The organism is Streptomyces sp. NBC_01750, from assembly GCF_035918095.1.
GTDB lineage: Bacteria > Actinomycetota > Actinomycetes > Streptomycetales > Streptomycetaceae > Streptomyces.
This window is the reverse complement of record NZ_CP109137.1, coordinates 6,514,992-6,629,898: the sequence shown is the minus strand read 5'-3', so window position 1 is coordinate 6,629,898 and position 114,907 is coordinate 6,514,992. Positions and strand designations below refer to the sequence as shown.

Sequence of the window (114,907 nt, the reverse complement as noted above, 5' to 3'; positions counted from 1 at the left end):
CGTGCCAAGCTTGGTTTCATGCAGCCTTCCGCCCCGCACTACGAAGAACGTCTCACCGCGCCCCGTTCGTGGTGGCTCATCGCTGCCCTCGTGGGTGTCGCGGGCGGCCTCATCCTGCTGCCGTTCGGTCCGCCGGCGCTGCTCGGGGGCCTGATCGCCGCCACCGCGGTCGCGGCGGTCGTGGTGAGTTCGTACGGCTCGGCCCGTATCCGGGTGGTGGCCGGCTCACTGGTCGCGGGCGACGCGCGGATCCCGCTGTCCGCGCTCGGCGAGGCCGAGGTGCTGGACGCGGAGGAAGCGCGCGCCTGGCGCTCGTACAAAGCCGATACACGGGCATTCATGCTGCTGCGGAGCTATGTGCCGACGGCCCTGCGGGTCGAGGTCACGGACCCGGCCGACCCGACGCCGTATCTCTACCTCTCGACCCGGAACCCGAAGGCGCTGGCTGCCGCTCTCGCGGCCGTTCGCGCGGCCTGACGGGGACTTGCCTCAGCGCCCGAGCTCTCTGGGGATGAACGTCGTCTCCAGGGGCTCCTTGGGCTGTTCCAGCGGCGGTAGCGCGGGCAGGGCGTCCCAGGGGACCTGCCGGCTTCTCAAGTCCTTGCGGATCCGGTGCGCGAGCTTTCTGGTGTCCCGGCGGTTCATCACCGCGCCGACGGCCGCGCCGACCAGGAACGGCATGAGATTCGGCAGATTGCGGACCGTGCGCTTCATGATCTGCTGCCGCAGCTCGCGTTTGAGCTGGCCGCCGAGTGCGGCGTCGATCGTCGCCGGTTTGGTCGCCTGGATCCCGCGCTCCTCCGACCAGGAGGTCAGATAGGCGGTACTGCGGTCCTTGAGGGAGCCGGGCGGCCGTATCCCGTAGACCTCGTGGAGCTCGGCGATGAGCTTGAGCTCGATCGCGGCGACGCTGACGATCTCTGTGGCCAGCTCGGCCGGCATCGCGGGCGGTACGGGCAGCATCGCGGCCGCGCCGATGCCCGCCCCCACTGTGGAAGTGGCGTTCGCCGCACCCGCGACCAGCTTGTCCGCCAGCTGCTCGGGAGCGAGGCCGGGGAACTGCTTGCGCAGCGTGGCGAGATCGCGCACCGGAACGCGTGGTGCGTTCTCGATGAGCCGGTCGGCGACGTACGCGAGCGCCGCTTTGGCGTTCGCGCCGCTCCTGCGGACGCCGTTCCTGACCGCGGCCAGGCGCGAGGCCCTGGTCGGGGGCCCCGCCTGATCCGCGGTTCCGAGTCCTTCGAGCGAGGCCCTCGGGCCCCGCTCGTCGTCGTCTCCTGCGCCGTGGGGCAGGAGCGCGGCCGAGTGCTCGGCAGACGCCGTGGCGCCTTCTGCCGGACCCGTACCGCCCTGGAGCGCCTCCGGCGGCTTCTGACGCCGAAAGCGCCGCTTCCTGGACGGTGTTTCGCCTGCCACGGCCGGCCGGACCTCAGTCGCAGTCGCGGCAGATCGGCTGACCGTTCTTCTCGCGCGCCAGCTGGCTCCGGTGGTGCACGAGGAAGCAGCTCATGCAGGTGAACTCGTCGGCCTGCCGGGGCAGCACGCGGACGGACAGTTCCTCGTTGGAAAGGTCCGCTCCGGGCAGCTCCAGGCCTTCAGCCTGCTCGAACTCGTCAACGTCGACGGCCGAGGTCGTCTTGTCGTTCCGGCGGGCCTTCAGTTCCTCAAGGCTGTCCGAGTCGACGTCGTCATCGGTCTTGCGTGGGGTGTCGTAGTCCGTTGCCATGTGTGCCTCTCCCCCTCTGGGTGTCTTCGGTGTCTCAGCGCACGTAACGCGCGAGAGGCCGGACTTGTGCCCGACCTGAGGCGGAGATTTTGCCTCACATCAAGGTCTGTTACTCAATCGACACCCAACCGGATCCCTCAAGAGTGCTGGGGTTGGGTGGCGATCGGGACCGTACACGGTCCGAATGTCGCACTGCACGGGCGCCACCCCGTGTACTTCCCGTGATCTCACCCCCCGGAAACCCGGACTTTTCCCGGCTTTCCGGCAAGAGTCTTGATCACGGAGAGTAGATGGCCTGAAATTCGCCTCTGTGATCGATCGCACACCGACCCCTCGGGCACGGGTCCCGAAAATTCAGCGTAAAGCGAACGCAGCGAGAGAAACGATTCGCGTCGATCAGCATCTCAGACCGGGAGGGTGACACGCATCACGAGACCACCGCCCTCACGAGGCTCCGCGATGATACGGCCTCCGTGGGCCCGGGCGACCGAGCGGGCGATCGAAAGCCCCAGTCCGACACCCTTGTCGCTGCCGGTCCGCTCCTGCCGCAGCCGCCGGAATGGCTCGAAGAGATTGTCGATCTCGTAGGCGGGAACCACCGGTCCCGTGTTCGATACCACCAGGACCGCCTCGCCCTGCCGGACCTCGGTGGCGACATCCACCCACCCGCCTTCCGGGATGTTGTACCGCACGCCGTTCTGCACCAGGTTCAGGGCGATCCGTTCCAGCAGGACGCCATTGCCCTGCACGACGGCGAGCGCGCGCTCACCGCGGATCTCCACGCCGCTCGCCTCTGCCTCGGCCCGGGTCTGGTCGACGGCACGCGTGGCGACCTCGGCGAGGTCCACCGGTTTCCGCTCGACGATCTGGTTGTCGCTGCGCGCCAGCAGCAGCAGGCCTTCGACCAGCTGCTCGCTGCGTTCATTGGTGGTCAGGAGCGTCTTGCCGAGCTGCTGGAGCTCCGCGGGCACCCCGGGGTCGGAGAGATGGACCTCCAGCAGCGTGCGGTTGATCGCCAGCGGCGTACGCAGCTCGTGCGAGGCGTTCGCCACGAACCGCTGCTGAGCGGTGAAGGCCCGCTCCAGACGGTCCAGCATCTCGTCGAAGGTGTCCGCGAGCTCCTTGAGCTCGTCGTCGGGACCGTCCAGCTCGATCCGCCGGGAGAGATCGGAGCCGGCCACCTGACGGGCGGTGCGGGTGATCTTTCCGAGCGGCGAGAGGACGCGTCCCGCCATCGCGTAACCGAAGGCGAACGCGATGATGCTGAGGCCGAGCAGTGCGAAGAGCGAGCGGCGCAGGAGATCGTCCAGGGCGTGCTGGCGCTGCACGGACATGCACGTCTTGAGCGCCGCGTTGAGCTGTTCGTTGTTGATCGCGCCGTTGAGCTCCGGGCAGGTGGGGCTGTCGAGGTTCACGTTCACACCCGTGACCTTCAGGACCAGCTCACTGCCCTGGTGGATGGCCTGCGCTGCGAGCAGATAGATGATCGAGAGCAGCAGGATGCCCGCGATCAGGAACATGCCTCCGTACAGCAGGGTCAGCCGTATCCGGATCGTCGGACGCAGCCAGGGGCGTACGGGATCGCGCGGATCCCACGTCGGCTTCGGAGGCGCTTGCGGTGGCGCCGGGGCAGTGGCCATGAGTCAGATCCGGTAGCCGGAGCCGGGCACGGTGACGATCACTGGCGGCTCGCCGAGCTTGCGGCGCAGAGTCATCACCGTCACGCGGACAACATTGGTGAACGGGTCGGTGTTCTCGTCCCACGCCTTCTCGAGGAGCTGCTCGGCCGACACGACCGCGCCCTCGCTGCGCATCAGCACCTCCAGCACCGCGAACTCCTTGGGCGCGAGCTGGATCTCCTTGCCGTCGCGGAAGACCTCGCGGCGGTTGGGGTCGAGCTTGATGCCGGCGCGCTCGAGGACGGGCGGCAGCGGCACGGTCGTACGGCGGCCGAGCGCCCGCACCCGGGCGGTGAGCTCGCTGAAGGCGAAGGGCTTGGGAAGGTAGTCGTCCGCGCCCAGCTCGAGCCCTTCGACGCGGTCGCTGACGTCTCCGGAGGCGGTCAGCATCAGCACCCGGGTGGGCATGCCCAGCTCGACGATCTTGCGGCAGACATCGTCGCCGTGGACCAGAGGAAGGTCACGGTCCAGCACGACCACGTCGTAGTCATTGACCCCGATACGTTCCAGAGCGGAAGCGCCGTCGTACACGACGTCGACCGCCATGGCCTCCCGGCGCAGTCCGGTGGCCACCGCATCGGCGAGCAGCTGCTCGTCCTCGACGACGAGTACGCGCACGTCGCTGTCCTTCCTCTGTGCCCGTCAAGCGTTGATCAGGGCAGGTGTGTGAGCACTGACTGTGCGCCTCCATCCTGCCCGTTACGCGCGTAAACCGGCTGTAAGGCGGATCGCGGGGATCACCGGCCCCAGGAATTCACCGGATTCCCCGGCCAGTTGAGGTTTCTCTGAGGGAAGGCCGGGGGAGGACGACTGCACACCCAGAGATCACGCCCTGTTTGTGGCATATCACGACCTGTTTCCGGGTTGATCCACCCACCGTCGGCACACCCCCGTGCCACCGACCCACGACGAGGGGGCGCACCATGGACGCATTCACCACAGGATTGCTGCAGCGCATAAAGGCCGCCGAGACCGACCTCACGCTGGCTCGTGAGACGGGCGACGACTTCCTCGCGGATGTCGAGCAGGCAGAGCTGGACGACCTGCGCCGCCTGGCGGCAGAGCACGGCGTGGAGGTCAGCGCCGCCTGACGCGAGCCGTACAACCTCCGATACAAGTGGGCCCCGACGCCGCAGGACGGTGTCGGGGCCCACTTGTGCGCGGTGCCGGGCCGATCTAGTCGTGCCAGGCGCCGAACTCCTCCAGCAGGGACTGCAGCGGCTCGAATACGCCAGGGCTCGCCGCGACCGCCAGATCGCCGTTCGCCGTATCGCCCGGCCTGCCACCGGTCAGCGCCCCCGCCTCGCGCGCGATCAGGTCGCCCGCCGACAGGTCCCAGGGGCTGAGGCCGCGCTCGTAGTAGCCGTCCAGGCGGCCGGCGGCGACGTCACAGAGGTCGACTGCCGCGGAGCCGCTGCGGCGGATGTCGCGCAGTCGCGGGATGAGCTGCCGGGCGACGTCCGCCTGGTGGGTGCGTACGGTCGCGACGTAGTTGAAGCCGGTGGAGACCAGGGCCTGGTCCAGCGGAGGCGCGGGACGGCAGCGCAGGGGCCTGTCGTTGGCGTACGCGCCGCCGCCGAGCACCGCACGGTAGGTCTCGCGGCGCATCGGGGCCTCGACGACCGCGACGACCGTCTCGCCCTCGCGCTCGACACCGATGGAGACCGCCCAGGTCGGCAGCCCGTAGAGGTAGTTGACAGTGCCGTCGAGCGGGTCGATGACCCAGCGCACACCGCTGGTGCCGGTGGTGGAGGCGCCTTCCTCGCCGAGGATCCCGTCTTCCGGGCGGCGATCGGCCAGGAACCCCGTGATGAGCTTCTCCGCCGCGATGTCCATCTCGGTGACGATGTCGATGGGGCTGGACTTGACCGCGGCGACGCCCAGGTCGGCGGGGCGGCCGTCGCGCAGCAGCTCCCCGGCCCGGCGGGCGGCCTCGAGAGCCAGGTCGAGAAGTTCGGACAGGAGGGGGTCGGTCACAGGTATTCCTTACGCGTAGGGGCTGTCGGCACCGGCGGCCGCGGGCTTCGGCGTCCGGGCCGGACAGCAGCCGACCGGACAGAGGTCGTGGGAGGGGCCGAGGCTTCCCAGCGCGCACCGTTCGGCGCGCACGCCCCGTTCGGTCGCCGCACGCTCCAGGACCAGGTCCCGTACGGCCGCGGCGAAGCGCGGGTCGGCGCCCACCGTCGACGCCCGCCGCACGGGCAGACCCAGCTCGGCGGCCTTGGCGGTGGCCTCCGTGTCGAGGTCGTAGAGGACCTCCATATGGTCCGAGACGAAGCCGATGGGCACCATCACCACGGCAGGCGCGCCCGCGGCATGCAACTCCTCCAGGTGCTCGCCGATGTCCGGCTCCAGCCACGGGATGTGCGGGGCGCCACTGCGGGACTGATAGACGAGCTCCCAGGGGTGCTCGACACCCGTCTCCTCGCGCACGGCGTCCGCGATCAGCCGGGCCACGTCCAGGTGCTGTCGTACGTACGCACCGCCCTCGCCGTGCTCCTCCGCCGTGCCCGACGCGTCGGCGGCGGACATCGGGATGGAGTGGGTGGTGAAGGCCAGCCGGGCGCCTGCCCGCACCTCGTCGGGGAGATCCGCGAGGGACTCCAGGACGCCTTCCATCATGGGCCGTACAAAACCGGGGTGGTTGAAGTAGTGCCGCAGCTTGTCCACGCGCGGCAGCTCGAGGCCTTCCGCCTCCAGCGTGGCCAGCGCGTCCGCGAGGTTCTCGCGGTACTGCCGGCAGCCCGAGTACGAGGCGTACGCACTGGTGGCGAGTACGGCGATGCGCCGGTGGCCCTGCACGACCATCTCGCGCAGGGTGTCGGTCAGATACGGCGCCCAGTTCCGGTTGCCCCAGTGCACAGGCAGGTCCAGGCCGTGCTCGGCGAAGTCCTTGCGCAGGGCGTCCAGCAGAGCGCGGTTCTGTTCGTTGATGGGGCTGACCCCGCCGAACAGGAAGTAGTGCTGACCCACCTCCTTGAGCCGTTCCTTGGGGATGCCGCGGCCGCGCGTCACGTTCTCCAGGAACGGGACGACGTCGTCCGGGCCTTCTGGGCCGCCGAAGGAGAGGAGCAGCAGGGCGTCGTAAGGGGCTGGATCGCGCTGATCGGACATGGGACCGATCCTGCCACCCGCCTCTGACCGCGGAAAAACCGCCGTGCGCCGGACCGCCCTACGGACGTAATCTGTGAACGCCACTCGTACGCCTTACCGGAGCGCCCCTTGCCCAGTCCGTACCGCGCCATCTTCGCCGCCCCCGGCAGCAAGGGGTTCTCCGCCGCCGGCTTCTTCGGTCGTATGCCGCTGTCGATGATGGCCATCGGGATTGTGACGATGGTTTCGCAGCTCACTGGGCGTTACGGGCTTGCGGGCGCGCTCTCCGCGACCCTGGCGATGTCGGCCGCGGCGGTCGGTCCGCAGATCTCCCGGCTCGTCGACCGGCACGGTCAGGCGCGCGTGCTGCGCCCCGCCACGCTCGTCTCGGTGGCGGCGGTCACCGGTCTGCTGATCTGCGCCCACCAAGAGGCCCCGGACTGGACGCTGTTCGTCTTCGCCGCGGCCGCCGGCTGTGTGCCGAGCGTGGGCTCGATGATCCGGGCCCGCTGGGCCGAGATCTACCGGGGGCTGCCGCGTGCGCTGCACACCGCGTACTCGTGGGAGTCGATCGTCGACGAGATCTGCTTCATCATCGGACCGATCATCTCCATCGGGCTCTCCACCGCCTGGTTCCCTGAGGCGGGCCCGCTGCTCGCCGCCGCGTTCCTGCTCGTCGGCGTCTTCTGGCTGACCGCTCAGCGCGCCACCGAGCCTGTGCCGCATCCGCGCGACCACCACACCGGCGGCTCCGCCCTCCGCTCCCCCGGACTGCAGGTCCTGGTGGCCACCTTCGTCGCCACCGGCGCGATCTTCGGCGCGGTCGACGTCGTCACGGTCGCCTTCGCCGAGGAGCAGGGTCACAAGGCCGCGGCGAGCCTGGTCCTCGCGGTGTACGCGCTCGGGTCCTGCCTCGCCGGCGCTGTGTTCGGACTGCTGCACCTCCAGGGCCCGGCCTCCCGAAGGTGGCTGGTGGGAGTGTGTGCGATGGCCGTGAGTATGATCCCCCTCCAACTGGCCGGGAACCTTCCCTTCCTGGCCGTGGCGCTCTTTGTCGCGGGCCTGTCCATCGCACCCACGATGGTGACCACGATGGCCCTCGTCGAAGCGCACGTACCGCGCACCAAGCTGACCGAGGGCATGACCTGGACCAGTACCGGGCTCGCGGTCGGTGTGGCGCTCGGCTCGTCGGCCGCAGGCTGGACGGTCGACGCGTCCGGGGCGGGCGCGGGTTACGTGGTGCCCGCCGTGGCGGGAGCAATCGCGGCCGTGGTGGCGTTCCTGGGGTACCGCCGGCTGGCCAAGCCGGTGCCGACGCGGGAGGGGCAGCGTGAGCGGGATTACGAGGACGGGGCGCAGCACGTGGCGTAACTGGGCGGGGAATGTCACCGCCCGTCCGGTACGGGAGGTCTCGCCCGCCTCCGCCCGGGAGCTCGCCGACGCCGTCCGTCAGGCGGCCGGGGACGGGCTGAGGGTGAAGGCCGTCGGCACGGGACACTCCTTCACCGCCACTGCCGCCACCGACGGGGTGCTGATACGGCCGGATCTGCTGACCGGGATCCGGGAGATCGACCGCACGGCGATGACCGTGACCGTCGAGGCCGGCACTCCGCTCAAGCGGCTGAACGCGGCCCTCGCCCGCGAGGGCCTGTCGCTCACGAATATGGGCGACATCATGGATCAGACGGTCGCGGGCGCGACATCGACCGGCACGCACGGCACAGGCCGCGAATCGGCCTCGATCGCGGCGCAGATCAAGGCACTTGAGCTGGTCACGGCGGACGGCTCGCTGCTGACCTGCTCCGAGAAGGAGAATCCGGAGATCTTCGCGGCGGCCCGGATCGGGCTCGGCGCACTGGGCGTCATCGCCGCGATCACCTTCGCCGTGGAGCCGGTCTTCTTGCTGACGGCTCGTGAGGAACCGATGACCTTCGACAAGGTCACGGCCGAATTCGACGCGCTCTTCGCGGAGAACGAGCACTTCGAGTTCTACTGGTTCCCGCACACTGGCAACTGCAATACCAAGCGCAACAACCGCAGCGCGGGTCCCGCCGCTCCGCCCGGACAGATCAGCGGCTGGATCGAGGACGAGCTGCTCTCCAACGGCGTGTTCCAGCTTGCCTGTTCGCTCGGCCGGGCCGCGCCCTTGACGATTCCGACAATCGCCAAGATCTCCAGCCGCGCCCTCTCCGCCCGTACGTACACGGACATCCCGTACAAGGTTTTCACCTCTCCGCGCCGGGTGCGGTTCGTGGAGATGGAGTACGCGCTTCCGCGTGAGGCGGCGGTCGGGGCGCTGCGCGAGGTCAAGGCGATGATCGAGAGCTCACCGCTGCGTGTGAGCTTCCCGGTTGAGGTGCGTACAGCCCCGGCGGACGACATCGCGCTCTCCACGGCGTCGGGCCGGGAGACCGCGTACATCGCCGTGCACCTCTACAGGGGCACGCCGTACCGGTCGTACTTCACGGCGGTGGAGAGGATCATGACCTCGCACGGCGGCCGGCCGCACTGGGGCAAGGTGCACACGCGGGACGCGGAGTACTTCGCCGGGGTGTATCCGCGGTTCGGTGAGTTCACGGCACTGCGGGACCGGCTGGATCCGGAACGGCTGTTCGGCAACGACTACCTCCGCCGGGTGCTGGGCGACTGACGACCGTTCACTGTCCGGCCGTCGTACCGGCTCCGGCGCCGGGCCGAGGGACCGGGGTCGTGCCGACGGAGCCGGACGGCGTCGGGGTGGGTGCCGGCGTCGGGTCGCCGCCGCTGGACTTCGAAGGGTCGGGCGTGGGGGCTGCGGATGTGCCGCCGTCGCCCTGCCCGGAGCCGGGGTCCGCGGACCGGCCTTTGCCGGTACGGGTGTTGGGGGTCTGGTCGTTGTCCTGGCTCCGGCCCTGGCCGGATTCCTGCCGGCACCGCCGCCGCGATCGCCGCCAGCGCACTGCCCGCGACCTGAGGGAGGTTCAGATCCAGCCGCTTTCCGCTCTTTTCCTTTGCTTCGCTCAGTTCCTTCTGCTTTGTCGCGCTGCCACGCTTCTGATCCATCTTTCCACCCATGCTCGCCCATCTGACCCGCCGTGCACCCAGTAGGGACATTTGAGCGAAGCGAATAGTTCCCTTTGGGCAGATTCCGTGAATCAGAACACCTGGTCACGCATGCCCCGGAGGCCCAACCCCCCGCACCCCTGGAGAAGTTCGGCGGCGCGGCGGTCCACCCCCGTGGCCCGAATGGAGTACTGTGGCGAGCCCTGGGCCCGGCCTCCCTCTCGGGTGGTGGGACCCCAGGTAGGGGGCCGAAAGCGGCGCTCGATCCGGCGGCGCCGCGGCACCGCACGGGTACCCGATGCGGAGAGTGACAGGCCAGTCACTCAGAGTCGCAAACAGGTAACCGTGCCATAACGGCGTTCCAGGGCCTGTGCCCGACACGCCGGGCAACTCGGCAAGGTTGTGGCAGGCTGCACCCGGGCAGGCCACACTCGACTAGCGGAAGCAGCGACGCACGTGACGTCGGCAGGCACCACCCGGGAGGTCCCCATGCCCGAACTGCGTGTCGTGGCCGTCTCCAACGACGGCACACGACTGGTGCTCAAGGCTGCGGACAGCACGGAATACACGCTTCCGATCGATGAGCGGCTGCGCGCTGCCGTACGCAATGACCGCGCCCGCCTCGGCCAGATCGAGATCGAGGTGGAGAGCCATCTCCGTCCCCGCGACATCCAGGCCCGTATACGTGCCGGCGCCTCCGCGGAAGAGGTCGCCCAGTTTGCCGGAATTCCGGTCGACCGGGTGCGCCGCTTCGAGGGGCCTGTGCTCGCGGAGCGCGCTTTCATGGCGGAGCGGGCCCGCAAGACGCCCGTACGCCGTCCCGGCGAGAACACCGGGCCTCAGCTCGGCGAGGCGGTGCAGGAGCGGCTGACGCTGCGCGGCGCCGAGAAGGACACCGTGCTGTGGGACTCCTGGCGCCGCGACGACGGCACCTGGGAGGTGCTGCTGGTCTACCGGGTGGCGGGTGAGCCGCACTCGGCGAGCTGGACGTACGACCCGCCGCGGCGGCTCGTCCAGGCCGTCGACGACGAGGCGCGTGCGCTGATCGGCGAGACCGACGACACGATCGCGGCGACGCAGGAGCCGAGCTTTCCGTTCGTACCGCGCATCGCACGGCTGCCGCGTGACAGGCCGCTGGACCGCGCCCTCGACCGGCAGTTGGAGCGGCCGACCGCGCCGTCGGCCGAACCGGAGGAGAGCGGCGGGGAGCGGGACTCCCTGACGAGTCTGCTGGAAGCGGTGCCGAGTTTCCGCGGCGACATGGTCGTCCCCGAGCGCCCGGCACCACCGGAGCCGTCGGCCACCGAGCCCGTCCAGGAGCCCGAGGCGGAGGAGCCGGTGGCCCCTGCGGCCTCGGCGGGTGCGGGGTCGGCGTACGCGGATGTGCTGATGCCGCGTTCGGTGGCCGGTCACCGCGACCGCCTGACGGGCACCACGGACCGCCAGGCGGAGGCGGACGGTGTCCGCCCCGGCCGCCGGGCGGCGGTACCGAGCTGGGACGAGATCGTCTTCGGCACCCGGCGCAAGAAGCAGGACTAGCGGGCACACGTCCCATTGCCCGGAGGCTCCGGTTACCCAGAGGGTCCGGCACGGTATCCCGTGCCGGACCCCTTCTTGCGCGCGCTCAGGGGTCCCTTCCACCCGCCCGCCCCCGAAGCAGGTGTGCGGCGTGCCCCCGGCCGGGCCTCACCCCTCCCGTCGGGCCCGTCAGGCCGGTTGTGGGCCCTTCGCCACGGGGCGGTGGGGGTCGTTGGACCACTCGGACCAGGAGCCTGCGTACAGGGCCGGCTCGAAGCCCGCGATCTCCAGGGCCAGGGCCTCATGTGCGGCGGAAACGCCCGAGCCGCAGTAGACGCCGACCGGATCCCCCTGCGCGGAGGCTCCCAGTGCGGAGAAGCGGGCAGCAAGAGTCTCGGGCGGAAGGAAGCGACCGTCCGCGGCCACGTTCTCGGCTGTCGGGGCCGAGACCGCGCCCGGGATGTGACCGCCGATGCGGTCGATCGGCTCCACGTCGCCGCGATAGCGCTCCGCCGCGCGCGCGTCGAGCAGCAGGCCGGAGCGGGCGTGTGCCGCGGCGGCGTCCGCGTCCAGCAGCGGGAGCGCCCCCGGCTTCGGGGCGAACGTGCCCTCCTCGGGAGAGGGAATCCCGGTCTCCAACGGCCCGGTCCAGGCGGCGAGGCCGCCGTCCAGGACCCGCACATCCTCGTGGCCCGTCCAGCGCAGCAGCCACCAGGCGCGGGCCGCCGCCCAGCCCTGGCCGCCGTCGTACGCCACCACCGGCGAACCGGGCGATACTCCGGCGCGGCGCATCACCGCGCCGAAGGCATCCGGCTCGGGCAGCGGGTGGCGGCCTCCCGCACCGGGCGGACCGGCCAGTTCCGCATCCAGGTCGACGAAGACCGCTCCGGGGATGTGCCCGGCCTCGTACGCGGGCCGCCCGTGCGGTCCGCCGAGCTGCCAGCGGACGTCCAGAAGAACCGGACGGCGGGATCCGGTCAGCTCGCTCGCGAGTTCCGTGGCGGAGATGGTGGGGTTCATGAGAGCCATCCTCGCGCAGTGACCGGCCGGCCCGTAACGCCGCCGGAGCGGATGAGACGTGCCAAAAAGGGCATCCTCCGGCGGGAACCCGCCAAATCCGGCGCGGCCGGGGCACGCAGGCCGCCCTGTGGTGCAAGCATCTGCACGGGGCACAGCCATTCCGCACAACGGATCCCGGTCCCCCCGCACGGCCACCACGATGGTCCGAGGAGAGAGTGACGATGACCGAGGCGACTCGGCACACACCCGGCACACCCTGCTGGGTGAGCTTGATGGTGCACGGCCTTGACGCGACGCAGGATTTCTACGGAGCTCTGTTCGGCTGGGAGTTCTCCCCCGGCCCCCAGCAGTTGGGTCCGTACGTCCGCGCGCTGATCGACGGCAAGGAGGTCGCAGGCATCGGCCGGATCCCGAGCAGCCGGCAACTGCCGATCGCCTGGACGCCCTATCTGGCGACCGACGACGCGGATGTGACCGCCGAGACGATCAGAAGCCGCGGCGGGACGGTCGGTGTAGGCCCGCTGGACGCGGGCGCCGCGGGCCGGCTGGCCATCGCGACCGACCCCGGGGGCGCGGTCTTCGGCATCTGGCAGACGGCAGCCCACCGCGGCACCGCCGTGTACGGCACGCATGGCACGCCCGTCTGGAACGAGCTGGTGACCCCGGAGACGTCGTTCGTCGGCAAGTTCTACGAGGCGGTCTTCGGCTATGAGGTGGAGGCGGTCGTCTCGGCCGACTTCGACTATCTGACGCTGCACCTGGCAGGGCGCCCGGTGGCCGCCCTCCACGGCGTGGGTCAGGCCCTTCCGCGCAGGGGCACGCACTGGATGACCCACTTCGAGGTCGAGGACACCGAAGAGGCCGCACGCCAGGTGGTGGAGCTCGGCGGGCATGTGCTGCAGCCGCCGAGGGACGGCAGCAGCGGCCGGCTCGCGACCGTCGCGGACCCGGAGGGCGCGGTCTTCACGATCGTACGGACGGCCTCTCGCTGACCTCGACGGGCAGGACGTCCGGGGAGAGAGCGGCCGCGCGAGCGGTGGCCGCCGTCATCCGCCGCCGGTGGTGGCGCCGGCAGAGCACCTCGTAGCCGATCTCGTCCGGCGACTGGTCGACGTCGCCCACGACGACCTGCGCGCCCTCGAGGACCATGATCCCGCCGACGGTACGGGCGTTGTGCGTGGCCCGCGCACCGCACCAGCACAGCGCCTCGACCTGCAGTACCTCGACCCGGTCGGCGAGCTCGACGAGCCGCTGCGAGCCGGGGAAGAGCTTGGAGCGGAAGTCGGTGGTGATACCGAAGGCGAAGACGTCCAGGTCGAGGTCGTCGACAACACGGGCGAGCTGGTCGATCTGCTCGGGCGCAAGGAACTGCGCCTCGTCGGCGATCACATAGTCGCAGCGGCCGCCCTGGGAGAGATGGGCGACGAGATACGCGTAGAAGTCGAAGCCCTCCGCCGCCTCGACCGCGTCGGTGACCAGGCCGAGCCGGGAGGACAGCTTGCCCTCACCGGCGCGGTCGTCGCGGGTGAAGATCATGCCCTGGAGGCCGCGCGCGGACCGGTTGTGCTCGATCTGAAGAGCGAGGGTGCTCTTTCCGCAGTCCATGGTTCCGGAGAAGAACACCAGCTCGGGCATGGGGAGTTGAGGACCTTTCGGGTCTGGACGAGGGAGGCTGTTATGAGCGTACTTCGAAGAGCGGGACGAGCTGCTCGACGGGGGTCATGGAGCCGTGCATCCCGACCATCGCCGACTCGTTCGGCTCATTGACGGAGGCGGTGATCACCACGTCGTCGCAGGCCGCGGCGACGACATCGCCGATCCGCGCGTACACCCGCTCGTCCACCCGGTCGCCGAACCATCCCGCGGCGATCGCCTCATCCCGGCTCGCCACCCAGAACTGCTCGCCGAGGACCTCGCGCCAGACCGCGAGCACATCGGACGCGGCACCCGGCACGGCGTAGACGTGGCGGGCGCGGCCCTCGCCGCCCAGCAGGGCGACGCCGGCGCGCAGCTCCCAGTCCTCGTCGAAGTCGATGCGCGACTGCTCGTCGAAGGGGATGTCGATCATGCCGTGGTCGGCGGTGACGTACAGGGCGGCGCGGGGCGGGAGTTGCTCGGCGAGGCGCTGCACCAGCCGGTCGACGTACATCAGCTGGCCGCGCCAGGCGTCGGAATCCACACCGAAGCGGTGGCCCTTGCCGTCCACATCGCTGTAGTACGTGTAGACCAGCGACCGGTCCCCCAGCGCCAGTTGCTCGGCCGCCAGGTCCATACGTTCCTCGCCCGAGAGCCGGCCGAGGAAGCTGCCACCGCTGAGTGCGATCTTGGTCAGCGGGGTGTGCTGGAAGGTCGGCGACGACACCTGCGCGGTGTGCACACCCGCCGCGTCGGCGAGCTGGAAGACCGTGGGGTAGGGCTGCCAGATGTGCGGAGGCGTCCAGGGCTTCCAGCGCAGCTGGTTCATCAGCTCGCCGGTCTCCGGATTGCGCGCGGTGTAGCCGGGCAGACCGTGGGCACCGGGCGGCAGGCCGGTGCCCACGGAGGCCAGCGAGGTGGCTGTGGTGGCCGGGAAACCGGCGGTTATGGGCCGCCCCGTGCCGCCGCGCGAGGTGGCGAGCAGCGAGGTGAGGTACGGGGCCTCCTCGGGGTGGTTCTTGATCTGCTCCCAGCCGAGGCCGTCGATCAGGAAGACGCAGTTCCGGTCGGCGGGGGTCAGCTCGGGGATGCTCTGCGTCAGGCCCGGTACGCCCTGGCCGGCGGCGAGCGTCGGGAGCAGATCGGCGAGCGATCCGGTGCCGTACTCGGGGACGGGCGCGGTGGAGAGGGCGAGCGGGACGGGCTCGTCCGGCCAGACTGCGGGCTGAGCCATCAGCGCGTGGCTGCCGTGGCTTCGGAGAGCGCCTGCGCGAAGGCGAGCGTCTGCCGGACCGCGTCCGGGCCGTCGCCGGCCTCGCTGACGCGCAGGCTCAGGTCGTCCGCTGTGGAGCTGCCGGTGTAGCCGTGGTCCGCCTCGCAGTTGGGGTCGCCGCAGGCCGCGGGCTCCAGGTCGATGCGGGAGACGGCGCCCCAGCCGATGGTGAGGACGACCTCGCGGGGCAGGGTGCCGGGGGTGTACGACTCCGGGTTGGCGACGACGCGGCTGAGCACGACCGACGAGATCCGGCCGAGCTTGACCGATTCGGTCGAGGTGGTGGCGTACGGCGTCGGGGAGCTGGAGTCGGCGGCCTGCTCGTCGGTGTGGCTGACGATGAAGCGGTTGGCCGTCAGAACGAGGACGGTGACATGGCGGCGCACCTCGTTGGCGTCGAACGTGGTCTCTTGGTGCACCAGATACGACGCAATCTGCTCGCCACCGACAGCGGCCTCCACCGCCTCGGCCACAAGGGCCGGGTAGTAGCCGCTGCGCTCGATCGCCGAACGCAGCCCCTGGGTCGTCGTACCGGTCTTCGCCATGCGGTCCATCCTACGGGGCTCACGGGGGGCGGCGAGCGCTCAGTAGCTGGGGAGTCGGCGGGGGCCCAGGTCGGTGCGGGTGGGCGGCGGGGCGAGCCGTACGGACGCGCCGAGCACGGAGAGGCCACGCTGAGCGACGACGACCGGTTCGAGGCTGATTCCGACTACTTCCGGGTGATCGTCGACCAAACGTGACACCCGGAGCAGCAGCTCTTCGAGGGCCGGGGTGTCGACGGGTGCCGAGCCGCGCCAGCCGAAGAGGAGTGGGGCCGTCCGGATGGTCCTGATCAACTCGGCGGCGTCCCGGTCGGTGACGGGCACGAGTCGGTGGGCCGTGTCACCGAGCAGCTCGGAGGCGGCTCCGGCCAGCCCGAAGGAGAGCACAGCGCCGGCGGCGGGGTCGATGGCGGCGCGTACGACGGTGTCGACGCCGCGCGGGGCCATCGCCTGGACGACGGGCTGCAGCTCCTCGGGCTTGCCGAGAACGTCGGTCAATTCGCGGTAGGCCTGCCGCAGTTGCGCCTCGTTGGCCAGATCCAGCCGTACGCCGCCGAGGTCGGCGCGGTGGCGCAGGTGCGGGGCGGTGGTCTTGAGGGCGACGGGGTAGCCGAGGCGGGTGGCGGCGGCCACGGCATCGTCCGGGCCGGGCGCGGGGAGGGCAGAACGTACGGAGATGCCGTACTGGCCGAGGAGCTCCTGGGTGGCACCGGGTCCGAGGGTGCTGCCGCGAGGGTCTGTGACCCCGCCGAGCAGCCCCTCGATCTGCCTGGCGGCACCCGCCTCGTCGATGTCCTCGTACTGCGGCACCTTGCCGGGCTCGGCGGCCTGCCGGCGCCACTGGGCGTACTTGACCGCCTCGGAAAGGGCTCGGACGGCCCTCTCGGCGGCGGGGTAGGCGGGGATACGGGAGGCGTGCGGGGCGGTCGCGGGGGCCGGGGCCGCGTAACGGACAGCCGCGGAGACGGCGGACGAGCTCGGGGCGGGCGGACGGGTGCGGACGGTCCGCGGCGCTTCGCGGCCGGGGCCCGGTCCCCCGCCGTCGGTCTCGGGGGCCGGGACCGTACGCGTGCTCGCCGCCGCCGCCAGCGCCTCCGCCAGACCGCCCATTTCCACATGCACCACCGCGACCGGTTTGGCCGGGGCCGTCGTGACCGCGTCGCGCAGCGCTGCTGCCAGGACCTCGCCGTCACCCGACTCCGTGACGCCGTTCTCGCCGACCCACGGGATCGCCGTCACCACCACCGCATCGCAGGCGTCGTCCACCAGGGCCTCGGCGAGGGCGGCACGGAAGTCCGCGGGTGTGGCGGCCGTCGTGAGGTCGCGCGGCCGCAGGGGACGGAGGCCGTCGGCGAGACAGGCGTCGTACGTGAGCAGGCCGAGCGACTCGGAGTTGCCGAGGATCGCCACGCGCGGTCCGGCGGGCAGCGGCTGGCCGGCCAGCAGCAGGCCCGCGTCCACGAGTTCGGTGACGGTGTCGACGCGGATCACACCGGCCTGGCGGAGCAGCGCCCCGACCGTGGTGTCGGGGATCCCGGTGACCGGCACCGCGTGTCCGGGCGGCGCGCTGCCGCTGTGCCGGGCGCCCTTCACCACGACCACCGGTTTCACCGCCGCCGTACGCCGGGCCAGGCGGGTGAACTTGCGCGGGTTGCCGATCGATTCGAGGTACAGCAGGACCACATCGGTGTCCGGGTCCTCGTACCAGTACTGCAGAAAGTCGTTGCCGGAAACATCCGCGCGGTTGCCCGACGAGATGAAGGAGGAGAGCCCGGCCCCGCGCCGGTGCAGGCCGGCGAGCAGTGCGATACCGATGGCGCCGGACTGGGTGAACAGGCCGATGCGGCCGGCCGCCGGGGACTGGGGGGCCAGCGAGGCATTGAGGCGGACGCTGTCGCTGGTGCTGATGATGCCGAAGGAGTTCGGGCCGATGATGCGCATCCCGTACGAGCGGGCCTGCCGCACCAGTTCGCGCTGTCGCTCCCGTCCGGCGGCCCCGCTCTCGGCGTATCCGGCGGTGAGTACGACCAGGCCCTGGACGCCGTGCTCGCCGCAGTCGGCGACCACTTCGGGCACCCGCTCCGCCGGGACGGCCACGACCGCCAGGTCGACGGTCTCCCCTGTCTCGCCGACGGAGCGGTGGGCCGGGACCCCGTCCACCTCGGTCTGGTCCTCGGGAAAGGCGCGGTTCACGGCGTAGGTACGTCCCGTGTATCCGGCGTCGAGGAGGTTGCGCAGGACGGTGCGGCCCACGCCGCCGGGCGTGCGGCCGGTGCCGATGACTGCGACCGAACCGGGCGCGAGGAGGCGCTGCACAGAGCGGGCCTCCGCGCGCTGCTCGCGGCCGCGCTGGACGGCCAGGGACTCCTCGGTCGGTTCGAGGTCGAGGGTGAGATGGACGGAGCCGTCCTCGAAGCTGCGCTTCTGGGTATAGCCGGCGTCCCGGAACACCTTGATCATCTTGTTGTTGGCGGGCAGCACCTCGGCGGCGAAGCGCCTGATACCGCGTTCGCGGGCGACCTCGGCGATGTGCTCGAGCAGGGCGGATGCCACGCCGCGCCCCTGGTGGGCGTCCTGGACGAGAAAGGCGACCTCGGCCTCGTCGGCGGGGGCGCTCGCGGGCCGGCCCTCTCCATTGATCCGGTCGTAGCGGACGGTGGCGATGAACTCGCCGCCCACCGTGACCGCGAGGCCCACCCGGTCCACGTAGTCGTGATGGGTGAAGTGATGTACGTCCTTGGCGGAGAGCCGGGGGTAGGGCGCGAAGAAGCGGTAGTACTTCGACTCGTCGGAGACCTGCTCGTAGAAGCTGACCAGACGGTCGGCGTCCTCGGTGGTGATGGGCCTGATGCGCGCGATGCCGCCGTCGCGCAGCACCACGTCCGCTTCCCAGTGGTCGGGGTAGGCGTGATCCGACGAGGTCTGCATGGGGAAAGCGTACGGCTCACTCACGGGTCGCGGAGGAGGTTGCCGCGGGGCAGTCTGGGGAAGCCGACCAGCGGCCGATCCCGGGTCCGGGGCCGGTGCGGGCAACGCAGCAACACATGAGAGACTGGTCTAGACAACCGCTAAGACTTGAAGGGCAACACCATGGCTGAGCGCCGCGTCAATGTCGGCTGGGCCGAGGGCCTTCACGCCCGCCCCGCTTCCATCTTCGTCCGTGCCGCCACGGCCGCCGGCGTCCCCGTGACGATCGCCAAGGCGGACGGCACCCCGGTCAACGCCGGCTCGATGCTCGCGGTGCTCGGCCTGGGCGCCCAGGGTGGCGAGGAGATCGTGCTCGCTTCCGAGGCCGAGGACTCCGACGCCGCTCTGGACCGTCTCGCCCGGCTCGTCGCCGAGGGTCTCGAAGAGCTTCCCGAAACCGTCTGAGCCGAACAGGCCCATTACCCACGGCAAAGCCGCGGTGTCCCAGATTCCCGGACATCGCGGCTTCGTCTTTTCCGGACGCAGTTTTTCCGGCCGTTGATTTCCCCGGCCCGACGCTTGAATATGGGCAGCAGAAAAGAGGCCCTGCGAATATCTATCCTTTGTATACGGTGCGCCTGTTAATGGCGGGCGCTCGCGATGTTTACGGCATGTTGCGAAGTCCTCACCCGCTCGGGACGGCGCAGCCGGTGCGCGGCGGCGGCCCGTTCGGTGTGCACGGCCGTCAGCCCTCGCGCCCGTTCCGCGTCGCCGCGCGCCACCGCGTCCACGATCGCGCCGTGCTCGATCCAGGACTCGACGGGCGTGGCCGGCTGCTCGACGGTGTACATCCAGGCGATCTTGTGCCGCAGCTGGGTGAGCAGAGCGATCAGGCCCGGACTGCCGGAGGCCTGGGCGAGCGTCTCGTGGAACCAGCCGCCCAGTGAACGCAGGTCCTCGCCCTGACCACGGCGGGCCCGCTCCTGACCCAGCCTGACCAGGCCACGCAGCACCTTCAGATGCGCCTCGGTGCGCCGCTGGGCGGCGCGCGCCGCACCCATGGGCTCCAGCAGCATCCGGATCTCCAGGAGGTCGGCGGCCTCCTGCTCGGTGGGCTCGGCGACACAGGCGCCGGCGTGGCGGCGGGTGGTGACGAAACCCTCGGACTCCAGGGTGCGCAGAGCTTCGCGCACCGGGACCCGGGAGACGCCGTAGCGGCGCGCCAGCTGCTCCTCGGTGAGCCGGCTGCCGCGCTCGAATACACCGGAGACGATGTCGTCGCGGATCGCCGTGCATACCGAGTGCGCGGGAATGCGCATGACCGAACCTCCGCTTTAATCCGCGCGAAACGCAGCCGACTGACGTCTGTTCAGTGACTCTATTGCAATGCTCGGGATTTTCCGATGGGAGACCGGAATCCATGGATATCTTTTGGCCAGAACGCCGGCGGAGCGGGCAAACGCCGAAGGCCCCGGCGGTGAGCCGGGGCCTTCGGGAAGCACGCGGGGCCGGACAGCGGCCCGCCGTCTGATCAGACGCTGACGCCGTGCGCGCGCAGGTACGCGACCGGGTTGATGTCGGAGCCGTACTCGGGGCTGGTGCGGGCCTCGAAGTGGAGGTGCGGTCCAGTGGTGTTGCCGGTCGCGCCGGAGAGGCCGATCTGCTGGCCCGGGGTCACCGACTGGCCGACCGAGACGCCGATGGACGAGAGGTGGCCGTACTGCGTGTACGAGCCGTCCTTCATCTTGATCACGATGTTGTTCCCGTACGCGCCGCCCCAGCCGGCCTCGACGACAGTGCCGGAGCCGACCGCGTGCACGGTCGTGCCGGACGCGGCGTGGAAGTCGATGCCGGTGTGGCTGCCGGAGGACCAGATGGCGCCGCCGGACTTGTAGCCCGTGGAGACGTACGAGTGCGAGATCGGGGCCACGAAGGAGTTGAGGCGCTTGCGCTCGGCGGCGCGCGCGGCGCGCTCCTTGGCCTCACGGGCCTCCTTGGCGCGGGCCTCGGCCTTCCGCTTCGCCTCGGCCTCGGCCTTCGCCTTGGCGACGGCCTCGGCGGCCTCCTCCTTCTGAGCGGCGGCCTGGTCGGCGATCTGCTCGGCGAGGGAGTCGGCGGCCACGATCTGGGTCAGGCCGGTGTCCTCGACGGTGGCCGCGCCGGTGTCGGCGGCGAGTGCCGGGGAAGCGAGGGTTCCGATGACGCCGGTGGTGGCGAGAGCGGCGACGGCGGCGATGTTCGCCTTCTTGCGCGTCATTCGGCTCGGGGCACGGTGCTTCCCGGTGGCACGGGTGAACGCCATGAAGTGGCTGATCCTTTCCTTCCTTCTCGCCTACCGGGTTAGCTGACGGGTTCGGAGCAGGAAGGTCTCCTACAGGCCCCTCCGCAGGTGCGAAGGCGCCCGATTCACCCCAGGGACTGAGTGGGTCCCCGGCTCCCCAGGCTCGCGCCTGACGGGGACTCGGCGATGACTGTCCGATGCCGCGGATGCGGCGGGCTACTGGCGGACAGCCGGACCGACGCTAGGCGGGCCGTCTTTCAATCACCAAACAGACAGCTCTTTTTGTAGCGCATGCCACAGGCCAGACAGGCAGGCTCTGCAATAAAACGGGCATAAGACAGAACCCCGGCATCACCAGGGAGGCCGGGGTTCCGTTTGCCTGTTTTGAATTGTTTGCCGGATTGACCCAATCAGCCTGTGACAACCGTCACTTCGCCGATGCCGAGCGCCCTGACCGGCTCCTCGATCTGCGAGGCATCGCCGACGAGCACCGTGACAAGTCGGTCCACCGGGAAGGCGCTGACGGCCGCGGCCGTCGCCTCAACGGTGCCGGTATCGGCCAGGCGCACGTACAACTGCGCCTGGTAGTCGTCCGGGAGGAACTGCTCGACTTGGTCGGCGAGCGTGCCCGCGACGGAGGCGGCCGTCTCGAACTTCAGCGGGGCGACACCCACCAGGTTCTGCACGGCAACATCGCGCTCGGCGTCGGTCAGGCCCTCGGCCGCGAGCGTACGCAGCACCTTCCAGAGGTCGTCCAGCGCCGGTCCGGTGTTCGGGGTGTCCACGGAACCGCTGATGGCGAGCATCGCCGCGCCCGACCCGTCGGGAGCGGAGCGCAGCACCTGGCCGAAGGCCCGTACGCCGTAGGTGTAGCCCTTCTCCTCGCGCAGCACGCGGTCGAGACGCGAGGTGAGGGTGCCGCCCAGGCAATACGCCCCGAGCACCTGGGCCGGCCAGACGCGGTCGTGGCGGTCCGGGCCGATACGGCCGATCAGCAGCTGCGTCTGGACGGCGCCGGGGCGGTCCACGATGACCACACGGCCGGTGTCGTCGGCGGTGATCGGCGGTACGGGACGGGCCTCGGCGCTGTTGCCGGTCCAGGTACCGAGAGTCTCGGCGAGCACGGCGTCAAGGTCGACTCCGGTGAGGTCGCCGACGATTACCGTGGTGGCCGTGGCCGGCCGGACATACGCCTCGTAGAAGGCGCGCACGGCCGCGGAGTCGATCCGGGCCACGGACTCCTCCGTGCCCTGGCGGGGGCGCGACATACGCAGGGAGGCCGGGAAGAGCTGCTTGGAGAGCTCCTTGGCCGCACGGCGGGCCGGGTTGGCCGTCTCGTGCGGGATCTCGTCCAGCCGGTTGCGTACCAGCCGCTCCACCTCGTTGTCGGCGAAGGCGGGCGCGCGCAGCGCCTCGGCGAGCAGGCCGAGCGCCTTCGGCAGCCGGGAGACCGGCACCTCCAGGGAGACGCGGACACCCGGGTGGTCGGCGTGCGCGTCGAGAGTGGCGCCGCAGCGCTCCAGCTCGGCGGCGAACTCCTCGGCGGTGTGCTTGTCGGTGCCTTCCGACAGGGCGCGCGCCATGATCGTGGCGACGCCGTCGATGCCCTCGGGCTCGGCCTCCAGCGGGGCGTCGAGGCAGATCTCGACGGCCACCACCTGCTGGCCGGGGCGATGGCAGCGCAGCACGGTGAGGCCGTTGTCCAGCGTGCCGCGCTCGGGGGCCGGGAACGCCCAGGGGCGGGCGGGGCCGGCCGTCGGCTGCGGGTGGAACTCCATGGTCACGGCAGCGTCGCTCACTGGTCCGCCCCTTCGTGCTCGTCGTTCTCGTCGCTGTCGCTGTCGCCGTTGTCCGCGGAGAGGGGCTCGTAGACCAGCACCGCCCTGTTGTCCGGGCGCAACCGGGCCTTGGCGACCGCCTGCACCTCTTCGGCGGTGACGTCCAGCACCCGCTGTACGGCGCTCAGCGCCAGCTGCGGGTCGCCGAAGAGCACGGCGTACCGGCACAGTTCATCGGCGCGGCCTGCGACCGTGCCGAGCCGGTCCAGCCACTCGCGCTCCAACTGGGCCTGCGCCCGCTCCATCTCCTCGGGCGTGGGGCCTTCCGCGGCGAACCGTGCCAGCTCCTCGTCGACCGCGGCCTCGATCTGCGGCACCTCGACACCGCCGGACGTCTTGACGTCCAGCCAGCCCAGCGAGGGGGCACCGGCCAGCCGCAGCAGACCGAAGCCGGCCGCGACGGCCGTCTGGTCACGGCGCACCAGGCGGTTGTGCAGCCTCGAGGACTCACCGCCGCCGAGGACGGTGAGCGCCAGGTCAGCGGCATCGCACTCGCGCGTGCCGTCGTGCGGCAGGCGGTAGGCGGCCATCAGCGCCCGGGCCGGGACCTCCTCGACGATCTCCTCGCGCAGCTGCTCGCCGATGGTCTCCGGAAGGGAGCCGTCGCGCGGGGGCTGCTTGCCGTCGTGGGCCGGGATGGAGCCGAAGTAATTCTCGATCCAGGCGAGCGTCTGCTTCGGGTCGATGTCACCGACGACCGAAAGCACGGCGTTGTTCGGCGCGTAGTACGTACGGAAGAAGGTGCGCGCGTCCTCGAGGGTCGCCGCGTCCAGATCGGTCATCGAGCCGATCGGTGTGTGGTGGTACGGATGGCCCTCCGGGTAGGCGAGCGCGGTCAGCCGCTCGAAGGCCGTACCGTACGGGACGTTGTCGTACCGCTGGCGGCGCTCGTTCTTGACGACATCGCGCTGGTTCTCCATCGACTCGTCGTCGAGAGCCGCGAGCAGCGAGCCCATCCGGTCGGCTTCCAGCCAGAGGGCGAGCTCCAGCTGGTGGGTGGGCATGGTCTCGAAGTAATTGGTGCGCTCGAAGCTGGTGGTGCCGTTCAGCGAGCCGCCGGCTCCCTGAACCAGCTCGAAGTGGCCGTTGCCCTTCACCTGGCCCGAGCCCTGGAACATCAGATGCTCGAAAAGGTGAGCAAGGCCGGTACGGCCCTTGACCTCGTGGCGCGAGCCGACGTCGTACCAGAGGCAGACCGCGGCGACCGGGGTCAGGTGGTCCTCGGAGAGCACCACGCGCAGGCCGTTCGCCAGGCGGTGCTCGGTCGCTGTCAGGCCGCCGGAACCGGCCTGCGCTGTGGCCGTGTGACCCATGGGCATGTACGTCCCTTCGATCGCGATATGGAGAAGTCCTGCCACTGTATGCAAGCCATCTGACACCTGGCGAAGTTCCCGGCCGAGAACGGCCCAACGACGGGTCGAGGTCAGCCTTGTCAGTGGCTCGGTCCACAATGGTCCGCGTCAGAACCTGAGTCCTGCCCCGCACAAGAGCGAGAAGGAGCCGCAGCAGCGATGGCCCGCCGCAGCACGAAGACCCCGCCGCCGGACGACTTCGAGGAGAAGATCCTCGACATCGACGTCGTCGACGAAATGCAGGGCTCCTTCCTCGAGTACGCGTACTCGGTGATCTACTCCCGGGCCCTGCCGGACGCCCGCGACGGTATGAAGCCGGTGCACCGACGCATCGTCTACCAGATGAACGAGATGGGCCTGCGCCCCGACCGCGGCTATGTGAAGTGCGCCCGCGTCGTCGGCGAGGTCATGGGTAAGTTGCACCCGCACGGCGACGCGTCGATCTACGACGCCCTGGTGCGGATGGCGCAGCCGTTCTCGATGCGCCTGCCGCTGGTCGACGGCCACGGAAACTTCGGCTCCCTCGGCAACGACGACCCGCCGGCCGCCATGCGGTACACCGAGTGCCGGATGGCGGACGCCACCAGCCTGATGACGGAGTCGATCGACGAGGACACCGTCGACTTCCAGTCGAACTACGACGGTCAGGAGCGGGAGCCGGTCGCGCTCCCCGCCGCCTATCCGAATCTGCTGGTCAACGGCGCGTCCGGGATCGCCGTGGGCATGGCGACGAACATGCCGCCGCACAATCTCGGCGAGGTCATCGCCGCCGCCCGACATCTGATCAAGCACCCCGGCGCGGACCTCGACACGCTGATGCGTTTCATCCCCGGGCCCGACCTGCCGACCGGCGGCCGGATCGTGGGTCTCGGAGGCATCAAGGACGCGTACGAGGCCGGCCGCGGCACCTTCAAGATCCGCGCGACGGCCTCCGTGGAGGACGTCACGGCGCGCCGCAAGGGGCTGGTGATCACCGAGTTGCCCTTCACCGTCGGCCCGGAAAAGGTGATCGCGAAGATCAAGGACCTGGTCTCGGCGAAGAAGCTCCAGGGCATCGCGGACGTCAAGGACCTCACCGACCGGCAGCACGGTCTGCGACTGGTCATCGAGGTCAAGAACGGCTTCATCCCCGAGGCCGTGCTGGAGCAGCTCTACAAGCTGACGCCGATGGAGGAGTCCTTCGGTATCAACAATGTGGCGCTGGTGGACGGGCAGCCGCTCACCCTGGGGCTCAAGGAGCTGCTCGAGGTCTATCTCGATCACCGCTTCGAGGTCGTACGGCGGCGCAGCGAGTTCCGGCGGACCAAACGGCGCGACCGGCTGCACCTGGTCGAGGGCCTGCTTGTCGCACTTCTCGACATCGACGAGGTCATCCGGCTCATCCGGTCGAGTGACAATTCCGCGCAGGCGAAAGAGCGGCTGATCGAGCGCTTCTCGCTGAGCGAAATCCAGACTCAGTACATTCTGGACACTCCGCTCCGCCGACTGACCAAGTTCGACAAGATCGAGCTGGAGAGCGAGCGCGACCGGCTCAACGGCGAGATCGACGAGCTGACCGGGATCCTGGATTCGGACACCGAGCTGCGCAAGCTGGTCTCGACCGAACTGGCCGCGGTGGCGAAGAAGTTCGGCACCGAGCGGCGCACGGTGCTGCTGGAGTCGGCGGGTACGCCGGTCGCCGCGGCCTCGCTGGAGGTCGCGGACGACCCGTGCCGGGTGCTGCTGTCCTCGACCGGCCTGCTGGCCCGTACCGCCAATGGCGAGCCCCTGGCGCACGAGGGCGGAAAGCGCGCCAAGCACGATGTGATCGTTTCGGCGGTGCCTGCGACACAGCGCGGCGACGTGGGCGCTGTGACCTCGTCCGGGCGCTTGCTGCGGCTCGCGGTGATCGACCTTCCGCAGCTTCCGGACACGGTGTCCGCGCCCAATCTGTCGGGCGGTGCGCCGGTCGCGGAGTTCCTGTCGCTGGAGCCGGACGAGACGGTCATCTGCCTCACCACGCTCGACGAGTCCTCGCCGGGCCTCGCACTCGGCACGCTGCAGGGTGTCGTCAAGCGCGTCGTACCCGACTACCCGGCGAACAAGGACGAGTTGGAGGTCATCACCCTCAAGGAAGGTGACCGGATCGTCGGCGGTGCCGAGCTGCGTACGGGCGAGGAGGACCTGGTCTTCATCACCTCCGACGCCCAGTTGCTGCGCTATCAGGCTTCGCAGGTGCGGCCGCAGGGCCGGGCGGCCGGCGGCATGGCCGGGATCAAGCTGACGGAGGGCGCCGAGGTCATCTCGTTCACGGCGGTCGATCCGGCCGGGGACGCGGTGGTCTTCACCATCGCGGGCTCGCACGGCACGCTGGACGACTCGGTGACGACGGCGAAGCTCACGCCCTTCGACCAGTACCCGCGCAAGGGACGGGCCACGGGCGGCGTGCGTTGCCAGCGCTTCCTCAAGGGCGAGGACGTGCTGGTACTCGCATGGGCGGGCGCGGCACCGGCCCATGCGGCGCAGAAGAACGGCACACCGGCCGAGCTTCCGGAGCCGGATCCGCGGCGTGACGGCTCGGGTACGCCGGTGACGTCGAAGGTGGCGGTGCTGGCGGGCCCGTCGAGCTAGTCGAGCGCGGGCTCGGCCTTCTCCGCTGTCTCCCCTGCCCCATCCGATTCGGCCGGTACGTACCGCAGGACGCCCCACATGCTCCGCTCGTCGGGGGCGTCCTGCGGACCGGTCCGCGCGCAGGACTCCAACTGCTTGCGCAGCGCCCCGGCGTCGATGCCCGAGCCGATCAGCACGAGCTGCGTCAGCCGCTCCTCCCCGGGCGCCCAGCGTGACGGGTAGAACCGCAGGAACCGGCCGACGGCGTGGACGGCGTACCGATTGCCCGGATCGGCGGCCCCGAAGTCGACGAATCCCTTGATCCGGTAGAGCCCTTCGGGCCTGGAGTCGAGGAAGTCCATGAGCCGGTGCGGGTGCATGGGCGCATCCGCCATGAAGGCGAGGCTCTCGTACGCGGTGTGCAGATGGTCCGCATGGCCGTGATCGTGGTCGTACTCGTCCGCGTACAGATCCTCGAAGGACAGCTGGCGTACCTTCTCCTCCCGCTCCGGCCGCACGGCGGGGTCGAAGAGCATCTGCGGGTCGACCCGCCCATGTTCCACGGTGATCGTGGGCGTGCCCGCGCCGAACTCGCCGAGCGTCCCGAGCACCCGTTCCAGAGCGTCCGGCTCCACCCGGTCCGCCTTGTTCAGAACGATCAGATCGGCGATCGCGAGATGCCGGTCGATCTCGGGGTGCCGCGCCCTGGTCGCGTCGAACTCGGCAGCGTCGACGATCTCGACCAGTCCCCCGTACACGATGCGCGGATTGTCGCCGGCCAGCAGCATCCGTACGAGCTCCTGCGGCTCGGCAAGCCCACTGGCCTCGATGACGATGACGTCGATGCGCGTGGCGGGCCGGATGAGCTTCTCCAGATAGTCGTCCAACTCGCTCGCGTCGACGGCGCAGCACAGACAGCCGTTCCCGAGGGACACGGTGGAGCCGACCTGTCCTGCGACGGTCATGGCGTCGATTTCGATGGAGCCGAAGTCATTGACGACAACGCCGATGCGGGTGCCGCCGTTGCGCCGGAGCAGGTGGTTGAGGAGGGTGGTCTTGCCGGATCCCAGAAAGCCCGCGAGGACGACGACGGGTACGGGTTTGCCGGCCATGAGCGCCGAGCCTAGCCCCCTGCCGGCGCGCGTCATTCATGAGCGGGTGGCGACACCGCGTCATGGTCCCTCTACATGGGAAGGGTACGTGTCCATACCTCAGGGAGGACACGATGACGGCACACTCAGGCAGGACCGGACGACTTGCCTTATGGGCCACCGCCGCGCTCGGCGGGACAGCGCTCATCACCCTGGCCGCCATAGCGGTCAGCACGTGGCTCATCCAGGCTGTGGAGAGCCGAGAGGGCGGACTGGCCGACGCCGCGGCGCGCAGCCAGGTGGGCAATTACTTCGGCGGCGCGAACGCGATCTTCTCCGGGCTGGCGTTCCTGAGCCTGGTGGTTGCTCTGCTCCTGCAGTACCAGGAACTGCGGATGCAGCGCAGGGAGCTGGCGGACCAGCGCGACGAGCTGACGAGGTCCAGGGAGGCGTTGCACCGCAACGCGGAGGCAGGCCTGCGCTCGCTGCACATGCAACTGATGCGGATGGCCATGGACGACCCGGACCTTGCGGCTGTCTGGAACGACTACCCGGGTGTTTCCGTCGAAGAGACCCGGCAGAACCTCTACGCCAATCTCATCTACGCGCACTTCGTGCTCGCACACGACTGGAACCGGTACACCGACGAGGAACTCATGCACCACGCGCGGTCCTTGCAGTCCAGCGAGCCGTTCCGGCGCTACTGGGACCTCTCCCGCGCACGGAAGCTGACCTTGCCGGAGGACAGCCACGAACGCAGGCTGGCCGAGATCATGGACGCCGCGATCACGGCCACGCGTCCGGCGCCGTGACGCACGACAATGGTGCGGCGAGTCGGTGCAGCCCCACGCGAGCGCGGCGGCGTGAACAAGCCGGTGTCCCCGACGCCCAGCCGCAGGCGGCCACAGCCCGGCACCGGTGAGGTGCCGGGCATACCTGTGTCAGGACACCACCGGCAGCGGCTGAGGCGGCGGCGGTCCCACATACCGCGCCGCCGGGCGGATGATCTTGGAGTCCTCCGCCTGCTCCAGAATGTTGGCGCTCCAGCCGACCACCCTCGCAGCGCAGAACGTCGGGGTGAACATCTCGCGCGGCAGACCGCACTGCTCCATGACGACGCCCGCATAGAACTCCACATTGGTGTGCAGCTCACGCCCCGGCTTCAGCTCCGCGAGGATCGCCTCGACGTGTGCCTCCACCTGGACCGCGAACTCCACCAGCGGTCCGCCGAAGCTCTCGGCGATCTGGCGCAGCATGCGCGAGCGTGGGTCCTCGGTGCGGTACACGGGATGCCCGAAGCCCATGATCCGCTCCCCCGCCAGGACCCGTTCCCTGATCCAGGAGTCGATGCGGTCCTCAGTGCCGATCGCATCCAGCGTGTCGAGGGCGCGGCTGGGAGCGCCGCCGTGCAGCGGGCCCGAGAGTGCGCCGATCGCGCCGACCAGGCAGGCCGCGACGTCGGCTCCGGTGGAGGTGATCACCCGGGCAGTGAACGTGGACGCATTGAAGCCATGGTCGATCGTGGAGACGAGGTACTGCTCGATCGCCCGGGCGCGGGCGGGTTCCGGCTCCGAACCGGTCAGCATGTAGAGGTAGTTGGCGGCGTACGGCAGGTCGTCGCGCGGCTCGACCGGATCGAGCCCCTGACCCAGCCGGTGCAGCGCCGTCAGAAGTGTTGGAACCGCCGCGCAGACAGCGAGCGCGTCCGCCTTGCGGCGCCCGGCGTCGAGGTCGTACACCGGACGCATACCCATGGACGCCCCCAGCAGGGAGAGCGCGGTACGCAGTCCGGCCAGCGGGCCTGACAGGGCGCATGAGCGGGCGATGGCGGGCAGCGCAGCGCGTACGTCGCCGGGCAGATGACGCAGCAACGCGGTGCGCGCCAGGAATTCGGTCCGCTGCGCGGCGTCCGGCAGTTCGCCGTGGAACATCAGGTGCCAGACGTCCTCGAAGCCGCGGCTCTCCGCGAGCTCGACGGCCGAGTACTGACGGTAGTGATAGAAGCCCTCGCGCCCCCTGACGTCCCCGAGCGCGGTGTCGGTGACGACGACGCCCGCGAGTCCGCGCGGTATGTCGAGGGGTGTGGTGGTCCCGGTGCTCTGCATGGTGTCCTCCCTGAACTTGATTCGACTGTCCATGCTTGACTCAATCACTGTCAATATTGATTAGATCAATATGTGTACGGTGACCTCATGACGGACCAGGAAGCGGACGGAGAGCGGCTGACCACCCGGGAAGCAGCCGAGCGGCTGGGCGTGAAGCCGGAGACGGTGTACGCGTATGTCAGCCGCGGACAGCTCTCCAGCCGACGCGATCCCGCCGGGCGCGGCAGCACCTTCGACGCGAAAGAGGTCGACGCGCTCGTCCGCAAGGGCCGCCGAGAGCCCTCCGCGGGGAGAGATGTCACCCAGCGGATCCGCACCGGCATCACGCTCATCGACAAGGACCGCTACTACTTCCGCGGTGTGGACGCGACCGAACTCGCCCGCCATTACGGCTACGAGGAGATCGCCGACTGGCTGTGGACCGGCACCATGCACGCGGGCGTCCGGTTCACCGCCCCCGCCGAGCCGCTGGCCGCCGCTCGCCGCGCGGTCGATGCGCTGCCCGCGCACAGCGGCTCGACGGACCGGCTGCGGGTGGCCGCGATCGCCGCGGCCGTCGCCGATCCGCTCCGTTTCGACCTCGACCGGGAGGCGGTGCTGGGCAGCGCCCGCACCCTGATTCCCATCCTGGTCGACGCCCTACCCGCGGCAGGCCGGCCGCACCGCGGCGAGGCCCGGCTCGCCCAGCGGCTCTGGACGCGGCTGACTCCCGCACAGCCGGACGAACCATCCCTTCGGGTACTGGACATGGCGCTCTCCCTGCTGATCGACCACGATCTGGCCGCATCGACGCTGGCCGTACGGGTCGCGGCCTCGGCGCGCGCCCATCCGTATGCCGTGGTGTCCGCGGGACTCGGCGCTCTGGAGGGTCCGCTGCACGGAGCCGCGAGCGGGCTCGCGCACCGGATGCTCGCCGAGGTGCTGGAGCGGGGCAGCGCGGCGGCCGTCGTGGCGGACCATCTGCGGGCGGGGCGGCGGGTGCCGGGGCTCGGCCACCGGCTCTACCCGGGGCGGGACCCGCGTGCGGTGGCGCTGTTCGGCGCGCTCGAGGAGCTTCCCGGCGCCCGTCCGGCTCTCGAGGCGGCGCGTGAGGTGGAGGCCACGACTGCCCGCCATGTGGAGCTGCACGCCAATGTCGACCTGGCGCTCGCGGTGCTGTCGGTGGCTTCCGGAATGCCGGCCGAGGCGGGCGAGACGGTCTTCGCGGTGGCGCGGACGGCCGGCTGGATCGCGCATGCACTGGAGGAGTACGAGGAGCGCCCGCTGCGGATGCGGCCGAGCGGGCACTACAACGGTCCCCGCCCGCCCAGGCCGTTGCCATGATCGCGGGGAGGCGCCCGGACATCAGGAGTGGTGGGCCTCCACTTCGCTGAACCGCGCCGCCGGCCGGCCAGTGCCGGCCGTGCCCGTGAGCCGGGCATGCCGCGTCGTGGTGCCGGCCGGCATCGATGTACGTAGACCGGAAATTTCAGAAAGGGCCGCCCGCCCTCTACCGTTCCTAGGCATGAGCCCCGTACCGACCACCCCCGCCCGGCGCCGGCGGTTCGGCTGGCCGCAGCGGGTCTTCTCGCAGGTCCTGCTGATGCAGCTGGCAATCGCCGCCGGTGTCACCGTGCTCGCCACCGGCCTCTTTCTCGCGCCCCTCAGCGCTCAGCTCGACGATCAGGCGATGCGCCGCGCGCTCGCCATCGCCGAGACCACCGCATCTCCGGAGGTCGCCGACGAACTGCTCGGCTCGCGGCCGACGGCCGATGGTCCGGTTCAGGCCAAGGCCGAGCGGATACGACAGGCGACCGGCGCCGAGTACGTCGTGATCATGGACAGGCGCGGTGTGCGCTGGTCCCACACCGCCCCCGGGGAGATCGGCCGGGTCGTCTCCACCGACCCCAGTGACGCCCTCGCGGGCAACAAGGTGATGGAGATCGACAGCGGAACCCTGGGCCGATCCGCCCGCGGGAAGGTGCCACTGCGCGAGGAGAACGGCACGATCGTCGGCGCGGTCTCCGTAGGCATCGAGTACGACAGCGTGCGCGCCCGGCTGCTGGCGGCGATCCCGGGCTTGCTCGCATACGCCGGTGGGGCCCTGGCAGTCGGAGCCCTGGCCGCCTATCTGATCTCCCGCAGGCTCCAGCGGCAGACCCACGACCTGGCCTTCTCCGATATCTCCGCGCTGCTGGCGGAGCGCGAGGCGATGTTGCACGGCATCCGGGAAGGGGTCGTGGCGCTCGACGCCGCGGGCAGGATCCGGCTGATGAACGACGAGGCACAGCGGCTGCTCGGCCTCGGCGACGAAGCGATGGGGCTGCCGCTCGACGAGGTACTCGGCGACGGCCGCACCACCGATGTGCTGGCGGGCCGGGTCACCGGCGAGGATCTGCTGACCGTTCGGGGCAGCCGGGTGCTGATCGCCAACCGGATGCCGACCGACGACGGCGGCGCAGTCGCCACGCTGCGCGACCGCACCGAGCTGGAGCAGCTGGGCCGCGAGCTGGACTCCACCCGCGGCCTGATCGACGCCCTGCGGGCGCAGGACCATGAGCACGCCAACCGGATGCACACCCTGCTCGGGCTCCTCGAGCTGGAGATGCACGAGGACGCGGTGGAGTTCGTCACCGAGGTGGTCGGGGTGCACCGGGCCACCGCGGAACAGATCACCGAGAAGATCCACGACCCGCTGCTCGCCGCGCTGCTGGTGGGCAAGGCGACCGTGGCGGCGGAGCGGGGCGTATCGCTGCGGATCGCGCCCGGCACACTGTTGCCGGACCGGCTGGTGGACCCGCGCGGTCTGGTGACGGTCGTCGGCAATCTCGTGGACAACGCTCTGGACGCGGCCGGCGGCTCGGACGATCCGAGGATCGAGATCGAACTTCGTACAGAGGGCCGTACGGCCGTGCTCCGGGTCACGGACAGCGGTCTCGGAGTCCCGTCCGAGCGGAGAGAGTTGATCTTCACTGAGGGCTGGTCCACCAAGGAACCCCCGGTCCACGGCAAGCGCGGTCTCGGGCTGGCGATGGTGCGCAGGCTCGCGGAACGGCAGGGCGGCAGCGCGCAAATACGCGACGCGGCGGGCGGGGGCGCCGAATTCACCGTCGTGCTCCCGGAGGCGCTGACCGAGCCGGGGCTGGCCACCGCCGGGGAGGCACGATGACTGAGGAACGTGCCGAACAGGCGGCCATGGAGCAGGTCGACGTACTGGTGGTGGACGACGACGTCCGGGTCGCGGAGATCAACGCGGCCTATGTGGCCAAAGTGCCGGGCTTCCGGGTCTCCGCGACGGCGCATTCGGCCGCCGAGGCGCTCGCCCGGATCGCCGACAGGCCGGTGGATCTGATCCTCCTCGACCACTATCTGCCGGACGGGAACGGTCTTGCCGTCGTACGGGAGCTGCGCCGGCTCGGCCACCATACCGACGTGATCATGGTGACGGCGGCGCGTGATGTCGCCACCGTCCAGGCGGCTATGCGCCATGGCGCGCTCCAGTATCTGGTGAAGCCGTTCAACTTCACCGGTCTGCGCACCAAGTTGGAGGCGTACTCCGCGCTGCGCCGCACTCTGGAGGGCGGAGGCGAGGCGGAACAGGCGGAGGTGGACCGTATGTTCGGGGCACTGTCGGCCGGTTCCGTCCCGCCCGACCTGCCCAAAGGCCACTCGCCGACCACCGCCGAGCTGATACGCCAGGTGCTGCTGGCCGCCGAGGGGCCGCTCTCCACTCAGGAGATCGCGGAACGGGCGGGCGTGAGCCGGCAGACCGCGCAGCGCTATCTGAAGCTGCTGGAGCGGACGGGCAGGGTGCGGCTCAGTCTCAAGTACGGCGAGACCGGCCGTCCGGAGCACCGCTACCTCTGGGGATTTTCAAGGCCGTCCGGCGATTGAGGACAGACCCGCCGCCGGAGGCCCGGGCCTCCTGCCGCGCCTCGGGGGCCCTCAGGCCGCCCCCGCACCCGTCAGCGCCCGCACCTCCGTCTCGGCGTGCCTGGCCGCGTCCGGCGGCTCCGCCGAGGTGACGGTGCCGATCCAGCCCGCCAGGAAACCAAGCGGGATGGAGACCAGGCCGGGGTTCTGCAGCGGGAAGACGTGGAAGTCCACGCCGGGGAAGAGCGCCTCCGGGCTGCCCGAGACGACCGGCGAAAGCACCACGAGGAGCATGGCTGGGATCAGCCCCCCGTACACCGACCAGACCGCCCCGCGCGTGGTGAAGTTCCGCCAGAACAGCGAGTAGAGCAGTACGGGCAGGTTGGCGGAGGCGGCGACCGCGAAGGCCAGGCCGACCAGGAACGCGACGTTCAGGTCCCGGGCGAGCAGGCCGAGCGCGATGGCGGCCACGCCGATGCCGGCCGCGGCGAGACGGGCGACCGCTACCTCGCTGCGCTGTCTGGCATGGCGTCGGCGGAGCGAGGCGTACAGATCGTGGGCGACGGAGGCGGAAGAAGCGAGGGTAATTCCGGCGACGACGGCGAGGATGGTCGCGAAGGCCACGGCCGCGACCACTGCGAAGAGAACCGTGCCACCGGTGGATCCCGCTCCTCCGCCGAGGTTCAGCGCGAGCAGCGGAACCGCGGTGTTCCCCGCGGCGTTCGACTTCCGCACCTCGTCGGTGCCGACCACCGCGGCCGCACCGAAACCGAGCACGATCGTCATCAGATAGAAGCTGCCGATGAGACCGATCGACCAGACGACCGAGCGGCGGGCGGCCCGCGCGGTCGGCACGGTGTAGAAGCGGGCAAGGATGTGCGGCAGGCCGGCCGTGCCCAGAACCAGCGCCAGGCCGAGGCTGATGAAGTCGAGGCGCGCGGTCCAGTTCCCGCCGTACTTGAGGCCGGGCGAGAGGAAGTCCTTGCCGTGCCCGCTGCGTTCGGCTGCGGTGTTGAGCAGTTGGTTGAAGTCACCGTGGAAGCGCGTCAGCACGAGCACCGTCATCACGATCGCGCCCGCCATCAGCAGCACGGCCTTCACGATCTGGATCCAGGTGGTGGCTCGCATCCCTCCCAACGACACATAGATCACCATCAGGGCGCCCACGCCGATCACGGTCCACGAGCGCGCGGCCTCGCTCGTACCACCGAGCAGCAGCGCGACCAGGCTCCCGGCTCCCACCATTTGCGCCACCAGATAGAGAACGGACACGGTGACCGAAGAAGTTCCCGAGGCGATACGAACGGGTCGCTCCCTCATCCTCGAGGCGATGACATCGGCGAGGGTGAACCGGCCGCAGTTGCGTACGAGTTCGGCGACGAGGAACAGGACAACCAGCCAGGCGACCAGGAAGCCCACGGAGTAGAGCATTCCGTCGTAGCCGAAGAGAGCGATGAGGCCGGAGATTCCGAGGAAGGAGGCGGCGGACATGTAGTCGCCTGCGATGGCGAACCCGTTCTCCATGGGGGAGAAGAGCCGCCCGCCGGCGTAGAACTCCTCCGCCGAGCCATGCCTGTTGTGGCTCACCCAGCTGGTGATGCCGAGAGTGACCGCGATGAACGCGCTGAAAAGCAGCAGCGCCAGGGTCTGGTGGTCGCCGCTCAACGCCCGGCACCCCGCGCCGTCTCCTGTGCCCTCGTCTGATCGAACACGGTCCAGCGCAGATCCAGGGCGGCGCGGTCCCGTCGCAGCCGGGCGTGGCGTGCGTACGCCCAGGTCAGCAGGAAGGTGGTGAGGAACTGTCCGAGGCCCGCGACCATCGCCACATTCACCGCTCCCGCCACCGGCCTGGCCATCAGTCCGGGAGCCGTGGTCGCCGCGACGACGTACGCCAAGTACCAGACGAGGAAGACGAGAACGGCGGGGCCGACGAACCTCCGGTAGCGGCTGCGCACCTCCTGGAAGGCGGCGCTGCGCTGCACTTCCACGTAGATGTCGGCCGCGCCGGGTCCGGCGTTCTCCCGGTCCGTGGGCGGGTCCGGCACGACGGGTGCGAGGGCGCCCGTGCCGTCCAGTTCACCCCAGCCGGAGGCCAGCGCGTCGTACCACGGGTCGTCGAGCCGCACCGCAGCCGCGTCGCGCCCTTCCTGCTTCTCCACCGATCAACTCTCCTTGTCAGCGAACCGTTTCGGCTCGCATGCCCAAGGATGGACAGAGCGGGAAGATCCCGGACTCTTCTCCCGCCCGACTTCACCCCATCAGGTGATACTTGTCCCGGGTGGCTGCGCGAGTCCCTCGCGGTAGGCGTACCGCACCGCCTGGGCGCGGTCATGGATGCCGGTTTTCGCGAAGAGGTTGTTGATGTGGGTCTTCACGGTGGCCGTGGAGATGTGGAGCCGGCGTGCGATCTCCACGTTGGTGAGCCCCTCCGCGATCAGGGTCAGCACCTCGCCCTCGCGCGCGGTCAGGCCGTCCGGAAGCTTCGGCCCGGACTGTTCGGGCGTGGAGGTGACCTGCTCAAGGAGCCGCCGCTGTACGACCGGTGACAGCCCGGCCCGGCCTGCGACGACCTCCTGGATGGCCCGTACGATCTCGTCGCCGTCGGCGTCCTTGGTGAGATACCCGCGCGCTCCGGCCCGCAGCGCGGGAAAGAGCGAGTCGTCGTCGGCGTAGGTGGTGAGCACGACCACCTGGGTGCCGGGGTGTTCGCTGCGGATGCGGCGGGTCGCTTCCACCCCGTCGCATCGGGGCATACGCAGATCCATCAGGACGACATCGGGGGCGAGTTCGGCGACAAGGGCGACCGCCTCCTCGCCGTCCTTCGCCGAACCGATGACCTCGATACCGGGCAGCAGCCCCAGGAGCATCACAATGCCCTCGCGCACCACCGCCTGATCGTCGGCGACGACCACTCTGGCAATGTGCGCGGTCATGCCGGCACCCGCAGCCGTACCACGAAGCCCTCCCCCTCCGGTCCCGCCTCCAGGGTGCCGCCGAGCAGCTCCGCCCGCTCACGCATCCCCAGCAGACCGTACCCGGCGCCGGTGGCACCGACCTCGCCGGTCTTCGTCGTCGTGCCGGAGTCCCGTACCTCCAGGGCCACTTCGGCCTCCGCGTACGTGAGCAGCATGCGCACCCTGGCGCCCGGCGCGTGCTTGCGCACATTCGTCAGGGCCTCCTGGGCCACCCGCCGTACGGCCTGCGAAGCCTCGGCGGTCAGCTGCCGCCGCTCACCCCTCACCCCGGTCTCCGCGCCGTCCGCGACGGCCAGCTCCCGCAGGTAGTCCTCGACAGGGACCATCTCGCCGCGCAGCGCGGAGAGCGCCTGCCGGGTCTCCTCGAGGCCCTCGCGCGCCATTGAGCGTGCCGCCACCACCCGCTCCAGGATCTGTGCGCGGAAGGGCCCTTCGGGTTCTCGCTCGATCTGCAGCCGAGCCGCTTCCAGATGCACGAGTTGCGCGGAGAGGCTGTGCGCGAGGACGTCGTGGATCTCGCGTGCGATACGGGCCCGTTCGGCGAGGGCGGCGGAGGTGGCCTCGGCCTCGCGGGCTGCTCGTTCCTGAGCGAGCAGGCGGAAACCGGCGCCTCGGGCCTGGGCGTCCAGGCGCAGCGAGCAGCCGCCCAGCAGCACGGCGGCGATGGCGCAAACAGCCCCCAGGTCACTATCAGCGGTCAGCGCGAAACCTGGAGACATCACCGCGACCGAACCGAGGCCGGCCATGAGCGGCAGGCGCTCCGTAGCCATGAGGGAAGCCGAGATCAACGGCACCATCGCGGGAACCGCGGTCCCTGCGGCGTACGCCCCCATGCCGACAGCCACGATGCCGCCGATCAGTCCGAGCGACGGCAGCAGCCTGTTGGCGAGGGTCGTCCGTTGGAAGCTCAGGGCAGCCAGGACGCAGCAGAGCAGGCCCAGCGGTGGGAGCACCGCGCCCCGGCCGTGGAAGACATCCGCGTCGTACGCGCTGTACACCGCCCAGGCCGACAGCCCGGCGAGCAGTGTGACGTCGAGGGCCGTTCGAACGCGCGGTATGCCGAGGCGGGACAGCGCTTCCCGGGTGGGCCACGCGGTCCACTTGCTGCTGGGCACGTCACGTCCTCCTCCGTCGCCGCCGATGCTACGGAGCAGGAGCCGGACCGGGATCGGACCAGGGGTGGAGCATGTGGCTCCACCCCTGGGTGGGCGGGGCCGCCGTCAGGCGTCGATCCGCGAGCGGTCCAGCGTCGCCGCCGAGCTGGTGATGAACTCCTTGCGGGGCGCGACCTCATTGCCCATCAGCAGGTCGAAGACCTGCTCGGAGGAGTCCAGGTCGCCGATGTTGATCCGGCGCAGAGTGCGATGGCGCGGGTCCATCGTGGTCTCCGCCAGCTGGTCGGCGTCCATCTCGCCAAGGCCCTTGTAGCGCTGGATTGAGTCCTTGAAACGGACCCCCTTGCGCTGGTACTCCAGCAGTGTCTGCCGCAGCTCGCTGTCGGAGTACGTGTACACGTACTTGTCCTGGCCCTTCTTGGGCTGGACCAGCTCGATCCGGTGCAGCGGCGGCACGGCGGCGAACACCCGGCCCGCCTCCACCATCGGCCGCATATAGCGCTGGAAGAGCGTGAGCAGCAGGATGCGGATGTGGGCCCCGTCGACGTCGGCGTCGACCAGCAGGACGATCTTGCCGTAGCGGGCGGCGTCGATGTCGAAGGTCCGCCCGGACCCCGCTCCTATGACCTGGATGATCGCGCCGCACTCGGCGTTCTTGAGCATGTCCGTCACGGACGCCTTCTGGACGTTCAAGATCTTGCCCCGGATCGGCAGCAGCGCCTGGAACTCGCTGTTCCGCGCGAGCTTGGCGGTGCCGAGTGCCGAGTCCCCCTCGACGATGAAGAGCTCACTGCGCTCCACGTCGTCGCTGCGGCAGTCGGCGAGCTTGGCCGGCAGCGAGGAGGTCTCCAGCGCCGTCTTGCGGCGCTGCGCGTCCTTGTGCTGACGGGCCGCGATGCGCGTACGGGCGGCGGCGACGGCCTTTTCCATCACCGCGCGGGCCTGCGCCTTGTCGTCACGCTTGGTGGAGGTCAGGAATGCCTTGAGCTCCTTGGCGACGACATTGGCGACGATCCTGTTGGCCGCAGAGGTGCCCAGCACCTCCTTGGTCTGGCCCTCGAACTGCGGCTCCGCCAGCCGGACCGTGACGACCGCGGTGAGGCCCTCCAGAGCGTCGTCCTTGACGATGTCGTCCTCGGCGACGCGCAGCAGCTTGCTGGAGCGCAGCACCTCGTTCATCGTCTTGGTGATGGAGCGCTCGAAGCCGGTGACATGGGTGCCGCCCTTGGGGGTGGCGATGATGTTGACGAAGGACTTGACCGCGGTGTCGTATCCCGTGCCCCAGCGCAGGGCGATGTCGACGCCGAGCTCGCGGGTGACCTCGGTGGGCGTCATATGGCCGCGGTCGTCGAGGACCGGGACGGTCTCCTTGAAGGTGCCCTGCCCGGTCAGGCGCTGCACGTCGCAGACGGCCTTGTCCTGGGCCAGGTAGTCGCAGAACTCGCTGATGCCGCCGTCGAAGCGGAAGATCTCCTCGCTCTTGCCCTCACCCGCCAGGTCCCGCTCGTCGCGGACCACGATCGTGAGACCGGGCACCAGAAAGGCGGTCTGGCGGGCGCGCTGGTGGAGGTGGTCCAGTGAGAGCTTGGCGTCCTTGAGGAAGATCTGCCGGTCGGCCCAGTACCGCACGCGCGTGCCGGTGCGGGCCTTGGGCACCCGCTTGCCCTTGAGCAGCCCGCTCGCCGGGTCGAAGGGAGCGTCGGGTCCCGACTCGGTGAAGATGCCGGGGACACCGCGGCGGAAGCTGATCAGGTGGGTCGCGCTGCTGCGGTCGACCTCGACATCGAGGCGGGCGGAGAGGGCATTGACGACCGAGGCGCCCACGCCGTGCAGTCCGCCCGACGCGGCGTACGAGCCGCCGCCGAACTTACCGCCGGCGTGCAGCTTGGTCATCACGACCTCGACACCGGACAGGCCGGTCTTGGGCTCGACGTCGACAGGGATGCCTCGGCCGTTGTCCTTGACTTCGACGGATCCGTCCTCGTGAAGGATCACGTCGATGTGGTCGCAGTGGCCGCCGAGGGCTTCGTCGACGGAGTTGTCGATGATCTCCCAGAGGCAGTGCATCAGGCCGCGGCTGTCGGTGGACCCGATGTACATGCCCGGGCGCTTGCGGACCGCCTCGAGCCCTTCGAGTACGAGCAGGTGCCGCGCTGTGTAGTTGGAACCGTCACGGTCTGCTGTCAGCAGCGCTGTGGACGGCGCGGACGTTTCGGCGGTCACGCGGTTCGCTCCTCGCTGAATTTGAGATGTGGCCCAGTGGGGTAAGGGCCCGGCGTCGGTCGACGGTCAGAGGGTACCGAGGCCTGGTAGAGCCGATGTAACGCCACCCTCATGATTTCTTATGCTAGTCCAGCGTCGTATACATGTTCGATCCCTCGATGGAGTGACGTGCACATCACGTTCCCTTCCAGGCATGAACCATTTAGGCTCCGGGCACGTCCTCATGAACAACCGGCACCCAGCCGGGAGGGCCAATAGAGACAAGCAACGCGAAATCCGTAGAGCGAAGCAATACGGCTCATTCGCCGCCAACCGGCAGCAGACAGCCACCTAGGAAAGAAGTTTCCAGGAGAAGCCACGAGCGGGAACGTTTTCGGCCTGGTTGGATGTTGACCCTGGTACGACAGCTCGTCGAGCTAGAGAAGAGGCGACGTGACTACTGTTCTGACCCCCGCGAGCCCACTGACGGCCGCTGACCGCTGCGACCGCTGCGGCGCCCAGGCTTATCTGCGCGTCGTCCTGAGCAGCGGCGGTGAACTGCTCTTCTGTGCCCACCACGGGCGCAAGTTCGAGCCGGAACTCAAGAAGATCGCCGCGGAAATACAGGATGAGACCGACCGACTGACGGCCGTGCCGGCCAGCGTTGGTGAAGAGGAACACTGACACCTCGCATCCACGACGAGCCATGGCCGGTCCAGGATCGGCTGACGGGCGGCTGCCCCTGAATACCAGGGGCGGCCGCCCGCTCTCGTAGCGTGACCGCCACGGGGCCGATGAACCCAATCGCAAGACGGCCTACAAAGGCGCCGCCACCGCCGAGATTCGCGTGTACACCCCGGGGCTGTCGGCCCGGCCGCAGCCACCACCCCAGGAGACCAGTCCGATGAGCCGCCCGCCGGCCACCAGCGGGCCTCCACTGTCCCCCTGACAGGCGTCGTGCCCGCCCTGCGGGTCTCCGGCGCAGAGCATCGTGGACTTCAGATACTGCCCGCCCAGTCCTCCCGGATAGGCCTGCCCACAGGCCGCGTCCGACAGCACCGTCACGGGTGCGGCGCGAAGGGAGAACGCATAGGTGGCGTTCCCTGTCGTATCGCCCCAGCCATAGACGGTGGCGCTCGTACCCGGCTGGTACGCCGGGTCGCCGGCGCCGGCCAGGGGGATCACGTAGGAGGCGGGCAGCGCCTCGGCCAGCGTCAGCACCGCCACGTCCGGGCTGTTGGTCTGCGCGTTGTACCCCGGCGCAACCCAGGTGGCGCTCACCGGGATCTCCCGGCCCCCGGCGCCGAGCAGCTGCGCGCGCCCCGAGACGACCGTCAGGTCACGCACGTCGCGCACATCTCCTCCGAGTACGGTCCGGCTCACGCAGTGGGCGGCCGTCATGACCTTCGTCGGCGCCACCACCACTCCGCCGCAGAACTGACCTGCGCGCGTTCCGCCGAACCGGTCACGGCTGGACAACGCCACGACCCACGGACTGTCGGCGACCTGTGCCGTGTAGCCGCCGATGACCACGCTGTCGGCAGCCGCGGGAGGGGACGAAGCGAACGGCGCCACGGCCGCCGCTGCGATCAGGGCCGACGCCCTGATCAGGGCTCGAATGATGGGTCGACGCATACGGCCTCCTGACTCTGTGTGAATTCCGTCCACTCAGAGTCAGCCAGTGAGCGGCCGCCCGCACCCGCGCCACACGGCGAAGGGCCCGGTTCCCTGACAGGAACCGGGCCCTTCGCCGACTGCGTACTGCCGTGACGACCTAGTCGAGGTAGTCGCGCAGAACCTGCGAACGCGACGGGTGACGCAGCTTCGACATGGTCTTGGACTCGATCTGACGAATGCGCTCACGCGTCACGCCGTAGACCTTGCCGATCTCGTCCAGGGTCTTCGGCTGGCCGTCCGTGAGACCGAAGCGCATGGAGACGACGCCCGCCTCACGCTCGGACAGGGTGTCGAGCACCGAGTGCAGCTGCTCCTGCAGAAGCGTGAAGCTGACCGCGTCGGCCGGCACGACCGCCTCGGAGTCCTCGATCAGGTCACCGAACTCGCTGTCGCCGTCCTCACCGAGCGGGGTGTGCAGCGAAATCGGCTCGCGGCCGTACTTCTGGACCTCGATGACCTTCTCGGGGGTCATGTCGAGTTCCTTGGCCAGCTCCTCCGGGGTGGGCTCGCGGCCCAGGTCCTGGAGCATCTGGCGCTGCACGCGCGCGAGCTTGTTGATGACCTCGACCATGTGCACCGGGATACGGATGGTGCGGGCCTGGTCGGCCATGGCGCGGGTGATCGCCTGACGGATCCACCAGGTGGCGTACGTGGAGAATTTGTAGCCCTTGGTGTAGTCGAACTTCTCGACCGCGCGGATCAGACCGAGGTTGCCCTCCTGGATCAGGTCCAGGAAGAGCATGCCGCGACCGGTGTAGCGCTTGGCCAGCGAGACGACCAGTCGGAGGTTGGCCTCCAGCAGGTGGTTCTTGGCACGGCGCCCGTCCTCGGCGATGATCTCCAGCTCACGCTTGAGCTTCGGCGCGAGCTTGTCGGAATTCGCCAGCTTGTCCTCGGCGAACAGACCCGCCTCGATGCGCTTGGCGAGCTCGACCTCCTGCTCGGCGTTGAGGAGCGGGACCTTGCCGATCTGCTTGAGGTAGTCCTTGACCGGGTCTGCCGTGGCGCCGGCGACGGCGACCTGCTGGGCAGGCGCGTCGTCCTCGTCGTCGTCGGAGAGGACAAAGCCCTTGTTCTCGCCCTCGGCCTCTTCCTCCTCGCCCTTTGCACCGGGCTGGGCCTCATCGAGCAGCTCTTCGCCCTCGGCCTCGTCGGCGTCCTTCTTGCCCGCGGTCTTCTTGGCCACTGTCTTCTTGGCGGCGGTCTTCTTCGCCACCGCCTTCTTGGCCACCGTCTTCTTGGCGGCCACCTTCTTGGCAGGCGCTGTCGCCGAGGCCTCGTCGGCCGGGACGTCGACGGTCTCGGCCGTCGGCGCCGCGGTGGCCGCGACGGTCTTCGCCGTGGCGGTCTTGGCCGCGACGGTCTTGGTGGCGGTGCGCTTTGCCGGGCTCTTCGCTGCGACGCTCTTGCGGGCGCGCTTCGGCGACTCCGCGGCACTGACCATCAGCGTCACACCCTCTTCCTCGAGGATCTGGTTGAGGCTGCGCAGAACATTCTTCCACTGGGTTGGCGGAATCTGGTCAGCCTCGAAGGCCCGACGCACGTCATCGCCGGCGATCTGCCCATCAGCCTTTCCCCGCTCGATGAGCGCCATCACAGACTCGGACTCGGCGATCTCCGGCGGGAGCGTACGGGATGTGCTGGCCGACACGAACAACCTCTCGGAACGATGGAAAACGGCTTCCGGCCCCACCCATGATCGGGCCGGAGCCGACGACCACCGGACTGCGGATGTGCCGGTGGCGCGGGATGAACCTGGGAGCTGGACAGCGCCGTGAACGGCTGCTGTATTCCCTCTTCGGCTGTCACCTCTTAGGTCATCGCGCTGTTTCGAGGAGTGTTACGCCCAATCCGCGTGGCCCGAGTCACACCTCATTTGCGACGAAACAAACATATGGTGCGTTCACCACGCAATCGTGTCGCCGGATCCCCATGGAATCCGGCGACACGCGATGCGTACGCCTCCGTACTCCCTGCCCGCGCCCTGCGGTCAGTGCTCGCGCGGCGCGGGCACGACTCGCTCCACCTCGGGGTGGACGGTGAGCAGTTGACGCATGGCCGACTCGGCGGCGTGCGCGTCGCCGGTGCCGAGTGCGTCGGCGATCCGCGCGTGATGGGCCATGGAGACCTCGGTAGGGCGGTCACAGCCGGTGACCGGGCCGCCCGAGACCTGGAGGGCGGCGGAGACGATGCCGGAGAGGTGCTCGAGCATGCGATTGCCGGCGAGCTGGATGAGGAGGGAGTGGAACTCGGCGTCAGCCCGCGAGAAGGTGATTCCGTCACCCTGAGCGAGGGCATGGCCCATGATCTCGACCATGTCGCTGAGCCGCTGCTGGACGTCCTCGCGCCCGTGACCCGCGGCGAGGCGAGCGGCGAGCGGCTCGATGGTCCACCGCAGCTCGCTCAGCTCCCGGCGCTGATCGTCCCGCTGCGGGCCGAAGGCACGCCATTCGATGATGTCGGGATCCAGCAGATTCCAGTCGCTGACCGGACGAACCCGGGTGCCGACATTGGGGCGGGCGCTGACCAGGCCCTTGGCCTCGAGAACGCGCAGGGATTCACGGACGACGGTGCGGGAGACCTCGAAACGCTGGCCGATCTCCTCGGGGACCAGCGGGCGGTCGGCGCCGAGGTCCCCCGAGACGATCATCTGACCAAGCTGTTGAACGAGTTGGCCGTGCAGTCCGCGGCCCCGGCTGCCTGCCGCGCGGCGGCCGACCCGGCCCAACTCGGCGTCGGCGCCGTCCCAGGAGGGAGGGCTGACGCGGTCGGCGCCGGGCGACTCCGCGTAGGGGTATCGGTCGAGTTCGCCCGGACCGGCGAGGCCGGACTCGGCGGGGCGGGCGGCGGTCATCATGGTGTGCGCAAGGGTACTCACGCATCCTTTGTCGGCGTGGCTCCCACGGCCCTTGAGGTCTTTGGTGAAAAGCACACGAAAGGGTGATCGGCGCTCGCCTCGCAATTGACGCCTTATCGGAAAGAAACGGGCGTCTTCAAGGGAGTTGTGGACACTTCACCGAGACCCGGTCGATCATGATCACCAACGTGCCCTGCGGCGAAGTCCCGTGAACAGATATGCGCAGATCAGGGCCGAGAGTGACAACGCCAGTGCCGCGCCGAAGGGTTGGGCGACGAGGCGTACGGCGACCATCAGCCAAAGGTCGGCCTGCTGCGGCAGCTGCACCCAGGCCAGCTCACGCAGCCTGCCGGGCAGTCCGGCGATCGAACGCGCTGACGGGACGACGAGCGCCGCCTGCACAAGGGGGGCGATGAGGACCGGTACGGCGAGCACCGCGGCCACTCCGGCGGCCGCGACCCGGAAGACTCCGGCGGCGAGCAGCCCGGCCCAGGCGCAGCCGACCGCGAGCCCGCCCCAACTGGCCACGAGGACTGGCCAGTTCCGCGGCGCCGGAGTCATATCCGTTCCGTACACAAGATGGAGGGCCTGGGCGTCGGCCACAGCGACAAGCACGGCGAGCAGCAGCGCGAACACGGCGGTCACCGTCAGTTTGGCGAGGAGGAGGCCGAGGCGGCGGGGAACGGTGCCGCGGGCGGCGGCGAGCGCCGGGTAGCGGAACTCCTCACCGTAGGAGAGCGCCCCGACCAGGCCGGCGCCGAAGGCGGCGGGCGGGAGCGGGAGGTAATCGGGCCAGGCGGCGAGCAGGGCCGGTAGCGGGGTGTCGCTGATGCGGGCGAGCAGAACACAGAGAGCGAGGGACGCGACGAGCGCGGCCGCAGCGATCAGCGCGGCGGTGCGGACTCCGAGGAGCCGGCGGATTTCATAGCGCAGCGGCCTCAGGGGGCTGCGTACCGGGCGCGGCGGGGGTGGGGGGCACAGTGGGCCGGGGCGCTCCGCCGCGGCCGGTACGGGCCGTTTCTGCGCCTCGGGGACAGGTGCGGGGTCAGGTGTCGGCGCCACCGCCGGGCCCGTGTCGCCGACCTCGTCGCTGAGCCGGTGGACGAGCACACCGTGCCGGAAGGCGGTTTCGCCGATCTCGGCGCAGTTGCTGCCGTAGACGGAGAGGAGGCCGCCCTCCTCGGTGACCACTTCGACGGATCGCTGGGCGACGCGTGCCTCGCGGGCGACGGCGGCGGCGAGACGGACGGCGTGCGGGGTGCGGACGGCGACGCGGGGGCGGAGCCTGGTGCGGGCGAAGGCGGCGGCGTCCTGGTCGGCGACGAGGCGCCCCTCGTCGAGGGTGATGACACGGTCGGCGAGGCGGGCGGCCTCCTTGGGATCACTGGTGGTGAGAAGAACGGTTCCGCCGCACGAGGCGCGGGAGCGCAACAGCCCGTACAGCCAGCTGTTCTCACCGGGCGAGAGGCCTCGGCAGGGCTCGTCGAGGATCAGCGTCTGCGGGTCGCCCAACAGGGCGGAGGCAAGCCCGAGTCTGCGGTCCATGCCCAGGGAGAGCATGTCGAGGCGCTGGCCGCCGAGGGCGGCGAGACCGACGGCATCGAGCATCTCTTCGGCGCGGGACGCGGACACTCCGGCGGCCGCGCAAAGCATGCGGAGCTGCCCCCTGGCGGTCCGAGCGGGATGGCCCGGTACGTCGCCGAGCAGCACCCCGACCTCACGGGCGGGATGGGCGATGCGGTGGAGGGGGCTACCGCGGAAGTACGTGACGCCCCGGCCGGAGTCGAGTTCGAGCATCAGGCGCAGCGCCGCCGTCTTGCCGGAGCCGGGGGCGCCGAGGAGGGCCGTGACGGAGCCGGACCTGGCTTCGAAGGTGAGGTCGTCGACGGCTGGCGGTAGGTCTCGGCGGTGGATGCTGGTGAGTCCGATGGCCTGGAGCATCGTTTCTCTCGCGGTAGGTGAGACCGCTCGGCGGCAGGGCGGGTACCGCAGAAAGATAGCGCGACAATTCCGACTTTTTACGCAGCCGCAAGGACCCCGGGTGTCAGACCTCGCTCAGAGCTCGCTCAGACCTCGGGGCGCAGCATCGGCGGGTTGAGCACGGTGGCGCCGCCTGCCCTGAAGAGCTGGGCCGGGCGACCGCCCTGTCGGGTGGTGGTCCCGCCGGCCGGAACCAGGAAGCCCGGGGTGCCGGTCACCTTGCGGTGGAAGTTCCGTGGATCGAGAGCGACACCCCAGACCGCTTCGTACACCCGCCGCAGCTCGCCGACCGTGAACTCCGACGGGCAGAAGGCAGTCGCCAGTGAGGAGTACTCGATCTTGGAGCGTGCCCTCTCCACCCCGTCCGCCAGGATCCGCGCATGGTCGAAGGCGAGCGCTGCGGGCTGATCCTCCTCGCGGCCGAAGCCGTTCTCCTGGCCCAGCAGCTCCTCGACGGGGGCCCACCGGGCGCTGTTCGCGTCTCCGCCCGCGCGGGGTGCGGGCAGGTCGGGGGCCAGCACCAGATGGGCGACGCTGACGACCCGCATGCGAGGGTCCCGCTTGGGGTCACCGTAGGTGGCCAGCTGCTCGAGATGTGCGCCGTTGCCGGGAGCCGGGGAAGTGGGGTCGTGCGCGCACAGACCGGTCTCCTCGGCGAGCTCGCGCGCCGCGGCCGCCGCCAGATCCTCGTCGCCCCTGACGAAGCCGCCCGGCAGCGCCCACCGACCCTGAAACGGCGGCTCTCCGCGGCGTACGACCAGCGCGCAGAGCGCATGGCGGCGCACAGTGAGCACGACCAGGTCGACGGTGACAGCAAAGGGCGGATAGGCCGACGGGTCGTAGGGCGACATGCCGTGATCATAGTCGTCTGCCTGACGATAAACACTCCCTTCTTCACCTGCGCCGACTCTTTCTTCACCCGCCTCTCCCGCCCTGCGCACCCGCCCGGCTCACACCCCCAATCACACCCCCAACTGAGGGCCGTCGGCGGCCAGCCCGACCATCTCGAGACCGAGGTTGCAGGGCGTCACCGCCCGCTCCGGGTGCCGCGCTGCCCGCTGCGCCTGCGCGCGCGGCTGCGGTTCCCGGGCTCCCGTCCGCCGGGGCGCGTCCCGGCGGACGGGAGATCCTTCCTGTCGGCGCCCGGCTTGCGAGTGGCCGGCCGGACCTGCTGCGGGCGCGAACGGTGTGGAGCGCCCGGGCGGCCCGCCGGGGAGTCCGGTGTGGCGCGCTCCGTGCGCCGCAGACAGCTGCGCAGCGCCTCCGGATCCAGGCCCTCGTTGCAGGCCTGGTGCAGAAGCCGGGCGAAGACGTACTCGGGGTCGACACGCAGGGCGAGTCCGAGGGCGACCCGCGCGCCGGGTTCGTCGCCGGTGGACCAGGCGACCCAGCCGGCGAGGGTGAGCGGCGCCGCCGCGTGCTCGGAGTACGGGCCGACACATCGGCGGGCCAGCGTCCGCCAGAGCCGTAGCGCCGGTTCCGCGTCGGCTCCCTCCATCCACTCCGCGGCCCGGTCACGGGTGTCCCGGTCCTGCAGGCCCAGAATCACAGCGGCTGCCTCGTCGTGCGTGACGAGCCGGTCGTCCGCGGCATCCGACTCGGCCCGGCCGCCATCCTGTGATGTCTCCCCGATGCGTTTCATCAGCCGACGGGCCAGTGCGAGCGTCTCCGCGGCGACCTGCTCACGCCCCGTTCCGTCCAGGATCCTGGGCAGCAGCGCGGAACCCGCGGTATCCAGGGCCTTCTCCTGGCCGGACGCGGCCGGGGTCGTCCAAGGCGCGAGCCGCCCCTCCATCTCCCGCAGGGAGCCCCGCACTTGGACTCCCGCGTAAGCGGCGGCCGCGGCCATCACCGAAGTGCCGGGAAGGGCAAGCGTGCTGCCTTCGGGAGGGCAGCAGCGCGCGTCGGGGCAGCAGTAGGACCAGTAACGGCCGTCGGAGATGCAGAGGGCCTCGTAGACCGGCACCTCGAAGGTGCCGCAGGCGGTGCGCAGTCGTTGAGCGAGCGGGCGCAGCCGCTCCATCACCGAGCCGCTCGTCTCGCCGTCCGCCGGATCCTGACAGAGGAAGACGACGATGCCGTCGGGGCGCGAACCGCGACGTTCGCTGCCTTCGATCAGACACTGGGCGAGCTGCTCGGCCACGGGTGACCATTCGCGCGGCGAGCGTGGAATACCGAGCCTCAGTCGCCCGCCGAAGCGGCCGCGGCTGCCGTGCAGCGCGACGAGCACGATCGAATCGTTCGGATGGAAACCCATCATGTACGGGAGGGCATCGGCCAGTTCGCCGGGGCCACGCAGGGTGATCTGCTGCTCGTCGGTAGGACTGGTGTGTTCGTGGTGCTTGTTCATGGCACGACGGTCTCGTGACGGCTCCGGCACCGCGACCCCTGTGGATAACTTTGTCCACAGGCCCGCGGCCTCGTTCGCGCTTTGTCAGTGGGATCGGGTTGCATGGGGGCATGACCAACGCAGACCGCGCAGATCTCAGGGCCTCGGCCGACTCCGTACTCGCCCGCCTCGTATCGGACCCGACGGGCGCGGCCCGGCTGCGCGAGGACCAGTGGCGGGCGATCGAGGCGCTCGTGGCGGAGAAGCGCCGGGCGCTGGTCGTGCAACGGACCGGGTGGGGCAAGTCCGCGGTGTATTTCGTCGCGACCTCGCTGCTGCGCGAGCGCGGCAGCGGACCGACCGTGATCGTCTCTCCCCTGCTCGCGCTCATGCGCAACCAGGTGGAGGCCGCGGCGCGGGCCGGCATCAGCGCCCGGACCATCAATTCCTCCAACACGGACGAGTGGGACACGGTCCAGGCCGAAGTGGCCGCCGGCGAGGTGGATGTGCTGCTGGTGAGCCCCGAGCGGTTGAACAATCCCGATTTCCGTGACCAGGTGCTGCCCAAGCTGGCCGCCGCCACCGGTCTGCTGGTGGTCGACGAGGCGCACTGCATCTCCGACTGGGGCCATGACTTCCGGCCCGACTACCGACGGCTGCGCACCATGCTCGCGGAGCTGCCGGCCGGGGTCCCGGTGCTCGCCACCACCGCCACGGCCAATGCCCGCGTGACCGCGGACGTCGCCGAACAGCTGGGTACGGGGGCGGGCACGGACGCCCTCGTACTGCGGGGCGCACTGGACCGGGAGAGCCTCAGCCTGAGCGTGCTCCAGCTGCCCGATGCCGCGAACCGGCTGGCCTGGCTCGCCGATCATCTCGGCGAGCTGCCCGGCTCCGGGATCATCTACACCCTCACCGTCGCGGCCGCCGAAGAGGTCACGGCGTATCTGCGCCAGTGCGGGCACACAGTGGCCTCGTACACCGGCCGTACGGAGAACGCCGACCGGCAGCAGGCCGAGGAGGACCTGCTCGCCAACCGCGTCAAGGCCCTGGTCGCCACCTCCGCGCTCGGGATGGGCTTCGACAAGCCCGATCTCGGTTTCGTCGTGCACATGGGTTCGCCCTCCTCCCCCATCGCCTACTACCAGCAGGTGGGCCGTGCGGGCCGTGGTGTGGAGCACGCGGAAGTACTGCTGCTGCCGGGTAGGGAGGACGAGGCGATCTGGCAGTACTTCGCCTCGGTCGCCTTCCCTCCGGAGGAGCTGGTGCGACGCACTCTCGATGTCCTGGCGCAAGCGGGCCGTCCGCTCTCGCTGCCCGCGCTGGAGCCGCTGGTCGAACTGCGGCGCACCCGGCTGGAGACCATGCTCAAGGTCCTCGACGTCGACGGTGCGGTGCGCCGGGTGAAAGGCGGCTGGACGACCACCGGGCAACCCTGGTCGTACGACGCCGAGCGGTATGCGTGGGTCGCCCGGCAGCGGGAGTCCGAGCAGCAGGCGATGCGTGACTACGCGACCTCGACGGGCTGCCGGATGGAGTTCCTGCGACGGCAGTTGGACGACGAGGAAGCGGCGCCGTGCGGCCGCTGCGACAACTGCTCGGGAGCTCGGTTCAGCGACAAGGTGTCCGTGGCGGCTCTGGATGCCGCGCGCGGGGAGCTGGGCAGGCCGGGTGTGGACGTGGAACCGCGCAAGATGTGGCCGACCGGGCTGGCGGCGGTGGGGGTCGGCCTCAAGGGGCGTATCCCCGAAGGGGAGCAGTCCTTCCCGGGACGTGCGCTGGGGCGCCTCTCCGACATCGGCTGGGGCAATCGGCTGCGGCCGATGCTCGCGGCGCAGGCTCCCGACGGTCCCGTGCCGGACGAGGTGGTGAAGGCTGTGGTGACCGTGCTCGCCGACTGGGCCAAGGGCCCCGGCGGCTGGGCCTCCGGTGCGGCGGACGCGCCGCCCCGGCCGGTCGGTGTGGTCACCATCGCCTCCCGCAGCAGGCCCCAGCTGGTCGGATCCCTGGGCAGCCGCATCGCCGAGGTCGGCAGGATGCCGCTGCTGGGCTCTGTCGAGTATGTGCCCGAGGCGTTGGAGGCACGGATCGCGCGCACCAACAGCGCCCAGCGGGTGCGGGCGCTGCACGAGGCGTTCACGGTGCCTCCCCAGCTGGCCGAGGCATTGGCCGAAACCGACGGGCCCTTGCTTCTGGTGGACGATCTCTCGGACAGTGGCTGGACCCTCGCGGTGGCGGCGCGACTGCTGCGCAGGGCGGGTGCGAGGGGGGTGTTTCCCCTGGTCCTTGCAATTCAGACGTGACAGGAGGGTCACCGGGGCCGCAAATGGGCAGGGATAATGAGCGTCATAACCGCCGATTCCTGTCGGTGGCGCCAAATTGCTCGTTGCCGCATGCCCACGAGGGCAGCAAGAATTGGAATGCTCCCCGCACGGTCCGTTCGCGGTCCGGAAAGGCCGTGCCGCGGTGCGCCCTCACCCCACCCTGCCCGCACCCTGGGCGCGAATGTGAAGGGAGGACCGTGACCTTCGGATTCGCTCCGTCCGCAGCCACTTCGATCACGACGTCAGCCGGCTCTGCCAACCGCCTCGCCAGGATGCTCGAGCCCGCCGAGTGGGCGTCAGCCGGGATCCCGCTGCTCCGCAACCCCCGCGAGGTGGTCAGCGGACTGCACACGCGGCATGCGCCGGCACCTGCGACAGCCGTCGTCGCCGTGCTCGACCACGAGGACCGGCTCGCTGCCAGTGCGTCATTCTCACGGCGTTCCACGCCCGTGGACGGCTGGGAATTCCGCAACGTGCTGCTGGCGCATCTGCGCCGGGTCATCCCGCACGATCTGCGTCTGCGCGCGCCCGTGCGTACCGCCGTGCTGCTCTACTGCCGTGAGGGCGACGAGCGTTGGACGGAGGAGGACGGGGCGTGGATGTGGGGGCTGCGGGACGCCTGCACTCTGCACGGGCTGCGCTGTGGTGCGTACATCACGCTGACACGCGCCGGCTGGCAGGTTCTGGGCGAGGGACGGGGCGGGCGCCGACCCAACTCCACGTCGTCGCCCGGCCCGTTCCTCGACGGTGCGGCCGAGGCCGAGCTCCAGCCGCTGCGCACGGCGAGCGGCGCGGCTGAGGCGCTTCGGCGCACGGCGGCACGCTGAAGGTGCCACTCTCCGGCTGCCCAGGTGCTGGGCAGCCGGGTCACGACCGGACCAGGCGGTCCGTACAGGCCGTACAGGTCAGACGTCCGTGCCGAGCACGGCGTTGATCTGCTTGGGATCTCCGCACACAATCAGCAGTGCGGTCGCCTTCGCCAGGGCCGCCGGCAGCGAACGGGCGGCGTCGGCGGCGCCTCCGCTGATCGCGACGACCACCACGGGACGGGCCGAGGCACGTCCCACCGCGGCGGCGTCGGCGTAGAAGACGTCGTCTCGGGCGTCGTGCTGAGCCCAGTAGGCGGCCTCGCCGAAGGACAGCTCATGCGCGGCCCACGGGTGCTGCTCGCCAGTGGTGAGCACCAGGACGTCGCCCGGGGTGCGGCCGGAGTCGAGCAGCAGGTCGACCGCCTCGTCGGCGGCGTCGAGCGCGCCATCGGCGGGGGCGGGGATCAGCTGGATCTGCGGCACAGCGCGATTCTCCGGCCGGGGCGCCTGCGGCTGTCCGGCAGAAGTGTGGGTGCGCTGCGCCGGCGGTGCGGGCCGGGCGGTACCGGAGCCCGGGTGCCCGGGACGCGGCGAGGCCGCGGAACGCGGACCGGGTACGGGACGGGGGGTCGGCGCGGTGCGGCCTGCGGCCGGAGTTGCGCGGGGACCCTGGGCACTCTCGTGAATCTGAGGCTCCTCGGGGATGAGAGGCATGAATGGATGTCTATCAAACGCCGGTGCGGATGGCATCGGCGGGTGCGGGTGGGCACATATGTGCGCCCCTGCTGCGGAGGGGGCGAGTTCAGAATTCGAAGCCGAGCTGGCCCCCGCTTTCCAGTGCGGCCGCCTCGGCGGAGACGCGGACCTTCTTGAGGTGCCGCCACTGGGGCAGCGCGTCCAGGTAGGACCACGAGAGCCGGTGGTAAGGCGTGGGACCCCACTCCTCGAGCGCCGCCTTGTGCACGGGCGAGGGATAGCCGGCGTTGGCGGCGAAGCCGAAGTCGGCGAACTCCCCCTGCAGTTCGGCCATCATCGCGTCCCTGCGCACCTTGGCGATCACCGAAGCGGCCGCGACGGCGACACAGGACTGGTCGCCCTTGATGACCGTACGGACCTGCCAGGGCAATCCCAGGTAGTTGTGCTTGCCGTCGAGGATGATGGCGTCCGGCCGGACCGGAAGCGCATCCAGCGCACGGACGGCAGCCAGCCGCAGTGCCGCGGTCATACCCTGTTCGTCGATCTCCTCCGGCGACGCGTGCCCCAAGGCGTGCGACGTGACCCACTGTTCCAGCCGCCCGGCCAGTTCTGTACGGCGCTTCGGGCTGATCAGTTTGGAGTCGGTCAGCCCGGGGGGCGGTCTGCGCAGTCCGGTGACCGCCGCGCACACCGTGACCGGACCGGCCCACGCCCCGCGTCCAACCTCGTCGACACCTGCGACGATCTTGGCGCCGGTGGTGGCTCGGATCGAGCGCTCGACTGTGTGGGTGGGGGGTTCGTACGGCATGGCGCCAGCAAGGTTACGCCGCCGGACCCCGTGGGCGACAACCGGATTCCGCTCAGGGGCCGCGGGGCCCGCGGTCAGTCGGTTCCCGGGCGCAGCAGCGGCACCATGACCTGATCGATCATCTCGGCGACATCCTCGTCCGGCCATTCGCTGCCGCACACCTTGGAGCGGTACATCATCAGCCCCGGAATCACATCGAAAACCAGCTCACTGGTGACGTCGGAACGGACGTCGCCGCGCGTGACACCACGCCGTACCACCTCCCGGTAGAGCTGGTTCGACGGCTCGATCACACGACGCACGATCACCCCGTGAAAGCGCTCGGCGGTGGAGGTGTCGCACTCGTAAAGCACGGAGCGGAGCGCAAAGCCGGACCTGGAGTACATCGCATCGCGCACCTGCCGGCAGAGCTGAAAGAGGTCCTCGCGGATGCTGCCGTGATCGGCGGCCTCGTCGAGTACCGGCAGCCCGGCCTGCAGGGCGTCCGCGACGAGGTCCTCCTTCGACGGCCAGCGCCGGTAGACGGCAGCCTTCCCGGTCTGGGCCCCGGCGGCGACACCCTCCATGGTGAGCCCACTCCAGCCGACCGTACTCAACTGCTCCAGAGCGGCGTCGAGGATCGCGCGCTCCAGCACGGGTCCCCGACGGCGCAGCGAGACCCGGGGCGTCTCGGCGGCGGCAGTCCAGCGCGAATTGGCCATCTTCTTCTCTCCGTTGGGGACAGGAGCTGCAGTGAACGCTTGCGTTCACTGAGGGGGACTCTCTACGGTTGACGGGACAGTGAACGGATGCGTTCACTAACTCACTTGTGGGGGACGATGGTGACAACCTCTCAATTAACTGCTCCAAGCAAACCAGGAGCGGCACGCAGACAGGGACGCTCCGGGATTGCCCTGGCCGTCATTGCCGCGCTCCAGCTCATGGTGGTCCTCGACACCACGATTGTGAATATCGCGCTCCCGCACATCCAAGGGGCTCTCGAGTTCACCACGACCCAGCTGTCCTGGGTGGTCAACGCGTACACCCTCACCTTCGGGGGGCTGCTGCTGCTCGGCGGCCGCGCGGGCGACATTCTCGGCCGCCGGCGAGTGTTCGTCTTCGGTGTGCTGCTCTTCACCTTCGCCTCACTGCTGTGCGGCGTTGCGCAGGAGCCCTGGCAGATGCTCGCGGCCCGCGCGCTCCAGGGCGTCGGCGGCGCCATCGCCTCACCCACGGCGCTCGCTCTCATCACCACGACCTTCCGCGAAGGTCCCGAGCGCAACCGCGCGTTCGGCATCTTCGCCGCGGTCTCGGCCAGCGGCGCGGCCATCGGCCTGCTCGCCGGCGGCATGCTCACCGAGTGGCTGAACTGGCGTTGGGTCTTCTATGTCAACCTGCCGATCGGAATCCTGATCGCGGTGCTCGCTCCGGTCTTCATCAACGAGTCCGAACAGCACTCCGGCCGGTTCGACATCGCGGGCGCGCTCACCTCGACCGCGGGTATGGCCTCTCTGGTCTACGGCTTCATCCGGGCTTCCGAGGACGGCTGGAGCGACGGGCTCACTCTCGCCGCGTTCGCGGCGGCGATCGTGCTCCTCACCGCCTTCGTACTGACCGAGCGTCGGGCTCGGGAACCGATCACTCCGCTGCGGATGTTCGCCGACCGTAACCGCTCCGGCACGTATCTGATCATGATGAGCCTCGCCGCGGCAATGTTCGGCATGTTCTTCTTCATCGTCCTGTTCGTGCAGAACGTGCTGGACTACAGCCCTATCAACTCCGGCCTCGCCTTCCTCCCGGTCACGGTGATGATCGTCACGGCGGCGGGAATCTCCTCGAAGCTGCTGCCGGTGCTCGGACCCAAGCCGTTCCTGGCGGCCGGCGCGGTGTTCACCGGCAGCGGCATGGCATGGCTGACCGCGCTCGATCCCGGCAGCTCGTATGCGGGCGGGGTGCTGGGGCCGATGCTGCTCTTCGGCTTCGGCATGGGGCTGGTGTTCGTGACGGCGACACTCACGGCGGTCTCGGGCGTGGCGCAGCACGAATCGGGCGCGGCCTCCAGTTTGCTCAACGCCACACAGATGGTGGGTGGTTCCCTGGGCCTGTCGATTCTCATGACCGTCTTCAGCACCGCCAGCCGCAACGAGGCCGAACGGCAACTGCCGTCGTTTCTCGCGGATTCGACACCCGCGCAGAAGGAACACTTCGCCAGGACGCACGAACTGCCGCCGCCCTGGGGGCACCAGGTGCTCGCCGAAGGCATCGCGACGGCGTTCTGGGCCGGAGTCGGTCTCGTCGGACTCGCCGTGCTGACCGCGGTGTTCGTCGTCCGCGTACGCAAGAGTGACCTGGAGGCGCTCAGCGGGGCGGCGGGCGCAGGTGGCCCGGCCGCGTAAATCCGCCGCATCGATCCGGAGTACGGGCCGTGCGCGGGGGGCACGGCCCGTATCTCAGCCTCCTTGAACGGCGAATCTCACGGGGCGTCGGACGGGCTGATCTCGCCCTCCTGGCCGAACTGGGCGTCCTCGTCGTACTGATCGCGCTCCATACCGGGAAGCCCCTGATCCGCGCAGGCATACCTGGTGTCGACCTTCCGCTCCCCCAGGATCCTCCGCGCCCGCCACTCGCCCCAACTGGTCGCGTACCAGGGCTTGTGCGTGCCCTCGAGGTTCGCCGCGATGCCCTTCAGGGCGCAGGAGCGAAGCGGCTCCGGCAGCCTGTCCAGGACCGGTACGGCATCGGCCGACAGCTCCTGAAAGTACTGGACGTCGATCTTTCCGGTGCTCTCGTAACGCTGTACGTTCCGCTCGGCGACCATTCCGTCCGGGGAGAGCAGGCCGAAGGCGAGCACGGCGACCGCGGCGCTCGCCGCGACGGCGCGTGGCAGCCACTTCACGCCGAACACCCCTGCCGCCATGATCAGGACGATCACCAGACCGAGCCAGAGTTCCATCGCCGCCACCGACACCCGGAGCCGCGTCAGCCCATACGCGTCGACGTACAGATCCAGCCGGCGCAGCGCCGAGGCGACCACGACCAGGGTGAGCAGGCAGAGGGTGCCGAGGACGGCATGGACCAGAGTGCGGTCGCGGGCACCGTCGCGCGGGGCCCAGCGCAGCGCGAGCGCGATCACGAGCAGCGTGAGCAGTGTGGCCCAGAGCAACTGCCAGAAGCCCTGCCGCGCGTACTCCGCGTACGTCAGTCCGGTCTCGCGCAACACCGTGTCGTATCCGCCGAAGAGAACGGCGAGCTGGACAGCGATGAAGGCGGCGAAGAGCAGATTCAGCACGATGAGCGGCAGCGCCCACTCCCAGCGTGCGCGGGCCCGGCCGGGGCGCACGGTGAGGCGGTCCCAGCGCAGCGGAGCCGCTGCGGTGTGTGCGGCGGCGAGCGCTCCGACCAGACCGAGCAGGAAGAGAAGGAAGCGCCAGGGGGCGTCGGCAACCGAGATATCCGGGATCAGGCCGCCGAGCAGATCGGCGAAGGCCGCGTCGGCGCCGGCGAAGAGCGCGCCGAAGACGATCAGCAGCACTGCCGCGACCGCTGCGCTACGGACCACCGGGCCCCAGCGGCCGCGCGAGCTGCCCGTGCGCTCGCGCAGTCCGCGCGCTCCCCAGGCCATGCCGGAACCGATCGCGCCCAGCAGTCCCAGCGAGCCGAGGAGTACGCCCGGCCAGCTGCGGCCGCCGTGCAGAGCCAGGGATCCGGCCGCCAGCGCCGCGACGACGGCGAGGAACGTCGGCCAGCCTGCGTCCCTCAGCACCGGAACCGCCAGCAGCACCACCCCGCCGGCCGCCCACACACAGGTCCAGGGACGCAGTCGGCGACCGGCCGTGCGGGCTGCGAAGTACGCGCCGAGGGCGGCGGGCACCGCCACGATCAGCAGGTTCACACCCGCTCCGTCACCCAGCAGAAACGCGCTGAGCAGGGCCGTGGCCAGAGCCGACCAGAGCGTGGCGACCCCGACCCCGGCCGGCTGCCTGGGGCGTATCCGTACGACCCAGGCAGCCGGCTCGTTGGACTGCCATTGCTGCCACTGGGGTGGCGGCTTGTACGGATCGGACGTCACCCGCTTCGGCGCCTGCTTCGGCTCCGCGACCGAAACGCTCGGTTCTGTGCCCGGATCGGGCTCGGAAGCCGAGGGCGGTGTGGCGCGTATGTCTGACACGGGACCCCCTCCTGACCGGGCGCGGTGCACGTCGGCAGGACGGTGCGTACGACCCGGTGTTCGTCTGCGCACGCCCGTGATGATCAACGCGGCGTGTCGGACAGGCTAGCCCGGGCACGCCGGATCCACGCCCCCGTATACGGGCGCGAGGCCGGACCGTGACCGCCGGGCCGCTCAACGGCCCGGCGGCAGCAGCTCAGCGGGGCCGGCCGGGCACCCACTCCGGAAGCGGTTCGGTCTGCTCCAGCCAGGCGGCCGACGGCTGCCCGGTCTTGCCCGCCGCCACCACGCCACAGGCGATGGCGCACGTGGTATCGACGTCCCCGCCCACTTGTGCGGTCGTCCAGAAGACCCGCTCGAAGTCGCTGAGCGAGCGGGCCGCGGACCACAGTGCGAACGGCACGGTGTCGTGCGCACTGGTGCGCCGACCACTGCCGAGGACGGCGGCGACAGTCCCGGCATCCTTGTAGTCGAGCATGTCCCGTGCCCGGCGCAGACCGGCTCCCACGGCGCTGCGCGGCACGAGCGCGACGACGCCGTCGAGCAGCTCCTCGGGCCCGGGCGGGCCCGCGGGATCCGCGACGATCGCGGCGGCCGCCGCGACGGCCATGGCGCCGACGACGGCCTCACGGTGCTGGTGCGTGGTGTACGAGGAGATTTCGGCCTGGTGGGTGGCCTGTTCCGGGTCGCCGGCGTACCAGGCACCGAGCGGTGCGATACGCATCGCCGAGCCGTTGCCCCATGAGCCCTGGCCGTTGAAGAGCTCGGCGGCCAGCTCCCGCCAGTCGCCCCCCTCCCTGATCAGTCGGAGCATCCGGTTGACGGCAGGGCCGTAGCCGCGGTCGAAGTCGTGGTGCTCGGCGAAGGACCGCGCGAGCACGTCCTGGTCCACCCGCTGGTGGTCCGCCAGCACGGCAAGTACCGAGCAGGCCATCTCTGTGTCGTCGGTCCACTGCCAGAGGCCTGGAGGCAGCTCGCGCTGTTTCAGCAGGGGATAGTTCGAGGGTACGAAGAACTGGGAGCCCAGGGCGTCTCCCACGGACAGTCCGCGCAGACTGTCCAGGGCGCGTTCGAAGCGCCGGTCGCGAGAGGAATCAGCGGTCATCTTCCTGCCACTCTATCCGGCGCCGTACGGCTCGGGGGTGCGCCAGCGTTCGAACGGCCGGTCCAGTGTGTAGCGCCCGTCGTCGCCGAGCTGCAGTATCCGGGTCTCGGCGTTACCGGGGTTGGACAGCGACTCGAACTCCGCCACCGACCAGTGGAACCACCGCATACAGAACAGCCTCATGGTCAGTCCGTGCGTGACCAGGAGCACGTTCGGCGGGTGGTCCGGCGCCTCGAAGCTCCGGTACAGGCTCTCCAGGAACGCCCCGACCCGGTCGTACACGTCCGCCCCCGACTCGCCCTGGGCGAAGCGGTAGAAGAAGTGGCCGTAGCTGTCCCGGTAGGCCTTCTGCAGCCGGGAGTCCTCCCTGTCCTGCCAGTTCCCCCAGTCCTGCTCGCGCAGCCTTGGCTCCTCCCTGACCCGCACAAGCTCCGGGTCGAGGTGGAACGCCCGGAAGGTCTCATGAGTGCGGCGGTAGGGCGAGACATAGGCGCTGACGGGCTCGCGTCCGAACAGCTCACGCAGGCGCGCACCCGTCTCCTCGGCCTGCACCAGGCCGGTCGCGGTCAGCCGCAGCGCATGGTCGGGCACACGTTCGTAAACGGTGTCGTCGGCGTTGCCTTCCGACTCGCCGTGCCGGACGAGAACAATGCGTTGCGGTCGTGCCATGCCATGACAGTAGATCGGTCCGGACGCGGCCGAGCAGTCGGGCCGGGTCCGGACGGCGAATCCGCAGCTCCACGGACCTGCCGACAGCCGGACTCAGACCGTCCAGGACGGTTCGAGCTGCACCACATCACCGGCAAGCGCCGCGACATCCGCCTCGGTCTGCGCGCGCAGCAGCAGCCGCTCCACCCGCTCCCTCCGGTACTTCCCGTGCTCCGCCTCCGACCGCCACATCGACATCACCAGGAACTCGCTCCCCGGCGCCTCGCCGAACACCCCGCGCACCATCCCGGGCGACCCGGCCATCGCCGGGTTCCACACTTTCTCCTGCATCAGGGCGTAGTGGTCGACCCGGTCCTCGTGCACCCGGCAGTGCGCGACCCGCACCACGTCGGCGTCCGTGAACCGCGGCTCGAAGCCCGTCTTCACATCGAAACGGTAATCGAAGAGTTTGACCTGTATATCCCTGTACGTCCCAGACTGACCGGCTGCCAGCCGGTCGTGGGAGCGCGCCATGAACGAGTCGTAGAACGCCCTGCTCTCCCAGAACGCGAATACATGGGCGACATGCGGCCGCCCCCTGCTCCACCCACCGCCCTGCCCCCGGAATCCCGGCTCACCCAGCAGCCCCGCCCACTTCCGCTGCCCCCGCTCGAACCCTCGACGGTCCATCACGGTGCAGCGAATCCACTTGACCAGCACCGCGCCATCGTACGGCGCGGAAGGTGGCCCCGGTCACTCTCGGGCGGAGTGCACCCGTACCAGCTCGGCCGACTCCTCCGCATCCAGTTCGATCCCGAACACATCGGCCAGGGTCCGGGGCAAACTCCCCCGCCGGAATCTGCCGTTCCGATCCAGGACCGTCGGGGCTCGCGACCGACAGCCGCGCGCCCACCAGACTGTGGCGTACGCCCTCTCCCGTCCGCTGCACCACCGCCCGCGAGATGAAGGGCGAGCGTGGATGAGTCGACGTGTAATGGCTCATCACGGCATAGTCGACGGGGAAACGCTTCTCCATTGTGAAGCCGTACAGATCGAACCAGCCGTCCGGATGCAGCGCGCGCAGTGCCCGGACCTCGTTGTCCTCGCGCGCGATGGCGAACGTCCACCCTCCCTGCCGCACTTCGACGCCGTCCCGCATCGGAATCGGCTCCAACAGCCCTTCACCGCCGAACCCGACGTACGCAGCGTCGCGCGGTCGGGCTCGGCGCCCTCCAGGTACTCCGTACAGCCGGTGCGCCGCAGATACGCGGCGAGGTCCAGCTCGCCACCGCTCCACAGGGTCCCTGTCGTCACCGGCAGCCCCGACTCCGCTCGTTCAGTGCGCGCAGGGCCCGCAGCCGCGCGGCATCCTCGGCATCCACTTGGATACCGAAGACCCCTTCCAGTACGGACGTCAGCTCAACCGCCGGCACGATGCGCCGCTCGTGCGTACCGTCCGTGCGCGACACGTTCAGTTCGTCACGCACAAGGGCGCGACGCACGTGTGGGCCAGGCAGCTGCGCCACCACCTGACCGACGAATCGCGACTGCGGATGGGTTGAGCTGTAGTGGTTCATGACCGTGAAATCTGCGGGATAGAGCGATGCCGGAGCGAACGCGTACAGATCGGCCCACCCTTCGGGACCGAGAGTCCGCAGTACGTGAGTCCCCTCGTCCTCCAGGGTGATCCCGAAGGTCCATCCGCCCTGCACCACCTCGGCCCCGTGCAGCAGAGGCACCGGCTCCAGAATTCCGGACGCGCCGAACCCCGTGTCGGCGAGCCAGAGTTCGCCGTCCACCATCACCACCAGGACCGCGTGGGTCACCGGCCGCAGTCCGGGCCCACTCGCCCGAATGCGGGCGCCGCGCCCCGCCACCTGGAAGCCGATCCGCTCCAGCACGGCGGCGAACAGGGAGTTCTGTTCGTAGCAGTAGCCGCCGCGCCGTCGGCCAACCAGCTTCGCCTGCAGGCTCTTCAAATCCAGCGGCACACTCCGGCCGAGCGCCACTTCCAGATTCTCGAAGGGAATCGATGCGACATGCGCCCGCATGAGCGCCCGCAGCGTCTCCAGATCCGGCGCGAGCGCCGCCCCGTCGTACCCGGTCCGCGCCAAGTACGCGTCCAAGTCGAGTTCTTCACTACTCCATGTCATGCTTCCCACCCCCGTTTGAACGCCGACGACCCAAGCGGCCCGGCCTGCACAATGATCGTCATGACAGCGCTGCACACCAACCCTTTGTTCGCTGCTCGGGTCCGCGGAACGCATTCTGGTCGCGGGTGCGGGCGGCGGATTCGACGTGTACGCCGGGCTTCCGGTGGCGCTCTTCCTCCTGCACCAGGGCAAGGACGTGCATCTGGCCAACGTGTCGTTCAGCGCGATCGAGGGCCTGCCGCTGTCTGGACCGGATCGAGAACACTCATCTGATCCGTCAGGTCAGCAGCGCCATCGAGTCCTTCCGCGAGGAAGTCGTGCGACAACGACCGCCGCGGCGCATCCCGGACTGAGCGTGCGCAACTACCCGTGGTACGGGAGCGTAAGCGTGACAGCATGGTCAACCGAGGTAAAAATCCTGGCGGTTGCGGGCACGGGGAAGGGGAATCTGGTGAACAGTCTCAACAAGGGGGTCCGGAAGGCCGAGGTAACACTCAGGTGGGATCCGAGCCCCCTGGGCGAGCCGGCACATGATCTCGACATCGTCGCCGCGACGTACCGGGCGGACGCCACGCATGGTGAACCGGCGTACGTCGTGCACTTCGACAGCCGGTCGCCGGACGGCACCATCATCCTGACCAGGGACAGCACGACCGGACAGGGCTTCGGCTCCGACGAGGTCATGACGCTGGAGTTCGACCGGCTGGCGGCCACGTACGGGCGCGTCGTCGTGGGTGTGGCCATCCAGCAGCGGGAGGGACGGAGGGTGTTCGCCGACATAGCGAACACCCTCGTCCGTGTATTCGAAGGGCACACCGAGCTGGGGAAGAGCGACTTCGCCAGCGTCTTGGGATCCACCGCCGCAGTCGTCGGGGAGTTCATCCGGAGCGAGGCGGGCGAGTGGGAATTCCACCTGGCCGTCCGCGGATTCGACGCCGACCCACAGTCCTTCGTCGAGGTCATGGGCGGCAGTACTTACTGAGCACGCGCTGCATCCCGTACGCATGAGTGAGGGGCGTCGGCACAGTGCCGACGCCCCTCCTCTCGTTCCGTCGGGTGCTACCGCTCGCAAGATCGAGACCCGCGCAGTAGAAACAGCCGGGGAGCCGAAGTGCGCGTCGGCTCCCCGGCTCGATCAAGTGCTGTCACGCCCGAAGGGCGCTGGCTCTTTGGCGCAGAGCACTTATTCCTGGCATGCGCTATTCCTCCGCACCCGGCCTGTCGGTCCCGAAGGCCCAAGTGCCTGCGCCGGCACTCCCGCCGCGGCCGGCCTCTCACAAGGAAGGTTGCCCGCAACGGCACTCGAGCCTGTTGACTGGCAGGCCGGACCTGAAAGGCACGAGGTGACGGAGGAGTCATGGGCGAGACCGAGAACACGCGACTGCTGCAGCACATCTTCGGCGGGTTGGCGGAAGGGAACGGCCAGCCCCTCGCCGAGAGCCTCGCCGACGACTTCAGCTGGACGATCATCGGTACGACGAAATGGTCCGGGACCTATGAGGGTAAGCAGGCCGTCCTCAACGAGCTCTTTCGGCCGCTGCTCGCCCAGTTCGCGGATACATACACGAACGCCCCACAACGTTTCATCGCCGCCGGCGATTGCGTGGTCGTGGAGTGCAGAGGTCGCGCCACCACCACGGAAGGGAAGCCCTATCACAATACGTACTGCTGGGTTTGCCACATCAAAGAGGGAAAGCTGCAATCACTGACCGAGTACTGCGATACCGACCTGATAGCAAGAACGCTTGGGGATCCGGGCGACGTGAAGCCCCGCTAGCCACTGCGGCCGAGTGGGGAGCCGGTAGTTCACCGACTCCCCACCACGAGCAGTTACTTCACGCCTGCAAGGCGCTCACATTCAGCTGCAGCCGCTGGTCGAGCCGCAGCCCTCGCAGATGTAGCAGGAGCCGGCCCGCTGCATCTTCGTCCCGCAGGAGAAGCACAGCGGCGCGTCCGCGCTGATGCCCAGCTGCATCTCGACGAGCTCCGCCGAGGTGTGCGGAGCCGGAACCTCCACCTTCGGGACGGCGACAGCCTTCAGCGTCTCCTGCTGACGCGGTGCGGACTGGGCCAGGCCCTCGACGTCCATCTCGTCGTCGGAGGGTTCGTACGAACCGGTCTCCAGGTGACGCTGGCGCTCCTCGGCCGAGTGGATGCCGAGCGCCGAGCGCGTCTCGAAGGGCAGGAAGTCCAGCGCCAGGCGGCGGAAGATGTAGTCAACGATCGACTGCGCCATCCGCACGTCCGGGTCGTCCGTCATACCGGCCGGCTCGAAGCGCATGTTGGTGAACTTCGAGACGTACGTCTCGAGCGGGACGCCGTACTGCAGACCGACCGAGACGGCGATGGAGAAGGCGTCCATCATGCCGGCGAGGGTGGAACCCTGCTTCGACATCTTCAGGAAGACCTCGCCGAGACCGTCGTCCGGGTAGGAGTTGGCGGTCATGTAGCCCTCGGCGCCGCCCACCGTGAAGGAGGTGGTGATGCCGGGACGGCCCTTCGGAAGACGCTTGCGGACCGGGCGGTACTCGACGACCTTCTCGACCGCGGCCCGGATCGTCTCCTCGGTCTTCTCGGTGACCGCGGCCTTCTCCTTCTCCTTGGTCTTGGCGGAGAGGGGCTGGCCGACCTTGCAGTTGTCGCGGTAGATCGCGAGCGCCTTGACGCCCATCTTCCACGCTTCGAAGTAGACCTCTTCGACGTCCTCGACAGTGGCGGTCTCCGGCAGGTTGACCGTCTTGGAGAGCGCGCCGGAGATCCACGGCTGGATGGCCGCCATCATGCGGACATGGCCCATCGCGGAGATGGAGCGCTCACCCATCGCGCAGTCGAAGACCTCGTAGTGCTCGGTCTTCAGGCCGGGAGCGTCGATCACATTGCCGTGGTCGGCGATGTGGGCGACGATCGCCTCGATCTGCTCCTCCTGGTAGCCCAGGCGGCGCAGGGCCTGCGGGACCGTGCCGTTGACGATCTGCATCGAGCCGCCGCCGACCAGCTTCTTGAACTTGACCAGGGCGAGGTCGGGCTCGAGGCCGGTGGTGTCGCAGGACATCGCGAGACCGATGGTGCCGGTGGGCGCGATGACCGAGGCCTGCGCGTTGCGGAAGCCGTTCTTGGCGCCGAGGCGGATCACGTCCTGCCAGGCCTCCGTGGCGGCGGCCCAGATCGGCGAGTCCAGATCGTCCACGTGGACGGCAGACGTGTTGGCGTCGGCGTGCTGCTTCATGACCCGCTGATGCGGCTCTGCGTTGCGGGCGTAGCCGTCGTACGCGCCGACGACAGCGGCGAGCTCGGCGGAGCGCTTGTACGAAGTGCTCGTCATCAGCGAGGTGATGGCGCCGGCGAGCGCACGGCCGCCGTCGGAGTCGTACGCGTGACCCGTGGCCATCAGCAGGGCGCCGAGGTTGGCGTAGCCGATGCCCAGCTGGCGGTAGGCGCGGGTGTTCTCGCCGATCTTCTGCGTCGGGAAGTCCGCGAAGCAGATGGAGATGTCCATCGCGGTGATGACCAGCTCGACGACCTTGGCGAAGCGCTCGACCTCGAAGGACTGATTGCCCTTGCCGTCGTCCTTGAGGAACTTCATCAGGTTCAGCGAGGCGAGGTTGCACGAGGTGTTGTCCAGGTGCATGTACTCGCTGCAGGGGTTCGAGCCGTTGATCCGGCCGGACTCCGGGCAGGTGTGCCAGTTGTTGATCGTGTCGTCGTACTGGATTCCGGGGTCGGCACAGGCCCAGGCCGCCTCGGCCATCTTGCGGAAGAGCGACTTGGCGTCGACCTCCTCGATCACATCGCCGGTCATCCGGGCGCGCAGCCCGAACTTGCCGTCGGCCTCGACGGCCTTCATGAACTCGTCATTCACACGGACCGAGTTGTTGGCGTTCTGGTACTGGACGGACGTGATGTCGTCGCCGCCCAGGTCCATGTCGAAGCCCGCGTCGCGCAGGGCGCGGATCTTCTCCTCTTCCTTCACCTTGGTCTCGATGAAGTTCTCGATGTCGGGGTGGTCGACGTCGAGGATGACCATCTTCGCCGCGCGGCGGGTGGCGCCGCCCGACTTGATCGTTCCCGCGGAGGCGTCCGCGCCACGCATGAAGGAGACCGGGCCGGAGGCGTTGCCGCCGGAGGAGAGCAGCTCCTTGGAGGAGCGGATACGGGAGAGGTTCAGGCCGGCGCCGGAGCCGCCCTTGAAGATCATGCCCTCTTCCTTGTACCAGTCGAGGATCGACTCCATGGAGTCGTCGACGGCCAGGATGAAGCAGGCGGAGACCTGCTGCGGCTGTGGCGTCCCGACGTTGAACCACACCGGCGAGTTGAAGCTGAAGATCTGGTGCAGGAGGGCATACGCCAGCTCGTGCTCGAAGATCTCGGCGTCGGCGGGCGAGGCGAAGTAGCTGTAGTCCTCGCCGGCCTTCCGGTACGTCTTCACGATCCGGTCGATGAGCTGCTTGAGACCGGTCTCGCGCTGCGGGGTGCCGACAGCCCCGCGGAAGTACTTGCTGGTGACGATGTTGACCGCGTTCACCGACCAGAAGTCGGGGAACTCGACGCCACGCTGCTCAAAGTTGACCGAGCCGTCGCGCCAATTGGTCATGACGACGTCACGGCGCTCCCAGACAACCTCGTCGTACGGATGCACGCCGGGGGTGGTGTGGATTCGCTCGATACGCAGACCCTTGCTCGCCTTGGATCCCTTGGCGCGGGACCCTCGTGCCGGGCCGCTCGTCGTCTCTGTCATGCCGCCTCCCATACATGGGCAAAAACGCCCTGAAGTGCCCAGATCTTCCCGTGGCACATTGTGTGTCTGATGCCCCGGGCGCCGCACACGGCGCCCGCGACAGGTCTTCTGCCGCTCAGCTGCCGGCCGACGGGCCATTTCCGCGGGCCCGGGCCGGTCAGCCGGTACTGCTCAGTCGGCGGCGGTGGCGGGCACGGGGACCTCGAGGGTCTCGCCGGTCCCGCATTTCTCTGCGGGAGGCCGCTGCTCGCGGAGTTCCGCGATGGCGGCCTCGAAGTCTTCGAGTGAGTCGAAAGCCCGGTACACCGACGCGAAACGCAGGTACGCGACGAGGTCGAGTTCCTGCAGGGGGCCGAGTATGGCCAGACCCACGTCATGGGTGGTCAGCTCGGCGCTGCCGGTGGCACGCAGCGCTTCCTCGACCCGCTGGCCGAGCTTGGCGAGGGCGTCCTCGGTGACCGGCCGCCCCTGGCACGCCTTGCGCACGCCGGAGATGACCTTGGTACGGCTGAAGGGTTCAGTCACCCCACTGCGCTTGATGACCATCAGCGAGGCGGTTTCCACCGTCGTGAACCGGCGCGAGCAGTCGGGGCACTGCCGGCGACGCCGGATCGACGTTCCGTCGTCGGTGGTGCGACTGTCGACGACACGGCTGTCGGGGTGCCTGCAGAAGGGGCAGTGCATGGCTCCCAACCCTCCTTCACAGCACGACTGAATAGCCTCGGCGGGTAGATCGAAGCCCTCCGAAGCAGCCCCAAGCATAGGCGATGCCCACGGTCTTGGAGGACCAGGGACCACAACTTCTGGGCGACAGAGACAATCCAACCACTAGATCTGGGGTTTGGTTGCGCTTTTGAGTCTCAGCGCGTGTCGCACGGCGGGGGCGCGGAGGGGCCGCGCCGCAATGCGGTGCGGCGCCGCGGGAAGGCCGCACCAGCGGCAAGCCCCACGTCGCGACATCCGGGAGGCGCGGGACCGGCCACGGGACGACGGGAAACGCGCGGCTCCGTGGATTCCGGACCGCCGGGTGCCAGACTGGAATCACCCCGCCTCACCGTGCCGCGGCGCCGAAGGTTAGCGTAGTGGCCCGAAATGCCTCGTCGGCAGATCGTTCGCACATACACCCAGCCACACGCCCACGTCAGGCGATCTGCGAATTTTCACTCGAACGTGTGTTTGGCGCAACCTTTCGAAACCAACTACCGTTGTCCAGCTAGGGAGACCATTCGAGAGGGGCCGACGTGACCACCACCGCAGACAGTGCCACCATCACTGCCCAGGACCGCTCCCAGAACCGATTCGAGCCGGTGCATGCCATGAATGACGCAGCCACGACCCCGGAGGGTCCCAAGCCCACTCGTTCGCTGCCCGGCCGACCTCCAGGGATCCGGGCAGACAGCTCCGGCCTCACGGATCGGCAGCGGCGCGTCATCGAGGTGATCAGGGACTCCGTGCAGCGGCGCGGATACCCACCGTCGATGCGCGAGATCGGTCAGGCGGTAGGCCTGTCCAGCACCTCATCCGTCGCACATCAACTGATGGCGTTGGAGCGCAAGGGTTTCCTGCGCAGGGACCCGCACCGGCCCAGGGCGTACGAGGTACGTGGATCGGACCAGCCGAGCACCCAGCCGACGGACACGACCGGCAAGCCGGCCGCGTCGTACGTGCCACTCGTCGGCCGGATCGCGGCAGGCGGCCCGATCCTCGCGGAGGAATCCGTCGAGGACGTCTTTCCGCTCCCCCGCCAGCTGGTCGGTGACGGCGAGCTGTTCGTACTGAAGGTCGTCGGTGACTCGATGATCGAGGCCGCGATCTGCGACGGGGACTGGGTGACGGTGCGACGCCAGCCCGTCGCGGAGAACGGGGACATCGTCGCCGCGATGCTGGACGGCGAGGCCACGGTCAAGCGGTTCAAGCGGGAGAGCGGCCATGTGTGGCTGCTCCCCCACAATGCCGCCTACCAGCCCATCCCCGGTGACGAGGCGACGATCCTCGGCAAGGTGGTGGCGGTGCTCCGGCGGGTGTGACAGACCCGCCGGCTCTGACCGGGCCCCGGGACCCACTGCGCCGGTCCCGGGGCCCTGCTGTGTCCATGGGCGGTTGAGTGTGACTGAGTGCCGTTCGGTAGCTGCGGTTCAGCAGGGGAACTACTTGCCGTCCACCTTGGCGGCCGCATCGATAGTGGCCAGCGAGCGACGCACCTGGTTTCGGTCCGTGGTGTACCAGAAGTCGGGCAGTGAGGCCCGCAGATAGCTGCCGTATCGGGCGTTGGCGAGCCGCGGATCGAGTACGGCGACGACACCCCGGTCACCCGTGGCACGGACAAGCCGGCCCGCACCCTGGGCCATCAACAGGGCAGCGTGCGTCGCGGCGACGGCCATGAATCCATTGCCACCGCCCTCCTCCACCGCCTTCTGGCGGGCGCTCATCAGCGGATCGTCGGGGCGTGGGAACGGGATCCGGTCCATCACCACCAGCTGGCAGCTGGCCCCCGGCACATCGACGCCCTGCCACAGGGAGAGCGTGCCGAACAGACAGGTCTCCGGATCGGCGGCGAACGTCTTGATCAGTTCGCCGAGGGTCTCTTCGCCCTGCAGCAGGATCGGCTTGTCGAGTCTGCCGCGCAGCTCTTCGGCCGCCGCCTGGGCACCCCGCATGGAAGAGAAAAGGCCGAGCGTACGGCCGCCGGCCGCCTCCACCAGATCGGCGAGCTCGTCCATCATGTCGCCGCGGGAGCCTTCGCGGCCGGGCGTCGCCAGATGGCGGGCCACGTAGAGGATGCCCTGCTTGGGATAGTCGAAGGGCGAGCCGACGTCGAGACCCTTCCACTGCGGGATGTCCTCGCCTTCGGTGCCTTCCGGGGCGAGGCCGAGCGAGGCACCGACGCCGTTGAAGTCACCGCCGAGCTTGAGCGTGGCAGAGGTCAAAACCACCGACCGTTCGGCGAAGAGCTTCTCTCGCAGCAGCCCGGCCACGGAGAGCGGAGCCACCCGCAAGGACGCGCCGAATCGATCGTGGCGCTCGTACCAGACGACGTCGTACTCGGAGCCCTGGGTGATGCGCTCGGCGACGTCATGAATGTTCTCGACCGAGGCGAGGGCCTGCTTGCGTACGGCGTCCTCGTCCTGGATGGACTTGTCGCGGGTGGAGCCGAGGGCCGAGATGACCGTGCGGGCCGCATCGCGGAGCGCCATCAATGCGTACCCGAGATCCTCGGGGAGCTCCTCGAGACGGCCGGGGAGTGCGAGCTCCATCAGCCGCTCGAAGGTCTCGGCAGCAGTCTGGAGAGAGTCAGCGGCCTTCTCGTTGACCAGCTTCGCCGCTCGGCGCACGGCCCGGTTCACCTGACCGGGGGTGAGCTCGCCGGTGGCGACGCCGGTGACCCGGGAAACCAGCTCATGGGCCTCGTCGACGATCAGCACCTCGTGCTGAGGCAGCACCGGGGCGCCTTCGATCGCGTCGATCGCCAGGAGTGCGTGGTTGGTGACGACGACGTCGGCGAGCTTGGCGCGCTCGCGGGCCGCCTCGGCGAAGCACTCGGCGCCGTACGCGCATTTCGTCGCGCCCAGGCACTCCCGGGAGGAGACGGAGATCTGCGCCCAGGCCCGGTCGGAGACGCCGGGCGTGAGGTCGTCGCGATCTCCTGTCTCGGTCTCGTCGGCCCAGTCGCGCATCCGCAGCAGGTCCTTGCCGAGCTTGCTGGTGGGCGCGGCGGCTTCGAACTGGTCGAAGAGCCCGTCTTCCTCTTCCTGCGGTACGCCTTCGTGCAGGCGGTGCAGACAGAGGTAGTTGGAACGCCCCTTGAGCATCGCGAACTCGGGCCGTCGACGCAGCAGCGGGTGCAACGCGTCAACGGTCCGCGGAAGATCACGCTCCACGAGCTGGCGCTGAAGGGCAAGGGTGGCCGTGGCCACCACGACCCGCTCGCCGTGCGCCAGCGCGGGCACAAGATAGCCGAGGGACTTTCCGGTGCCTGTGCCGGCCTGGACGAGGAGGTGCGCATTGTCGTCGACCGCTTCGGCCACGGCCTCGGCCATGGTGACCTGGCCTGGCCGCTCCACGCCGCCGACGGCGGTGACAGCGGCATGCAGGAGCTCGGGGAGGGATGGCTTCGTCATAGCCCGACCACCCTACGGGGCACCACTGACAACGCGACCAGGTGTCCGTTCATCAGGAGGGGCCCAGAGGGTTGGGGACGGTGCCGTGGACGGCGGCGTGCGGCCGGTCGGGACGGTCCCGGTAGCCATCGAGATGGAGCCTGTTCCGGTTGAGGCACAGGCGCTCGATACGCAGCGTGAGCAGGTCGAACATCTCGAAGCGGTCCTTGAGCTCCGGAAAACGGGCCTGGTGCCGCAGGATTTCCGCCCGTACGAGCGCGAAGAACTCCTCCTCCGGTACGTCCAGCTGCTCTTCGCAGAGCGGGGCGAGGAAGCGGAAGACACCCACAAAGAGCCCGGAGTGGATGAACTGAGTGAGAAAGGAGGGGTCCTCGGTAAGGAGGATCTGGCGTACGTCGTCGGGCATCGAGTCGTGTTCGGGCAGCGGCCGGGCGCTGACATTCACATCGTCGACGAAGTCCTTGATCGCGAGACGCACCGGGACATCCTGTTCGTCATAGACGACGATGGCGTTCTCCCCGTGCGGTGAGAAGACGGTGCCGTAGCGGTAGAGGAAGTGGAGCAGCGGCGGCAGCAGTGCGGAGAAAAGGCGCTGGAGCCAGACGGTGGGGGCAAGCCCGGAACGCCCGACCAGCTCGGCGGTGAAAGCGCGGCCCTGCGGGTCGGTGTGAAGGAGCGAGGCGAGCGTTCGGGCCCGCTCGCCGGGGGCGAGACGGGGCTGGAGCGGCTCGCGCCAGATCGCGCCGAGGAGCTCCTTGTACTGGTAAGGCACTTCCGCGAGGTGGTCGTAGAGGGGGTGCTCGACGGTGACCGAGGCGACTTCACCGAGGAGGATCACTCCGCACTCGTCGCGCAGGAAGGGGTCCGTGTCGCGCAGTCCGTGTACCCAAGAAGTAACGGCGGGCGCTGCGAGAGTCCGTTCGGTCGGGAGTCCGCGCCAGACGAGGGTGTTGAGGATCGACAGCGGCAGCTTGACGGTGTGCCGGTCGGCACGGTCCAGGTTGGCGAAGGTACGGATCGACTGCTGTGGCAGCCGCAGATCACCGTCGGTGGGGAGCGGAATGATCTCGCCCCGGGCGATGGCGGGCGCGAAGAGGGACAGCAGCACCTCGTCCCACTGCCAGGGGTGTACGGGGAGGAAGAGATATGTGTCGGGGTCGAGGTCCCTGGCGCGCAGGGTGGCCTCGAAGGACTCGCGTACGGGAGCGTCGAGTTCACGGACGTACAGGTCGTCGGGGGCCGCGAGCCCTGGTACGCCGCGGTAGGCAGCGATGGTGGAGCTGACCGCGATCCACGGGAGCCGGGCGGGTCTGCGGGCCTCGGGAGACCAGAGCGCGGTGTCGGTGGCGGAGAAACCGATGCGGCCCTTGTTGAGGACGAGCCAGGGGTGGCCGGTCTGGTGGCCCTCGAGTTCCGCATAGCCGAGATCGGCGAGCTCGGCCGAGGTCAGCGCCGTCTGATCGAGCCTGGTGTCGGAGGCGAGGGTGGTGGAGAGCTCGCGGAGGAGATGGCCGAGGGTGGCTCCGTCGAGGGCGAGGAGCCGTCGGGCCCCGGCGAGGAAGGCAAGCGGATCGGTGAAGCGCCGGCCCTCGTGCTCGATGGAGTGCGGATCGACTCGCCAGCTTCCGTACGCCCCGCGCCGGGCGTGGAAGGACAGGCTGCCGGCGTCGTCGAGCACGAGTGTGTAGTGGTCGCCCCCGCCGGGGACCGGCTCGATAATCTCTTCGTAGGAGAACTCGCCGAGCATCTTGGCGAGGAGACGGCCGGCCGCCCGGTCCCAGCCCTGCGGGTTCAGCCCGGGCGGGGTGAACGGGAACGCGGCCGGCTCCGCGGAGTCATGGGTGGCGGGGGACTTCAGCACGGGGACTCCTCGAGTGGAACCGATGCGGGTCGAGCGGTGTAAGTAAGGCAGCGGGTCGTTCACAGCAGGTTGCGAAGGGCGCGGTCGCGGACCATGAGGGCAGCTCGCTTGTCAGGGAGGTCGACTTCGGCAGAGAAGCGGAAGCCGGCGCTCAGGAAGGCGGATACGGAAGGGGTGTTGCGCAGGTCTGGTTCCGCGATTACTCGTGCACAGCGGGGTCGGTTGTCGAGAGCGAGGTCAGCGACGGCTCTGAGGAGGGTGGAGCCGACACCGCGGCCGCGGTCGGCGACACCGCCGATGAGGAGGTGGATTCCGGTGTCATGAGGACGAGCCGGGTAGTGCCGCGCCAGTGGGTCGAGGTCGGCGCGGTAGATCTCGAAGTAGCTCATGGGGGTGCCGCCGAGCACGCCGAGACAGGGAACGCTGCGTCCGTCGCCGTCCAGCTGGGCACGCAGATGGCCGGCGGTGACCGACTCGGGTCCGGCCAGCTCCCAGAACTCGGCCACGGCAGGGTCGTTCATCCACCGGCTGACCAGCCCCAGATCGCGTTCGATCCGGACGGGGACGAGCTGAAAGTGCCCGAGCGGAGTGGTGGCCGGCCCCCAGCCGGCGGGGGTGTCCAGCAGGTGGCCGTCGTCGTCGTCCGCGGGCTGGGGAGCGAGGGTCAGTTCGTCCTCGCGGAACAGCGCGAAGAGCTCCTCGGGAAGCCGCAGGTCCAAGGTGTCCTCGGCGCCTCCGCCGAGCAGAGGTACCGGCCCGGCTCCGGTGCCGGTGCTCGCATCGGTGGGAGACACGGCGACGCTCTCCTCTCGCAGTTCGGTCGGTTTGTGTTCTCTCAAGGGCGAAGGGGGTTGGTGATGGTGACGTAGACGGACTGGGTGTCGACAGGCCCGACGAGTTCGTCGAGACCGCGCAGCCGCGTGAGCAGATTGGCTTTGGACCGCAGGGTGGGGGCATCGAGAAGCTGCGCGGGCAGCGGCGATCCCATGCCGGCGTTCACAGTGAGGAACTGTCGGAAAGCGGCGATGAGTACGCGCTCGTCGGCGAGGCGTTGAGCGCCGAAAGCTCCGATCAGTCCGAGGACGTTGTTGATGCCGAGGTAGTAGGCGAAGCGCTCGTCGGTGACGTCGTCGGAGACAAAGGTGTCGCTGGCGGTGCCGATGCCGGGAAGGCGGCGCTCGAGCTGGGCACGGTGGGACTCGCGGAAGTAGTAGCCCTGGTTGTCTCGGTAGCGGCCGCCGACGGGCCAGCCCTTGGGGTCGAGGATCACGAGCGTGTTCTGCTGGTGGGCCTCGAGAGCGATGCCGGCCCTGGCGTCCAGCCAGAGCACCGGGCGAACGACGTGGTCTAGGTAGCGCAGGAACCACTCGGTGGCGACCGCGCCGGTGGGCCGGCCGGTGCGCGTGGCGAGCCGTTCCACCACGTCGGCGAGGCGCGAGTGCATTCCGGGGCGGTCCGGCCAAGGGCGGGGGGACGTCAGTCCCGCGATGCAGACGGCGTCGTCGCCGAAGCCGAAGGGATTGTGGCGCAGCATGACGTCGAGGCCGGGTACGGCTTCGCCGTCGGCGGCGTCGACCGCGAGCCATGCGGGGTCACGCACGATGTCGAAGCCGGGGTGGGCAGCTTGCCACTGCTCGCCGAGGCCGGTGCGGAGCAGCCGGTGCACCTCGACACCGCGGTGGAGTTCCTTGCGGAGATTCTCACGACGGGAGTTCGTGATGCGTACGCCGAGCGAGAGCTTGAGCATGGCCGGGGCACCGGGGCGGTGCACGGTGCGGACCGAGGAGGTGGGGTGCCAGGGCCCTCCGTAGGGACCCAGGTCGTGCAGGAGACCAGCGTCGAGGAGGGCTGCGACGGCCGGGCGGTGTGTCAGTTCGCGGGCCTGCCAGGGGTGCAGCGGCAGCGGAACAGTGTGGTCGGGGAGTCGGAGGTCGCCGCAGAGGCGGGCGGTGAGCTGTTCGGCCGGCAGGGTGCGGCCCTGTTCGGTCCAGGCCGAATCGGTGGCCAGGACGGACCGGTCGACGGCCATCCAGTGCAGCGGGAAGGAGCCGTGCAGTTCCGGTGAGTAGAGCCGGGCCTCGGCCTCGGAGAGTCCTTCACGGCTCTTGGGCGTCGGGTGCAGCGGGTGGCCCAGTACGAGGGACTGCTCGGCGGTGAGGAAGAGATCCGCCTCGGGTACCGGAGCCGGGTGGGCTCGCCGGTCGGTAATGAAGTCGGTGGTGCGCCGCACCGAGTCGGCGACGCGGCCGACCAGGTCGGCTCCTTCGCTCTGGCCCGCTTCCCGGCCGAGGAGCGCGGCGACGGTGACGGCATCGACGCCCGGTGCCTCGCTCGGGCCGCTCGCCAGGGCGGGCAGGCCGAAGCGGTGCCAGCCGGTGACCGACCAGTACCGGACGGGGACGAGCAGCGCGGTGCCACTGGCGTGCAGCGGGATGCGCAGGGTGTCGCCGTCCGGCTTCGCGAGATTGTTCTCCCGTACCCAGCAGCGGAGGAGGTTCTCGACGGCCGCAGCGTCCGCGGCGCGCTGCGGATCGGGATGGTCGAGGAGCTCAGCCGCTCGGTCGCCGAAGGACGCGCCGGCCATGGGGGTGTGCTGCTCGCCGAGACCACCTGGCTGCTGGCGGGGCACCGTCGCCTCCTCTACCGCGAGGGGGCCACACATTCCGTCCTGTCCTAGGTGATGGGTGGGGGGACGGCCGTCGGCCTCGGGCGCATCGGGCGCGGGGTTGGGGTTCACGCAGGGCTTCCTTGTGATTTGTCCGGGTCAGTGCAACTGCCCGTTGTCGGTGCGGTGTCGCATGGAACGCTCGGCGTCGGCCAGGGCGTCGGCGAAGCGGTCGAGGACGGCCACGGCCTGTTCGTCGGTGAGGGTGAGAGGAGGGAGCAGCCGTACAACACCGGAGTGGCGTCCGCCGAGTTCGACGATGAGCCCGCGGTTCAGGCACTCCTGCTGGACAGCGGCTGCGAGTACGGGGGCGGTCGGCGGAACCAGGGCGTCGGGGGCGGCGGCGTCCGGGTCGACCAGCTCGACGCCGATCATGAGGCCCCGGCCACGTACGTCTCCGATGCAGGGGTGGGCCGCGGCCAGTCCCTGGAGCCGTCCCAGCATGCGCGCACCGAGGGTCGCGGCTCGGTCGGCGAGCCGGTTCTCGCGTACGAACGCGAGGGTGGCCGCGCCCGCCGCCATGGCGAGTTGGTTGCCGCGGAAGGTGCCTGCGTGGGCGCCGGGCTGCCAGGCGTCGAGTGCGGACCGGTAGACGATGACAGCCAGTGGAAGGGAGCCGCCGATCGCTTTGGAGAGCACCATCACATCGGGCACGACACCGCTGTGTTCGACCGCCCAGAAGGCACCGGTGCGCCCGACTCCCGTCTGCACCTCGTCGGCGATCAGCGGAATGGAGCGGGCGGTGGTGATCTCCCGCATCCTGCGCATCCAGGCATCGGGGGCCGGGATCACTCCGCCCTCACCCTGGACCGGTTCCAGGATCATCCCGGCCGGCGTGGGCACTCCGCCCTTGGAATCGTCGAGGAGGTTCTCGGTCCAGCGGGCCCCCAGTTCGGCACCGCGTTCGCCGCCGACCCCGAAGGGGCAGCGGTAGTTCTGTGGGAAGGGCAGCCGGGTCACGCGCACGTCGGTGGCGCCGCCCGAGGCGTCGAGCGCACCGGCCGTCATTCCGTGGTACGCGCCGGTGAAAGCAAGGAGGCCGCTGCGGCCGGTCGCCGTGCGGACGAGTTTGAGGGCGGCTTCGACGGCGTCAGTCCCGGCAGGCCCGCAGAACTGGACCCGTGCGTCGTCGGCGAACTGCGGTGGCAGCGTGGCGAACAGCTCGGTGGTGAACGCGTCCTTGACCGGTGTGGCGAGGTCGAGGACATGCAGCGGTGCCCCTGAGTCGATCACCTTTCTGATCGCTTCGAGAACCACAGGATGGTTGTGCCCGAGCGCCAAAGTACCCGCCCCGGAAAGGCAGTCGAGATAGCGGCGTCCGTCTGCTCCCTCGATTGTCAGTCCCCGGGCCCGCACGGGAACGATCGGCAGCGAGCGTGCATACGTACGGGCCGCAGATTCGCGGAGCGACTGTCGGCGCAGAATCCCCTCGTGCGCGGCAGGCAGCGCCACCGGAACAGGTTCGGTCACGGCCACGGCTGTTGGTCCTCCAGCTGTAACAGTTGCGTTGCACATCGGTACAGCGTTCGTGGGCCGCCCACCCAGGCTGAACGCTGACCTTGAGTGCCCCGTACGTACCAACGACGCCGGGAGCCTGGGATTACGGGCATTCGGAAGATCCTTGGGGCGACGGAACCGCAGACCTGCTGCGAACCGTCCCCATCGGCACCGGCATAGTGGGAGCCGCAGCCGGCCTCCGGGTACGGCAGCCGGCTGAGCAACGCCGCGCAAAGTTTCTACAGTTCAGAGTCAAGAAGTCCCAGGGGGATCACGACATGCGACCCATTCGCCCGACGCTGGCATCGGCCTCCATCGCCGCTGTACTCGCGCTGGCTGCCACCGCCTGCGGTCCGAGTGAGGACAACGCGGGCGAGAAGCCGAGCACGCCCGCAAGCCAGTCCGCGGACGGCAAGATCACCATCCCGGACGATCTCAAGGACCGGCTCAAGGAGCGCGGGATCGACCTGGACAAGTGGAAGAACGGCGAGTGGAAGAACTGGGACAAGGACAAGTGGCTCCGTGAGGCCAAGGACTTCGTCAACCCGATCATCGAGGACCTCTGGGACCCGGACCGGATGCGCGATGCCGACAAGCCGCCGGAGAAGCCCGTCGACAACGACATCTCGGGCGACGAAGGCGTCACCGACCCCACGCCCGCGCCGGTCAACGCGCAGGCTGTGAAGGCTCCGTACCACTCCAACGCCGCCGAGATCGGCAAGGTCTTCTTCGACGGCCCGGAAGGTTCGATGGTCTGCTCCGCGACCGTCGTCAAGGACCCGGCCCACCCCGGCAAGTCCAACATGGTGTGGACCGCCGGCCATTGTGTGCACGCCGGAAAGAACGGCGGCTGGTACCGCAACATCGCGTTCGTGCCGTCGTACAACGACGGCGCCAAGCCCACCGCCGACCTGGAGAAGGCTCCCAAGGAGCAGATAGCTCCCTACGGCGTGTGGTGGGGCGACTGGGCCCAGACCTCCGAACAGTGGATCTCCCAGGGCGCCGCGACCGGCGGTCAGGGCGCTCCGTTCGACTTCGCCGTGATCCACGTCACGCCCGAGAAGGGCGGCACGGGCAAGTCGCTGGAGGAGACAGTGGGTTCGGCGCTCCCGGTCGACTTCAACGCCCCGGCTGTGCCGAAGATCGACAACATGACCGCCAAGGGCTACCCGGCGGCACCGCCGTACGACGGCCAGAAGCTCTTCCAGTGCTCCGACAAGCCGGGCCGGCTGTCCATCAAGGCCAACAACCCCACGATGTACCGCATCGGCTGCACCATGACCGGCGGCTCCTCCGGCGGGGGCTGGGTGGCCAACGGCCAGGACGGCAAGCCCGCCCTGGTCTCCAACACCTCCATCGGCCCGGTGACGGCGGGCTGGCTGGCGGGTCCGCGCCTGGGTGACGAGGCCAAGGGCGTCTACAACTCGGTCAGCAAGAAGTTCGCGGGCCAGTAAGCAGTCCACGAAGGGCAGGAGTCAATGGCTCCTGCCCTTCGTCGTGGAGACTCCGTGCAGGTGGGGTCCGTCTCAACTGCGCGACTCCGCACCGGCATAGAGTGATGCCGAAGCACGGGCGGCCCCGGAAGGCCGCCCTTTCGCGTGACACGCTCATGGCAATTCACGCGCACGGCAGCACCACCACGCCGTCAGCTGACGCACGACACGTTCATGGCACATAGGCACATTTCCAAAAGCACTTCAGGGGGAATCGTTTCCATGCGATCCATACGTCCGCTGCTGGCTGCCACCGGCATTGCCGCAGCTCTCGCGCTGACGGCCACCGCCTGTGGTCCCGGCGAGGACAAGGCATCCGACAAGCCCGCCGCGTCCAGCCCCGCCGCCGACAAGGGTGGCGCGGATCTTCCCGCGGACCTGGCCGACAAGCTCAAGGAGCACGGTGTCGACCTGGACAAGTGGAAGAACGGCGAGTGGAAGAACTGGGAGAAGGACAAGTGGCTGCGTGAGGCCAAGGACTTCGTCAACCCGGTGATCGAGGGGCTGTGGAAGCCCCAGCGGATGACCACGGCGAAGGCCCCGGCGAAGACGCTCGCGGCCGGCGACATCTCCGGTGACCAGGACGTCACCGACCCGGAGCCGCGCCCGGTCCGGGCCCAGGCGGAGAAGAAGCCGTACCACGAGAACGCCGCCCCGGTCGGCAAGGTCTTCTTCGACTCGCCCGAAGGTTCGATGGTGTGCTCCGCCACCGTCGTCAAGGACCCGAAGAACCCTGGCAAGTCCAACATGGTGTGGACCGCGGGCCACTGTGTGCACGCGGGTCAGGCGGGCGGCTGGTACCGCAACATCGCCTTCGTCCCCTCGTACAACGACCTGGGCAAGTCCCCGGCCGCGCTGGAGAACGCGCAGCCGCAGGAGATCGCCCCGTACGGCGTCTACTGGGCCGACTGGGTCTCGACCTCGGGCCAGTGGATCTCCGAGGGCGGCCCGACCGGCGGTACGGGCGCTCCGTACGACTACGCCGTGATGCATGTGAAGCCGGAGAAGGGCACCAAGTCGCTGGAGGAGACGGTGGGCAACGCCCTCGACGTCGACTTCGACGCGCCCGAGGCCAAGAGCATCAGCGCGATGGGCGCCTGGGGCTACCCGGCTGCCCCGCCGTACGACGGCGCGATCATGCACAAGTGCGTCGACCGTCCGGGCCGTCTCTCGATCGCTCCCGGTACGCCGACGATGTGGCGGATCGGCTGCACCATGACCGGCGGTTCCTCCGGCGGGGGCTGGTTCGCCAACCAGCCGAACGGCAAGCTTGCGCTGGTCTCCAACACCTCCATCGGCCCGGTCACTTCGGGCTGGCTGGCGGGTCCGCGCCTGGGCGCGGGAGCCAAGCAGATCTACACCACCATGAGCGACAAGTTCGCGGGGCGGTAAGCCTGCCGGCCGCTGGACACACACCAAGCCGGAAGGCCCGCCCCCTCTCGATGAGGGGGCGGGCCTTCCGGCTTGTCCGTTCAGTACGCGATCAGCGAGTCGCCGGCACATACGGCGCCAGCGCCGCGGCCAGCTCCTCATGCACCCGCGCCTTGAGCAGCGTGCCCTCCGTGATGTGTTCCTCGGAGAGAACCTCGCCCTCGGCATGCACCCGCGATACCAGCCCGCCCTGGGTGTACGGCACGAGGACCTCGATCTCGACCTCGGGCCGCGGCAGTTCGACGTCGATCAGCGCGAGCAGCTCGTCGATGCCCCTGCCGGTCCTCGCCGACACCGCGATCGCGTGCCGCTCGATACGCAGCAGTCGCTGCAGTACGAGCGGATCGGCCGCATCCGCCTTGTTGATCACCACGATCTCGGGCACGTCCGTCGCGCCCACATCGCGGATCACCTCGCGCACAGCGGCCAGCTGCTCCTCCGGCGCCGGGTGCGATCCGTCCACCACGTGCAGGATCAGGTCGGATTCCCCGACCTCCTCCATGGTGGAGCGGAAGGCCTCGACGAGGTGGTGCGGCAGATGCCGTACGAACCCGACGGTGTCGGCCAGGGTGTAGAGCCGGCCACTCGGCGTCTCGGCCCGGCGGACGGTCGGGTCCAGGGTGGCGAACAGTGCGTTCTCCACCAGGACTCCGGCGCCCGTGAGGCGGTTGAGCAGAGACGACTTGCCTGCGTTGGTGTAGCCGGCGATCGCGACCGAGGGCACCTTGTTGCGCCGGCGCTCCTGCCGCTTGATCTCGCGGCCCGTCTTCATCTCCGCGATCTCCCGGCGCATCTTCGCCATCTTCTCGCGGATCCGACGCCGGTCCGTCTCGATCTTGGTCTCACCGGGGCCACGGGTGGCCATGCCGCCACCGCCGCCGCCACCCATCTGCCGGGACAGCGACTGGCCCCAGCCGCGCAGCCTCGGCAGCATGTACTGCATCTGCGCCAGCGCGACCTGCGCCTTGCCCTCTCGGGACTTGGCGTGCTGGGCGAAGATGTCGAGGATCAGGGCAGTGCGGTCGACCACCTTGACCTTGACGACGTCTTCGAGGTGAATCAGCTGGCCGGGGCTGAGCTCACCGTCGCAGACGACGGTGTCGGCGCCGGTTTCGAGCACGATGTCTCGCAGCTCCTGCGCCTTGCCGGAGCCGATGTAGGTGGCCGGGTCGGGCTTGTCACGGCGCTGAATGACGCCGTCGAGCACCTGCGCGCCCGCCGTCTCGGCGAGCGCCGCCAGCTCCGCGAGGGAATTCTCCGAGTCCTGCACCGTCCCCGTGGTCCATACGCCGACCAGCACCACACGCTCAAGACGCAGCTGCCGGTACTCGACCTCGGTGACGTCCTCGAGCTCGGTGGAGAGACCTGCCACGCGCCGCAGCGCGGCACGCTCGGAGCGGTCGAACTGATCGCCGTCCCGCTCTCCGTCGATCTCGTGGCTCCAGGCGACGTCCTCTTCCATCAGGGCGTCAGCCCGAAGGCTCTCTGTGCGCGTGTCCGCGAAGCTCTGCTCGTCCTGGGAAGGGGATGAAGAGGAGGTCATTGGATCCTTACGTCGATGGGAGTCGATGAAGTACCGGCGGAAAGTCCGATACACCAGTCACAACGTGTAACGGCTCCGGATGATTCCCCATGGGGGTTCCGGCCCGGCCACGTCGCCGACCTGTTGATGGTCGCACGGGGCTGCCGGGGCCGTCACCCCGGTTTCAGCGGGCTGCGACGGCCTCGGTGCGCCAGTCCGTGTGCCCCGGCATCGGCGGCGTCCGCTTCCCGTACAGCCATCCCCGGAAGAACGCCGACAGGTCGCGGCCCGCGGTCCGCGAGGCCAGTGCCGAGAAATCGGCCGTGGTCGCCGTCCGGTCCCGGAACTCGCTCACCCAGGCCCGCTCCAGCTGCCCGAAGGCGTCCTTCCCGATCGTCTGCCGCAGCGCGTACAGGACCAGTGCGCTGCCGCCGTACATCACGGGGCGGAAGAGGCTGATCTTCTCCCCCGGCTCCGGCGGCTTGGGCGCGGCCGGCGGTCCGCCGTCGGCACGCCAGACGTCGGACTGCTTGTACGCCTCACGCATCCGCAGGTCCAGGAACTTCTGCGCCTTCTCGTCGGCGTACAGCGCCTCGTACCAGCTGGCGTGCCCCTCGTTCAGCCACAGATCGGACCAGGTGCGGGGCGAGACACTGTTGCCGAACCACTGATGGGCCAGCTCATGCACCATGACCGAGTCGACGTACCACTCGGGGTAGCTGCCCGAGGTGAAGAGCGAGAGCTCGAAGAGCGAGAGCGTCTGCGTCTCCAGCTCGAATCCGGTGTCGGCATCGGCGATGAGCACCCCGTACGACTCGAAGGGATAGGGGCCGACCTGCCGCTCCATCCACTCCAGGTGTTCCGGAGTCTTCTTCAGCCAGGGCTCCAGCTTCGTGCGCTCCGCGGTCGGCACCACATCGCGTACGGGCAGAGCGAGCGGCCCCTGGCGGTGGACGACAGTCGAGCGGCCGATCGACACCTGGGCCAGCTCGGTGGCCATGGGATGCCGGGTCCGGTACGCCCATGTGGTGGTGGGCCCGGTCCCTGCCTTTGCCATCCGCACCCCGTTGGCCACCACGGTGAGCTCGCTGGGCGCGGTGATCCGGAAGGTGAAGTACGCCTTGTCGGCAGGGTGGTCGTTGGACGGGAAGACCCGGTGTGCGGCGTCGGCCTGGTTCGCCATCGCGAGCCCGTCTCTCGTACGCACCCAGCCTCCGGCGTCCGCGGGTCCCCTCGGGTCGCTGGTGTGGCGGACGGTGATCCGCAGCGGTGACCTCTTCTCGACCACTTCCGGCGGGGTGACGACCAGGTCCTCTCCGGCGACCGCGAACTCGGCGGACTCGCCGTTCACTTCGACCGCGCCGACGGTGCCGTGCGTGAAGTCGAGATTGATGCGGTTCAGGTCCCGCGTCGCCAGTGCGTCGATCCGTGTGACGGCGTCCAGCGGCTCGGTGTTGCTACCGCGATAGGTGAGGGCGATGTCGTAGGCAATGACGTCATAGCCGGGATTACCCAGCTGCGGAAAGAGCGGATCGCCGATGCCGAGCGGTGCGGGCGGGGGCAGGGCCGCGGCGACGAGGGTTGCCGATGCGGCGGCCAGCAGCGTGGCACGCAGGCGGCGTCGAGAGGTGTGCAGCATGCACTACGGCTATCAGCGGGCCCGGCGCGGACCGTGGCGGCGCGCGTCGTGCCACCCGAACGAGGTCAGGCGCTGGCCGCCGGATGCTGGGTGCGGCTCACGTCGTACACCCCCGGCACATCGCGCATGGCACGCATCAGGGCGGGAAGCCCGGCGGCGTCCGGGAGTTGAAGGGTGTACGTGTGCCGTACGCGCTGTTCGCTGGGCGGCTCGACGGTGGCCGAGACGATGGCCGCGCCCTCGGTCGCGATGGCCTCGGTGAGATCTGCCAGCAGACGTGGCCGGCCGAAGGACTCGGCGATCAGGGTGACCCGGCATTCGGCGGCATCGCCCCAGCTCACCGCGATGGGCTCGCGGTCCAGGGCTCTCATACGGGCTACGGCCGGGCACTTCTCGCGGTGGACGGTGACGACGCCCCCACGGACCGCGAAGCCGGTGACGGCATCCGGCGGTACGGGCGTACAGCAGCCGGCCAGACGTACCGTCGCGTCCGGCAGATCGACGACGGCGTTCGCGGCCGCCCGCCGGTCGGCGGTCACGGGGGCGGGCCGGCGGGGGGCGGCCGTGGGGACCTTCGTCCCCTCCGGATTCGCCTCGAGCCAGGCGGTGATGGCGATGCGCGCGGCGGGTGTGCGGGCATGGTCGAGCCAGTCGGGCGACGGGCCGGAAGCGGAGTCCTGGGCGAGCAGCAGATGCACAGTGTCGCCGTCGCTCAGCACCGTACTGAGCGTCGCGAGGCGGCTGTTGACGCGTGCGCCGATACAGGCGTGCGCCTCCTCGCCGTACTGCGCGTACGCGGCGTCCACGCAGCTCGCGCCGACCGGCAGTCCGAGCATGCCGCCGTCGGCGCGGAAGACGGTGATCTCCCGGTCCTGTGCCAGATCCGCACGCAGGGAGGTCCAGAAAGTGTCGGGGTCGGGGGTGGACTGCTGCCACTCCAGGAGGCGGGAGAGCCAGCCGGGCCGGGTGGGGTCGGCGCGCTCGCCGTCGGCCGGTTCTGCCCCTTCGACAGGTTCCAGGGGTACGTATGGGTTGCCGAGTGCGATCACTCCGGCTTCGGCGACCTTGTGCATCTGGTGCGTACGGATGAGGACTTCGGTGACCGCGCCGTCCGTGCCCGCGACGGCGGTGTGCAGCGACTGGTACAGGTTGAACTTGGGGGCGGCGATGAAGTCCTTGAACTCGGAGATCACCGGGGTGAAACAGGTGTGCAGCTCACCCAGGACGCCGTAGCAGTCGGCATCCTCGCCGACGAGCACCAGCAGCCGGCCGAAGTCCGTGCCGCGCATCTCGCCGCGCTTGCGCCGCGCGCGGTGCACGGAGACGAAGTGCCGTGGTCTGATGAGGACTTCGGCGGGGATACCGGCGTCCCGCAGCACCGCCTTGAAGTCCTCCGCGGTGGCGGCGAGGGCATCACCCGCGCCGGCGTTGTCGGCGATGAGGGCGCGGGTTCGTTCGTACTCCTTCGGATGGAGGATCGCGAAGACCAGGTCCTCCAGCTCGGTCTTGAGCGCCTGTACACCGAGCCGTTCGGCGAGGGGGATGAGGACGTCGCGGGTGACCTTGGCGATACGAGCCTGTTTCTCAGGTCGCATGACGCCGAGCGTGCGCATGTTGTGCAGCCGGTCGGCGAGTTTGATCGACATGACGCGGACGTCGTTGCCGGTGGCGACGAGCATCTTGCGGAAGGTCTCGGGTTCAGCGGCGGCGCCGTAGTCGACCTTCTCCAGTTTGGTGACGCCGTCGACCAGGTAACAGACCTCGGCGCCGAACTCCGAACGCACCTGATCGAGCGTCACCTCGGTGTCCTCGACGGTGTCGTGGAGGAGTGAGGCGGTCAATGTCGTGGTCTCGGCGCCCAGTTCGGCGAGGATCAGCGTCACGGCGAGCGGATGCGTGATGTACGGCTCGCCGCTCTTGCGAAACTGTCCGCGGTGGGAGGACTCGGCCAGGACGTACGCCTTGCGCAGGATGGCGAGGTCGGCGTCGGGATGGTGTGCGCGGTGCGCCTCGGCGACATGGCCGATCGCGTCCGGCAGCCGGTCCCGGGCGGCAGGCCCCAGGAGCGCGGCGCGGCCCAGCCTGCGGAGGTCGATCCTGGGACGGCCGCGCCTGCGGCTGTGGGCACCAGGGTTGGTGGCCTCTGCACTCATGGGGCACCTCCGGCAGCTTCGACCGGCGGTGGAAAGGGCAGGCTTGCACTCCGTGCCGGTGCTTGATGCTACCGAGCCCACCACGTGGCGGAGTCCGGCTCTCGCTCAGCGTGAAACGGATCACCCATTCGAGCGAAGCTCTATGCGATCACGGTTTCGGGCACAGCCAGGAAGGCCGGTTCGATGTATCCCTCGGCGACGATGACGGCGGGGCCTGTCATCTCGATCTCGCCGTCGGGCCGCTCCGTGATCACCACCCGTCCGCCGGGGAGATCCACGGTGTAGGTGACCGAGGCGCCGGTGACCGCGGGGTCCGCGCCGTCCCTGCGGGCGGCCGCGACGGCGACGGCGCACGCCCCCGTGCCGCAGGAGCGGGTTTCGCCGGAGCCGCGCTCGTGCACGCGCATGGCGACATGGCGCTCACCGCGGTCGACGACGAACTCGACGTTCACGCCGTCCGGGTAGACCGACGCCGGGCTGAAGGGCGGTGCGGAGAACAGGTCCCCTGCGTGGTCCAGGTCGTCGACGAAAGCCACCGCGTGCGGATTGCCCATGTTGATGTTGCGGGCGGGCCAGCTGCGGCCGTCGACGGTGACCGTGACGCCGTCCTCGGGGAGCAGCGCGCGCCCCATCGAGACCGTGACGTCGCCCTCCTTGGCGAGGTGGACCTTCTTGACGCCGCCGCGGGTGGCGACTGCCAGGTCGCCCGCCTCGGCATGGCCCGCCCGCTCGAGGTAGCGGGCGAAAACCCTTACGCCATTGCCGCACATCTCGGCGATCGAACCGTCGGCGTTGCGATAGTCCATGAACCACTCGGCCTCGTCCGCCATGGCACGCGCCTCGGGGTGAGCCGCGGACCGCACGACATGCAGCAGACCGTCACCGCCGATGCCGGCCCGGCGGTCGCAGAGCCTGGCGACGGCTGATGCGGGCAGGTCGATAGCGTTGTCCGGGTCAGGGACGATCACGAAGTCGTTCTCGGTCCCGTGGCCCTTGAGGAAGGCGATCGGCGCGGTGTGCGGAGTGTTCACGCCGTCCATCGTACGAGGACGGCCGGGCCGACATCAGCGCAGGCGTGCCACGCGCCAGACGGCGAGCGCGACGATCGCCACTCCCACGCCGACGTACAGAGCCATGACCCGCCAGTCGGGGCGCTCCCCGGAGCCGCGGGCCGGCAGTCCGGGCCAGGTGTGGCCCACGCGGCGGGCCGCCATCACGCCCCAGCCGGCGGCGCAGCAGCTGATCAGCAGTCCCAGCATGGCGACGACCGCTCCGCCGTCGCCGGTGCCGAAGGCGAGGGGGAAGGCGAACATCAGGGAGCCGATGGCGGCGAGCATCACGATGGGGGCGAGCTGCCAGATCCGCAGCCTGCGCTGCGGGCGCAGTTCGACCTCGACCTCGGCCGCGATCACGTCCTGCTCGTCAGGCCCGTCCGGACTCAGACGGGGCGCGGTGTCCGCTGCGTCCCGTCTTCCCTGCTCCGTGTCGCGAGGGCCGGCCTCCATCGCCACGCGCCCTCCCAACTCGGACTTCACGTCGATCGATGCTCGATGATGGCACGCTCCCGGGTGCCGAAATGGCTGGCAGAGCGTCCCGATGCCATCACGTGATCAGGCTGTGACCGCTCGTTCGACCAACGTCAGCGCCTGGTGCGGAAGTTCCTCCCTGTGCTGGGCGGCGCCGCTCAGCCAGTGCACCCGCGGGTCTCGACGGAACCAGGAGTCCTGGCGGCGCGCGAAGCGCTTGGTGGCGCGCACGGTCTCCTCGCGCGCCTCCTGGTCGGTGCACTCCCCCGCGAGCGCCGTGAGCACCTGCTGGTACCCGAGCGCACGCGAGGCCGTGCGCCCCTCGCGCAGACCTTGCGCCTCCAGTGCACGGACTTCGTCGACGAGACCCGCCTCCCACATCCGGTCGACGCGCAGCGTGATGCGCTCGTCGAGCTCGGGGCGTGCGACGTCGACGCCGATCTGGACGGTGTCGTACACGGCGTCGTGGCCGGGCAGGTTGGCGGTGAAGGGCTTGCCGGTGATCTCGATGACCTCGAGCGCCCGGACGATGCGGCGGCCGTTGCTGGGCAGGATCGCGCTGCCGGCCTCCGGGTCGGCGGTGGCGAGCCGGACGTGCAGCGCGCCGGAACCGTGCTGTGTCAGCTCCCCCTCGAGCCGGGCACGGATCTCCGGGTCGGTGCCGGGGAATTCGAGGGCGTCGATGGCACCGCGGACGTAGAGCCCGGAGCCGCCGACGAGCACGGGCGTGCGGCCTTCGGCGAGCAGCCGGTCGATCTCCGCCCTGGCCAGCCGCTGGTACTCGGCGACGCTCGCGGCTTCGGTGACATCCCAGATGTCCAGGAGCCGGTGCGGGACGCCACCGCGTTCGTCGGGCGTCAGCTTGGCGGTACCGATGTCCATCCCCCGGTAGAGCTGCATGGAGTCGGCGTTGACGACTTCACCGCCCAACCGCTGGGCCAGGAAAACGCCCAGATCGGACTTTCCGGCCGCTGTAGGACCGACGATGGCGATGACCCGCGGTGCGGGAGCTGCACTTCTCACTGCCCCAGTCTCGCAAACCCGTGGGGATGTCCCCGAACGAGCGAGGTGACGGCACAGGGGCGGGTTCGTTGCCTGTTACGAGGTTCCGAACGCCGGTTTTTGGGCCGGTGCCCGCGGGCGGCGCAATGGGACGCCGCGGGCGGCACGGAACTTCGCCCACACGAGTAGGCTATGGAGTAAATATGGGTGTTTTTTCACGATTTCGCCGTAAGTCCAGGACGACTGCCGAGGCGTCAACCGAGGAGGCAGCGGTCAGCACTCTGACAGCCGAGCCCTCGGCTGAGGCCGATTCCGGGTCCGAGGCGTCGAAGGACGCGGTGGCCGAGGTCACCGAAGCCGAAGCGGGCGAGGTTGCCGAGGCCACGGCAGCCGAAGGGGTGGAGATTCCGAAGCAGCAGTCGGCCGAGGAGGCAGCGGACAACGAAGCCGGAGAGGGCGCCCGCAAGTAGTCCCCGGCGAGGGAACACGAGGGAAGGTGACCCATGAGCCTCATGGACACGCTGAAGGCCAAGCTCGGCCCGGCCAAGGAGAAGATGTCCGACCTCGCGCACCAGCACGGGGGCAAGATCGAGCACGGTCTGGAACGAGCCGCTAAGACGGTCGATCAAAAGACCAAGGGCAAGTACAGCAGCAAGATCGAGACTGGCACCGGCAAAGCCAAGAACGCCCTGGGCCGCATCTCCCACAGGGACGACGGCACGACGCCGCCGGCTTCCTGACATCACCGGCGGGCGGCCGCGGAACTATCGCTCCGCGGCCACCCGCCGATGTACGTCCACTACGACCAGGCGGCGACGAAGTAGCCGACGCCGTACGGGGCGTCCTCGTACAGCAGTTGCCCGGCCAGTCCCGCGGTCTCGGCAGCTCCCGCGAGCACCTGCCACGGAGCGCGGCCCGCCGCCTTGAGTTCGTACGCCAGTGACTCGTCCAGCGCCTTGAGCGCCCCGACGTCGGCGGCGCTCAGCGCACGGGCGGTCTGTGCGTCGAAGTCCGCGGCCCGCTCGTCGAGGTAGCCGGGGGCCTTGAGCGTGCGGCAGGCGCTGCCGTCACCCATCACCAGCAGGGCGACGCGCTCCGCCCTGGCTGCGAGTTCCCGTCCGAGGGCCTCGCAGCGCTCAGCGGCGAGCAGCTCGCCGACACCGAGGCCTTCCACCGGGCCGTCCGCCCACTGGACGCGGGTGAGCAGCCACGCGCCGACAGCCAGCGAGGGCGGCAGCGGCCGTTCCTGGGCCCTGCCCGCTCCCAGCCGTACCTCGAGGTCCACGCCGAACCCGTGGAAGGAACCGGTCGCGCCCGCGAAGTGCGGGCCGCGGCCGTCCTGCTCGGCGGGTCCGAGCACGACCACCAGATCGGGCCGGGCCGCGGCGAGCACACCGAGAGCATCGGCACACGCGGTCCGCGCGGCATCGAGTTCCGGGGCGGCCCCGGCGGCGACATCGGGGACCAGCAGCGGCGGGCAGGGGCAGACGGCTGCGGCGACAAGCATGATCGGCAGCCTAGTCCGTGCTCCGCCCGTCGCTCGGTCCAGCTGCCTGTCGCTCTGTCCTGCTGCCTGTCGTCTTCGGGCGGGGCTCCGTCAGTCGCAGCCGCACCCGGGCGCCTGAGCGGCCGGCAGCGGCTCCGGTGCACCGATCTTCGGCAGGCCCAGCATCACGCCTGCCGGCTTCGCGGCCGCCGCGGCATTGCGCTTCGCCCAGGCATCGCCGGCGCGGGTGGGACGTACCGAGTGCACAGCGCCCTCGGCGAGCAGGTGGTGCGGCGCGGCATAGGTGATCTCGACTGTCACCACATCGCCCGGACGCACGTCCTCGTCCGGCTTGGTGAAGTGCACCAGGCGGTTGTCGGGAGCGCGCCCCGAGAGGCGGTGGGTGGCGCCGTCCTTGCGGCCCTCGCCCTCGGCGACCATGACCTGCAGTGTCCGGCCGACCTGCGTCTTGTTCTCCTCCCAGGAGATCTCCTCCTGGAGGGCGACCAGGCGGAGATAGCGCTCCTGGACGACTTCCTTGGAGATCTGGCCCTCCATGGTCGCCGCCGGGGTGCCGGGGCGCTTGGAGTACTGGAAGGTGAAGGCGTTCGCGAAGCGCGCCTCGCGCACCGTGTGCATCGTCTGCTCGAAGTCCTCCTCGGTCTCGCCGGGGAAGCCCACGATGATGTCGGTGGAGATGGCGGCGTGCGGAATGGCCGCGCGCACCTTCTCGATGATTCCGAGGAAACGCTCCTGCCGGTACGAGCGGCGCATCGCCTTCAGGATCGTGTCCGAACCGGACTGCAGCGGCATGTGCAGCTGCGGCATGACATTCGGCGTCTCGGCCATCGCCGCGATCACGTCGTCGGTGAAGTCGCGCGGGTGCGGCGAGGTGAAGCGGACCCGCTCCAGACCGTCGATCTTTCCGCAGGCGCGCAGCAGCTTGGAGAACGCCTCGCGGTCTCCGATGTCGGAGCCGTACGCGTTGACGTTCTGGCCGAGCAGGGTGATCTCGGAAACGCCCTCGGCGACGAGCGCCTCGACCTCGGCCAGGATGTCGCCGGGCCTGCGGTCCTTCTCCTTGCCGCGCAGCGCCGGGACGATACAGAAGGTGCAGGTGTTGTTGCAGCCGACCGAGATGGAGACCCACGCCGCGTACGCGGACTCACGGCGGGTCGGCAGCGTCGAGGGAAAGGCCTCGAGCGACTCCGCGATCTCGACCTGCGCCTCTTCCTGGATACGCGCGCGCTCCAGCAGCACCGGCAGCTTGCCGATGTTGTGCGTACCGAAGACCACGTCGACCCACGGCGCCCTGGTCACGATGGTGTCGCGGTCCTTCTGGGCCAGGCAGCCGCCGACCGCGATCTGCATCCCGGGCCGCTTGGTCTTCATCGGCGCGAGCCGGCCGAGATTGCCGTACAGCTTGTTGTCGGCGTTCTCCCGCACCGCGCAGGTGTTGAAGACGACGACATCGGCGTCACCGTCGGCGCCCTCGGGCGCACGTACATAGCCTGCGTCTTCCAGCAGACCCGACAGCCGCTCGGAGTCGTGGACGTTCATCTGGCACCCGTAGGTGCGCACCTCGTAGGTTTTGGCACTCATCGCGCCCACCAGGGTACGGGGTCGTACCGACGCTCCGCCTCTCCCTTCCGTGAGGGAGGGCCTGGCCATTACAGGGAGTGAGCTGGCAGGATCGCGGCCATGTTCCCGGCCCTCTCCCGCATCAGCCGCCGCCGTGCCCTGCAGGGGTCGGCCGCCGCCCTGGTGGTGTTCGGGCTGCTGCTGTGGTGGCTGCTGCCCTTCGGCCAGACCACCCCACGCGGGACGCTGACCTTCAGCACCGGTTCGCAGAGCGGCGTCTATCAGCGGTACGGCGTACTGCTGAAGGACGCGCTCGCCCATGACCTGCCGGACGTGGAGATAAATCTGCGGACCAGTGAGGGCTCGCAGCAGAACCTCGCGCGGGTGGCCGCGGGCGAGGCGGATTTCACCATCGCCACGGCCGACGCCGTCGCCAAGTACAAGCGGGACGGCAAGCCGGGCGCCGCCCGGCTGCGCGGCTGTGCCCGGCTGTACGACGACTATGTGCAGCTCATCGTGCCGCGCGACTCGCCCGTGATGTCGACCCGCGATCTGCGCGACAAGCGGGTGGGCGTGGGGCAGGAGGGGTCGGGTGTGCGACTGATCGCCGATCGGCTGCTGAGGGCCTCGGGGATCGATCCGACGCGGGACATCACTCCGGTCCCGGCCGGGATCGACACGGTGCCGGGGCGGCTCGAAGCCGGCGAGCTCGATGCCTTCTTCTGGTCGGGCGGGCTCCCGACGGCGGCCGTCGAGGAGCTGTCCGAGCGCTTCCGGATCCGGCTGGTCCCACTTGAGGCCGATCTCATCGAGAAGCTGCACGCCACGGGCGAGGCGACCAGCTACTACCGCTCCGCGGTGATGCCCGCCGACGCCTATCTCCAGGCGCAGAGCGGCCTGCCCGTGCCGACGGTGGCGGTGGCGAATCTGCTGGTCACCACGGACCGGATGGGTCCGGCGATGACCGAGGGCTTCACCCGTACGGTGATCAACAGCCGGGACCGTATCGGCAATACGGTGCACCCTGCCCAGCTGGTGGATCTGCGGACCGCGGTCTACACGGATCCGCTGCCGTTGCATGAAGGCGCCCAGCGCTACTACCGCTCGGTCAAGCCGTAGCCCTGGCTCGGTGCGGCCGGACCACCCCTTGGGTCAGGCCGTAGTCCTGTCCGATCAGGCCCTCATCACCGCCCGGTCAGGCTCTCGTCCCCCTCTTGCCTCTTGATCGGGCCCTCGTCACCGCTCGGTCAGGCCGTAGGAGACGTACGCGGGACGGTGACGGTCACCCGCAGTCCGCGCGGCTCGTGATGCGCGTACCCGATCGAGCCGCCGCCCGCCGCCAGCAGCGCTCGCGAGATGGACAGGCCCAGACCCGAGCCCTTGACGTTCTGGTGGTGGCCGCTGCGCCAGAAGCGGTCGCCGATACGGGCCAGCTCCTCGTCGGTCAGGCCCGGACCGCCGTCGGTGATCACGACGGTGGAGGTCTCACCGTTGGAGGCGACCGAGAGCGTGACCTCCTCGCCCGGCGGCGTGAACTTCAGGGCGTTGTCGATCACCGCGTCCAGTGCGCTGGACAGCGCGATCGGATCGGCCCAGGCGGTGACCGCGGCGCCGTGTTCGGTCAGCCGGACGCCCTTCTCCTCGGCCAGGGGGCGCCAGGCCGCGACCCGCTCGGCGGCCAGTTCGCCGATATCGGTGAGCTGGAGATCCGCGGAGGCGTGTTCGGCCAGCGCCAGGTCCAGCAGGTCGTCGAGGACCTGGGCGAGGCGCTTGCCCTCGGTGCGGACCGAGGCGATCTCCTCGTTACCTGCGGGGAGTTCGAGTGCGAGGAGTTCGATCCGGAGCAGCAGCGCGGCGAGCGGGTTGCGCAGCTGGTGGGAGGCGTCGGCGACAAACGCCCGCTGCTGTTCGAGGACTTCTTCCACGTTGTCGGCCATCTCGTTGAACGAGCGGGCCAGGCGCCGGAGTTCCGGCGGCCCGCTCGCGGCCGCGACACGTGAGTTCATCTGCCCGGTCGCGATGTCGTGTGTGGCCGCGTCCAGGATGCGTACGGGCCGCAGTACCCAGCCCGTGAGGCGGAAGGCGGCGCCGACGGCCAGCAGCATCGCCGCGCACTCCCCGGCCACGATCACCAGCCAGCCCTGCAGTACGCGAGAACGCAGCTGGCCGGTGGGGGAATCGGTGAATACGACGGCCATGACGTCCCCGTCCCGGACGACCGGCGAGGCGACGACAAGTCGGCCGCCCTGCTGCCACGGCCAGACCTGGGGCGGGTCCTGGCTGCGCCGCCCCGACAGCGCTTCTTCGAACGCCTCGCGGCCCTGGCCACTCGACGGCACGAACCAGGTCTCGGGGGCGCGCGCCATGGCCTCGCCGTCGCGGTAGAAGACGCCCGCCCTGATGCCGTACGTGTCGTGGAAACGGTCGAGCTGCTCCTGAAGCGTGGAGCGCCGCTCGTCCACACCCGCGCGTTCGGTGACGAACTGCGCGAGCGCCGCGAAGCGCACCGTGTCGTCGATCCGGTCGACGACGACCCGCTGCTGCTGTGCGGCGGCGACGCTCACGGCGAGCGGGAAGCCGAGCGCGAGCAGCACGCCCGCCATGAGGACGATGAGCAGCGGAAGAAGTCGAGTACGCACAGGGGGTTACGGGCCTTACGCGCCGACGGGGGCGACGAGCCGGTAGCCGACGCCGCGCACGGTCTCGATCAGGGCGGGCATGCGGAGCTTGGAGCGCAGGGACGCCACATGCACCTCGAGCGTACGGCCGGTCCCTTCCCAACTGGTCCGCCACACCTCGCTGATGATCTGCTCCCGGCGGAAGACGACGCCGGGCCGCTGCGCGAGCAGCGCCAGCAGGTCGAACTCCTTGCGGGTCAGCTGCACCGTCTCACCATCGACACTGACGCGACGGGTGGGCAGTTCGATGGTGACCGGGCCGAGCCGCAGCGCGTGATCGGCGGCGGCCGCACCGGCCTCGTCTCCGGGCGCGGTGCGCCGGCTGACGGCGTGGATGCGCGCGAGCAGCTCACCGGTGTCGTACGGCTTGACGACATAGTCGTCGGCCCCGAGGTTGAGCCCGTGTATCCGGGAGCGGACGTCGGCCCGCGCGGTCACCATGATCACAGGGGTCGAAGTGAGCTTCCTGATCTTGCCGCAGACCTGGTAGCCGTCCTGGTCGGGCAGCCCGAGATCCAGCAGTACGACCCCGAAGGGCGGCTTGTGCGGATGCGTCGCGGGCAGCACCGCCCGCAGCGCCTCCTCGCCGTTGCGAGCGTGCACCACTTCAAAGCCGTGCCGTGCGAGCACGGCGGAGAGGGCGGCGGCGACATGGTCGTCGTCCTCGACGAGCAGCAGTCTCATGGCCCCCCTTCGGTCGTGCGGTCGTCTGATGTACCTGGGCATCAAGGACGATTGTCGCCCGAGGAGTCAAGAGGCACCCCGGGACACCGGGGTTTCCGTTACCCACCCGGTACGCCGATCACCTCCCTCTTCACGCATAGTGTCCGGTTGCAGCCGGATCGTTATGCTCAATTTCCGCTCAGATGTAATGACGCTGGTCGCACTAGGTGAATAGGGTCCTGCCAACCGAGGAGGACGGAGCAAGAAGCCGATGAGCGGAGTTTCAGTGACCAAGGGCGCCGAGGACGCTGTGCCCACCGCGGGCGACCTGGTCGTGCTGAGCAACGTCAACAAGCACTTCGGCGCGCTGCATGTGCTCCAGGACATCGACCTGACCATCGCCCGTGGCGAGGTCGTGGTCGTCATCGGGCCCTCCGGGTCCGGGAAGTCCACGCTGTGCCGCACGATCAACCGTTTGGAGACGATCGACTCTGGCGCGATCTCGATCGACGGCAAGCCGCTGCCGGATGAGGGCAAGGAGCTGGCCAGGCTGCGTGCCGACGTCGGGATGGTCTTCCAGTCGTTCAACCTCTTCGCGCACAAGACGGTGCTCGAGAACGTGATGCTGGGCCAGCTCAAGGTCCGCAAGATGAGCAAGAAGGCTGCCGAGGACAAGGCCCGCGCCCTGCTCGACCGGGTCGGCGTGGCCACGCAGGCCGACAAGTACCCGTCCCAGCTCTCCGGTGGTCAGCAGCAACGCGTCGCCATCGCACGGGCGTTGGCGATGGATCCCAAGGTGATGCTCTTCGACGAGCCGACCTCCGCGCTCGACCCCGAGATGATCAATGAGGTGCTGGAGGTCATGCAGCAGCTCGCCAGGGACGGCATGACGATGGTCGTCGTCACCCATGAGATGGGCTTCGCGCGCTCGGCCGCCAACCGGGTCGTGTTCATGGCCGACGGCAAGATCGTCGAAGAGGCCACGCCCGACAACTTCTTCAGCAACCCGCGCAGTGACCGCGCCAAGGACTTCCTGTCGAAGATCCTGCACCACTGAGTTCCGGACCTGCTGATCACCCACATCGCGTCAACACGAGGGAAAACCATGATGCTTCGCAAGGTCACCGCTGCTTCGGCCGCTGTGCTCGCACTCGCTCTGAGCGCCACCGCTTGTGGCTCCAACGACAAGGACGGCGACTCGGCCGGCGGGGGCGGCAAGAAGATCACGATCGGCATCAAGATCGACCAGCCGGGCATCGGCCTGAAGACGCCCGACGGCAAGTACACCGGCTTCGATGTCGACGTCGCCACGTACATCGCCAAGGAGCTTGGCTACGACGCCGAGGACATCACCTTCAAGGAGACGAAGAGCGCCGACCGCGAGACGGCGATCGAGCGCGGTGACGTCAAGTTCATCGCCGCTTCCTACTCGATCAATGACAAGCGCCTGGCGAAGGTCGACTTCGCCGGCCCGTACCTGCTGGCCCACCAGGACATCCTGGTCCGCGCCGACGAAAGCACGATCAAGTCCCCGGCGGACCTGAACAACAAGAAGCTCTGCTCGGTCGCCGGTTCGACCTCCGCGACGAACGTCAAGGAGAAGCTCGCGCCGAAGGCAAACCTGCAGGAGTACGGCGGCTACTCCGAGTGCCTCACCGGCCTCGAGAACAAGGCAGTTGACGCGCTCACCACCGACGACTCCATCCTGGCCGGCTACGCCTCGAAGAAGGAGTTCCAGGGCAAGTTCAAGCTGGCCGGCTTCAAGATGAGCAACGAGAACTACGGCATCGGCCTGAAGAAGGGCGACGCCGACCTCAAGAAGAAGATCGACGCCGCGCTGACCAAGATGGTCTCGGACGGCTCCTGGGAAAAGGCCGTGAAGGCCAACTTCGGTCCGGCCGGCTACAAGAACGAGCCCGCCCCGAAGATCGGCAACATCGTCAAGTAGTGCAGCAGGGCTGACGAGGCGCGCCGCCACTGAGGGCGGCGCGCCGAGCCCTCCCACAGGCGGAAGCGCGGGAGATCGTGTTCGACTTTCTTGAAGGTTACGACCTACTGGGGGCCTTCTGGGTGACGGTGAAACTCGCCGTCTACTCCGGCCTCGGTTCCCTGATATTGGGAACGCTGCTGGCCGGCATGCGGGTCAGCCCGGTCCCCCTGATGCGCGGTTTCGGTACCGCCTATGTGAACTTTGTCCGGAACATACCCCTGACCATCATCATCGTCTTCACGTCGCTGGGCCTGTTCCAGACACTCGGCGTCAGCCTCGGCGTCGAAGACTTCACGGACGTCAACTTCAGGCTCGCGGTGCTCGGCCTGACCGTCTACACCGCCGCCTTCGTGTGCGAGGCGCTGCGGTCCGGCATCAACACGGTGCCCGTCGGCCAGGCAGAGGCCGCACGCGCCCTCGGTCTGAGCTTCACCCAGGTACTGCGGCTGGTCATCCTCCCGCAGGCCTTCCGGTCGGTCGTCAATCCGCTGGCCAATGTGCTGATCGCGCTGACCAAGAACACCACCGTCGCCGCCGCGATCGGCGTGGTCGAGGCTGCGAATCTGATGAAGACCATGATCGAGGCGGAGGCCCAACTCCTGCTGATCTCTGCTGTCTTCGCGTTCGGATTCATCTGCCTGACCCTCCCGACCGGCCTGATCCTCGGCTGGGTGAGCAAGAAGGTGGCGGTGAAGCGATGACTTCCGTCCTGTATGACGCGCAGGGGCCCCGCGCCAAGCAGCGCAATATCCTCTACACGGTGCTGTTCCTGGTCGTTCTCGCGGCCGTGGCGTGGTGGGTGTACGACAGCCTCAACGCCAAGCACCAGCTCGACTGGATCAAGTGGGAGCCCTTCTTCACGAGCTCCCAGCCGTGGGAGACGTACCTCTGGCCGGGGCTTCAGGAGACCCTCAAGGCGGCGAGCCTCGCCCTGGTGATCGCGCTGCCGCTTGGAGCGCTCTTCGGCATCGGCCGGCTCTCCGACCACCGGTGGGTGCGGATTCCGTCCGGCGCCGTCGTGGAGTTCTTCCGCGCCATCCCGGTACTCATCCTGATGATCACCGCGAACGCGGCGTTCTCCGAGTACACCGACATCAGCAGCGAACTGCGGCCGCTGTACGCCGTGGTCACGGGACTTGTCCTCTACAACGCCTCGGTGCTGGCCGAGATCGTACGCGCCGGGATCCTGTCCCTCCCGCGAGGTCAGACCGACGCGGCCAAGGCGATCGGCATGCGCAAGGGCCAGACCATGCGCCATGTGCTGCTGCCGCAGTCCGTGACGGCCATGCTCCCCGCGATCGTCAGTCAGATCGTCGTCATCGTGAAGGACACCGCCCTCGGCGGCGCGGTCCTCACCTTCCCCGAACTGCTGGCGTCGGTCCGGCCGATGAGTGCGAACTACGGCGCGAACACCATCGCGTGCTTCACCGTCATCGCCGTGATCTACATCGCGTTGAACTTCACGCTCACCTCGTTCGCGAGCTGGCTGGAGGGCCGGCTGCGGCGCGGCAAGAAGAGCACGGGTGCGGTACTGGGCCCCGGAACCGTCGAGGCGGCCGGAGGCACCGCACCGATCTCGGTGTCGGGTGACTTCAAGTCCGGCGCCGGAGGCGGCGGCATCTGACGGTACGGATCCACAGGCTCCACGGGGCGGCGGCGCGGGTTGCGTCGCCGCCCCTGTCACTTGACGAGGGAACCCGCAGTGGGTTGCATACGTTCTGTGATCGCGCACCGGGCTCCCACCGCACCGTCCCGCACGCCCCTTCGGGCCCGAGGAGTCACGCCGTGGACCCGGTGATCATCGTCGGCGCCGGGCCCGTCGGGCTGACGCTCTCCCTGGCCCTTGCCACGCAAGGTGTTCCCTCCGTCGTACTTGACGAGGGCACGGGCAAGGACGAACCGCGCCCCGCGCGTACGGTCGTACTGCGGCCCGACACGGCGGCCATGGTGGAGCGGCTCGGCTGCGCCACCGTCCGTGACGAAGGAGCCCGCTGGACCGGCTGGCGCTCGATGCGGCGCAAGCAGGACGTACGGCAACTCGTGCTCGGCGACGACGGCGCGCCGACGCCGCTGCACATCCCGCAGCACGCCCTCACGCGCGGACTGCGGAACGCCGTCGCCGGGCACCAGTTGGTCCGGCTCGTCACCGAAAGTCGCCTCGACTCGCTGGAGCAGGACGCGAGCGGGGTGAGCGTGCACACCCGCGGGCCCGGCGCGACCTGGTGGCGCGGAAGCCATCTGGTCGGCTGCGACGGTGCCAGGTCCACGGTCCGCAAGCTTCTGGGCATCCGCTTCCCGGGGCGTACGGCGGTGGAGCGGCATGCCGTCGCCGCCCTGCGTACTGAACTTCCCTGGCCCGACGAGGCGTTGCTGCACCGCCGGCCGCCGTGGCGAACGGGCGGCGACGAGGTCACGGCCCGCCCGCTGCCTGACGGCGTCTGGCGCCTTGACTGGCTGCTGCCGCCCCGCGGCGAACTGGTCACCCCCGACACCCTGGTAGCACGGTTGCGGGACACCCTGGCCGGCTGGTGCGGTGAGACACCTCCGTACGAACTGCTCGACACCGGCGTCTACACGCTGCACCACCGGCTTGCCCGGCGCTGGCGCGTGGACCGGGCCTTCCTCGCGGGCGACGCCGCGCATCTGCTCGGCGCGCTCGGCACCCAGGGCCTCGACGAAGGCCTGCGGGACGCCGACAACCTGGCGTGGAAACTGGCGCACATCTGGCACCACGGCCCGTCCGACCCGCTGCTCGACAGCTATCAGGCCGAGCGTCGCGCCGCCGTCGCCGCTCGGCTGCGCGCCGCCGACCAGTCGCTGCCGATACTGCGCGGCGGCAGCGCGCTGCGCACGTACCTCCCGGGCACCGCGCGCGGACACGACACCCTGCTCACCGACGGCCATCTGGGGCACGGCCCACTGGGTGCGCCCCCCGTATACACGCACTCCCCCCTCGCACCCGAGTACGCCGACTCACAGACGCTCGTCGGTACGGAGGCGGGCGCGCCGGTCGCGGATGTACGGGTGACCGTGCCCGACGGAGCCAGCGCACGGCTGCGGGACCGGCTGGGGCGGGGGCAGCTGCTGGTGGTGCTGGTCGCGCCGGGTACCGGGGTGTGGGACCGGCGGCACTGGGTGAGCGCGGGCGTGATGCCGCGGCTGGCGGCGGCGGTCACCGCCCTGCCGGTGCGGGCCGAGCTGCTGGTGACGGAGAGCTACCCGGGCGCGTCCGCGCACACCGTGCTGCTGGTGCGGCCCGACGGTCACCTGGTTGCGTCGTTCACGGGGGTGCGGCCCGCGGAGCTGTACTCGGCGGCGGACGCGGCACGTGGCGGCGCTCCCTCAGCGGTACGCAGTGACCGCACTGCGGACATCAATTGACCCTCAAGGACCGGCATGGTGTACTCCGGAGCGTGACTGACACCAATGTGCGCCTGTGGCGGAGGGTCCATATGGACCTCGTCCGCTATGCGGGCTGTGTGTGTCGTCCGTCCTGCTGAATTCGCCCTTCCTCTCGCGCCGTGGACTGCTGAGCCCGCGCGCTCTCCTGCGAACTTCCAGGACGGTTTCCGTGTCCCAGCCTGTCTCTGCCTCTGTCACCACCCGTGGCCCGAGCGCGCCGACCGCCGCCGAGCTGCTCGACTTCGTGACGCGCTCCGCCGCCGACAAGGACCTCATCGCCTCGCTGCCACTCGATCCCCAGGGCCGTACCTGGGTACGGCTCGAGGGTCCGGCCGGCAGTGAGGCCTGGCTGATCGGCTGGCCGCCGGGCACGGGCACCGGCTGGCACGACCACGCGGAATCGTTCGGCGCGTTCGCCACGGCCGCGGGCGAGCTCAAGGAGAACGCACTCGCCGTGCGGCTGCCCGCGAGTGGATGGAAGACCCTGGAACTGGACGAAGGGGTCGACCGCGAGCGGCAGTTGGCGGCGGGCAGCGGCCGGGCCTTCGGGACGCACCATGTGCACGAGGTGCTGAACGAGTCGGTCGCTGAGCATGCCGTGTCGGTCCATGCGTACTATCCGCCGCTGCCGCTGATCCGGCGCTTCAGCCGGTCCGGCGCGGTGCTCCGTCTTGAGCAGGTCGAGCGTCCTGAGGACTGGCAGTGAGCGAGCGGATCGGGATCGACGAGCTTCTGGAGCGGGTGCGGGAGAACCTGGACCGGGTCGAGCCGAAGGAAGCTTTTGACGCGGCTGCCGGCGAGGCGCTGCTGGTGGACATCCGGTACGCGGCGCTGCGCGAGCGGGACGGGCTGATTCCCGGTGCGCTGGTGGTGGAACGCAATGAGCTGGAGTGGCGGCTGGACCCGCAGGGCAGCCACCGTGCGCCGGAGGCGGTCAGTCATGATCTGCGGGTCGTGATCATCTGCAACGAGGGCTACGCGTCGTCTCTCGCGGCCGTGTCCCTGCGGCAGTTGGGCCTCCACCGCGCGACAGACCTGATCGGCGGCTTCCAGGCGTGGAAGGCCGCGGGCTTGCCCGTCGAACCGTAGGACGTCGGGGCGGCGGGTCGGTCCTGCGGTCCTGCTTGGCGGTGGCCAACTCGGCGGAGTGAGCAGTCCGCCGGAGGGAAGGCAGCCCCCGGGACTGCGCCGGCTCGCGTCCAGGACCAGGCGCGGGCAGCGACGGTTGCCCCGGCGCCGGACGCGGCACAAGCCCAGCGCGGACGCACCGCCGGCCGCGGACGCACCGCCGGCCCGGGTGCGCACCCACGGCGGTCCGCGTTAGAAGCCGTCGCCCTCCAGGTCGTCCATCTCCTCGCCCTCTTCTTCCAGGGCGCGCTTGACCACCCGCAGGGCCGTGCCCTCGGGGTACCCCTTGCGGGCGAGCACGCCGGCCAGGCGGCGCAGGCGGCGGTCACGGTCGAGGCCGCGGGTGGAGCGGAGTCTGCGGGCGACCAGTTCGCGGGCGGTCTCCTCCTCCTGCTCGGGGTCGAGCTGCCCGACCGCCTCGTCGATCAGTGCGGAGTCCACGCCCTTGGTACGCAGCTCCCGCGCAAGAGCGCGCCGGGCGAGGCCCCGGCCGTGGTGCCGGGACTCCACCCAGGCGTCGGCGAAGGCCGCGTCATTGATCAGACCCACGTCCTCGAAGCGGGAGAGGACCTCCTCGGCCACCTCCGGGGGGATTTCACGCTTGTGCAGCGCGTCCGCGAGCTGCTTGCGCGTGCGCGGGGTCCCGGTGAGCAGGCGCAGACAGATCGCCCGCGCCCGCTCGGCCGGATCCTGGGGCGGCGGCTCCCCTTTCTCGGCCCTCGACGAGGAAGGGGGGCCGCTCTCCGGGTCCGGCCAGTCCGTTCGCCGTGCCACGGGTCAGCTCTTGGTCGCCGAGGCCTTGGTCGCCTTGGTGGCCTTCGCCGCAGGGGCGGGCACCTTCGCCGCGTCCTCGGCACCAGCGGCACCTGCAGCGTCCGCGCCCGGCTCGGCCGTCGGAGCCTCCGGCTTGACGCCGACGCCCAGCTTCTCCTTGATCTTCTTCTCGATCTCATTGGCGAGATCGGGGTTGTCCTTCAGGAAGTTACGGGCGTTCTCCTTGCCCTGGCCCAGCTGGTCGCCCTCGTACGTGTACCAGGCACCCGCCTTCCGTACGAAGCCGTTCTCCACACCCATGTCGATCAGGCCGCCCTCGCGGCTGATGCCCTGGCCGTACAGGATGTCGAACTCGGCCTGCTTGAAGGGCGGCGCGACCTTGTTCTTGACGACCTTGACGCGGGTGCGGTTGCCGACCGCGTCCGTGCCGTCCTTCAGGGTCTCGATACGACGGATGTCGAGCCGCACCGAAGCGTAGAACTTCAGCGCCCGGCCACCGGTCGTGGTCTCCGGCGAGCCGAACATCACGCCGATCTTCTCGCGGAGCTGGTTGATGAAGATCGCGGTGGTCTTGGACTGGTTCAGCGCGCTGGTGATCTTCCGGAGCGCCTGGCTCATCAGCCGCGCCTGCAGACCGACGTGCGAGTCGCCCATCTCGCCCTCGATTTCCGCACGCGGCACCAGCGCCGCGACGGAGTCGATGACGATCAGGTCGAGGGCGCCGGAGCGGATGAGCATGTCGACGATCTCGAGCGCCTGCTCGCCGTTGTCCGGCTGGGACAGGATCAGGTTGTCGATGTCGACGCCCAGCTTCTTCGCGTACTCGGGGTCGAGGGCGTGCTCGGCGTCGATGAAGGCCACCGAACCGCCCGCCTTCTGGGCGTTGGCCACGGCGTGCAGTGTGAGGGTGGTCTTACCGGAGGATTCCGGTCCATAGACCTCCACCACGCGGCCGCGCGGCAGGCCGCCGACGCCGAGCGCGACGTCGAGCGCGGTCGACCCGGTGGGGATGACCTCGATGGGCTCGTTCGGCCGCTCGCCCAGGCGCATCACCGCGCCCTTGCCGAATTGCCGTTCAATCTGTGCGAGCGCGGCGTCGAGCGCCTTCTCGCGGTCGGTTCCTGCCATGGGTTCCACCCGATTTGCTTGAGTCGATCGCTTCACGTCAAAGACGCTAACCCCTGCCACTGACAATGGGCCCCGACGTCCTTCCAGCCTGTGGATAACTCCCGAAAACCGAGGGCCGGAATCCCATGAGAATGGATGTTCGATTTTAGTGTCAAGCGCACCACACGTCGCACCGCCCGGCCCGCCGCAAAGCCGTTCCCCCCGCGCTCCCGGCGCACCGCGCTCCCGGCGCACCGCGCTTCAGGACCCGCCGTCGGTGTCCGCCCCGGCGTCCCGCCCGCCCGAGCCGGCGGCCGGAGCGTTACGGCCCCTTCGCCAGATCTGCCGCACCCGCGCGAACGCCCTTCCGTCGCGCAGCCGGTGGCCATGCACACGCGGATCGTCGGTCACGGTGTACCGCTTCACATACGCGCCGAGGAACGCCTGGAGTGTGGCCACCGCCGGGATCGCGATCAGCGCGCCGACCGCTCCCAGCAGCGCCGTGCCCGCGACAACCGAGCCGAAGGCCACCGCCGGGTGGATGTCGACGGTCTTCGAGGTGAGCTTGGGCTGCAGCACATAGTTCTCGAACTGCTGGTAGATCACGACGAATCCGAGTACCCACAACGCGTACCAGGGGTTGACCGTGAAGGCGATCAGCATCGGCAGCGCGCCCGCCAGATACGTACCGATGGTCGGGATGAACTGCGAGACCAGACCGACCCAGACCGCGAGCGCCGGGGCGTACGGCACTCCCAGGATCTCCAGCAGGATGTAGTGCGCGATGCCGGAGATCAGGGCCATCAGGCCGCGCGAGTAGAGGTAGCCGCCGGTCTTGTCGACCGCGATCTCCCAGGCGCGCAGCACCTCGGTCTGCTTGGCCGGCGGCAGCACGGAGCAGATCGCGCGCCGCAGCCGGGGCCCGTCGGCCGCGAAGTAGAACGAGAACAGGAAGATCGTCAGCAGCTTGAACAGCCCGCCGAGCACGGTGGCGGAGATGTCCAGCACTCCGCTCGCGCTGTTCTGGACGTACTTCCGCAACCAGTCCGAGCGCAGCAGGCTGTCCTGGACCTCCACCCGGGAGAGCTCGGTGTGGAAGGAGTCGTTGATCCAGCGGATCACCGAGTCCAGGTACTGGGGGAAGTCTTCGACCATGTCGACGATCTGGCCCGCCAGCATCGAGCCAAGCAGAACGATGAAGCCGGCGCCCGCGATCAGTACGGCGAAGAAGACCAGGAAGGTGGCGAGGCCGCGGCGCATACCGCGCGCTGCCATCCGGCCGACCGCCGGTTCGATCGCAAGTGCCAGGAAGAAGGCGATCAGGATGTTGATCAGCAGCCCGATGAGCTGGTGGAAGGCCCAGCTGCCGAGCTGGAAGCAGGCGAAGAGCGCCAGCGCGAGCACCATGGCACGCGGCAGCCAGCGGGGCATGCGGCCGGGGCCACCGGGGCCGCCCTCGGGTGCGGGAGGCGGCACGGTCGGCGGGGTCGTGTCCTGAGCGGTCTGCGGCGGCACGTCCTGAGCGGCCATGCCTTCGGCGGCTATGTCCTCAGGAGGCGCGTCCTTCTCGGGCACGTTCTCAGGGGTCACGTCCTGGTCGGTCTTGTCGGTCGGGGCCACGCGGCAAGTGTCGCCCATGGCTGCCGTGGGCCACCGTCCGCCCCGTGTGTCACCACTTCTCCCACCGGTTTCCGGACTTCTCCCACCGGTTTCCGGCCGCTTCCCGCCACTCCCGTGACCGTGCGCCGCAACCACTCGCCTCAGCGCTTGTCCGCGGGGATTCCGACAGCGGCGCAGACTCCGCGCCACACATCCTTCGTCTCCCAGCCGGCGGCCAGCGCCTCATGGACCGTACGGCCCCCGAGCTCGGCCATCACATGGTCGCGCGCGAAGGAATCGGCGTACGCCTGACCGAAATGGTCCGCCATCCGCTCCCAGAAAATCGTCAACCGCATGACGTCAGTATCCCGCCCCTGGGGTGCAGCCACGTCCGTCCCCCTTACCGAAAGGCTTTTCCGCCCTACGGTCTGAACATGGCTGGAACCGGAGCAACCCCCACAACCTCGCCCGCGTCTCCCCTCGCCCGCGCCGAGCACTTCATCTGGCTGACGGCCCGGGTGCTGGAACAGCGGCGGTTCGCGTACCACTTCCTCGGCGGCGGCTCGGACACCGTCGAGACAGCCCTGGCCGCGTACCTCAACCAGGACGGCGGTTACGGCCACGCCCTCGAACCGGATCTGCGCGGCCCCGTCAGCCAGCCGCTGCACACGGCTCACGCCCTGCGCGTCCTCGACTCCATCGGCCGCTGCGGCGGACTGCGCGTGGAGCGGATGTGCCGCTACCTCTCGGAGGTGTCGACGCACGACGGGGCGCTCCCCGCGATCCACCCTTCCCAGCGCGGCTATCCGTCCGCGCCCTTCATCCCGATCGTCGACGACCCGCCGAGCGAGCTGCTCGCGACGGGTCCGGTGGTGGGGCTGCTGCACCGTAATCAGGTGTGGCACGCCTGGCTGTTCCGGGCAACGGACTTCTGCTGGGCCGCCGTCGACGCGCTGGAGAAGTCCCATCCGTACGAGATCGAGGCCGCGGTCGCCTTCCTGGACGGCGCCCCGGACCACTCGCGCGCGGAGGCCGCCGCGGACCGACTCGGCCGGCTGGTGCGCGAGCAGCGCTTGGCGGTGCTGGACCCGGAGCGGCTCGGCGAGTACCCGGTCGCGCCCGGCTATGCGCCGCAGGAGCACCACTTCCCGTACGACTACGCCCGTACGCCACAGTCGCTCGCCCGCCGCTGGTTCACGGACGAGGAGATGGCGCGTTCCCTCGATCGTCTCGCGGGAGAGCAGCGCGAGGACGGCGGCTGGCCCGTCAACTGGCGCCAGTGGGCACCCGGCACCGTCCTGGAGTCGCGGCCGATCATGACGATCGAGGCACTGCGGACGCTACGGGCGCACGGTCGCGCCATCGGCTGACGCGACCGGCCGCCGTTGTCGGCCTCCTGTGGTCAGCCCCCGAGTGCGCGCACGCCCGCCGTGACCGCCACCGCCGCCCCGACAACCACCAGGAAGGGGGCACGCAGGACCAGCGCGAGCGCTGCCGCGGCAAGCCCCGCGGCCCGTGCGTCGAGGACGAGGGAGTTGTCGGCGCTGAAGGTCTGCTGAGCGGTGAGCGCGGCCAGCAGGGCGACGGGCAGCAGGGCGGCCAGCCGCTGGACCAGGGGTCGCTCGAGGGTGTCGGCGGGGACGAGCAGTCCGACCAGCTTCACGAGGTAGCAGCCGACGGCGGTCGCCGCGATCGCGATCCAGATGCTCAACGGTCCTCACCCTTCGTGCTGTCCGCCTTCTTGCTTTCTGTCTTCGTGCCGACGCTCTTCGTGCCGACGCTCTTCGTGCCGTCGCTGCTCTTGCTGTCGGCGATCGTGCGGCCCTTGAACCAGAGGACTGCGGGCGCGGCCAGCGCGGCGACCAGCACCGGCACTCCGGCGGGCAGCACCGGCAGGAACCCGAGCCCCAGGATCACCGCCAGCCCTGCGACAGCACGCTCGGTCGTCGTACGCAGCATGGGCGCGAGGAGCGCGAGGAAGACCGCAGGTCCTGCGGCGTCCAGCCCCCAGGCGTTGGTGTCGCCGATGGCTTCGGCTCCGAGCGCCCCCAGGAGCGTGGTGAGGTTCCACAGCACGTACAGGGTCAGCCCGGTGACGGTGAAGCCGAGGCGCACGGCGCGCCGCGTGGGCTGGGCGAGGGCGACGGCCGTGGTCTCGTCGATGACCCAGTGCGCCGCGAAGGGTCGTACGAAGCGGGGCAGAGCGAGCAGCTGGGACAGCCGGAGCCCGTAGAAGGTGTTGCGTACGCCGAGGAAGAAGGCGCCCGCGGCGGCGGCGAGCGGATTGCCGCCCGCCGCGATCGCACCGACCAGCGCGAATTGCGAGGCGCCGGTGAAAACCAGCAGGCTGAGCGCACAGGTCTGCAGCAGGCTGAGTCCGGATCCCGCGGAGGTCACGCCGAAGGCGAAGCCGGACAGGCCGACGGCGATGCCGACGCCGAGCGCATCGCGTACGACGGCCGAGTCCGGCTTGGCCACGGACTCCGCGGTGGTGCGTATCACTGGGGGAGTCTTCGGGTGACTCTCTGGGGGAGCTGTCTGTTCTGCCACGACGCGGACATTACGTGGGGCGCTCGCGGGTGGTCTTGTACGTTCTTGCGCGCTCCTTGCGGTACGCCCCGGGCGGGACGCCGACGATCCGGGTGAAGTGCCGGTTCAGATGCGGCTGGTCGGTGAAGCCGACGGCGACGGCCGCCTCGGCGGGCGCTGTGCCTGCCTCCAGGAGGTGGCGGGCGCGGCGCACGCGCGCGTCGGTGAGCCAGGTGTGCGGCGGCATGCCGTACTCCGCCTTGAAGGCGCGCAGCAGCGCGAAGGGGCTGGTGCCGAGCTCCTGCGCCAGTTGCTCCAGCGAGGGCGGCTCGGCCAACCGCTCCTCGAGGAGCTGCTTGGCGAGGGCGGCGGTGCGGGCACCGGAGGCCGTGGGCGCACGGGAGGGAAGGGCGCTTCCGTGGCGGCTGAGTAGCCGGGCCACGGCGATGCGCAACAGGCTGTCGGCGGCCAGTGCGTTGCCTTCCTCCGCCGCCCGGTGCACCCCGCGGATCAGCTCGGCGGTCTCCGGATCCTCGACGATCGTCTCGGCGAATCCGGGGGTGCCGCGGAGCGTGGTCACGGCCCCGGCGATGTCGGAGACGAGCTCCACGGAGGGATAGAGAGTGGCGTACGTCCAGCCTTCGGGGACCCCGGCGCGGGCGGCGTGCGGCACCTCCGGGTTGATCATGACGACGGTTCCGGGGCCTGCCCGGATGATTCCGTCCGGCAGACTCACGTCCTCGAGACCGCCGGTGACCGCGCCGAAGGTGAAGCCCTCGTGGCTGTGGCGAGGAAAGGTGTGCTGGACATAGCGGGCACGCAGCAGATCGAGGCCCGGCAGTTCCTCGTACTGCCAGTGCCTCGCCCACTCGTGCGGTATCAGGCGCCCCATGCAGCCATTGTGCTCCGGCGGCATCGTGGCTGACCTGCGCGTCCCTGACCTGGGCCGCTGATTGTCAGTGGCACGGTGCACGATGGAGGGCATGGCCAGGACTGCACTCGACTCCTTCTCTCCCGCGACCCGAAGCTGGTTTGCGGGGGCCTTCAGCGCGCCCACCACCGCGCAGGAGGGGGCCTGGGAGGCCATCGGGGAGGGCTCGGACGTGCTGGTCGTGGCCCCGACGGGCTCCGGCAAGACCCTGGCCGCGTTCCTCGCCTCGCTGGACCGTCTCGCGTCGGCGCCGCCGCCGGCGGACGCGAAGATGCGCTGCCGCGTGCTGTACGTCTCACCGCTCAAGGCACTCGCGGTCGACGTCGAGCGCAATCTCCGCAGCCCGCTCACGGGGATCCGCCAGGAGTCCGTGCGGCTCGGGCTGCCGGAGCCTGAGGTGCGGGTCGGTATCCGCTCGGGTGACACCCCGCCCGCCGAGCGGCGTTCGATGGCCACCAAGCCGCCGGACATCCTGATCACCACACCCGAATCGCTGTTCCTGATGCTCACCTCTTCCGCGCGGGACGCGCTGGCGGGCATCGAGACCGTGATCCTTGACGAGGTGCACGCCGTCGCCGGCACGAAGCGGGGCGCGCACCTCGCCGTATCGCTGGAGCGGCTCGACGAGCTGCTGCCGCGCCCGGCACGGCGGATCGGCCTGTCGGCGACGGTACGGCCGGTGGACGAGGTGGCCCGCTACCTGTCGCCCCAGCGCAAGGTGAAGATCGTCCAGCCGCCCTCGGACAAGGAGTTCGACCTGTCGGTGGTCGTTCCGGTCGAGGATCTGGGCGAGTTGGGCGGCTCCCCCGCGTCCGAGGCCTCGTCGTCCCCTTCCGGCAATGGCGAGAAGCCGTCCATCTGGCCGCATGTGGAGGAGCGCATCGCCAACCTCGTCCAGGCGCACCGCTCCACGATTGTCTTCGCCAACTCCCGTCGGCTGGCGGAGCGGTTGTGCAACCGCCTCAATGAGATCGCGTACGAACGCGCCACCGGTGAGGCGATGCCCGAAAAGCCGTCACCGGCCGAGATCATGGCGCAGTCCGGAGCCGCGCAGGGCGCCCCTCCCCTGCTCGCCCGCGCGCACCACGGCTCGGTCTCCAAGGAGCAGCGGGCCCTCGTCGAGGAGGATCTGAAGGCCGGCCGACTGCCGGCCGTTGTGGCCACCTCCAGCCTGGAGCTGGGCATCGACATGGGCGCGGTCGACCTGGTGATCCAGGTCGAGTCGCCGCCGTCCGTCGCCTCCGGCCTGCAACGGGTCGGCCGGGCCGGCCACCAGGTGGGCGCGGTCTCCACCGGTGTCGTCTTCCCCAAGTACCGGGGCGATCTGGTGCAGGCGGCCGTGGTCACCGAGCGGATGCGCACCGGCTCCATCGAGGCGCTCCGTATCCCGTCCAACCCCCTGGACGTACTGGCGCAGCAGCTCGTCGCGATGGTCGCCCTCGACACCTGGCAGGTCGACGATCTGCTGGCGCTGGCCCGCCGGGCCGCCCCGTTCGCCTCGCTGCCCGAGTCGGCCTTCATAGCCGTCCTCGACATGCTCGCCGGACGCTATCCCTCCGATGCTTTCGCCGAACTCCGTCCCCGCGTGGTCTGGGACCGCGTCGCAGGTACGGTCACGGGCCGCCCGGGCGCGCAGCGCCTCGCCGTCACCTCCGGCGGCACCATTCCCGACCGCGGCCTCTTCGGCGTCTTCCTGGCAGGGGCGGACCCGAAGAAGGGCGGGGGCCGGGTCGGCGAGCTCGACGAGGAGATGGTGTACGAGTCCCGGGTGGGCGATGTCTTCACCTTGGGCACCACCTCCTGGCGGATCGAGGACATCACCCGCGACCGGGTGCTCGTCTCACCGGCCCCCGGAGTCCCGGGCCGGCTCCCGTTCTGGAAGGGCGACCAGCTCGGCCGCCCGCTCGAACTGGGCCGCGCGGTGGGCGCGTTCCTCCGCGAGGTCGGCGGCATGGCCCCCGAGGACGCCCGGCTCCGTCTGCTGGCCGCCGGTCTGGATGCCTGGGCGGCCGACAATGTCCTCAGCTACCTCGACGAGCAGCGCCGGGCCTGCGGCCATGTGCCGGACGACCGGACGATCCTGGTCGAGCGTTTCCGCGATGAGCTGGGCGACTGGCGGGTCGTGATCCACTCCCCCTTCGGGGCACAGGTGCACGCGCCGTGGGCGCTCGCGCTCGGCGCCCGGCTCTCCGAGCGGTACGGCATGGATGCTCAGGTCATGCATGCCGACGACGGCATTGTGCTGCGTCTGCCGGACGCGGATCTGATGGGCCTGGACCTCCTCGACCAGGACCCGGTCCACCTCGACACGACGTTCGACAGCGAGCAGGCACCGGTCGGCGCGGCGGACACCGTCTTCGACAAGGGCGAGATCAATCAGATCGTCACCGACCAGGTGGGCGGCTCCGCGCTCTTCGCCTCCCGGTTCCGCGAGTGCGCCGCGCGTGCGCTGCTGCTGCCCAGGCGCAGTCCCGGCAAGCGCACCCCGCTGTGGCAGCAGCGCCAGCGCGCGTCCCAACTGCTGCAGGTGGCGAGCGAGTTCGGGTCCTTCCCGATCGTCCTCGAGGCGGTTCGCGAATGCCTCCAGGATGTCTTCGACGTCCCCGGCCTCACCGAGCTGATGGGTGATATCGAGTCCCGCCGGGTCCGGCTGGTCGAGGTCACCACCCCCGAGCCCTCGCCCTTCGCGCGGTCGCTGCTGTTCGGCTATGTCGCCCAGTTCCTGTACGAGGGGGACTCGCCCCTCGCCGAGCGCCGCGCCGCGGCCCTCTCGCTGGACTCCCGGTTGCTCGCCGAGCTCCTCGGCCAGGCGGAGCTTCGGGAACTGCTCGACGCCGATGTGCTCGCCGAGCTGGAACAGGAGCTGCAGTGGCTCACCGAGGACCGTCGGATCAAGGACGAGGAGGGAGTCGCCGATCTGCTGCGGATCCTCGGCCCGCTCACCGATGCCGAGCTGGCCGAGCGCGGCGGCGACCCTCAGTGGCCACTGGAACTGGCGGCGTCGCGCCGGGCCATCCGGGTCCGGCTCGCGGGCGTGGAACACTGGGCGGCGGTCGAGGACGCGGGCCGGCTGCGCGACGCACTGGGCACGGCGCTCCCGGTGGGCGTTCCGGAAGCGTTCACCGAGCCGGTCAAGGACCCGCTGGGCGATCTGCTCGCCCGGTTCGCGCGTACGCACGGCCCGTTCACCTCGGCCCAGGCGGCGGCCCGCTTCGGTCTGGGCACGGCCGTCACGGACGGCGCACTGCAGCGACTCGCGGCGAACGGGCGGGTCGTACAGGGTGAGTTCCACCCTTCCGGTATCGGCCAGGAGTGGTGCGACGCGACCGTGCTGCGCCGGCTGCGCCGCCGCTCGCTGGCAGCTCTGCGCCATGAGTTGGAGCCGGTCCCGCCCGCCGCGCTCGCCACCTTCCTCCCCAAGTGGCAGCACATGGGCAGCAACAGCCTGCGCGGCATCGACGGACTGGCCCGTGCCATCGAGCAGCTCCAAGGTGCCGCTGTCCCCGCCTCCGCTCTCGAGAAACTGATCATCCCGTCCCGCGTCTCCGGCTACACCCCCGCCCTCCTCGACGAACTCACCACGACGGGCGAGGTCGTGTGGGCCGGAGCGGGCTCGCTGCCCGGCAAGGACGGCTGGATCTCCCTCTTCCTCGCCGACGCCGCCCCGCTGCTCCTCCCTCCGCCTCACCCCCTGGAGCTCACCGCGCTGCACGAGTCCGTCCTGAGCGCCCTCTCCCCCGGTTATGGGCTGTTCTTCCGCCAGATCACCGACCAGGTCCGGGCCACCACACATCCCGACGCCGCCGATGCCCAACTGGCGGACGCCGTCTGGGACCTGGCCTGGTCCGGCCGGCTCACCAACGACACGCTGGCTCCACTGCGTTCGCTGCTCGGATCGGGCCGCACCGCCGGTTCCACGGCCCACCGTGCCAGGCGGACGATCCCCCGCGGGCGCTACGGCAGCCTGACGGCGGCCGCCCGCCCTGCCTCCCGTACGGGGCCGCCGACCGTGAGCGGCCGCTGGTCCCTGCTCCCGGCCACCGAGCCGGACCCGACCCACCGGGCACATGCCCTGGCCCGCACGCTCCTCGACCGCCACGGTGTGGTGACCCGGGGCGCTGTGGCGGCCGAGGGCGTGGAAGGGGGCTTCTCCGCGACGTACCGGATCCTCTCGGCGTTCGAGGACAGCGGGCAGGCGCGCCGCGGCTATGTCGTGGAGGGGCTCGGCGCGGCCCAGTTCGCGATGGACGGCGCGGTCGACCGCCTCCGGGCGGCGGCCACGGCCAGGGACCGCACCGACGAGCAGACGGCACCCCACGCCGTGGTGCTGGCCGCCGCTGATCCCGCCAATGCGTACGGGGCCGCTCTGCCCTGGCCCGAGCCGCCGACCGGTGCGGGACACAAGCCCGGGCGCAAGGCGGGCTCGCTGGTCGTCCTCGTCGACGGCGAGCTCACGCTCTACCTGGAGCGCGGCGGCAAGACCCTGCTGGCCTGGGCGACCGACCCCGACGCCCCCGCCCTCCACGCGGCGTGCGAAGCCCTGGCCAACGCCGCCCGAGCGGGTGCGCTCGGCACAGTCACGGTGGAGCGGGCCAACGGATCACCGGCGCTGACCTCTCCGCTGGCCCGCGCGCTGGAGACCGCGGGCTTCCATGCCACCCCGAGGGGGCTGCGCCTGCGCCCCTGACGCCCAGGCCCCTGAGCGCCCATAAGTCGCTGCCCCCGGGCCGCTGAGCACGAGCCGCTGACCCCGGCCCGCCATGTCCCGCATCATGGATGCCATGCCCGAAGGAGACACCGTCTGGCAGACCGCCCAGCGCCTGCACACCGCCCTTGCCGGGCAGGTCCTGACCCGGTCCGACCTGCGCGTCCCGCGTTTCGCCACCGCCGATCTCACCGGCCTTGCCGTCCTGGATGTCACCCCGCGCGGCAAGCATCTCCTGACCCGCATCGAGGGCGGCCTCACACTGCACTCGCACCTGCGGATGGACGGCTCCTGGCAGGTGTACGGCTCCGGGCAGCGCTGGCGGGGCGGCCCCACGCACCAGATCCGTGCCATCCTCGGCAACGCCGCGTACACCGCCGTCGGATACCGGCTCCCCGTCCTGGAGCTGCTGCGCACGGCCGACGAGGAGCAGGCCGTGGGCCATCTCGGCCCGGACATTCTCGGCCCCGACTGGGATCCGCACGCCGCTCTGGCCAATCTGCTCGCCGACCCCGCCCGCCCTCTCGGTGAGGCCCTCATGGACCAGCGCAACCTCGCGGGCATCGGCAATGTCTACAAGTCGGAGCTGGCCTTCCTGGCCCGCGCGACTCCCTGGCTCCCCATCGGCGAGCTGCCCGCCGGCATTCCCGAGCGGCTCGTCCGTACCGCCCACCGGCTCCTCGAGGCCAACAAGGACCGCCCGGCCCGCCGCACTACGGCCACCAGCGGCACCTCCCGACCGGACCAGCTGCTGTATGTCTACGGCCGTGAGGGTCACCCCTGCCCCCGCTGCGGCACTGCCATCCGCAAGGCCGACCAGGGCGACGGCAGCCGTGAACGCCCCACCTACTGGTGCCCTCGCTGCCAGACAGGGCCCAGTAGTTGACGATCCGTCAGATACGGTCGTACGGTCCCCGCATGGCCATCAAGGCGTACGACCTCTCCGGCCGCACCGCGTTCGTCACCGGCGCCGCCAGCGGCATCGGCCGCGCCTCCGCCGTCCTCCTCGCCGAGGCGGGCGCCACCGTCCACTGCGCCGACCTCGACGAGAACGGCCTCCACGAGACCCGGGCCCTGATCACCGACGCGGGCGGCGCCGCACGCACCCACACCCTCGACGTCACCGACCGTGCCCGGCTCAAGGCCGCAATCGCGAGCGTGGACCGGCTCGACGTCATGGCGGCGGTGGCCGGCATCATGCACAGCAGCACGGTCCTGGAGACGAGGGACGAGGATCTCGACCGCGTCCTCACGGTCAACTTCAAAGGGATTCTGTACGCCTGCCAGGAGTCGGCCCACGCCATGATCGCCGCGGGCACCCGCGGCTCCATCGTCACCATGGCCTCGGGTGCCGTCGACGCCGCGAATGCCGGTCTGCTCTGCTACAGCGTGGCCAAAGCGGCGGTGGTGCAGCTCACCAAGACCCTCGCGACCGAGCTCGGTCCGCACTCCATCCGCGTCAACGCCGTCGCCCCCGGCTGGATCCGCACCCCTATGACCGACCGCCACGACGAGGTACTCCAGCAGAGGGCCGAGGCGACGATGGTCCGGATGTCCCCGCTCCGCCGCGTCGGCGAGCCGGAGGACATCGCCCATACGGTCCTTCATCTGGCATCCGACGCGTCGTCCTTCACGACGGGCCAGATTCTCCGCCCGAACGGCGGCGTCGCGATGCCATGGTGATCTCGCGGCCGGCCGTCACATGCACCGGAAGCAGACTCAGCCCCCACCCGCCCGCCACCAGCGCGCCCTCGACGAGCCCCGCCTGCTGCGGCACGAGCACCAGCCGCAGCACGGCCCACCACCACAGCCCGCCCGCCACGAGCCCGAGAGCGACCACCGGCACGAGAGCCATCCCACGTACTGCCATGGCTGCCTCCTCCGGCCCACGCTAGACCGGCGCGATCACCTGCTGGGAGGGCGCACAGGTGGACAACCCGGCGCACAGCGCGCCGGTCCCCTCACTTCCCATCACTCCAGAGTGCGACGAGAAGCCGAAGTCCGCAGTCCTGGAGAGCCTCCTTTGCCGCCGCCCTCGCCACGGCCGTCAAAGCAGCCGGGCCGGCCCGGCCACAGCGCATCCGCCTACGCGCTCTCCGCCTGGAACATCCACGCGTGCTTCTCCAGGTCCGCCGTGAGCCCGATCAGGATGTCCTGGCTCACCGGATCCGGATCACCCGTCGCCGCGATCCGGTCGCGCATCCGCGCGATCACCGCGCCCAGCGCGTCCACCAGGATCTGCACGGCGTCCGTGTCCTTGATCCATCCCTCCGGCACCGAGTGGATCGCGCTCTGCGCCGCCACCGTCGCGGCCCGCGCGTCCGGTGTCACCCCGACCGCCGACGCCCGCTCGGCGACCGTGTCGGAGTGCATCCGTGCGGTATCCACGACCTCGTCGAGCTGCAGATGGACCGACCTGAAGCGCGGGCCGACCACATTCCAGTGGACCTGCTTCGCCACCAGCGAGAGATCCACCAGGTCCACGAGAGCGCCACGCAGCGCGTCGCCGACCGTCTTGAGGTCCACATCGGACAGAGGGCTCTTCACGACAGACATCCGCGTCCTCCACTCGGTTCACAGCTACTGGCTCCGCAGACACCATCCACGATGACACGAACACCCAAAAACGGGCATCCAGGGAATGCGAAAGCCCCGACTGGTACTCGAGTACCAGTCGGGGCTCAGCTCAAACCAAGCCGTACAGGGCCGTACGGATCAGGCGGCGACGACGTCGACCGCCTCCGCAGGTGCCTTGATGGTCACCCGCTCCGTCGGCACACCCGCCACCGACGTCACGGAGACGGAATTGAGCATCGGGCGTACTGGCGCAGGCACCGGTTCGCTCGCCGCTGCCGACTCGGCCAGTTCGGCCAGTGACAGCTCGTCGCTCACTTCGCGCATGAGCTCGGACATCCGTACGTCAAGCGCGTCGCAGATCGCGGAGAGCAGCTCGGAGGAAGCCTCCTTCTGCCCCCGTTCCACCTCGGAGAGATAGCCGAGCGATACTCGGGCGGACGAGGAGACTTCGCGCAGAGTACGGCCCTGGCGCTGGCGCTGCCGACGCAGCACGTCACCCAGCAGGCGACGGAGCAGAATCATCGGTGGCTCCCTCCTCGGACCGCGTAGCCGCATCCTTCACGCCCCACCGTACCGCCTCGTGCCGCGGCCGTGCGGGGAGCGATGTCGTGTTCACTCAGGGCTGCAAACATCAAGTCCCCCCGTTCTGTTCCGAATCCTGTGTCCGCGCCTTCTCGTGCAGTTCGCCGGAGAGCAGCTCGAGCACGCTCCGTACACACTCTCTACGGATTTCCGCCCGGCCACCGT

The 114,907-nt window shown here is 69.7% G+C and carries 101 protein-coding genes and 1 riboswitch (1 of these 102 running past the window's edge); of the genes, 36 read left to right on the top strand and 65 right to left on the bottom strand.

The window, feature by feature from the left end:
- The first annotated feature begins 18 nt into the window (after positions 1-18).
- A complete protein-coding gene (locus tag OG966_RS30190; protein ID WP_326653107.1) occupies positions 19-477 on the top strand; it encodes a DUF3093 domain-containing protein in 459 nt (152 codons plus the stop codon).
- A gap of 12 nt (positions 478-489) precedes the next feature.
- Here the strand turns inward: OG966_RS30190 and OG966_RS30185 are convergent, their stop codons facing one another.
- The 4 genes from OG966_RS30185 to OG966_RS30170 all read right to left on the bottom strand — a co-directional run bounded on the left by OG966_RS30185 (position 490) and on the right by OG966_RS30170 (position 4,023).
- Entirely contained in the window at positions 490-1,416 is a 927-nt protein-coding gene (locus tag OG966_RS30185) for a hypothetical protein (RefSeq protein ID WP_326653106.1), read from the bottom strand.
- A 13-nt stretch (positions 1,417-1,429) separates the two neighbouring features.
- Positions 1,430-1,726: a DUF4193 domain-containing protein gene (locus tag OG966_RS30180; RefSeq protein ID WP_108153055.1), complete on the bottom strand. Its 297-nt coding sequence runs from the start codon at positions 1,724-1,726 to the stop codon at positions 1,430-1,432.
- 404 nt (positions 1,727-2,130) lie between these two features.
- The gene (locus tag OG966_RS30175) at positions 2,131-3,366 is read right to left on the bottom strand and encodes a sensor histidine kinase (protein WP_326653105.1); all 1,236 of its coding nucleotides are present in this window, start codon (positions 3,364-3,366) and stop codon (positions 2,131-2,133) included.
- 3 nt (positions 3,367-3,369) lie between these two features.
- Positions 3,370-4,023, bottom strand: a complete 654-nt coding sequence (locus tag OG966_RS30170) for a response regulator transcription factor (protein WP_326653103.1) — start codon at positions 4,021-4,023, stop codon at positions 3,370-3,372.
- A gap of 305 nt (positions 4,024-4,328) precedes the next feature.
- Here OG966_RS30170 and OG966_RS30165 point away from each other — a divergent pair, with 305 nt between their 5' ends.
- Positions 4,329-4,496 carry a hypothetical protein gene (locus OG966_RS30165; protein ID WP_326653102.1) on the top strand — a complete coding sequence of 56 codons (168 nt, stop codon included), beginning with the start codon at positions 4,329-4,331 and terminating at the stop codon, positions 4,494-4,496.
- Positions 4,497-4,581: 85 nt separating this feature from the next.
- Here OG966_RS30165 and OG966_RS30160 read toward each other — a convergent pair whose 3' ends face one another.
- Positions 4,582-5,382 (bottom strand): inositol monophosphatase family protein, encoded by an 801-nt coding sequence (locus tag OG966_RS30160; RefSeq protein WP_326653100.1) that lies wholly within the window; start codon positions 5,380-5,382, stop codon positions 4,582-4,584.
- Between the two features lie 9 nt (positions 5,383-5,391).
- Positions 5,392-6,519 carry a ferrochelatase gene (locus OG966_RS30155; RefSeq protein WP_326653099.1) on the bottom strand — a complete coding sequence of 376 codons (1,128 nt, stop codon included), beginning with the start codon at positions 6,517-6,519 and terminating at the stop codon, positions 5,392-5,394.
- 108 nt (positions 6,520-6,627) lie between these two features.
- Here OG966_RS30155 and OG966_RS30150 point away from each other — a divergent pair, with 108 nt between their 5' ends.
- The 3 genes from OG966_RS30150 (at position 6,628) to sepH (ending at position 11,079) form a co-directional block, all read left to right on the top strand.
- Positions 6,628-7,869, top strand: a complete 1,242-nt coding sequence (locus tag OG966_RS30150; RefSeq protein WP_326653097.1) for an MFS transporter — start codon at positions 6,628-6,630, stop codon at positions 7,867-7,869.
- Positions 7,829-9,148, top strand: a complete 1,320-nt coding sequence (locus OG966_RS30145) for a D-arabinono-1,4-lactone oxidase (protein ID WP_326653096.1) — start codon at positions 7,829-7,831, stop codon at positions 9,146-9,148. Before OG966_RS30150 ends, OG966_RS30145 begins: the two co-directional genes overlap by 41 nt.
- A gap of 881 nt (positions 9,149-10,029) precedes the next feature.
- A complete protein-coding gene (gene sepH / locus OG966_RS30140) occupies positions 10,030-11,079 on the top strand; it encodes a septation protein SepH (RefSeq protein ID WP_326653095.1) in 1,050 nt (349 codons plus the stop codon).
- Between the two features lie 168 nt (positions 11,080-11,247).
- On the opposite strand, the gene OG966_RS30135 is transcribed toward sepH, so the two are convergent.
- Positions 11,248-12,078 (bottom strand): sulfurtransferase, encoded by an 831-nt coding sequence (locus tag OG966_RS30135; protein ID WP_326653094.1) that lies wholly within the window; start codon positions 12,076-12,078, stop codon positions 11,248-11,250.
- A 221-nt stretch (positions 12,079-12,299) separates the two neighbouring features.
- On the opposite strand from OG966_RS30135, the gene OG966_RS30130 reads away from it, so the two are divergent.
- The gene (locus tag OG966_RS30130) at positions 12,300-13,070 is read left to right on the top strand and encodes a VOC family protein (protein ID WP_326653092.1); all 771 of its coding nucleotides are present in this window, start codon (positions 12,300-12,302) and stop codon (positions 13,068-13,070) included.
- On the opposite strand, the gene OG966_RS30125 is transcribed toward OG966_RS30130, so the two are convergent.
- The 4 genes from OG966_RS30125 to OG966_RS30110 are packed head-to-tail and all read right to left on the bottom strand — an operon-like array spanning position 13,042 to position 18,456.
- Complete coding sequence (locus OG966_RS30125) at positions 13,042-13,713, bottom strand: thymidine kinase (protein ID WP_326653091.1); 672 nt, start codon at positions 13,711-13,713, stop codon at positions 13,042-13,044. The two genes, OG966_RS30130 and OG966_RS30125, sit on opposite strands and share 29 nt — an antisense overlap.
- Positions 13,714-13,753: 40 nt before the next feature.
- Positions 13,754-14,947, bottom strand: a complete 1,194-nt coding sequence (locus OG966_RS30120) for an alkaline phosphatase family protein (protein ID WP_326653090.1) — start codon at positions 14,945-14,947, stop codon at positions 13,754-13,756.
- Positions 14,947-15,540, bottom strand: coding sequence for a DUF5998 family protein (locus tag OG966_RS30115; protein WP_326653089.1), 594 nt, complete (start codon positions 15,538-15,540; stop codon positions 14,947-14,949). Before OG966_RS30115 ends, OG966_RS30120 begins: the two co-directional genes overlap by 1 nt.
- Before the next feature lie 30 nt (positions 15,541-15,570).
- Entirely contained in the window at positions 15,571-18,456 is a 2,886-nt protein-coding gene (locus OG966_RS30110) for a bifunctional acetate--CoA ligase family protein/GNAT family N-acetyltransferase (protein ID WP_326653088.1), read from the bottom strand.
- Positions 18,457-18,618: 162 nt separating this feature from the next.
- Between OG966_RS30110 and OG966_RS30105 the strand changes: the two genes are divergently transcribed.
- The gene (locus OG966_RS30105) at positions 18,619-18,900 is read left to right on the top strand and encodes an HPr family phosphocarrier protein (protein WP_326653087.1); all 282 of its coding nucleotides are present in this window, start codon (positions 18,619-18,621) and stop codon (positions 18,898-18,900) included.
- Between the two features lie 176 nt (positions 18,901-19,076).
- Here the strand turns inward: OG966_RS30105 and OG966_RS30100 are convergent, their stop codons facing one another.
- The 4 genes from OG966_RS30100 to OG966_RS30085 form a co-directional block, all read right to left on the bottom strand.
- The gene (locus OG966_RS30100) at positions 19,077-19,754 is read right to left on the bottom strand and encodes a GntR family transcriptional regulator (protein WP_326653086.1); all 678 of its coding nucleotides are present in this window, start codon (positions 19,752-19,754) and stop codon (positions 19,077-19,079) included.
- Positions 19,755-19,966: 212 nt separating this feature from the next.
- Positions 19,967-20,737, bottom strand: a complete 771-nt coding sequence (locus OG966_RS30095) for a M23 family metallopeptidase (RefSeq protein WP_326653085.1) — start codon at positions 20,735-20,737, stop codon at positions 19,967-19,969.
- Between the two features lie 13 nt (positions 20,738-20,750).
- Positions 20,751-20,912, bottom strand: a riboswitch (cyclic di-AMP (ydaO/yuaA leader).
- Positions 20,913-21,126: 214 nt separating this feature from the next.
- Positions 21,127-22,494, bottom strand: coding sequence for a M16 family metallopeptidase (locus OG966_RS30090; RefSeq protein ID WP_406733729.1), 1,368 nt, complete (start codon positions 22,492-22,494; stop codon positions 21,127-21,129).
- A 17-nt stretch (positions 22,495-22,511) separates the two neighbouring features.
- On the bottom strand, positions 22,512-23,873 hold the full coding sequence (locus OG966_RS30085) for a M16 family metallopeptidase (RefSeq protein WP_326655430.1): 1,362 nt from the start codon (positions 23,871-23,873) through the stop codon (positions 22,512-22,514).
- A 192-nt stretch (positions 23,874-24,065) separates the two neighbouring features.
- Between OG966_RS30085 and OG966_RS30080 the strand changes: the two genes are divergently transcribed.
- On the top strand, positions 24,066-26,516 hold the full coding sequence (locus tag OG966_RS30080) for a DNA gyrase/topoisomerase IV subunit A (protein WP_326653082.1): 2,451 nt from the start codon (positions 24,066-24,068) through the stop codon (positions 26,514-26,516).
- Here OG966_RS30080 and OG966_RS30075 read toward each other — a convergent pair.
- Positions 26,513-27,607, bottom strand: a complete 1,095-nt coding sequence (locus OG966_RS30075; RefSeq protein ID WP_326653081.1) for a CobW family GTP-binding protein — start codon at positions 27,605-27,607, stop codon at positions 26,513-26,515. The two genes, OG966_RS30080 and OG966_RS30075, sit on opposite strands and share 4 nt — an antisense overlap.
- Before the next feature lie 113 nt (positions 27,608-27,720).
- On the opposite strand from OG966_RS30075, the gene OG966_RS30070 reads away from it, so the two are divergent.
- A complete protein-coding gene (locus OG966_RS30070; protein WP_326653080.1) occupies positions 27,721-28,398 on the top strand; it encodes a DUF6082 family protein in 678 nt (225 codons plus the stop codon).
- Positions 28,399-28,527: 129 nt separating this feature from the next.
- Here the strand turns inward: OG966_RS30070 and OG966_RS30065 are convergent, their stop codons facing one another.
- The gene (locus OG966_RS30065) at positions 28,528-29,691 is read right to left on the bottom strand and encodes a citrate synthase/methylcitrate synthase (protein ID WP_326653078.1); all 1,164 of its coding nucleotides are present in this window, start codon (positions 29,689-29,691) and stop codon (positions 28,528-28,530) included.
- Between the two features lie 87 nt (positions 29,692-29,778).
- Here OG966_RS30065 and OG966_RS30060 point away from each other — a divergent pair, with 87 nt between their 5' ends.
- The 3 genes from OG966_RS30060 (at position 29,779) to OG966_RS30050 (ending at position 33,564) form a co-directional block, all read left to right on the top strand.
- Positions 29,779-31,014 (top strand): citrate synthase, encoded by a 1,236-nt coding sequence (locus OG966_RS30060; RefSeq protein WP_326653077.1) that lies wholly within the window; start codon positions 29,779-29,781, stop codon positions 31,012-31,014.
- A gap of 181 nt (positions 31,015-31,195) precedes the next feature.
- Entirely contained in the window at positions 31,196-32,839 is a 1,644-nt protein-coding gene (locus tag OG966_RS30055; protein WP_326653076.1) for a sensor histidine kinase, read from the top strand.
- Positions 32,836-33,564: a DUF7342 family protein gene (locus tag OG966_RS30050; RefSeq protein ID WP_326653075.1), complete on the top strand. Its 729-nt coding sequence runs from the start codon at positions 32,836-32,838 to the stop codon at positions 33,562-33,564. The genes OG966_RS30055 and OG966_RS30050 overlap by 4 nt, the downstream gene beginning before the upstream one ends.
- A 51-nt stretch (positions 33,565-33,615) precedes the next feature.
- Here OG966_RS30050 and OG966_RS30045 read toward each other — a convergent pair whose 3' ends face one another.
- The 5 genes from OG966_RS30045 to OG966_RS30025 form a co-directional block, all read right to left on the bottom strand.
- Complete coding sequence (locus tag OG966_RS30045) at positions 33,616-35,208, bottom strand: solute symporter family protein (RefSeq protein ID WP_326653074.1); 1,593 nt, start codon at positions 35,206-35,208, stop codon at positions 33,616-33,618.
- Positions 35,205-35,702 carry a DUF485 domain-containing protein gene (locus OG966_RS30040; protein ID WP_326653073.1) on the bottom strand — a complete coding sequence of 166 codons (498 nt, stop codon included), beginning with the start codon at positions 35,700-35,702 and terminating at the stop codon, positions 35,205-35,207. Before OG966_RS30040 ends, OG966_RS30045 begins: the two co-directional genes overlap by 4 nt.
- 99 nt (positions 35,703-35,801) lie before the next feature.
- A complete protein-coding gene (locus tag OG966_RS30035) occupies positions 35,802-36,476 on the bottom strand; it encodes a response regulator transcription factor (RefSeq protein ID WP_326653072.1) in 675 nt (224 codons plus the stop codon).
- Positions 36,473-37,633, bottom strand: coding sequence for a sensor histidine kinase (locus OG966_RS30030; protein ID WP_326653071.1), 1,161 nt, complete (start codon positions 37,631-37,633; stop codon positions 36,473-36,475). Before OG966_RS30030 ends, OG966_RS30035 begins: the two co-directional genes overlap by 4 nt.
- 105 nt (positions 37,634-37,738) lie before the next feature.
- Positions 37,739-39,856, bottom strand: coding sequence for a DNA gyrase/topoisomerase IV subunit B (locus OG966_RS30025; RefSeq protein ID WP_326653070.1), 2,118 nt, complete (start codon positions 39,854-39,856; stop codon positions 37,739-37,741).
- A gap of 432 nt (positions 39,857-40,288) precedes the next feature.
- On the opposite strand from OG966_RS30025, the gene OG966_RS30020 reads away from it, so the two are divergent.
- A complete protein-coding gene (locus tag OG966_RS30020; protein ID WP_326653069.1) occupies positions 40,289-40,519 on the top strand; it encodes a DUF7455 domain-containing protein in 231 nt (76 codons plus the stop codon).
- Positions 40,520-40,651: 132 nt separating this feature from the next.
- On the opposite strand, the gene OG966_RS30015 is transcribed toward OG966_RS30020, so the two are convergent.
- From OG966_RS30015 to OG966_RS29990, 6 genes are all read right to left on the bottom strand, one after another.
- Positions 40,652-41,470: a serine protease gene (locus OG966_RS30015; RefSeq protein ID WP_326653068.1), complete on the bottom strand. Its 819-nt coding sequence runs from the start codon at positions 41,468-41,470 to the stop codon at positions 40,652-40,654.
- A gap of 139 nt (positions 41,471-41,609) precedes the next feature.
- Positions 41,610-43,163, bottom strand: a complete 1,554-nt coding sequence (locus OG966_RS30010; RefSeq protein WP_326653067.1) for an RNA polymerase sigma factor — start codon at positions 43,161-43,163, stop codon at positions 41,610-41,612.
- Between the two features lie 339 nt (positions 43,164-43,502).
- Positions 43,503-44,390, bottom strand: a complete 888-nt coding sequence (locus OG966_RS30005) for a FadR/GntR family transcriptional regulator (protein ID WP_326653066.1) — start codon at positions 44,388-44,390, stop codon at positions 43,503-43,505.
- Between the two features lie 159 nt (positions 44,391-44,549).
- A complete protein-coding gene (locus tag OG966_RS30000; RefSeq protein ID WP_326653065.1) occupies positions 44,550-46,310 on the bottom strand; it encodes an ABC transporter ATP-binding protein in 1,761 nt (586 codons plus the stop codon).
- A gap of 125 nt (positions 46,311-46,435) precedes the next feature.
- On the bottom strand, positions 46,436-47,200 hold the full coding sequence (locus tag OG966_RS29995) for an NUDIX hydrolase (protein WP_326653064.1): 765 nt from the start codon (positions 47,198-47,200) through the stop codon (positions 46,436-46,438).
- Positions 47,201-47,376: 176 nt separating this feature from the next.
- The gene (locus OG966_RS29990; protein ID WP_326653063.1) at positions 47,377-48,699 is read right to left on the bottom strand and encodes a DUF4192 domain-containing protein; all 1,323 of its coding nucleotides are present in this window, start codon (positions 48,697-48,699) and stop codon (positions 47,377-47,379) included.
- A 110-nt stretch (positions 48,700-48,809) separates the two neighbouring features.
- Between OG966_RS29990 and OG966_RS29985 the strand changes: the two genes are divergently transcribed.
- Both OG966_RS29985 and OG966_RS29980 read left to right on the top strand, forming a co-directional pair.
- A complete protein-coding gene (locus OG966_RS29985; protein WP_326653062.1) occupies positions 48,810-50,981 on the top strand; it encodes a RecQ family ATP-dependent DNA helicase in 2,172 nt (723 codons plus the stop codon).
- Positions 50,982-51,199: 218 nt separating this feature from the next.
- A complete protein-coding gene (locus tag OG966_RS29980) occupies positions 51,200-51,829 on the top strand; it encodes a hypothetical protein (RefSeq protein WP_326653061.1) in 630 nt (209 codons plus the stop codon).
- A 78-nt stretch (positions 51,830-51,907) separates the two neighbouring features.
- On the opposite strand, the gene OG966_RS29975 is transcribed toward OG966_RS29980, so the two are convergent.
- The 3 genes from OG966_RS29975 to OG966_RS29965 form a co-directional block, all read right to left on the bottom strand.
- The gene (locus OG966_RS29975; protein WP_326653060.1) at positions 51,908-52,525 is read right to left on the bottom strand and encodes a hypothetical protein; all 618 of its coding nucleotides are present in this window, start codon (positions 52,523-52,525) and stop codon (positions 51,908-51,910) included.
- A gap of 88 nt (positions 52,526-52,613) precedes the next feature.
- Positions 52,614-53,315, bottom strand: a complete 702-nt coding sequence (locus OG966_RS29970) for a ribonuclease HII (RefSeq protein ID WP_326653059.1) — start codon at positions 53,313-53,315, stop codon at positions 52,614-52,616.
- A gap of 74 nt (positions 53,316-53,389) precedes the next feature.
- The gene (locus tag OG966_RS29965; RefSeq protein ID WP_326653058.1) at positions 53,390-54,016 is read right to left on the bottom strand and encodes a TetR/AcrR family transcriptional regulator; all 627 of its coding nucleotides are present in this window, start codon (positions 54,014-54,016) and stop codon (positions 53,390-53,392) included.
- 120 nt (positions 54,017-54,136) lie between these two features.
- On the opposite strand from OG966_RS29965, the gene OG966_RS29960 reads away from it, so the two are divergent.
- Positions 54,137-55,690 (top strand): MFS transporter, encoded by a 1,554-nt coding sequence (locus OG966_RS29960; RefSeq protein WP_326655428.1) that lies wholly within the window; start codon positions 54,137-54,139, stop codon positions 55,688-55,690.
- A 77-nt stretch (positions 55,691-55,767) separates the two neighbouring features.
- Here the strand turns inward: OG966_RS29960 and OG966_RS29955 are convergent, their stop codons facing one another.
- The 6 genes from OG966_RS29955 to OG966_RS29935 all read right to left on the bottom strand — a co-directional run bounded on the left by OG966_RS29955 (position 55,768) and on the right by OG966_RS29935 (position 61,368).
- The gene (locus tag OG966_RS29955; protein ID WP_406733732.1) at positions 55,768-57,492 is read right to left on the bottom strand and encodes a DUF4153 domain-containing protein; all 1,725 of its coding nucleotides are present in this window, start codon (positions 57,490-57,492) and stop codon (positions 55,768-55,770) included.
- Between the two features lie 166 nt (positions 57,493-57,658).
- On the bottom strand, positions 57,659-58,567 hold the full coding sequence (locus OG966_RS29950; protein ID WP_326653057.1) for an ADP-ribosylglycohydrolase family protein: 909 nt from the start codon (positions 58,565-58,567) through the stop codon (positions 57,659-57,661).
- Positions 58,568-58,579: 12 nt separating this feature from the next.
- Positions 58,580-59,236, bottom strand: coding sequence for a histidine phosphatase family protein (locus OG966_RS29945; RefSeq protein WP_326653055.1), 657 nt, complete (start codon positions 59,234-59,236; stop codon positions 58,580-58,582).
- A 93-nt stretch (positions 59,237-59,329) separates the two neighbouring features.
- Positions 59,330-59,935, bottom strand: a complete 606-nt coding sequence (locus tag OG966_RS29940) for a YdbC family protein (protein WP_326653053.1) — start codon at positions 59,933-59,935, stop codon at positions 59,330-59,332.
- A complete protein-coding gene (locus OG966_RS40945) occupies positions 59,850-60,512 on the bottom strand; it encodes an arylamine N-acetyltransferase family protein (protein ID WP_406730847.1) in 663 nt (220 codons plus the stop codon). Before OG966_RS40945 ends, OG966_RS29940 begins: the two co-directional genes overlap by 86 nt.
- A 13-nt stretch (positions 60,513-60,525) precedes the next feature.
- Positions 60,526-61,368 carry an arylamine N-acetyltransferase family protein gene (locus tag OG966_RS29935; protein WP_326653052.1) on the bottom strand — a complete coding sequence of 281 codons (843 nt, stop codon included), beginning with the start codon at positions 61,366-61,368 and terminating at the stop codon, positions 60,526-60,528.
- Positions 61,369-61,819: 451 nt separating this feature from the next.
- Here OG966_RS29935 and OG966_RS29930 point away from each other — a divergent pair, with 451 nt between their 5' ends.
- Positions 61,820-62,350: a TerD family protein gene (locus tag OG966_RS29930; RefSeq protein WP_326653051.1), complete on the top strand. Its 531-nt coding sequence runs from the start codon at positions 61,820-61,822 to the stop codon at positions 62,348-62,350.
- A gap of 375 nt (positions 62,351-62,725) precedes the next feature.
- The gene (locus OG966_RS29925) at positions 62,726-63,145 is read left to right on the top strand and encodes a nuclear transport factor 2 family protein (RefSeq protein WP_326653050.1); all 420 of its coding nucleotides are present in this window, start codon (positions 62,726-62,728) and stop codon (positions 63,143-63,145) included.
- A gap of 81 nt (positions 63,146-63,226) precedes the next feature.
- On the opposite strand, the gene OG966_RS29920 is transcribed toward OG966_RS29925, so the two are convergent.
- Together OG966_RS29920 and nrdR are read right to left on the bottom strand one after the other, a co-directional pair.
- Positions 63,227-66,103 (bottom strand): vitamin B12-dependent ribonucleotide reductase, encoded by a 2,877-nt coding sequence (locus OG966_RS29920; protein ID WP_326653049.1) that lies wholly within the window; start codon positions 66,101-66,103, stop codon positions 63,227-63,229.
- Between the two features lie 171 nt (positions 66,104-66,274).
- Positions 66,275-66,787: a transcriptional regulator NrdR gene (gene nrdR, locus OG966_RS29915; RefSeq protein ID WP_326653048.1), complete on the bottom strand. Its 513-nt coding sequence runs from the start codon at positions 66,785-66,787 to the stop codon at positions 66,275-66,277.
- A 557-nt stretch (positions 66,788-67,344) separates the two neighbouring features.
- Between nrdR and lexA the strand changes: the two genes are divergently transcribed.
- The gene (gene lexA, locus OG966_RS29910; RefSeq protein WP_326653047.1) at positions 67,345-68,130 is read left to right on the top strand and encodes a transcriptional repressor LexA; all 786 of its coding nucleotides are present in this window, start codon (positions 67,345-67,347) and stop codon (positions 68,128-68,130) included.
- A gap of 120 nt (positions 68,131-68,250) precedes the next feature.
- On the opposite strand, the gene OG966_RS29905 is transcribed toward lexA, so the two are convergent.
- From OG966_RS29905 to OG966_RS29885, 5 genes are read right to left on the bottom strand one after another with little or no spacing between them, the layout of a single operon-like run.
- Entirely contained in the window at positions 68,251-70,221 is a 1,971-nt protein-coding gene (locus OG966_RS29905; protein WP_326653046.1) for an ATP-dependent DNA helicase, read from the bottom strand.
- A 52-nt stretch (positions 70,222-70,273) separates the two neighbouring features.
- Entirely contained in the window at positions 70,274-72,082 is a 1,809-nt protein-coding gene (locus tag OG966_RS29900; protein WP_326653045.1) for an IucA/IucC family protein, read from the bottom strand.
- Positions 72,083-72,141: 59 nt separating this feature from the next.
- Positions 72,142-72,876, bottom strand: coding sequence for a GNAT family N-acetyltransferase (locus tag OG966_RS29895; protein ID WP_326653044.1), 735 nt, complete (start codon positions 72,874-72,876; stop codon positions 72,142-72,144).
- A gap of 41 nt (positions 72,877-72,917) precedes the next feature.
- The gene (locus OG966_RS29890) at positions 72,918-74,819 is read right to left on the bottom strand and encodes an IucA/IucC family protein (protein ID WP_326653043.1); all 1,902 of its coding nucleotides are present in this window, start codon (positions 74,817-74,819) and stop codon (positions 72,918-72,920) included.
- Positions 74,820-74,846: 27 nt separating this feature from the next.
- The gene (locus tag OG966_RS29885; RefSeq protein ID WP_326653042.1) at positions 74,847-76,223 is read right to left on the bottom strand and encodes a diaminobutyrate--2-oxoglutarate transaminase family protein; all 1,377 of its coding nucleotides are present in this window, start codon (positions 76,221-76,223) and stop codon (positions 74,847-74,849) included.
- 299 nt (positions 76,224-76,522) lie between these two features.
- On the opposite strand from OG966_RS29885, the gene OG966_RS29880 reads away from it, so the two are divergent.
- Together OG966_RS29880 and OG966_RS29875 are read left to right on the top strand one after the other, a co-directional pair.
- A complete protein-coding gene (locus tag OG966_RS29880; protein ID WP_326653041.1) occupies positions 76,523-77,698 on the top strand; it encodes a trypsin-like serine peptidase in 1,176 nt (391 codons plus the stop codon).
- Between the two features lie 261 nt (positions 77,699-77,959).
- Positions 77,960-79,129 (top strand): trypsin-like serine peptidase, encoded by a 1,170-nt coding sequence (locus OG966_RS29875; RefSeq protein ID WP_326653040.1) that lies wholly within the window; start codon positions 77,960-77,962, stop codon positions 79,127-79,129.
- Between the two features lie 91 nt (positions 79,130-79,220).
- Here the strand turns inward: OG966_RS29875 and hflX are convergent, their stop codons facing one another.
- From hflX to miaA, 6 genes are all read right to left on the bottom strand, one after another.
- The gene (gene hflX / locus OG966_RS29870) at positions 79,221-80,711 is read right to left on the bottom strand and encodes a GTPase HflX (RefSeq protein ID WP_326653039.1); all 1,491 of its coding nucleotides are present in this window, start codon (positions 80,709-80,711) and stop codon (positions 79,221-79,223) included.
- A gap of 163 nt (positions 80,712-80,874) precedes the next feature.
- Complete coding sequence (locus OG966_RS29865; protein ID WP_326653038.1) at positions 80,875-82,329, bottom strand: M1 family metallopeptidase; 1,455 nt, start codon at positions 82,327-82,329, stop codon at positions 80,875-80,877.
- 65 nt (positions 82,330-82,394) lie between these two features.
- Positions 82,395-84,482 carry a RelA/SpoT family protein gene (locus OG966_RS29860; RefSeq protein ID WP_326653037.1) on the bottom strand — a complete coding sequence of 696 codons (2,088 nt, stop codon included), beginning with the start codon at positions 84,480-84,482 and terminating at the stop codon, positions 82,395-82,397.
- 140 nt (positions 84,483-84,622) lie between these two features.
- Positions 84,623-85,522 carry a diaminopimelate epimerase gene (gene dapF / locus OG966_RS29855; protein WP_326653036.1) on the bottom strand — a complete coding sequence of 300 codons (900 nt, stop codon included), beginning with the start codon at positions 85,520-85,522 and terminating at the stop codon, positions 84,623-84,625.
- Between the two features lie 24 nt (positions 85,523-85,546).
- Positions 85,547-85,987 (bottom strand): hypothetical protein, encoded by a 441-nt coding sequence (locus OG966_RS29850; protein ID WP_326655424.1) that lies wholly within the window; start codon positions 85,985-85,987, stop codon positions 85,547-85,549.
- Positions 85,988-86,092: 105 nt separating this feature from the next.
- On the bottom strand, positions 86,093-87,031 hold the full coding sequence (miaA, locus tag OG966_RS29845; protein WP_326653035.1) for a tRNA (adenosine(37)-N6)-dimethylallyltransferase MiaA: 939 nt from the start codon (positions 87,029-87,031) through the stop codon (positions 86,093-86,095).
- Positions 87,032-87,213: 182 nt separating this feature from the next.
- Here miaA and OG966_RS29840 point away from each other — a divergent pair, with 182 nt between their 5' ends.
- On the top strand, positions 87,214-87,480 hold the full coding sequence (locus tag OG966_RS29840; protein ID WP_326653034.1) for a hypothetical protein: 267 nt from the start codon (positions 87,214-87,216) through the stop codon (positions 87,478-87,480).
- Positions 87,481-87,513: 33 nt separating this feature from the next.
- Entirely contained in the window at positions 87,514-87,750 is a 237-nt protein-coding gene (locus OG966_RS29835; RefSeq protein ID WP_326653033.1) for an antitoxin, read from the top strand.
- A 59-nt stretch (positions 87,751-87,809) separates the two neighbouring features.
- Here the strand turns inward: OG966_RS29835 and OG966_RS29830 are convergent, their stop codons facing one another.
- Positions 87,810-88,517, bottom strand: coding sequence for a class III extradiol dioxygenase subunit B-like domain-containing protein (locus OG966_RS29830; RefSeq protein WP_326653032.1), 708 nt, complete (start codon positions 88,515-88,517; stop codon positions 87,810-87,812).
- Positions 88,518-88,607: 90 nt separating this feature from the next.
- A complete protein-coding gene (gene miaB, locus OG966_RS29825) occupies positions 88,608-90,098 on the bottom strand; it encodes a tRNA (N6-isopentenyl adenosine(37)-C2)-methylthiotransferase MiaB (protein WP_326653031.1) in 1,491 nt (496 codons plus the stop codon).
- Positions 90,099-90,197: 99 nt separating this feature from the next.
- Here miaB and OG966_RS29820 point away from each other — a divergent pair, with 99 nt between their 5' ends.
- Complete coding sequence (locus OG966_RS29820; RefSeq protein ID WP_326653030.1) at positions 90,198-91,196, top strand: TAXI family TRAP transporter solute-binding subunit; 999 nt, start codon at positions 90,198-90,200, stop codon at positions 91,194-91,196.
- A 128-nt stretch (positions 91,197-91,324) separates the two neighbouring features.
- Here OG966_RS29820 and OG966_RS29815 read toward each other — a convergent pair whose 3' ends face one another.
- Positions 91,325-92,716 (bottom strand): sensor histidine kinase, encoded by a 1,392-nt coding sequence (locus OG966_RS29815; RefSeq protein ID WP_326653029.1) that lies wholly within the window; start codon positions 92,714-92,716, stop codon positions 91,325-91,327.
- Positions 92,717-92,731: 15 nt separating this feature from the next.
- Positions 92,732-93,439 (bottom strand): response regulator transcription factor, encoded by a 708-nt coding sequence (locus OG966_RS29810; protein ID WP_326653028.1) that lies wholly within the window; start codon positions 93,437-93,439, stop codon positions 92,732-92,734.
- A gap of 250 nt (positions 93,440-93,689) precedes the next feature.
- Here OG966_RS29810 and OG966_RS29805 point away from each other — a divergent pair, with 250 nt between their 5' ends.
- From OG966_RS29805 to OG966_RS29775, 8 genes are all read left to right on the top strand, one after another.
- Positions 93,690-94,475 carry an amino acid ABC transporter ATP-binding protein gene (locus OG966_RS29805; RefSeq protein WP_326653027.1) on the top strand — a complete coding sequence of 262 codons (786 nt, stop codon included), beginning with the start codon at positions 93,690-93,692 and terminating at the stop codon, positions 94,473-94,475.
- Positions 94,476-94,523: 48 nt separating this feature from the next.
- A complete protein-coding gene (locus OG966_RS29800; protein ID WP_326653026.1) occupies positions 94,524-95,366 on the top strand; it encodes a glutamate ABC transporter substrate-binding protein in 843 nt (280 codons plus the stop codon).
- A 77-nt stretch (positions 95,367-95,443) separates the two neighbouring features.
- A complete protein-coding gene (locus tag OG966_RS29795; RefSeq protein ID WP_326653025.1) occupies positions 95,444-96,109 on the top strand; it encodes an amino acid ABC transporter permease in 666 nt (221 codons plus the stop codon).
- The gene (locus OG966_RS29790; RefSeq protein ID WP_326653023.1) at positions 96,106-97,032 is read left to right on the top strand and encodes an amino acid ABC transporter permease; all 927 of its coding nucleotides are present in this window, start codon (positions 96,106-96,108) and stop codon (positions 97,030-97,032) included. Before OG966_RS29795 ends, OG966_RS29790 begins: the two co-directional genes overlap by 4 nt.
- A 161-nt stretch (positions 97,033-97,193) precedes the next feature.
- A complete protein-coding gene (locus OG966_RS29785; RefSeq protein WP_326653021.1) occupies positions 97,194-98,789 on the top strand; it encodes an FAD-dependent monooxygenase in 1,596 nt (531 codons plus the stop codon).
- A gap of 32 nt (positions 98,790-98,821) precedes the next feature.
- A complete protein-coding gene (locus tag OG966_RS40940) occupies positions 98,822-98,908 on the top strand; it encodes a putative leader peptide (protein WP_319285218.1) in 87 nt (28 codons plus the stop codon).
- Positions 98,909-98,979: 71 nt separating this feature from the next.
- A complete protein-coding gene (locus OG966_RS29780) occupies positions 98,980-99,516 on the top strand; it encodes a cysteine dioxygenase (protein ID WP_326653020.1) in 537 nt (178 codons plus the stop codon).
- On the top strand, positions 99,513-99,899 hold the full coding sequence (locus OG966_RS29775; protein WP_326653019.1) for a rhodanese-like domain-containing protein: 387 nt from the start codon (positions 99,513-99,515) through the stop codon (positions 99,897-99,899). Before OG966_RS29780 ends, OG966_RS29775 begins: the two co-directional genes overlap by 4 nt.
- A gap of 231 nt (positions 99,900-100,130) precedes the next feature.
- Here the strand turns inward: OG966_RS29775 and recX are convergent, their stop codons facing one another.
- From recX to OG966_RS29755, 4 genes are all read right to left on the bottom strand, one after another.
- Positions 100,131-100,712 (bottom strand): recombination regulator RecX, encoded by a 582-nt coding sequence (recX, locus tag OG966_RS29770; RefSeq protein WP_326653018.1) that lies wholly within the window; start codon positions 100,710-100,712, stop codon positions 100,131-100,133.
- 3 nt (positions 100,713-100,715) lie between these two features.
- Positions 100,716-101,840, bottom strand: coding sequence for a recombinase RecA (gene recA / locus OG966_RS29765; protein WP_326653017.1), 1,125 nt, complete (start codon positions 101,838-101,840; stop codon positions 100,716-100,718).
- A gap of 240 nt (positions 101,841-102,080) precedes the next feature.
- Positions 102,081-103,250 carry an AI-2E family transporter gene (locus OG966_RS29760; protein ID WP_326655422.1) on the bottom strand — a complete coding sequence of 390 codons (1,170 nt, stop codon included), beginning with the start codon at positions 103,248-103,250 and terminating at the stop codon, positions 102,081-102,083.
- A 329-nt stretch (positions 103,251-103,579) separates the two neighbouring features.
- On the bottom strand, positions 103,580-103,774 hold the full coding sequence (locus OG966_RS29755; RefSeq protein WP_326653016.1) for a DUF3046 domain-containing protein: 195 nt from the start codon (positions 103,772-103,774) through the stop codon (positions 103,580-103,582).
- Positions 103,775-103,852: 78 nt separating this feature from the next.
- Here OG966_RS29755 and OG966_RS29750 point away from each other — a divergent pair, with 78 nt between their 5' ends.
- A complete protein-coding gene (locus OG966_RS29750; RefSeq protein ID WP_326653015.1) occupies positions 103,853-104,788 on the top strand; it encodes a hypothetical protein in 936 nt (311 codons plus the stop codon).
- Positions 104,789-104,820: 32 nt separating this feature from the next.
- On the opposite strand, the gene OG966_RS29745 is transcribed toward OG966_RS29750, so the two are convergent.
- Genes OG966_RS29745 through OG966_RS29735 form a run of 3 tightly spaced genes read right to left on the bottom strand, consistent with a single transcriptional unit; the run spans position 104,821 to position 106,839 of the window.
- Complete coding sequence (locus OG966_RS29745) at positions 104,821-105,129, bottom strand: AzlD domain-containing protein (protein WP_326653014.1); 309 nt, start codon at positions 105,127-105,129, stop codon at positions 104,821-104,823.
- Entirely contained in the window at positions 105,126-105,968 is an 843-nt protein-coding gene (locus tag OG966_RS29740; RefSeq protein ID WP_406730850.1) for an AzlC family ABC transporter permease, read from the bottom strand. The genes OG966_RS29745 and OG966_RS29740 overlap by 4 nt, the downstream gene beginning before the upstream one ends.
- Before the next feature lie 10 nt (positions 105,969-105,978).
- On the bottom strand, positions 105,979-106,839 hold the full coding sequence (locus OG966_RS29735) for an AraC family transcriptional regulator (protein ID WP_326653012.1): 861 nt from the start codon (positions 106,837-106,839) through the stop codon (positions 105,979-105,981).
- Between the two features lie 91 nt (positions 106,840-106,930).
- Between OG966_RS29735 and OG966_RS29730 the strand changes: the two genes are divergently transcribed.
- The 3 genes from OG966_RS29730 (at position 106,931) to OG966_RS29720 (ending at position 113,266) form a co-directional block, all read left to right on the top strand.
- On the top strand, positions 106,931-111,565 hold the full coding sequence (locus OG966_RS29730) for an ATP-dependent helicase (RefSeq protein WP_326653011.1): 4,635 nt from the start codon (positions 106,931-106,933) through the stop codon (positions 111,563-111,565).
- 94 nt (positions 111,566-111,659) lie between these two features.
- A complete protein-coding gene (locus tag OG966_RS29725) occupies positions 111,660-112,469 on the top strand; it encodes an Fpg/Nei family DNA glycosylase (protein ID WP_326653010.1) in 810 nt (269 codons plus the stop codon).
- A gap of 32 nt (positions 112,470-112,501) precedes the next feature.
- The gene (locus OG966_RS29720) at positions 112,502-113,266 is read left to right on the top strand and encodes an SDR family NAD(P)-dependent oxidoreductase (RefSeq protein WP_326653009.1); all 765 of its coding nucleotides are present in this window, start codon (positions 112,502-112,504) and stop codon (positions 113,264-113,266) included.
- Here the strand turns inward: OG966_RS29720 and OG966_RS29715 are convergent.
- The 4 genes from OG966_RS29715 to OG966_RS29700 form a co-directional block, all read right to left on the bottom strand.
- The gene (locus tag OG966_RS29715) at positions 113,214-113,453 is read right to left on the bottom strand and encodes a hypothetical protein (RefSeq protein ID WP_326653008.1); all 240 of its coding nucleotides are present in this window, start codon (positions 113,451-113,453) and stop codon (positions 113,214-113,216) included. The two genes, OG966_RS29720 and OG966_RS29715, sit on opposite strands and share 53 nt — an antisense overlap.
- Positions 113,454-113,668: 215 nt before the next feature.
- A complete protein-coding gene (locus OG966_RS29710; protein WP_326653007.1) occupies positions 113,669-114,139 on the bottom strand; it encodes a Dps family protein in 471 nt (156 codons plus the stop codon).
- A gap of 159 nt (positions 114,140-114,298) precedes the next feature.
- Entirely contained in the window at positions 114,299-114,682 is a 384-nt protein-coding gene (locus OG966_RS29705) for a helix-turn-helix domain-containing protein (RefSeq protein WP_019889909.1), read from the bottom strand.
- Positions 114,683-114,791: 109 nt separating this feature from the next.
- On the bottom strand, positions 114,792-114,907 hold the 3' end of the coding sequence (locus OG966_RS29700; protein ID WP_326653005.1) for a CinA family protein. Its footprint extends 394 nt past the window's final position; 116 of the gene's 510 nt are visible here — the last part of the coding sequence; its start codon lies beyond the right edge, outside the window; its stop codon occupies positions 114,792-114,794.

Excerpts from the sequence above, each read along its gene's own strand:
- OG966_RS29760 (WP_326655422.1), bottom strand. The coding sequence starts at position 103,250 with ATGCCCCGCTGGCTGCCGCGTGCCATGGTGCTCGCGCTGGCGCTCTTC.
- OG966_RS30115 (WP_326653089.1), bottom strand. The coding sequence starts at position 15,540 with ATGGACCGCATGGCGAAGACCGGTACGACGACCCAGGGGCTGCGTTCG.
- OG966_RS29860 (WP_326653037.1), bottom strand. The coding sequence starts at position 84,482 with ATGAGTGCAGAGGCCACCAACCCTGGTGCCCACAGCCGCAGGCGCGGC.
- OG966_RS29875 (WP_326653040.1), top strand. The coding sequence starts at position 77,960 with ATGCGATCCATACGTCCGCTGCTGGCTGCCACCGGCATTGCCGCAGCT.
- OG966_RS29935 (WP_326653052.1), bottom strand. The coding sequence starts at position 61,368 with ATGACATGGAGTAGTGAAGAACTCGACTTGGACGCGTACTTGGCGCGG.
- OG966_RS30135 (WP_326653094.1), bottom strand. The coding sequence starts at position 12,078 with ATGAACCCCACCATCTCCGCCACGGAACTCGCGAGCGAGCTGACCGGA.
- miaB (WP_326653031.1), bottom strand. The coding sequence starts at position 90,098 with ATGAGTGCCAAAACCTACGAGGTGCGCACCTACGGGTGCCAGATGAAC.
- OG966_RS30165 (WP_326653102.1), top strand. The coding sequence starts at position 4,329 with ATGGACGCATTCACCACAGGATTGCTGCAGCGCATAAAGGCCGCCGAG.
- OG966_RS29705 (WP_019889909.1), bottom strand. The coding sequence starts at position 114,682 with ATGATTCTGCTCCGTCGCCTGCTGGGTGACGTGCTGCGTCGGCAGCGC.
- nrdR (WP_326653048.1), bottom strand. The coding sequence starts at position 66,787 with ATGCACTGCCCCTTCTGCAGGCACCCCGACAGCCGTGTCGTCGACAGT.
- OG966_RS29810 (WP_326653028.1), bottom strand. The coding sequence starts at position 93,439 with ATGAGACTGCTGCTCGTCGAGGACGACGACCATGTCGCCGCCGCCCTC.
- OG966_RS29805 (WP_326653027.1), top strand. The coding sequence starts at position 93,690 with ATGAGCGGAGTTTCAGTGACCAAGGGCGCCGAGGACGCTGTGCCCACC.
- OG966_RS29990 (WP_326653063.1), bottom strand. The coding sequence starts at position 48,699 with ATGAACAAGCACCACGAACACACCAGTCCTACCGACGAGCAGCAGATC.
- OG966_RS29950 (WP_326653057.1), bottom strand. The coding sequence starts at position 58,567 with ATGACCGCTGATTCCTCTCGCGACCGGCGCTTCGAACGCGCCCTGGAC.
- dapF (WP_326653036.1), bottom strand. The coding sequence starts at position 85,522 with ATGGACGGCGTGAACACTCCGCACACCGCGCCGATCGCCTTCCTCAAG.
- OG966_RS29975 (WP_326653060.1), bottom strand. The coding sequence starts at position 52,525 with ATGCCTCTCATCCCCGAGGAGCCTCAGATTCACGAGAGTGCCCAGGGT.
- OG966_RS29800 (WP_326653026.1), top strand. The coding sequence starts at position 94,524 with ATGATGCTTCGCAAGGTCACCGCTGCTTCGGCCGCTGTGCTCGCACTC.
- OG966_RS29985 (WP_326653062.1), top strand. The coding sequence starts at position 48,810 with ATGACCAACGCAGACCGCGCAGATCTCAGGGCCTCGGCCGACTCCGTA.
- OG966_RS29850 (WP_326655424.1), bottom strand. The coding sequence starts at position 85,987 with ATGGAGGCCGGCCCTCGCGACACGGAGCAGGGAAGACGGGACGCAGCG.
- OG966_RS30055 (WP_326653076.1), top strand. The coding sequence starts at position 31,196 with ATGAGCCCCGTACCGACCACCCCCGCCCGGCGCCGGCGGTTCGGCTGG.
- OG966_RS29970 (WP_326653059.1), bottom strand. The coding sequence starts at position 53,315 with ATGCCGTACGAACCCCCCACCCACACAGTCGAGCGCTCGATCCGAGCC.
- OG966_RS29755 (WP_326653016.1), bottom strand. The coding sequence starts at position 103,774 with ATGCGGTTGACGATTTTCTGGGAGCGGATGGCGGACCATTTCGGTCAG.
- OG966_RS29735 (WP_326653012.1), bottom strand. The coding sequence starts at position 106,839 with ATGGGGCGCCTGATACCGCACGAGTGGGCGAGGCACTGGCAGTACGAG.
- OG966_RS30120 (WP_326653090.1), bottom strand. The coding sequence starts at position 14,947 with ATGGCTCAGCCCGCAGTCTGGCCGGACGAGCCCGTCCCGCTCGCCCTC.
- recA (WP_326653017.1), bottom strand. The coding sequence starts at position 101,840 with ATGGCAGGAACCGACCGCGAGAAGGCGCTCGACGCCGCGCTCGCACAG.
- OG966_RS30130 (WP_326653092.1), top strand. The coding sequence starts at position 12,300 with ATGACCGAGGCGACTCGGCACACACCCGGCACACCCTGCTGGGTGAGC.
- OG966_RS30190 (WP_326653107.1), top strand. The coding sequence starts at position 19 with ATGCAGCCTTCCGCCCCGCACTACGAAGAACGTCTCACCGCGCCCCGT.
- OG966_RS30095 (WP_326653085.1), bottom strand. The coding sequence starts at position 20,737 with ATGGCGTTCACCCGTGCCACCGGGAAGCACCGTGCCCCGAGCCGAATG.
- OG966_RS29905 (WP_326653046.1), bottom strand. The coding sequence starts at position 70,221 with ATGACGAAGCCATCCCTCCCCGAGCTCCTGCATGCCGCTGTCACCGCC.
- OG966_RS30065 (WP_326653078.1), bottom strand. The coding sequence starts at position 29,691 with ATGCAGAGCACCGGGACCACCACACCCCTCGACATACCGCGCGGACTC.
- OG966_RS29835 (WP_326653033.1), top strand. The coding sequence starts at position 87,514 with ATGAGCCTCATGGACACGCTGAAGGCCAAGCTCGGCCCGGCCAAGGAG.
- OG966_RS29880 (WP_326653041.1), top strand. The coding sequence starts at position 76,523 with ATGCGACCCATTCGCCCGACGCTGGCATCGGCCTCCATCGCCGCTGTA.
- OG966_RS30125 (WP_326653091.1), bottom strand. The coding sequence starts at position 13,713 with ATGCCCGAGCTGGTGTTCTTCTCCGGAACCATGGACTGCGGAAAGAGC.
- OG966_RS30060 (WP_326653077.1), top strand. The coding sequence starts at position 29,779 with ATGACGGACCAGGAAGCGGACGGAGAGCGGCTGACCACCCGGGAAGCA.
- sepH (WP_326653095.1), top strand. The coding sequence starts at position 10,030 with ATGCCCGAACTGCGTGTCGTGGCCGTCTCCAACGACGGCACACGACTG.
- OG966_RS30175 (WP_326653105.1), bottom strand. The coding sequence starts at position 3,366 with ATGGCCACTGCCCCGGCGCCACCGCAAGCGCCTCCGAAGCCGACGTGG.
- OG966_RS29865 (WP_326653038.1), bottom strand. The coding sequence starts at position 82,329 with ATGCTGCACACCTCTCGACGCCGCCTGCGTGCCACGCTGCTGGCCGCC.
- OG966_RS29920 (WP_326653049.1), bottom strand. The coding sequence starts at position 66,103 with ATGACAGAGACGACGAGCGGCCCGGCACGAGGGTCCCGCGCCAAGGGA.
- OG966_RS29790 (WP_326653023.1), top strand. The coding sequence starts at position 96,106 with ATGACTTCCGTCCTGTATGACGCGCAGGGGCCCCGCGCCAAGCAGCGC.
- OG966_RS29830 (WP_326653032.1), bottom strand. The coding sequence starts at position 88,517 with ATGCTTGTCGCCGCAGCCGTCTGCCCCTGCCCGCCGCTGCTGGTCCCC.
- OG966_RS30085 (WP_326655430.1), bottom strand. The coding sequence starts at position 23,873 with ATGCCCATGGGTCACACGGCCACAGCGCAGGCCGGTTCCGGCGGCCTG.
- OG966_RS29730 (WP_326653011.1), top strand. The coding sequence starts at position 106,931 with ATGGCCAGGACTGCACTCGACTCCTTCTCTCCCGCGACCCGAAGCTGG.
- OG966_RS30155 (WP_326653099.1), bottom strand. The coding sequence starts at position 6,519 with ATGTCCGATCAGCGCGATCCAGCCCCTTACGACGCCCTGCTGCTCCTC.
- OG966_RS30035 (WP_326653072.1), bottom strand. The coding sequence starts at position 36,476 with ATGACCGCGCACATTGCCAGAGTGGTCGTCGCCGACGATCAGGCGGTG.
- OG966_RS29750 (WP_326653015.1), top strand. The coding sequence starts at position 103,853 with ATGGCTGGAACCGGAGCAACCCCCACAACCTCGCCCGCGTCTCCCCTC.
- OG966_RS29925 (WP_326653050.1), top strand. The coding sequence starts at position 62,726 with ATGGGCGAGACCGAGAACACGCGACTGCTGCAGCACATCTTCGGCGGG.
- OG966_RS29720 (WP_326653009.1), top strand. The coding sequence starts at position 112,502 with ATGGCCATCAAGGCGTACGACCTCTCCGGCCGCACCGCGTTCGTCACC.
- OG966_RS30075 (WP_326653081.1), bottom strand. The coding sequence starts at position 27,607 with ATGGCCGGCAAACCCGTACCCGTCGTCGTCCTCGCGGGCTTTCTGGGA.
- OG966_RS29965 (WP_326653058.1), bottom strand. The coding sequence starts at position 54,016 with ATGGCCAATTCGCGCTGGACTGCCGCCGCCGAGACGCCCCGGGTCTCG.
- OG966_RS30000 (WP_326653065.1), bottom strand. The coding sequence starts at position 46,310 with ATGCTCCAGGCCATCGGACTCACCAGCATCCACCGCCGAGACCTACCG.
- OG966_RS30110 (WP_326653088.1), bottom strand. The coding sequence starts at position 18,456 with ATGCAGACCTCGTCGGATCACGCCTACCCCGACCACTGGGAAGCGGAC.
- OG966_RS30180 (WP_108153055.1), bottom strand. The coding sequence starts at position 1,726 with ATGGCAACGGACTACGACACCCCACGCAAGACCGATGACGACGTCGAC.
- OG966_RS29945 (WP_326653055.1), bottom strand. The coding sequence starts at position 59,236 with ATGGCACGACCGCAACGCATTGTTCTCGTCCGGCACGGCGAGTCGGAA.
- OG966_RS30090 (WP_406733729.1), bottom strand. The coding sequence starts at position 22,494 with ATGGAGTTCCACCCGCAGCCGACGGCCGGCCCCGCCCGCCCCTGGGCG.
- OG966_RS30105 (WP_326653087.1), top strand. The coding sequence starts at position 18,619 with ATGGCTGAGCGCCGCGTCAATGTCGGCTGGGCCGAGGGCCTTCACGCC.
- OG966_RS29995 (WP_326653064.1), bottom strand. The coding sequence starts at position 47,200 with ATGTCGCCCTACGACCCGTCGGCCTATCCGCCCTTTGCTGTCACCGTC.
- OG966_RS29715 (WP_326653008.1), bottom strand. The coding sequence starts at position 113,453 with ATGGCAGTACGTGGGATGGCTCTCGTGCCGGTGGTCGCTCTCGGGCTC.
- OG966_RS29840 (WP_326653034.1), top strand. The coding sequence starts at position 87,214 with ATGGGTGTTTTTTCACGATTTCGCCGTAAGTCCAGGACGACTGCCGAG.
- hflX (WP_326653039.1), bottom strand. The coding sequence starts at position 80,711 with ATGACCTCCTCTTCATCCCCTTCCCAGGACGAGCAGAGCTTCGCGGAC.
- OG966_RS30050 (WP_326653075.1), top strand. The coding sequence starts at position 32,836 with ATGACTGAGGAACGTGCCGAACAGGCGGCCATGGAGCAGGTCGACGTA.
- OG966_RS29820 (WP_326653030.1), top strand. The coding sequence starts at position 90,198 with ATGTTCCCGGCCCTCTCCCGCATCAGCCGCCGCCGTGCCCTGCAGGGG.
- OG966_RS30070 (WP_326653080.1), top strand. The coding sequence starts at position 27,721 with ATGACGGCACACTCAGGCAGGACCGGACGACTTGCCTTATGGGCCACC.
- OG966_RS30080 (WP_326653082.1), top strand. The coding sequence starts at position 24,066 with ATGGCCCGCCGCAGCACGAAGACCCCGCCGCCGGACGACTTCGAGGAG.
- OG966_RS30100 (WP_326653086.1), bottom strand. The coding sequence starts at position 19,754 with ATGCGCATTCCCGCGCACTCGGTATGCACGGCGATCCGCGACGACATC.
- OG966_RS30015 (WP_326653068.1), bottom strand. The coding sequence starts at position 41,470 with ATGCGTCGACCCATCATTCGAGCCCTGATCAGGGCGTCGGCCCTGATC.
- OG966_RS29710 (WP_326653007.1), bottom strand. The coding sequence starts at position 114,139 with ATGTCTGTCGTGAAGAGCCCTCTGTCCGATGTGGACCTCAAGACGGTC.
- OG966_RS29725 (WP_326653010.1), top strand. The coding sequence starts at position 111,660 with ATGCCCGAAGGAGACACCGTCTGGCAGACCGCCCAGCGCCTGCACACC.